The sequence below is a fragment of the Marinomonas sp. S3726 genome, from assembly GCF_000967665.1.
In the GTDB taxonomy this organism is placed as follows: domain Bacteria; phylum Pseudomonadota; class Gammaproteobacteria; order Pseudomonadales; family Marinomonadaceae; genus Marinomonas.
Genome location: NZ_JXYC01000014.1, coordinates 1 through 115,343, shown reverse-complemented (window position 1 = coordinate 115,343; position 115,343 = coordinate 1). Strand labels below are relative to the sequence as shown.

At 40.6% G+C, this 115,343-nt stretch carries 106 protein-coding genes, 1 other RNA gene and 1 pseudogene; 52 read left to right on the top strand and 56 right to left on the bottom strand.

Annotation, left to right across the window (positions count from 1 at the left end):
* Window positions 1–137: 137 nt before the first annotated feature.
* Complete coding sequence (gene glpD / locus TW85_RS13675; protein ID WP_046017688.1) at window positions 138–1,637, bottom strand: glycerol-3-phosphate dehydrogenase; 1,500 nt, start codon at window positions 1,635–1,637, stop codon at window positions 138–140.
* A gap of 150 nt (window positions 1,638–1,787) precedes the next feature.
* Window positions 1,788–2,567 (bottom strand): DeoR/GlpR family transcriptional regulator, encoded by a 780-nt coding sequence (locus TW85_RS13670; protein ID WP_046017687.1) that lies wholly within the window; start codon window positions 2,565–2,567, stop codon window positions 1,788–1,790.
* Between the two features lie 152 nt (window positions 2,568–2,719).
* On the opposite strand from TW85_RS13670, the gene glpK reads away from it, so the two are divergent.
* Both glpK and TW85_RS13660 read left to right on the top strand, forming a co-directional pair.
* A complete protein-coding gene (gene glpK, locus TW85_RS13665) occupies window positions 2,720–4,204 on the top strand; it encodes a glycerol kinase GlpK (RefSeq protein WP_046017686.1) in 1,485 nt (494 codons plus the stop codon).
* A gap of 120 nt (window positions 4,205–4,324) precedes the next feature.
* Window positions 4,325–4,612 (top strand): hypothetical protein, encoded by a 288-nt coding sequence (locus TW85_RS13660; RefSeq protein ID WP_046017685.1) that lies wholly within the window; start codon window positions 4,325–4,327, stop codon window positions 4,610–4,612.
* A 68-nt stretch (window positions 4,613–4,680) separates the two neighbouring features.
* Here TW85_RS13660 and TW85_RS13655 read toward each other — a convergent pair whose 3' ends face one another.
* The 3 genes from TW85_RS13655 to TW85_RS13645 form a co-directional block, all read right to left on the bottom strand.
* The gene (locus tag TW85_RS13655; RefSeq protein WP_046017684.1) at window positions 4,681–5,196 is read right to left on the bottom strand and encodes a DUF501 domain-containing protein; all 516 of its coding nucleotides are present in this window, start codon (window positions 5,194–5,196) and stop codon (window positions 4,681–4,683) included.
* A 10-nt stretch (window positions 5,197–5,206) separates the two neighbouring features.
* Complete coding sequence (locus tag TW85_RS13650) at window positions 5,207–5,617, bottom strand: PilZ domain-containing protein (protein WP_046017683.1); 411 nt, start codon at window positions 5,615–5,617, stop codon at window positions 5,207–5,209.
* 300 nt (window positions 5,618–5,917) lie between these two features.
* Window positions 5,918–7,330 (bottom strand): PLP-dependent aminotransferase family protein, encoded by a 1,413-nt coding sequence (locus TW85_RS13645; RefSeq protein WP_046017682.1) that lies wholly within the window; start codon window positions 7,328–7,330, stop codon window positions 5,918–5,920.
* A gap of 332 nt (window positions 7,331–7,662) precedes the next feature.
* On the opposite strand from TW85_RS13645, the gene TW85_RS13640 reads away from it, so the two are divergent.
* Window positions 7,663–9,639 (top strand): methyl-accepting chemotaxis protein, encoded by a 1,977-nt coding sequence (locus tag TW85_RS13640; RefSeq protein WP_046017681.1) that lies wholly within the window; start codon window positions 7,663–7,665, stop codon window positions 9,637–9,639.
* A gap of 67 nt (window positions 9,640–9,706) precedes the next feature.
* On the top strand, window positions 9,707–10,186 hold the full coding sequence (locus TW85_RS13635; RefSeq protein ID WP_046017680.1) for a peroxiredoxin: 480 nt from the start codon (window positions 9,707–9,709) through the stop codon (window positions 10,184–10,186).
* A 91-nt stretch (window positions 10,187–10,277) separates the two neighbouring features.
* On the opposite strand, the gene glnK is transcribed toward TW85_RS13635, so the two are convergent.
* The 5 genes from glnK to TW85_RS13610 form a co-directional block, all read right to left on the bottom strand.
* Window positions 10,278–10,616, bottom strand: a complete 339-nt coding sequence (gene glnK, locus TW85_RS13630) for a P-II family nitrogen regulator (RefSeq protein ID WP_009832852.1) — start codon at window positions 10,614–10,616, stop codon at window positions 10,278–10,280.
* 190 nt (window positions 10,617–10,806) lie between these two features.
* Entirely contained in the window at window positions 10,807–11,913 is a 1,107-nt protein-coding gene (gene hemE, locus TW85_RS13625; protein ID WP_046017679.1) for a uroporphyrinogen decarboxylase, read from the bottom strand.
* A 211-nt stretch (window positions 11,914–12,124) separates the two neighbouring features.
* Window positions 12,125–13,426, bottom strand: coding sequence for a PAS domain-containing methyl-accepting chemotaxis protein (locus tag TW85_RS26590; RefSeq protein ID WP_046017678.1), 1,302 nt, complete (start codon window positions 13,424–13,426; stop codon window positions 12,125–12,127).
* Between the two features lie 133 nt (window positions 13,427–13,559).
* Window positions 13,560–14,369: a DUF2927 domain-containing protein gene (locus tag TW85_RS13615; protein ID WP_238326215.1), complete on the bottom strand. Its 810-nt coding sequence runs from the start codon at window positions 14,367–14,369 to the stop codon at window positions 13,560–13,562.
* Window positions 14,311–14,841, bottom strand: a complete 531-nt coding sequence (locus TW85_RS13610) for an NUDIX hydrolase (RefSeq protein WP_063336885.1) — start codon at window positions 14,839–14,841, stop codon at window positions 14,311–14,313. The genes TW85_RS13615 and TW85_RS13610 overlap by 59 nt, the downstream gene beginning before the upstream one ends.
* A 261-nt stretch (window positions 14,842–15,102) precedes the next feature.
* Here TW85_RS13610 and astE point away from each other — a divergent pair, with 261 nt between their 5' ends.
* From astE to gspM, 19 genes are all read left to right on the top strand, one after another.
* Window positions 15,103–16,110 carry a succinylglutamate desuccinylase gene (astE, locus tag TW85_RS13605; RefSeq protein WP_046017675.1) on the top strand — a complete coding sequence of 336 codons (1,008 nt, stop codon included), beginning with the start codon at window positions 15,103–15,105 and terminating at the stop codon, window positions 16,108–16,110.
* 169 nt (window positions 16,111–16,279) lie between these two features.
* Window positions 16,280–17,206 carry a zinc ABC transporter substrate-binding protein gene (locus TW85_RS13600; protein ID WP_046017674.1) on the top strand — a complete coding sequence of 309 codons (927 nt, stop codon included), beginning with the start codon at window positions 16,280–16,282 and terminating at the stop codon, window positions 17,204–17,206.
* Window positions 17,207–17,570: 364 nt separating this feature from the next.
* Window positions 17,571–18,569, top strand: a complete 999-nt coding sequence (locus tag TW85_RS13595) for a KpsF/GutQ family sugar-phosphate isomerase (RefSeq protein WP_084616312.1) — start codon at window positions 17,571–17,573, stop codon at window positions 18,567–18,569.
* A gap of 26 nt (window positions 18,570–18,595) precedes the next feature.
* Window positions 18,596–19,456, top strand: a complete 861-nt coding sequence (gene kdsA, locus TW85_RS13590; protein WP_046017673.1) for a 3-deoxy-8-phosphooctulonate synthase — start codon at window positions 18,596–18,598, stop codon at window positions 19,454–19,456.
* Window positions 19,453–20,052, top strand: a complete 600-nt coding sequence (locus tag TW85_RS13585) for an HAD-IIIA family hydrolase (RefSeq protein ID WP_046017672.1) — start codon at window positions 19,453–19,455, stop codon at window positions 20,050–20,052. Before kdsA ends, TW85_RS13585 begins: the two co-directional genes overlap by 4 nt.
* 61 nt (window positions 20,053–20,113) lie before the next feature.
* Window positions 20,114–20,890 (top strand): 3-deoxy-manno-octulosonate cytidylyltransferase, encoded by a 777-nt coding sequence (kdsB, locus tag TW85_RS13580; protein WP_046017671.1) that lies wholly within the window; start codon window positions 20,114–20,116, stop codon window positions 20,888–20,890.
* Between the two features lie 22 nt (window positions 20,891–20,912).
* Complete coding sequence (locus TW85_RS13575) at window positions 20,913–21,644, top strand: hypothetical protein (protein WP_046017670.1); 732 nt, start codon at window positions 20,913–20,915, stop codon at window positions 21,642–21,644.
* A gap of 194 nt (window positions 21,645–21,838) precedes the next feature.
* A complete protein-coding gene (locus TW85_RS13570) occupies window positions 21,839–22,690 on the top strand; it encodes a type II secretion system protein N (RefSeq protein ID WP_046017669.1) in 852 nt (283 codons plus the stop codon).
* An 18-nt stretch (window positions 22,691–22,708) separates the two neighbouring features.
* Complete coding sequence (gene gspD / locus TW85_RS13565; protein ID WP_046017668.1) at window positions 22,709–24,559, top strand: type II secretion system secretin GspD; 1,851 nt, start codon at window positions 22,709–22,711, stop codon at window positions 24,557–24,559.
* A gap of 339 nt (window positions 24,560–24,898) precedes the next feature.
* Window positions 24,899–26,200, top strand: coding sequence for a conjugal transfer protein TraF (gene traF, locus TW85_RS13560; RefSeq protein WP_046017667.1), 1,302 nt, complete (start codon window positions 24,899–24,901; stop codon window positions 26,198–26,200).
* Window positions 26,201–26,367: 167 nt separating this feature from the next.
* On the top strand, window positions 26,368–27,813 hold the full coding sequence (gene gspE / locus TW85_RS13555) for a type II secretion system ATPase GspE (RefSeq protein ID WP_082827785.1): 1,446 nt from the start codon (window positions 26,368–26,370) through the stop codon (window positions 27,811–27,813).
* Window positions 27,814–27,857: 44 nt separating this feature from the next.
* Window positions 27,858–29,060 (top strand): type II secretion system inner membrane protein GspF, encoded by a 1,203-nt coding sequence (gspF, locus tag TW85_RS13550; RefSeq protein ID WP_046017665.1) that lies wholly within the window; start codon window positions 27,858–27,860, stop codon window positions 29,058–29,060.
* Between the two features lie 78 nt (window positions 29,061–29,138).
* On the top strand, window positions 29,139–29,606 hold the full coding sequence (gene gspG / locus TW85_RS13545; protein WP_269447898.1) for a type II secretion system major pseudopilin GspG: 468 nt from the start codon (window positions 29,139–29,141) through the stop codon (window positions 29,604–29,606).
* Window positions 29,607–29,648: 42 nt separating this feature from the next.
* Window positions 29,649–30,182 (top strand): type II secretion system protein, encoded by a 534-nt coding sequence (locus tag TW85_RS25515; RefSeq protein WP_052702188.1) that lies wholly within the window; start codon window positions 29,649–29,651, stop codon window positions 30,180–30,182.
* Window positions 30,157–30,552, top strand: coding sequence for a type II secretion system minor pseudopilin GspI (gspI, locus tag TW85_RS13535; RefSeq protein WP_046017664.1), 396 nt, complete (start codon window positions 30,157–30,159; stop codon window positions 30,550–30,552). Before TW85_RS25515 ends, gspI begins: the two co-directional genes overlap by 26 nt.
* Window positions 30,552–31,250, top strand: a complete 699-nt coding sequence (gspJ, locus tag TW85_RS13530; RefSeq protein ID WP_046017663.1) for a type II secretion system minor pseudopilin GspJ — start codon at window positions 30,552–30,554, stop codon at window positions 31,248–31,250. Before gspI ends, gspJ begins: the two co-directional genes overlap by 1 nt.
* A gap of 4 nt (window positions 31,251–31,254) precedes the next feature.
* Window positions 31,255–32,244, top strand: a complete 990-nt coding sequence (gene gspK / locus TW85_RS13525; protein WP_162197500.1) for a type II secretion system minor pseudopilin GspK — start codon at window positions 31,255–31,257, stop codon at window positions 32,242–32,244.
* Window positions 32,245–32,301: 57 nt separating this feature from the next.
* Entirely contained in the window at window positions 32,302–33,606 is a 1,305-nt protein-coding gene (gene gspL / locus TW85_RS13520) for a type II secretion system protein GspL (protein WP_046017661.1), read from the top strand.
* On the top strand, window positions 33,606–34,121 hold the full coding sequence (gene gspM, locus TW85_RS13515; protein WP_046017660.1) for a type II secretion system protein GspM: 516 nt from the start codon (window positions 33,606–33,608) through the stop codon (window positions 34,119–34,121). The genes gspL and gspM overlap by 1 nt, the downstream gene beginning before the upstream one ends.
* A gap of 21 nt (window positions 34,122–34,142) precedes the next feature.
* On the opposite strand, the gene TW85_RS13510 is transcribed toward gspM, so the two are convergent.
* The 3 genes from TW85_RS13510 to TW85_RS13505 all read right to left on the bottom strand — a co-directional run bounded on the left by TW85_RS13510 (window position 34,143) and on the right by TW85_RS13505 (window position 35,330).
* Entirely contained in the window at window positions 34,143–34,718 is a 576-nt protein-coding gene (locus TW85_RS13510) for a 5-formyltetrahydrofolate cyclo-ligase (protein ID WP_046017659.1), read from the bottom strand.
* Window positions 34,719–34,722: 4 nt separating this feature from the next.
* Window positions 34,723–34,900, bottom strand: a non-coding RNA gene (ssrS, locus tag TW85_RS25850) — 6S RNA.
* Window positions 34,901–35,036: 136 nt separating this feature from the next.
* Window positions 35,037–35,330: a cell division protein ZapA gene (locus tag TW85_RS13505; protein WP_009832827.1), complete on the bottom strand. Its 294-nt coding sequence runs from the start codon at window positions 35,328–35,330 to the stop codon at window positions 35,037–35,039.
* A gap of 145 nt (window positions 35,331–35,475) precedes the next feature.
* Between TW85_RS13505 and prfB the strand changes: the two genes are divergently transcribed.
* From prfB to hisC, 3 genes are all read left to right on the top strand, one after another.
* A protein-coding gene (gene prfB / locus TW85_RS13500; protein WP_157196950.1) for a peptide chain release factor 2 occupies window positions 35,476–36,571 on the top strand; the annotation gives its coding sequence in 2 pieces (ribosomal slippage) (window positions 35,476–35,547 and window positions 35,549–36,571; 1,095 coding nt in all).
* Between the two features lie 54 nt (window positions 36,572–36,625).
* Window positions 36,626–38,125 (top strand): lysine--tRNA ligase, encoded by a 1,500-nt coding sequence (gene lysS, locus TW85_RS13495; RefSeq protein WP_046017657.1) that lies wholly within the window; start codon window positions 36,626–36,628, stop codon window positions 38,123–38,125.
* A gap of 123 nt (window positions 38,126–38,248) precedes the next feature.
* Window positions 38,249–39,325: a histidinol-phosphate transaminase gene (gene hisC, locus TW85_RS13490; RefSeq protein WP_046017656.1), complete on the top strand. Its 1,077-nt coding sequence runs from the start codon at window positions 38,249–38,251 to the stop codon at window positions 39,323–39,325.
* A gap of 83 nt (window positions 39,326–39,408) precedes the next feature.
* On the opposite strand, the gene dxs is transcribed toward hisC, so the two are convergent.
* Genes dxs through TW85_RS13475 form a run of 3 tightly spaced genes read right to left on the bottom strand, consistent with a single transcriptional unit; the run spans window position 39,409 to window position 42,502 of the window.
* Window positions 39,409–41,334: a 1-deoxy-D-xylulose-5-phosphate synthase gene (dxs, locus tag TW85_RS13485; RefSeq protein ID WP_046017655.1), complete on the bottom strand. Its 1,926-nt coding sequence runs from the start codon at window positions 41,332–41,334 to the stop codon at window positions 39,409–39,411.
* Window positions 41,335–41,381: 47 nt separating this feature from the next.
* On the bottom strand, window positions 41,382–42,263 hold the full coding sequence (gene ispA, locus TW85_RS13480; protein ID WP_046017654.1) for a (2E,6E)-farnesyl diphosphate synthase: 882 nt from the start codon (window positions 42,261–42,263) through the stop codon (window positions 41,382–41,384).
* Entirely contained in the window at window positions 42,260–42,502 is a 243-nt protein-coding gene (locus TW85_RS13475) for an exodeoxyribonuclease VII small subunit (RefSeq protein WP_046017653.1), read from the bottom strand. The genes ispA and TW85_RS13475 overlap by 4 nt, the downstream gene beginning before the upstream one ends.
* Window positions 42,503–42,671: 169 nt before the next feature.
* Between TW85_RS13475 and pomA the strand changes: the two genes are divergently transcribed.
* The gene (gene pomA, locus TW85_RS13470; protein WP_046017652.1) at window positions 42,672–43,427 is read left to right on the top strand and encodes a flagellar motor protein PomA; all 756 of its coding nucleotides are present in this window, start codon (window positions 42,672–42,674) and stop codon (window positions 43,425–43,427) included.
* 30 nt (window positions 43,428–43,457) lie between these two features.
* Window positions 43,458–44,462 (top strand): flagellar motor protein MotB, encoded by a 1,005-nt coding sequence (locus TW85_RS13465; RefSeq protein WP_046017651.1) that lies wholly within the window; start codon window positions 43,458–43,460, stop codon window positions 44,460–44,462.
* Window positions 44,463–44,485: 23 nt separating this feature from the next.
* On the opposite strand, the gene TW85_RS13460 is transcribed toward TW85_RS13465, so the two are convergent.
* On the bottom strand, window positions 44,486–45,271 hold the full coding sequence (locus tag TW85_RS13460; protein ID WP_046017650.1) for a DUF6279 family lipoprotein: 786 nt from the start codon (window positions 45,269–45,271) through the stop codon (window positions 44,486–44,488).
* A 122-nt stretch (window positions 45,272–45,393) separates the two neighbouring features.
* Here TW85_RS13460 and dapB point away from each other — a divergent pair, with 122 nt between their 5' ends.
* Window positions 45,394–46,194, top strand: a complete 801-nt coding sequence (dapB, locus tag TW85_RS13455; RefSeq protein ID WP_046017744.1) for a 4-hydroxy-tetrahydrodipicolinate reductase — start codon at window positions 45,394–45,396, stop codon at window positions 46,192–46,194.
* A gap of 94 nt (window positions 46,195–46,288) precedes the next feature.
* Here dapB and TW85_RS13450 read toward each other — a convergent pair whose 3' ends face one another.
* The 18 genes from TW85_RS13450 to TW85_RS13365 all read right to left on the bottom strand — a co-directional run bounded on the left by TW85_RS13450 (window position 46,289) and on the right by TW85_RS13365 (window position 64,872).
* Window positions 46,289–47,827 (bottom strand): SulP family inorganic anion transporter, encoded by a 1,539-nt coding sequence (locus TW85_RS13450; RefSeq protein ID WP_046017649.1) that lies wholly within the window; start codon window positions 47,825–47,827, stop codon window positions 46,289–46,291.
* A 172-nt stretch (window positions 47,828–47,999) separates the two neighbouring features.
* Window positions 48,000–49,256: a GGDEF domain-containing protein gene (locus TW85_RS13445; RefSeq protein WP_046017648.1), complete on the bottom strand. Its 1,257-nt coding sequence runs from the start codon at window positions 49,254–49,256 to the stop codon at window positions 48,000–48,002.
* Between the two features lie 75 nt (window positions 49,257–49,331).
* On the bottom strand, window positions 49,332–49,859 hold the full coding sequence (locus TW85_RS13440; RefSeq protein WP_046017647.1) for a response regulator transcription factor: 528 nt from the start codon (window positions 49,857–49,859) through the stop codon (window positions 49,332–49,334).
* A 26-nt stretch (window positions 49,860–49,885) separates the two neighbouring features.
* Entirely contained in the window at window positions 49,886–51,130 is a 1,245-nt protein-coding gene (locus TW85_RS13435; protein ID WP_046017646.1) for an ATP-binding protein, read from the bottom strand.
* Between the two features lie 200 nt (window positions 51,131–51,330).
* Window positions 51,331–52,542, bottom strand: coding sequence for a glycine betaine/L-proline ABC transporter ATP-binding protein (locus tag TW85_RS13430; protein ID WP_046017645.1), 1,212 nt, complete (start codon window positions 52,540–52,542; stop codon window positions 51,331–51,333).
* Window positions 52,535–53,434, bottom strand: a complete 900-nt coding sequence (locus TW85_RS13425) for a proline/glycine betaine ABC transporter permease (RefSeq protein ID WP_046017644.1) — start codon at window positions 53,432–53,434, stop codon at window positions 52,535–52,537. The genes TW85_RS13430 and TW85_RS13425 overlap by 8 nt, the downstream gene beginning before the upstream one ends.
* 91 nt (window positions 53,435–53,525) lie before the next feature.
* Window positions 53,526–54,521, bottom strand: a complete 996-nt coding sequence (locus TW85_RS13420) for an ABC transporter substrate-binding protein (protein ID WP_046017643.1) — start codon at window positions 54,519–54,521, stop codon at window positions 53,526–53,528.
* Window positions 54,522–54,744: 223 nt separating this feature from the next.
* Entirely contained in the window at window positions 54,745–55,224 is a 480-nt protein-coding gene (locus tag TW85_RS13415) for a MarR family transcriptional regulator (RefSeq protein WP_046017642.1), read from the bottom strand.
* Between the two features lie 607 nt (window positions 55,225–55,831).
* Window positions 55,832–57,181, bottom strand: a complete 1,350-nt coding sequence (locus TW85_RS13410) for a sodium-dependent transporter (RefSeq protein ID WP_046017641.1) — start codon at window positions 57,179–57,181, stop codon at window positions 55,832–55,834.
* Between the two features lie 264 nt (window positions 57,182–57,445).
* Window positions 57,446–58,492, bottom strand: a complete 1,047-nt coding sequence (locus TW85_RS13405; protein ID WP_046017640.1) for a response regulator — start codon at window positions 58,490–58,492, stop codon at window positions 57,446–57,448.
* Between the two features lie 5 nt (window positions 58,493–58,497).
* Window positions 58,498–58,875: a response regulator gene (locus tag TW85_RS13400; RefSeq protein WP_046017639.1), complete on the bottom strand. Its 378-nt coding sequence runs from the start codon at window positions 58,873–58,875 to the stop codon at window positions 58,498–58,500.
* Between the two features lie 245 nt (window positions 58,876–59,120).
* Window positions 59,121–59,702, bottom strand: coding sequence for a HupE/UreJ family protein (locus TW85_RS13395; RefSeq protein ID WP_046017638.1), 582 nt, complete (start codon window positions 59,700–59,702; stop codon window positions 59,121–59,123).
* 29 nt (window positions 59,703–59,731) lie between these two features.
* Window positions 59,732–60,382, bottom strand: a complete 651-nt coding sequence (gene ureG / locus TW85_RS13390; RefSeq protein ID WP_046017637.1) for an urease accessory protein UreG — start codon at window positions 60,380–60,382, stop codon at window positions 59,732–59,734.
* Window positions 60,383–60,415: 33 nt separating this feature from the next.
* The gene (locus TW85_RS13385; protein ID WP_343251978.1) at window positions 60,416–61,087 is read right to left on the bottom strand and encodes an urease accessory UreF family protein; all 672 of its coding nucleotides are present in this window, start codon (window positions 61,085–61,087) and stop codon (window positions 60,416–60,418) included.
* Complete coding sequence (gene ureE / locus TW85_RS13380; protein WP_046017635.1) at window positions 61,068–61,511, bottom strand: urease accessory protein UreE; 444 nt, start codon at window positions 61,509–61,511, stop codon at window positions 61,068–61,070. The genes TW85_RS13385 and ureE overlap by 20 nt, the downstream gene beginning before the upstream one ends.
* A gap of 10 nt (window positions 61,512–61,521) precedes the next feature.
* Window positions 61,522–63,579, bottom strand: coding sequence for an urease subunit alpha (gene ureC / locus TW85_RS13375; protein WP_071210285.1), 2,058 nt, complete (start codon window positions 63,577–63,579; stop codon window positions 61,522–61,524).
* A 32-nt stretch (window positions 63,580–63,611) separates the two neighbouring features.
* Window positions 63,612–63,914: an urease subunit gamma gene (locus tag TW85_RS13370; RefSeq protein WP_046017634.1), complete on the bottom strand. Its 303-nt coding sequence runs from the start codon at window positions 63,912–63,914 to the stop codon at window positions 63,612–63,614.
* 13 nt (window positions 63,915–63,927) lie between these two features.
* Window positions 63,928–64,872, bottom strand: a complete 945-nt coding sequence (locus tag TW85_RS13365; protein WP_046017633.1) for an urease accessory protein UreD — start codon at window positions 64,870–64,872, stop codon at window positions 63,928–63,930.
* Window positions 64,873–65,343: 471 nt separating this feature from the next.
* On the opposite strand from TW85_RS13365, the gene TW85_RS25510 reads away from it, so the two are divergent.
* From TW85_RS25510 to TW85_RS13350, 3 genes are all read left to right on the top strand, one after another.
* Complete coding sequence (locus TW85_RS25510; RefSeq protein ID WP_052702184.1) at window positions 65,344–66,699, top strand: hypothetical protein; 1,356 nt, start codon at window positions 65,344–65,346, stop codon at window positions 66,697–66,699.
* Window positions 66,700–66,966: 267 nt separating this feature from the next.
* Window positions 66,967–68,313 (top strand): hypothetical protein, encoded by a 1,347-nt coding sequence (locus tag TW85_RS25505; protein WP_052702182.1) that lies wholly within the window; start codon window positions 66,967–66,969, stop codon window positions 68,311–68,313.
* A gap of 102 nt (window positions 68,314–68,415) precedes the next feature.
* Complete coding sequence (locus tag TW85_RS13350) at window positions 68,416–69,027, top strand: 3'-5' exonuclease (protein ID WP_046017632.1); 612 nt, start codon at window positions 68,416–68,418, stop codon at window positions 69,025–69,027.
* A gap of 162 nt (window positions 69,028–69,189) precedes the next feature.
* Here TW85_RS13350 and TW85_RS13345 read toward each other — a convergent pair whose 3' ends face one another.
* On the bottom strand, window positions 69,190–70,575 hold the full coding sequence (locus tag TW85_RS13345) for a ferredoxin reductase family protein (protein ID WP_052702179.1): 1,386 nt from the start codon (window positions 70,573–70,575) through the stop codon (window positions 69,190–69,192).
* Window positions 70,576–70,700: 125 nt separating this feature from the next.
* Here TW85_RS13345 and TW85_RS13340 point away from each other — a divergent pair, with 125 nt between their 5' ends.
* On the top strand, window positions 70,701–71,183 hold the full coding sequence (locus tag TW85_RS13340; RefSeq protein ID WP_046017631.1) for an AAA family ATPase: 483 nt from the start codon (window positions 70,701–70,703) through the stop codon (window positions 71,181–71,183).
* Window positions 71,184–71,201: 18 nt separating this feature from the next.
* On the opposite strand, the gene TW85_RS13335 is transcribed toward TW85_RS13340, so the two are convergent.
* Entirely contained in the window at window positions 71,202–72,449 is a 1,248-nt protein-coding gene (locus TW85_RS13335) for a leucine-rich repeat-containing protein kinase family protein (protein WP_046017739.1), read from the bottom strand.
* A gap of 91 nt (window positions 72,450–72,540) precedes the next feature.
* Window positions 72,541–73,428, bottom strand: coding sequence for a LysR family transcriptional regulator (locus TW85_RS13330; protein ID WP_046017630.1), 888 nt, complete (start codon window positions 73,426–73,428; stop codon window positions 72,541–72,543).
* Window positions 73,429–73,547: 119 nt separating this feature from the next.
* On the opposite strand from TW85_RS13330, the gene TW85_RS13325 reads away from it, so the two are divergent.
* A complete protein-coding gene (locus tag TW85_RS13325) occupies window positions 73,548–73,760 on the top strand; it encodes a DUF2798 domain-containing protein (protein WP_046017629.1) in 213 nt (70 codons plus the stop codon).
* A 70-nt stretch (window positions 73,761–73,830) separates the two neighbouring features.
* Here the strand turns inward: TW85_RS13325 and modF are convergent, their stop codons facing one another.
* Both modF and TW85_RS13315 read right to left on the bottom strand, forming a co-directional pair.
* Window positions 73,831–75,267: a molybdate ABC transporter ATP-binding protein ModF gene (gene modF / locus TW85_RS13320; RefSeq protein ID WP_046017628.1), complete on the bottom strand. Its 1,437-nt coding sequence runs from the start codon at window positions 75,265–75,267 to the stop codon at window positions 73,831–73,833.
* Window positions 75,268–75,535: 268 nt separating this feature from the next.
* Window positions 75,536–76,000 (bottom strand): DUF4442 domain-containing protein, encoded by a 465-nt coding sequence (locus TW85_RS13315; RefSeq protein ID WP_046017627.1) that lies wholly within the window; start codon window positions 75,998–76,000, stop codon window positions 75,536–75,538.
* A 662-nt stretch (window positions 76,001–76,662) separates the two neighbouring features.
* Between TW85_RS13315 and TW85_RS13310 the strand changes: the two genes are divergently transcribed.
* Complete coding sequence (locus TW85_RS13310) at window positions 76,663–77,145, top strand: carboxymuconolactone decarboxylase family protein (RefSeq protein WP_046017626.1); 483 nt, start codon at window positions 76,663–76,665, stop codon at window positions 77,143–77,145.
* Window positions 77,146–77,422: 277 nt separating this feature from the next.
* On the opposite strand, the gene TW85_RS13305 is transcribed toward TW85_RS13310, so the two are convergent.
* Window positions 77,423–77,869 (bottom strand): YtoQ family protein, encoded by a 447-nt coding sequence (locus TW85_RS13305; RefSeq protein WP_046017625.1) that lies wholly within the window; start codon window positions 77,867–77,869, stop codon window positions 77,423–77,425.
* A 279-nt stretch (window positions 77,870–78,148) separates the two neighbouring features.
* On the opposite strand from TW85_RS13305, the gene TW85_RS13300 reads away from it, so the two are divergent.
* On the top strand, window positions 78,149–78,442 hold the full coding sequence (locus TW85_RS13300) for a hypothetical protein (RefSeq protein WP_046017624.1): 294 nt from the start codon (window positions 78,149–78,151) through the stop codon (window positions 78,440–78,442).
* A gap of 108 nt (window positions 78,443–78,550) precedes the next feature.
* On the opposite strand, the gene ilvC is transcribed toward TW85_RS13300, so the two are convergent.
* Entirely contained in the window at window positions 78,551–80,026 is a 1,476-nt protein-coding gene (gene ilvC, locus TW85_RS13295) for a ketol-acid reductoisomerase (RefSeq protein ID WP_046017623.1), read from the bottom strand.
* Window positions 80,027–80,299: 273 nt separating this feature from the next.
* On the opposite strand from ilvC, the gene TW85_RS13290 reads away from it, so the two are divergent.
* Window positions 80,300–81,127 (top strand): ketol-acid reductoisomerase, encoded by an 828-nt coding sequence (locus tag TW85_RS13290; protein ID WP_046017622.1) that lies wholly within the window; start codon window positions 80,300–80,302, stop codon window positions 81,125–81,127.
* Window positions 81,128–81,231: 104 nt separating this feature from the next.
* Here the strand turns inward: TW85_RS13290 and TW85_RS13285 are convergent, their stop codons facing one another.
* Together TW85_RS13285 and TW85_RS13280 are read right to left on the bottom strand one after the other, a co-directional pair.
* Window positions 81,232–82,854, bottom strand: a complete 1,623-nt coding sequence (locus tag TW85_RS13285; RefSeq protein ID WP_052702177.1) for a methyl-accepting chemotaxis protein — start codon at window positions 82,852–82,854, stop codon at window positions 81,232–81,234.
* Window positions 82,855–83,269: 415 nt separating this feature from the next.
* Window positions 83,270–84,148 carry a LysR family transcriptional regulator gene (locus TW85_RS13280; protein WP_046017621.1) on the bottom strand — a complete coding sequence of 293 codons (879 nt, stop codon included), beginning with the start codon at window positions 84,146–84,148 and terminating at the stop codon, window positions 83,270–83,272.
* 123 nt (window positions 84,149–84,271) lie between these two features.
* Here TW85_RS13280 and TW85_RS13275 point away from each other — a divergent pair, with 123 nt between their 5' ends.
* Window positions 84,272–84,940 carry a glutathione S-transferase gene (locus TW85_RS13275; protein WP_046017620.1) on the top strand — a complete coding sequence of 223 codons (669 nt, stop codon included), beginning with the start codon at window positions 84,272–84,274 and terminating at the stop codon, window positions 84,938–84,940.
* Between the two features lie 361 nt (window positions 84,941–85,301).
* On the opposite strand, the gene TW85_RS13270 is transcribed toward TW85_RS13275, so the two are convergent.
* The 4 genes from TW85_RS13270 to purE all read right to left on the bottom strand — a co-directional run bounded on the left by TW85_RS13270 (window position 85,302) and on the right by purE (window position 89,220).
* Window positions 85,302–86,555 (bottom strand): aromatic ring-hydroxylating dioxygenase subunit alpha, encoded by a 1,254-nt coding sequence (locus TW85_RS13270; RefSeq protein WP_046017619.1) that lies wholly within the window; start codon window positions 86,553–86,555, stop codon window positions 85,302–85,304.
* Window positions 86,556–86,926: 371 nt separating this feature from the next.
* The gene (locus TW85_RS13265) at window positions 86,927–87,400 is read right to left on the bottom strand and encodes an Lrp/AsnC family transcriptional regulator (RefSeq protein WP_046017618.1); all 474 of its coding nucleotides are present in this window, start codon (window positions 87,398–87,400) and stop codon (window positions 86,927–86,929) included.
* A gap of 264 nt (window positions 87,401–87,664) precedes the next feature.
* Window positions 87,665–88,729, bottom strand: coding sequence for a 5-(carboxyamino)imidazole ribonucleotide synthase (gene purK / locus TW85_RS13260; RefSeq protein WP_046017617.1), 1,065 nt, complete (start codon window positions 88,727–88,729; stop codon window positions 87,665–87,667).
* Window positions 88,729–89,220 carry a 5-(carboxyamino)imidazole ribonucleotide mutase gene (gene purE / locus TW85_RS13255; protein ID WP_009832776.1) on the bottom strand — a complete coding sequence of 164 codons (492 nt, stop codon included), beginning with the start codon at window positions 89,218–89,220 and terminating at the stop codon, window positions 88,729–88,731. The genes purK and purE overlap by 1 nt, the downstream gene beginning before the upstream one ends.
* A 315-nt stretch (window positions 89,221–89,535) precedes the next feature.
* Between purE and TW85_RS13250 the strand changes: the two genes are divergently transcribed.
* Entirely contained in the window at window positions 89,536–90,462 is a 927-nt protein-coding gene (locus TW85_RS13250) for a hypothetical protein (RefSeq protein WP_046017616.1), read from the top strand.
* A 73-nt stretch (window positions 90,463–90,535) separates the two neighbouring features.
* Here the strand turns inward: TW85_RS13250 and TW85_RS13245 are convergent, their stop codons facing one another.
* From TW85_RS13245 to gap, 3 genes are all read right to left on the bottom strand, one after another.
* A complete protein-coding gene (locus tag TW85_RS13245) occupies window positions 90,536–90,997 on the bottom strand; it encodes a methylglyoxal synthase (protein ID WP_046017615.1) in 462 nt (153 codons plus the stop codon).
* Window positions 90,998–91,099: 102 nt separating this feature from the next.
* A complete protein-coding gene (pyk, locus tag TW85_RS13240) occupies window positions 91,100–92,545 on the bottom strand; it encodes a pyruvate kinase (protein ID WP_046017614.1) in 1,446 nt (481 codons plus the stop codon).
* A gap of 79 nt (window positions 92,546–92,624) precedes the next feature.
* Window positions 92,625–93,638 carry a type I glyceraldehyde-3-phosphate dehydrogenase gene (gene gap / locus TW85_RS13235; protein WP_046017613.1) on the bottom strand — a complete coding sequence of 338 codons (1,014 nt, stop codon included), beginning with the start codon at window positions 93,636–93,638 and terminating at the stop codon, window positions 92,625–92,627.
* A gap of 372 nt (window positions 93,639–94,010) precedes the next feature.
* Between gap and edd the strand changes: the two genes are divergently transcribed.
* From edd to TW85_RS13200, 7 genes are all read left to right on the top strand, one after another.
* Window positions 94,011–95,837, top strand: a complete 1,827-nt coding sequence (edd, locus tag TW85_RS13230) for a phosphogluconate dehydratase (protein ID WP_046017612.1) — start codon at window positions 94,011–94,013, stop codon at window positions 95,835–95,837.
* Between the two features lie 148 nt (window positions 95,838–95,985).
* Window positions 95,986–97,008: a LacI family DNA-binding transcriptional regulator gene (locus TW85_RS13225; protein ID WP_046017611.1), complete on the top strand. Its 1,023-nt coding sequence runs from the start codon at window positions 95,986–95,988 to the stop codon at window positions 97,006–97,008.
* Between the two features lie 178 nt (window positions 97,009–97,186).
* Window positions 97,187–98,218 (top strand): ABC transporter substrate-binding protein, encoded by a 1,032-nt coding sequence (locus TW85_RS13220; RefSeq protein ID WP_046017610.1) that lies wholly within the window; start codon window positions 97,187–97,189, stop codon window positions 98,216–98,218.
* A gap of 70 nt (window positions 98,219–98,288) precedes the next feature.
* On the top strand, window positions 98,289–100,520 hold the full coding sequence (locus TW85_RS13215; RefSeq protein WP_157196949.1) for an iron ABC transporter permease: 2,232 nt from the start codon (window positions 98,289–98,291) through the stop codon (window positions 100,518–100,520).
* Window positions 100,520–101,593 (top strand): ABC transporter ATP-binding protein, encoded by a 1,074-nt coding sequence (locus TW85_RS13210; protein WP_046017608.1) that lies wholly within the window; start codon window positions 100,520–100,522, stop codon window positions 101,591–101,593. Before TW85_RS13215 ends, TW85_RS13210 begins: the two co-directional genes overlap by 1 nt.
* Before the next feature lie 14 nt (window positions 101,594–101,607).
* Window positions 101,608–102,414, top strand: a complete 807-nt coding sequence (locus TW85_RS13205; RefSeq protein WP_046017607.1) for an inositol monophosphatase — start codon at window positions 101,608–101,610, stop codon at window positions 102,412–102,414.
* Between the two features lie 144 nt (window positions 102,415–102,558).
* Window positions 102,559–103,407, top strand: coding sequence for an SDR family oxidoreductase (locus tag TW85_RS13200; protein ID WP_046017606.1), 849 nt, complete (start codon window positions 102,559–102,561; stop codon window positions 103,405–103,407).
* Window positions 103,408–103,521: 114 nt separating this feature from the next.
* Here the strand turns inward: TW85_RS13200 and putP are convergent, their stop codons facing one another.
* Window positions 103,522–105,015, bottom strand: a complete 1,494-nt coding sequence (gene putP / locus TW85_RS13195; RefSeq protein WP_046017605.1) for a sodium/proline symporter PutP — start codon at window positions 105,013–105,015, stop codon at window positions 103,522–103,524.
* 340 nt (window positions 105,016–105,355) lie between these two features.
* On the bottom strand, window positions 105,356–106,213 hold the full coding sequence (gene hexR / locus TW85_RS13190) for a transcriptional regulator HexR (protein ID WP_046017604.1): 858 nt from the start codon (window positions 106,211–106,213) through the stop codon (window positions 105,356–105,358).
* An 88-nt stretch (window positions 106,214–106,301) separates the two neighbouring features.
* On the opposite strand from hexR, the gene TW85_RS13185 reads away from it, so the two are divergent.
* Both TW85_RS13185 and ung read left to right on the top strand, forming a co-directional pair.
* Window positions 106,302–107,201: a choline/ethanolamine kinase family protein gene (locus TW85_RS13185; RefSeq protein WP_046017603.1), complete on the top strand. Its 900-nt coding sequence runs from the start codon at window positions 106,302–106,304 to the stop codon at window positions 107,199–107,201.
* Between the two features lie 35 nt (window positions 107,202–107,236).
* The gene (ung, locus tag TW85_RS13180) at window positions 107,237–107,941 is read left to right on the top strand and encodes a uracil-DNA glycosylase (RefSeq protein ID WP_046017602.1); all 705 of its coding nucleotides are present in this window, start codon (window positions 107,237–107,239) and stop codon (window positions 107,939–107,941) included.
* A gap of 25 nt (window positions 107,942–107,966) precedes the next feature.
* Here the strand turns inward: ung and TW85_RS13175 are convergent, their stop codons facing one another.
* The 3 genes from TW85_RS13175 to TW85_RS13165 all read right to left on the bottom strand — a co-directional run bounded on the left by TW85_RS13175 (window position 107,967) and on the right by TW85_RS13165 (window position 112,640).
* Window positions 107,967–108,875, bottom strand: a complete 909-nt coding sequence (locus TW85_RS13175) for a folate-binding protein YgfZ (protein WP_052702175.1) — start codon at window positions 108,873–108,875, stop codon at window positions 107,967–107,969.
* Between the two features lie 141 nt (window positions 108,876–109,016).
* Window positions 109,017–111,521, bottom strand: coding sequence for an EAL domain-containing protein (locus tag TW85_RS13170; RefSeq protein WP_046017601.1), 2,505 nt, complete (start codon window positions 111,519–111,521; stop codon window positions 109,017–109,019).
* 12 nt (window positions 111,522–111,533) lie between these two features.
* Window positions 111,534–112,640, bottom strand: a complete 1,107-nt coding sequence (locus tag TW85_RS13165) for a substrate-binding domain-containing protein (protein ID WP_052702173.1) — start codon at window positions 112,638–112,640, stop codon at window positions 111,534–111,536.
* A 600-nt stretch (window positions 112,641–113,240) separates the two neighbouring features.
* On the opposite strand from TW85_RS13165, the gene TW85_RS13160 reads away from it, so the two are divergent.
* The 4 genes and pseudogenes from TW85_RS13160 to TW85_RS13145 form a co-directional block, all read left to right on the top strand.
* The gene (locus tag TW85_RS13160) at window positions 113,241–114,143 is read left to right on the top strand and encodes a MotA/TolQ/ExbB proton channel family protein (RefSeq protein WP_238326214.1); all 903 of its coding nucleotides are present in this window, start codon (window positions 113,241–113,243) and stop codon (window positions 114,141–114,143) included.
* Entirely contained in the window at window positions 114,133–114,534 is a 402-nt protein-coding gene (locus tag TW85_RS13155) for a biopolymer transporter ExbD (RefSeq protein ID WP_046017600.1), read from the top strand. Before TW85_RS13160 ends, TW85_RS13155 begins: the two co-directional genes overlap by 11 nt.
* 1 nt (window position 114,535) lies before the next feature.
* The gene (locus TW85_RS13150) at window positions 114,536–114,958 is read left to right on the top strand and encodes a biopolymer transporter ExbD (protein WP_052702168.1); all 423 of its coding nucleotides are present in this window, start codon (window positions 114,536–114,538) and stop codon (window positions 114,956–114,958) included.
* 8 nt (window positions 114,959–114,966) lie between these two features.
* Window positions 114,967–115,343, top strand: a pseudogene (locus tag TW85_RS13145) (hypothetical protein); the annotation flags it as partial.

The following is a 115,343-nucleotide window of genomic DNA, read 5'->3' as shown; positions in this document are numbered from 1 at the left end:
ATAAGTCTATAAGGTAACATGAAACTTCTTATATTCTTGATCTAAAATCAAAAAAAAGCCGCTACTTTCTAAGTGAAAGAGCGGCTATAAAATGAACACTAGGTTCATAGAGAATGATCGAGTGTAGATCCTTCAAGTCATGCGGCAACAAGGCCTTGCTTAGCAAGGTATTGATCAAGTTGGTTAGTCATTTCACTGCTAAACTCTAAACCTAATTTGGTACGGCGCCAGAGGATGTCTTGGCTAGAGTAAGCCCATTCATGTTTCACTAAATAATCGACTTCTACTTGGTATAAATCGTTAGAAAAGTTTTGTCCCAATGCTTCTATTGAATTTGCATCTTTTAAGAAAGTTTCGCATAAGGTGCCATATGTGCTGGCATAGCGATAAGCAAGTTTCTTATTTAAAAAGCGATACTTACTTTGTAGTGATTCAGCATAACCTTGAAGGCTAGTGTTTAAGTCTCCACCAGGTAGGCTACTTGTATCTGTCCACTCTTTACCCATATTTGGGTAATAGCTTTTTAGGTCATCCATGCAAGAAAGAGCAAGTTGGCGATAAGTTGTTATCTTGCCACCAAATACACTTAACAAAGGCGCCTTTCCTACATCGTCTTCCACATGCAAAGTATAATCACGTGTGACTGCTGATGGGTCGCTAGATTCATCTTCTAGGAGAGGTCGAACTCCTGAGTAGGACCAAACGATATCTTTGTTAGTAAGTTGCTTTTTAAAGTGTTGGTTGGCAACTGACAAAATATAATCCGCTTCATCTTGAGAGATACTTACTTCTGATGGGTTGCCAGTATATTCTTCGTCAGTTGTTCCTATTAAGGTGTAATCGTTACGGTATGGGATAGCGAAAACGATACGCTTATCTTCATTTTGCATGATAAATGCATTGTCTTGCTCGTATAGTTTAGGTACCACTATGTGGCTGCCTTTTATCATACGGATACTATACGGTGCTTTTCTTTCTACCTTAGTTTCAATAAATGACGATACCCAAGGTCCTGTTGCATTCACTAAACCTTTTGCGGTTACCGTTTCTGTTTCGTTAGATCCTGCCTTTTGAAGAGTGATTTCCCAGATGCCATTTTTGCGTTTAGCACTAATGCATTTGCGTCTGTCATAAATCTTAGCGCCATTTTTTTGAGCGCTTAAAGCATTAATAACAACTAATCTAGCATCATCAACCCAGCAGTCTGCATATTCAAAGCCTTTAGTGATTTTACTTTTAAGTGGGCTAGTACTGTCGTACTTAACACCATGGGAACCGCTTAATGCTTCTCTCTTTCCTAAGTGGTCATAAAGAAATAAACCGATGCGAATTAACCATGCTGGTCTAAGGTGCGGTCTATGCGGCATTTGAAAGCGAAGTGGTGTCACTATATGCGGTGCTACTTTTAATAGTACCTCGCGTTCGTTTAATGCTTTTTTAACTAAGCCAAACTCATAGTGCTCTAAATATCTTAGGCCACCATGAATGAGTTTACTGCTATTTGATGATGTGGCGCTTGCTAGGTCATTCATTTCGCAAAGTGCAACAGATAGGCCACGGCCAGCAGCGTCAGCAGCTATGCCTGTGCCATTAATACCGCCACCTACAATAAAAAGATCAAAGTTTGTTTCTGGCATTGCTCAATCCCACATATCAATATTAGTAAACTTGGTCATTTTTGAATAATAATGTTCAAAAACGAACATTTGATATCGAAAGAGTAAAGCAAGCTTGTTCATTTCGCAAGTTTGCTTTACTAAAAAGGTGAAATTGTTAGGTGATTATCGCTATTTAGCGTTTTCAGGCTGGCATAATGTTAGGACAACATCATGCTCGTTGAGGATTTTTTGAATGGCTTCGGGGGGCTTAACATCAGTAAATAAGGTGTTTACTTGGCTGATGCTGCCAAGCCTCACCATGGCATTACGGCCAAATTTAGCGTTATCTGCCGCCAGAAATACAGTGCGAGAATTGTTAATAATGCTTTGTGCCACTCTAACTTCTTGGTAATCATAATCAAGTAAAGAGCCATCTTGAGGGTCCACGCCACTAATCCCTATGATGCCATAATCAACACGGAATTGATTAATAAAGTCGAGTGTCGCTTCACCAATGACGCCACCATCTCTCGAGCGGACTGTGCCGCCTGCAATGATAACAGTAAAATCATCTTTGCTGCTTAGTATGCTAGCAACATTTAGGTTGTTAGTGATTACTTGCAAACCCGTGTGGTTAAGTAGTGCCTTTGCAACTGTTTCTGTTGTTGTGCCTATGTTAATGAATAATGAGGCATGATCAGGGATCTCTGATGCAATTTTTTGTGCTATGGCTTGCTTGGCATCGAGTTGTAAAATTTGGCGAGTAGCATAGGCAACATTGGTTGTGCTTGAGTCTATGCTGGCACCGCCATGATGGCGTCGAATTTTATCCGCATCGGCAAGGGTATTAATGTCTCTGCGTATGGTTTGAGGGGTGACGTTAAAGTGTGCTGAAAGCTCATCAATAGTTACATAACCACGTTCTTTGACAAAGAGTGTGATTTTTTCATGTCGAGTTTGTTGACCCATTCTGTCAAAGGCTCCTAATTTTATGACTTGCCAATGAAGGCAGTTGTGGTTTTAATATAAAGGATTCAAAGACGAACATTAAATGTTCGAAATATTGTAAACTCTTTCATACTTACTTAATTAAATATGAAACTTGCCCATAGAGACTCACCATGACTAATTATATTCTAGCAATTGATCAGGGAACCACTAGCAGTAGAGCCATAGTGTTCGATGCAAAAGGTAAGCGCATTGGGCAAGCTCAACAGGAGTTTAACCAAATATTTCCGCATGACGGATGGGTTGAACATGATCCTGAAGAGATTTGGCAATCAAGCTTAAATGTTTGCCGAACTGTACTCAAGGATACAGGGTTAACTGCTCAAGATATAGCCGCGATAGGAATTACTAACCAGAGAGAAACGACTGTTCTTTGGGATAAAAATACAGGTAAGCCAGTTTATAATGCGATTGTGTGGCAAGACAGAAGAACGAGCCAATATTGCCAGACTTTAACGGATCAAGGTTGGCAGGATAAAGTTCAAGTTAAGACGGGGCTGTTAATTGACCCTTATTTCTCTGCCACAAAAATCAAGTGGATTTTGGATAATGTTGAAGGCGTTAAAGCGAGAGCTGAAGCTGGTGACATTGTGTTTGGTACGATTGATTCTTTCTTGTTATGGCACCTTACATCAGGCGAATCTCATAAAACTGATGCCACTAATGCTGCAAGGACAATGGCATTCAATATTCATAGCCAAGAGTGGGATGATGAACTCATTGAGGTCATGGGGATTGGTGATGTTAACTTTCCTGAGGTTATGGATTGTAGTGCGGATTTTGGTATCACATCGAGTGACTTGTTTGGTGCGCCTATTCCTATTACTGGTATGGCAGGGGACCAGCAAGCCGCTCTAATTGGTCAGGCTTGTTTTGAAAAAGGTATGGTGAAAAGTACCTATGGGACGGGCTGTTTCATGATTCTAAATACGGGCGATGAAGCGCTTAAATCTGAGCATAAAATGCTAACCACTGTCGGTTATCGCCTTGATGGTAAAGTTACTTATGCCCTTGAAGGTAGTATCTTTATTGCGGGCGCCGCTATCCAATGGTTACGAGATGGCTTGAAACTTTTCAACGATGCTAAAGAAACAAAAACCTTAGCTGAGCAAGCTAGAAACCAAGATTCTGTTTATCTTGTACCTGCTTTTACGGGTTTAGGTGCCCCTTACTGGGATCCTGATGCGCGTGGAGCTATGCTTGGTTTAACCCGTGATACAAGTGTTGCAGACATAGTAAGTGCTGGCTTACGTTCTGTTTGTTATCAAACTAAGGACTTAGTGAATGCCATGGAAAAAGATGGCGCTGTATTCAACTCATTAAGAGTTGATGGTGGCATGGTGGTGAATGATTTGGTTGTACAATTCTTGGCTGACATTCTAGGAGTGAAAGTTGAGCGACCAAAAGTAACAGAAACAACCGCATTGGGTGCTGCATTTTTGGCAGGTTTAAAAGTTGGGGTCTATTCTTCTTTAGAGGAAATTACATCCTTATGGTGGTCAGATAAGGCGTTTGAGAGTGAAATGCCTGAGACTCAACAAAAAGCTCTCTATCACGGATGGCTAGACGCTGTTAATAGGGTGAAAACGAAAGATTAAAAAAATTACGTTTCTATACAGCTTTTCGCTTGTTTCAAAACTGACTTATGGCTAACGTTAGTTCATGGCGGCTCTTTTTCTTAAAGAGCCAAAGTTGCTTTTAATTGGTGAGAGATAAATATGGCGAACAAATTTGAGCCAGTTCAGGCAGATGATTTTATGAAATTCGGCGGCGAGCGCCCAAGTTATTTGTTGATAGAAGATGAACTCATGGCATTGGGTGGACTTGGGGTAACAGGGAATCAGTTTAAGAAAGAAGTACTTAAAGCGGCTGGATGGACTGGTGGCGCTTTAACAACATATGCGCAAAGACCTGCAGTTGCTGCAGCTTCTTTTAATAAGATTAGAGAAATACTCGAAAAAGGTGTTGCTGACGGTGGCGCGTTAAAAGCGTCTTTAGAAGGCTAATCTATAATTACTAGCCTTGAGTAATATCTATTTAAAACCATCATTTTTCAATGATGGTTTTTTTGTGTCTACTTCTCTGCATCGGCAATGGCTTTGATGCCATATTCAGCGTCAAGAATTCTACCAATCGCATTATCGCCAACCAGATGGTGTGCGTATTGCATGTGTAGGCAACGAACTTGGTCCCAGCTTTTGATTCCACCAATTCCCAAATTTTCGAATAAAGGGGTAAAGCCTTTTTCTTCTATGATGGCTTTATGCTCTGCTGTCATTCCTTCCCAGCGTCTTGCAATATAGTCACGGTGTGACTTGTGATGCGCCTCTTTCAGCTCTGGGTCATCCTGTATTCTTTGCTCTAACTCTTTTACGACACCTTGGCTTTCAATTTTAGCCAATGCTTTATCTATGGCTTTACTTGATAGCCAGAATAAAGTTGGGAAAGGTTGATCAAACACCCAGCTTTGCATTTGCAAAGATTGGGGAATACCAGCAGGTGAGTAGTGGGCTATCTTGGCTATACCATTAGGAGTACGGCCAATTTGATCCGTAATTATGGCAATGTCTTTTTCGCTTAGATGGGTCATAGATTATTTATTAGGCTGTAAATGCGGGGAAGGATGCGGCAAATTTTTGAATCCATTCTGCTGCAGCATCATTAAAGTTTAATCTTCGTCCTTGTTGTTTTGCTTGTCGTCGATAGTGCTCAATATGGGAGAGTTGCTCAACCATTCGAACGCAGTAACAATCATCTTTACAAGGGAACTCGATAGCAATACGGAACTCATCTGCTTCTTTATCACACCATACTATGCGCCCAGTGACACAAAAGTTGGGGTCAATTTCAGCGAGTTTTAATTGCACACACTGGCCAGGATTATAAGCTTGAGATGTCAAACAAATAATGCCGGCAAACCCTTTATTCTCCAAATCATTTGCTTGGAAAAATTGGGTCTCCACTTCTTCTATGTGAAGTGGTATGTCTTTAGGATGCGCTACAAATTCCATAAGGACGTGCCAAAAAGTTACTCAGATGTATAGGTTATCGACCAAAATACAAAAGTATTAAAAAAGAATGGGAATTGTACGCTTTTCACGCTATCTGTACAGAGTAAAATCAGCATAATATTCGTTAATGAAGCTATTCTTTTAAAGATTCGATTCTCTTTTTTCGTTTAGCTTAAATAGAAAGAGGCGAATCCAATTTTAATTATTTGTACTTGCTCTTAAATTCTCCTTATTAAATATAATGAAGCAGTAAATATGCCATTTATGGATATAAATTCATAAAAAGTGAAAACACCTAGTTTAATGGCTTAAACGTTTTGCCATCTTCCCTAGCAAGCGCAATGCTCCTTCAATACGGTTATCCCAGTTTATAGCGTAGTTGATTCTGAGATGATGATTGAAGCTGTGGCTTAAGCTAAAGGCTAGCCCTGGAATGGTGCCTATCCCTTGTTCAATAGCGGCTTTGTGTAATGTTAGAGCGTCTATTTCAGGAGGCAAGCTTATCCAAAGCAAAAAGCCCCCTTTAGGGTCTGAGGTGTAGGTGCCTTCGGGAAAGTATTTATTAATACTATGCTGACAACGGCGTAAATTTTCCTCATAGGTGTGCCTTGTTTTCCGTAAATGTCTATCATATGCCCCATTTTCCAGAAAATTGGCAATTGCTCTCTGAGTTAGGGTTGGAATAGCTAAAGACTCTACGTAAGCATGTTGTTCTATTTGCTGTTGATATTTAGCGCCAATAATCCAACCAATGCGAAAGCCTGGAGCAATACTCTTAGAGAATGAGCTGCAATAAATAACCTCAGCTTGAGAGTCTTCTGCTTTTAAGGCCTTGGCTCTAGTTTCACAGTAGCTAAGTTCGCCATAGACATCATCCTCAATTAAGGTGACTTCTTGTTGTTGGCAGAGCTTTATTAAGCGGGTTTTGGCTGATTGAGAAAGCGTTGCGCCGGTCGGATTTTGATTGCTTGGGGTTACAACACAGGCTTTTACTTTCCATTGGGCTAAAACTTGTTCAAGAGCATCTAAATCTATGCCTGACTGTGAATCACAAGGGATTTCAATCGCTTTCAACTTTAACTCATCAACCGCTTGCAGTAGGCCATGATAAGTTGGCGTCTCAATAATAATAGTATCGCCAGGAACTGTAATGGCTCTTAATGCCAATATCATGGCATTTTGGCAACCTAAAGTGATGGTAATGTCATCAGGTTGAACATTACAGCCTGCATCTAACATGCGAATTGCAATTTGTCGTCTTAGATTCAACGAACCTGGAGTGAACTCATAAGCGGCGCAAATTTCTGGCTCTAGTCTCATTAAACGCCCAACAGACTTTTGCAGTTGTCTGATAGGTAAAAACTGAGTGTGTGGGATGGCTGCGCCAAATTGAATGATATCCGGTCTTTGAGAGGCATGGAGTAGTGAACGAATCAGTTCAGGGACGGATTCTTGCGCTTGGCTTGGTTCAAACTGTGGTGTGGACTCTGGAAGAGGAAGATTGTCTTGTACAAAGTAGCCTTTTTGCGGCCTTGCTTTAACCACACCTCTGTCTTCTAACAAACTATAGGCTTGTAAAACAGTTGCTACACTCACGCTCATTTGTTTACTAGACTTACGTACAGAAGGAATTTTAGTGCCAGGTAAAAACACCCCTTCTTGTATTTGTAGTTCTACTTGATCTGCGATTTTCTCGTAGAGAGGTTGTTCCATAATAAGTCTAAAAAGAGCTGCAAGGATAAGGATGTCAAATTTAACAGAATGGGGCCAGTAAGCAAAATAATTCGAATTAATACTGACCAAGAGGTTAGTTTGTAATATTAAAAGTGTTAACCTAGTTTTGTAATTGTTTTAAATAAAAATCAGTGTTTAAAAGCGACCTTACTTTACATTTTGTAACCATGTAAGGACTTTGTAAGGTAATTGGTTGATTAATTTCACATTATTTGTGATAAGTCATGTATAGAAAATATAGTGTTAGCCTTTATTAAAACCATAAAAGCGTGATGCACATCAAATGTTTTGTAATAAATTGGGGTGAGATAATGTCTTTATCTGTGATACAGAGAATTCTTTTAGGTTTTGCTATCTTGTTGGTGCTATTAGTTGTGGTTGCTGCAACAGGGTTCACCGGCATAAAGAAAGTTGAGCAAGGGCTAAATACTGTTACTGGCGAAGTGGCGAGTGTTGTCGCTTCAAGTAACAAGATTAATGAGACTTTGTTAACTTCGAATGCGACTTTATTGCAGCATCTTATTACTTATCCAGATGATGAGTTAACAAGTTTAGAAGCGGCCTTGCAGCAACAGGAAGCCGACTTTTTAAACTTAGCGAGCTCTTTAGAAGGCTTGATTCAAAATTACCCTGTCATGACTGAATCCCTAGTTGAAATTAAGCGTGAGACAGAAGTTTTTTATCAAATATCAAAACAAGCAACGACAAATCATCGACTAGAAATTGCAAATCGTGATCAAGTATTTGAGCAAAAATTTGATTTAAAAGACTCTATTTTATTCGCGGTTGAAGATTTAGCGATTTTAGAAGAGTCTGGTTATAAAACCGATGTTAAATTTGCTGCTTCTTATATTTTAGGGCAAATAGAAAGTATTCAGTACACTGTAAACGATTACTTTGATCAAACTGAATTAGGAACATTAGACGATCTAATCAAATCAATGAATTCAAACCTTCAAGGAGCGAAAGATAAACTTGCTAATCTAGAAGATGAAAACATTGAAATTCTGATCCAAGAAATTGAAGACCATGTTTTGGCAGAGCAAGGTGTTATTAAGGCTTATTATAATTACCTTGTGTTTCAGGAAAAAGGCATCCAGCTAGCAAATCAGTTGTCTAGCACAATGAACTCGATTAATACCTCAACCACAGCTTTGTTAAATGAAGCTTCTCAAGTACGCCAAGGTGCGTTAAATCAAGCAAAGTCCGCTGTTAATTTATCTGTCAGCAGTGCCGTGTTAGTGATTATTGTGTCTGCAATTATCGCTATCTTAGTCGCTACTTGGGTCAGTCGTAGTATTAGAAAACCACTATCTATTGTAATGGATGTTTTGGGTAAAATTGCTGAAGGTGATTTCACTTTACGTGCTGAAATTAAATCTAAAGATGAATTTGGAGAGTTATCCCGTTGGGTTAACGACCTTGCGAGTAAGCTGGAATCTGTGATTCGCGAAATACGTCAAGCGTCAGTACAGGTTGCTGGGTCTGCGCAATCTGGTGTGGTAACGGCTGAGGAATCAAAAGAGTTGATGAGTTCTCAAAATGATATGACAACCTCAGTCGCATCGGCTATGACAGAAATGGCAGCAACAGTGCATCAAGTTGCGAATAGTGCTGAGACGACTTTAGAGCAAGTGCAGACGGTTGATGTAAAAGCTTCAGAAAACCGCTCACAAATGGATGTGAATATCGAAACGATTCAAACCTTGGCTGATGAAATTGAAAGCTCTTCTAAGGTGGTTAACGAGTTAAATGTTTACTCACAAGATATAGGTAAAATTTTAGAAGTTATTCAAGATATTGCAGAGCAAACTAATTTATTGGCGCTAAATGCGGCCATTGAGGCTGCAAGGGCAGGCGAGCAAGGTCGTGGTTTTGCTGTGGTTGCAGATGAAGTAAGAACCTTGGCAACTAGAACGCACAGCTCAACTGAAGAAATTCAGAAGGTGATTAGTCGTCTACAACAAGGGGTAAAAGAAACTGTTTCTAGCATGACTCAAAGCCAAAACAGTGCTCAACAAAGTGTCGATAAAGCGAAGGAAGTAGGCCAATCCTTACAAGAGATGCAAGAGTTTGTTACTGGCATTCGAGATCTAAGTACGCAAATAGCGACAGCGGCTGAGCAGCAGTCTGCAGTAGCGCAAGAAATTAGTGTGAGTGTGCATGACATCGCAAAAATGTCTGATGAAGCTTCTAGCGCCGCGGACTCGACGGCTCAGAACAGTGAAGGTTTATCAAAACTTGCTGAGCAGCAAAATACTTTATTAAGCCAATTCAAAGTATCTTAACAAGAGATAACTTGGTATGTTTGTTGATAAATATCATATTTTATCTAAGTAAAGGAGTTTGAATTAAGTGTCTATTCAAGTAGGAGATACCCTGCCAGCAGCCCAGTTTCAAGTAATGGGTGAAGATGGTCCAAAAACTATCCAAGTGGCTGAGTTTTTTAGTAATAAAAAAGTTGTGATGTTTGCGCTTCCTGGTGCTTTTACGCCAACTTGCAGTGCTAGCCATGTACCTGGTTTTGTTGTGAACTTTGATGCATTAAAAGAAAAGGGTGTTGATGACGTCGTTTGTCTTTCTGTTAATGACGTCTTTGTTATGCATGCATGGGGAGAAGCCCAAAATGCAGAGAATCTAGTTATGGCTGCAGATGGTATGGCTGAGTTTACCTTGGCTATGGGTCTTGAGCTGGATTTATCATCCGCTAAGTTTGGTATGCGTAGTAGCCGTTATGCCATGTTAGTGGATAATGGTGTTGTAACTCAGTTATGGAAAGAAGAAGCGGGTGAGTTTAAAGTGAGCTCAGCTGAATATGTGCTGAGTCAGCTATAAGTGAGTGATCGCTGCTAATAAATCTGCTTTTAATAAAAAACCTCAAACTTGAATAAGTTTGAGGTTTTTTTATGTTCACTACAGACTGAAATTAAATTGCGTCTTCGCCTGTTTCACCTGTACGGATACGAATAATTTGCTCAAGTGAGGTAACAAAGATTTTACCATCACCAATTTTTCCTGTGTTGGCGCTTTGTTGTATTACTTCGATGGCACGATCAGTTTGATCATCTTCTACTGCAAGTTCAAGTTTCACTTTAGGTAAAAAATCAACTACGTATTCGGCACCACGATAAAGTTCTGTATGTCCACGCTGGCGACCAAACCCTTTTACCTCTGTCACTGTAATGCCATTGATACCAATTTCAGACAGTGCTTCACGCACCTCATCTAGCTTAAATGGTTTAACAATCGCGGTAACGAGTTTCATAAATGTTCTCCATAGGCCAAAAATAAATCAATTAGATAAAAATACCATTCTCTACTCTTTGCGGCTAGTTAGGTCGATCAAGTAACGAGAAATAAAGAGGGATAATCTATAGAAGTGAGCAGAAAGAGGGTTTTTGAGAGGAATGCACTAGACTGAGGCAGTCCAGTGCATATCAAGGTATTTATAAAGGTTATGATTTTAGATCGTTTAGTTGGTCTAATTGATCTGATTGTGTTTGATGGTATTTAGCGCCTAATTCGTGCACCGCATCGATTAAATATTTTGGCTGTTCAGGGTCAACAAACTGATGGATACCATGCCCTAGGTTAAACACATGGCCTGTACCATGACCGAAGCCTGCTAATACTTCGCCAACTTGATCGCGAATAACCTCTTTGTCGGCATATAGAACACAAGGATCAATGTTTCCTTGTAGCGCAACTTTGTCGCCAACGCGTGCTCTTGCTTCAGCCATATCGGTTGTCCAGTCAAGACCTAGCGCATCAGTACCACTTGCCGCCATGTTTTCTAACCATTGGCCACCATTTTTGGTAAACATGATAACAGGGATTTTTTTACCTTCATGTTCGCGAATCAGACCATCAATAATCTGTTTCATATACATTAAAGAGAACTCTTGGTATTTAGGGCCACTTAAAACACCACCCCAAGTATCGAAAATTTGGACTGCTTGAGCACCTGCTTTAATTTGACCATTTAGGTAGTCAGTAACTGAGATAGCCAGTTTACGCAGTAACTCATGAAGAATTTCTGGAGACTTGTACATCATGCCCTTTATGTGGCGGAAATCTTTACTTGAACCACCTTCCACCATGTAGGTAGCAAGCGTCCATGGACTACCAGAAAAGCCAATTAATGGAACACGCCCACCTAATGCATTACGAATAGTGGTTACCGCTTTCATGACATAATCTAGGTCGTTGACGCTAGCAATAGGTAGTGCTTCAACATCAGCTTCGGTGCGAATGACTTTTTTGAATTTAGGACCTTCGCCTGTTTCAAAATAAAGCCCTTGGCCCATTGCATCAGGAATCGTCAAGATGTCAGAAAATAGAATAGCGGCATCAAGCTCGTATCTATCAAGAGGTTGTAAGGTTACTTCGCAGGCAAATTCGTCATTCTTACAGAGACTCAAAAAATCACCCGCATGAGCTCGACTAGCACGATATTCAGGAAGATAACGTCCAGCTTGGCGCATCATCCATACCGGTGTGGTATCGACAGGCTGCTTTAAAAGGGCGCGAATAAAACGATCATTTTTGAGTTCAGGGAACATTCAGTGACTCCGATGTAAAAATTTTAAGCATTTTACCTAACTTGACGATAAAAGCGGAATCTATAAATGATTTTTATGGCTTTAAATTGAAAAAGGCCTGTGTTGAGTCAGTATTTTGACGTTAAATTCGATCACAATAGGTTTTCAAGTGACAGAAATCACTTAATGAGGCTATTTGAACTCGTCTTTACACTTGTTAGAAAATGAAATTTTACTTCTCTGTTAGCTCGGCTACAGTGTTGGATATATTTTCAGCACCTTGTTTGATTTGATCTATGATCACAAATGCGTTGTTAATTAGCTCGTTACTTTCAATCGCTTGTTCGCGTACTTTTTCCATGCTGGTTTTAGTATCACGGGTTAATAAAGTGTTTTGTTTGACCATTTCTTCTATTTCTATGGTTGAGCTACTGGTTCGTGAGGCTAATTGCCTGACTTCATCTGCCACCACTGCAAACCCTCTGCCGTGTTCGCCTGCTCGCGCTGCCTCTATTGCAGCATTAAGTGCTAATAAGTTAGTTTGCCCAGCGATGCTTCCTATTGTGTTCACAATTTTCGATATTTCATCTGATTGTATGTTTAGCTTTTCTATTAGGTTGGAAGCTTTATCCATTTCATTTGAAATATCTGAAGAAATATCAACGGATTTCTGTAATACCTGAGCGCCTTTTTCTGACACATTGCTTGTTTCAATCGAGGTTTCATATGCCATTTTAGAGACCTTTTGGCTGGAATCTCGTTTGTTTATTTGCTCTGTAATATCAGAAGCAAATTTAATGACTTTATAAACTTTTCCATACTCATCATAGACAGGGTTGTAGGTAGCTTCTAACCATATACTTTCACCTTGACTGTTTTTTCGTTCGAATTGTCCAGATTTAAATTGGCCTTGTTGAAGCTCTTGCCAAAACGACGGATTGTCTTGGTAAAAATTATCAAAGCAAAACATCTTATGATGCTGGCCTAGTATTTCATTTGCTTGATAACCTATGCAGGTTAAAAAATTTTCGTTGGCGTTTAATATGTCTCCATTGGGCGAAAACTCAATGACTGCCATGGAAAGGTTTAGGGCATTTAAAATGGCCGATTGGCAGTCTAGGCGTTCTTTTGCCTGAGTAATGTCGCTAGCTAGTTTCACTACCTTGATGACTTTTCCATCTTCAATAACGGGTAAATAGGTAGCTTCAAGCCAGAGTGTTTCTTGATCTTTATTGATTCGCTTGAAAACACCTTTATGGCTGATTCCTTGGCTGAGCTCACGCCAAAAATTAGCGTATTCTGTGGTGCTGGCATACTTATCTTCGCAAAACATCTTATGGTGTTGGCCAATAATGTCTTCTTTCATGTATTTGGATGCATTTAGGAAATGTTCGTTAGCTTCTAGAATGATGCCTTGAGGGGAGAACTCAATAACCGCTATGTTTTGCTTTATTGCGGTTAGGTAATTTTGGCTTTCTTGGGCTAGTTCTGCTGTTTTTTGCTGAGTGTCTTGATGTTTGTTGCGGTTAAACATATTAGGCCTCGGGAAACTATACAATCATTCTGTTATAAGCCTAAATCTAATTTTGTGTTTAACCGTTAGCTTCTTGTGTTGATAACGTATTTTTTTGTAGAAAAACTGAGCCGTTTTTAATATGCCCAGTTTTTTAATCCCCTAAATAGCGTTTCAAGCTGTGTTGATTTACTCTGTAAGTGGCTTCAGCAATTTCGTTATTTTGATTTAGTTCCGCTAAAGCGCTGTCTAATGCTTGAGCGACTTGTTGCTGTGACATGCCCGCTTTCAACCTAGGAGAATAAAGTATCTTGAGTAAAATATAATCTAGAGGGCTGAGGTAAGAGTCGATGCTATTGTCATTGAATATAGAAGGGTAGACCTTATCTGAATCATTCGGCAGACCAAGTAATTGGGTGATTTCTTCAATAATACAATCTAAAAAACGTGAGTTTTCTCTGGCGTAATCGACAGGAATTATAATGACCCCTTTAAAAATCTCACCTCTCTTATTGTTTTTAAAGGTGCCAATGCAAATCGCTTCTTTTAGTGCGACTTCATAATGCTTAGGGTTGCCTATGTATTGAGCAACCTTATCCCTTATTTGCTTGTGTTGGGTGAAAATGATGGTGATATTTGCTTGGCTTTGGGGCACATTTAGCTGAAATGGATGATTCGTGATACTGGCAAGATGCTTGATGTGAGTAGATAGCAGAATGTTCTGTAAATTCGCATCGCCTGAATCACTGGCTATGTGTACCTTGATAGGTTTCTTCCAGCGAACAAGGCGGCTCTCTTTATTTTTTTCGTATTCTCTGCCTAAAGCAATGTCTATGAAGCTTGCTTTTATGTAATCGGCATCTTGCCATCTGCTTTGTCCATATGAGATCTGGCTGAAGCCTAGGCTAATCAGGATCAGAAGGCTGTAAGATAAGGCGATTTTCAACATAATGGTGTAATGCATCTAAGGTGTCTGGAGTAAAGTTTAAGCATTTTTTATTCATTAATATATCTTCAATGCTTATCTCTTTTATAGCAGCAACTTCATCTGCTTGCATTGTGATTTTACCATCCTGCTCTGGGTCATAAATGCAGCTAAACACTTTTCCCCAGATGCGATAGCTTTCTCCTTCGGTAAAAAATAAACCGTGATTAGTTAGTGTTAAATCTAAGCCTAACTCTTCTTTTAGCTCTCGTTGAGCTGATAGGTGATAACTTTCGCCATGGGCAACAACCCCACCTGTCGCAATACCATAATAGCCGGGACAAAATTGTTTGTTTAAAGTGCGTTTTTGTATGATGAGCTCTTTCTTTTTATTGAATACTAAAATGTAAGTCGCTCTGTGGTAATCAATACCAAAGCGCATTTCTTTCCTTGCTACGCTGCCAATTAAATTATTGTCTTTATCAATTAAACTGATTATTTCTTCGCTCATAACAGGCTCTTTTGTGTTTGGCATCATGGTATCTTATGGCGAAATTATAAGGATAAAATGCCTGTAAAAGTAGTCTTTTAGCAAGTTAGGCTTTTGTGTGAATGATTAATACAAAGTTTCCAAATTGCGACAACAAATTTCGTGTAAGCTTGGCAAATGATGGCTTTTAACTTTTCGGCTTGAAGTCTAGATTTACTACCATATCTTGTTATCAATAACTCACTAATTAAATAGTAAACACCCGTTCCAGAGGATGAATTCTTGATTAAGCAACATGACCTATTAGCCTTTAGTTTAGCCAACCCTACACATGCAGAAAAAAAAGTTGGAGAGTATGGATTTGCCAAAGTTTCCTTACTGGAAACTGGTATCGTCACTATCGAACCAAAGCAAGAGGCACAGATTAGCTTAGTATTGAGTGCAGGCATTCATGGCAATGAAACCGCACCGATGGAAATGGTTAATGATATTTTAAAAGATATTTTAGATGAAAAGCTTGCTTGCTCAGTGCGTTTACTGGTTATTTTCGGAAACTTACCTGCTGCAAATATTGGAAAAAGGTTTACTCAAGTAAATATGAATCGCCTCTTTTCTGGTGCTTGGCAAAAAGAAGAGGGCTTTGAAGCTCAAAGAGCTGGCTTGATTGAGAAAACAATTGCAGACTTTTTTAATGAAGGGCCAGATAGTGTTCAAAGAATTCATTATGACCTTCATACCGCGATAAGGGGATCAAAGTACCCTAAATTTGTGGTTTACCCTTATTTGCATGGGCGTTCTTACAGTGCTGAGCAGATTGGCTTTTTGGAAGCTTCTGGTATTGAAGCTGTTTTATTGTCTCACCAAAGTACGACAACCTTGTCTTACTTCTCATCTGAGCAGCATAATGCTAGTGCTTTTACTGTTGAATTAGGCCAAGTAGCTCCTTTTGGAGAGAATGACCACTCGAAGTTAACAGCTATTAGACATACTTTGAGGCACTTGATTAAAGATGAAGAGTTAACCTCTAGTGACCAAGGTTCAATGAAGATTTTTCAGGTGATTGATGGCTTGAATAAGGATGCAGAAGACTATCAGCTGAATATTGCGACAGATTTTGAAAATTTCACGTCATTTGATGCTGGTTTTAAATTAACTCAGTCTCAACTCTCTGAATATTTAGTGAAGCAAGATGGAGATGCCTTAGTTTTTCCGAACACTAAAATCCCTGTCGGTCAAAGAGCTGGACTTATGGTTAGAGAGGTGGCGCTGTCATCTCTTGAACTTAATTAAAGTTACATTGTTTGCTTGATCGCCTTCCCCCTAGAAGTCATATAACTAGGGGGAATCCTACCTACACCCCTTCCTTAAACAGTGCTTTTAGCTTTCTTTCTTCAATTGTGTTCACTTATATATCAATGTTAATATGTCTGTTATGTTATAACGTTTTTTGAGAGTTTAAATGAAGTCTATTTTAGGTTTTTTGTTGGTGGGTTTGTTCGCGATAAATGGTCAGTTGCAAGCGGAGACGATACCGAGTGTCGCAACCAGCATAAAGCCAGTTTCTATGATAGTAAAAGCCATTGCTGGTGATAAAGTTGCTATAGAACAAATTGTCTCTAACAGTGCTTCTCCTCATGATTTTGCCTTGCGTCCATCAGATTTAAGAAAAGTAATTAATGCAGATTTGGTTGTTTGGGTCGGAGAGTCTCTTGAGCCATTTTTGGAAAAACCATTACACAATAGCCAACATGCTGATACGGCTATCGAGTGGATGTCTTTAGTAGAAGCGGCTGGTGATCATCACGAATCTGATAAGCCTAAAGCCGTGAAAAGCTTTGAAAGTCATGGGCATGGACATGGGCACCATCATGATGGTCTAGATCCACATGTGTGGTTGGATATAGAAAATGCTCACATTCTTGCTGAGGCTGTCGCAGAAAAGCTGTCTCTTATGCTTCCTAAACAAGCTTCCTTCTTTACGCAAAATTTAGAATCTTTTGAAAGTGCATTAGCGAAAGCCGATGCCGAAAATAAGCAGTCACTGTTGCCGCTAAAAGATCTAAACTATGTCGTTTTTCATGATGCTTATGGTTATTTTGAAGCGCATTATGATATTGCTCACATTGCAAATATTAGTTTAAGCCCAGAGCGTAAACCTGGTGCCAAAAAGGTAGTTTCGATCAGAAGCTTGATGAAAGATGAAAGTGTTGCCTGTATTTTTAGTGAGGTTCAATTTAATCCTGCTATCGTAAATGCACTAGTGGAAGGGACAAGTGTCAAAGCGATTGAACTGGACCCATTAGGAGCGAGTCTAGCCCTAAATGAAACGGCCTATATTGCTTTTATTAAGCAACTTGGCAGTCAGTTTTCAAAGTGCCAAGCTTAAGCTTATCTTTTCAATAAAGCCGTCGCTTAATACTCCTTGTGACTGCTTTGATTATAAAAAAGTGAGTACCTAACTCACTTTTTTATTGTCTAACTTAACCTTCCCTAAAAAAGACCAGCACCTTCAACTATTACCTCAACCAGTCATACCTTTTGCTACATAGATAAGATAGCTTTGTTCAAAGCTGACTTTCTTATTTAAGTCAGTCTTAGCAAATAGTCTTGAAGATAAAAAAGCAGAAAGAATGCTTGTTTCTAGTGGCTTTTTTAGATGGCCTTTAGTTCACCGCATGCTCAATAAGATTTCTATCTTGAACTCGCTTTTTGGGTATAATGCTAGTCATTCTAATTTGTAGAGATCAGACATGGCTGACGTAACAGAAATTATGCCTTCTTCAACACAAGTCCTTAATAAAACAGATGATGAGTTACTCAAAAGTGCTCAACATACCTTGAATACTCAGGCAAACGCCTTGTCTAAGCTAGCTGATTCTGTAACAAATGAATTTGTTAACGCAATTAAATTGATTATGAAAACCCAAGGCCGAACCATTATTTGTGGTATGGGAAAATCAGGCTTAATTGGCGCTAAAATTGCGGCTACCTTAGCTTCTACGGGAACACCAAGCTTTTTTCTTCACCCTGGGGAAGCCTTTCATGGCGACTTAGGTATGATTGAGCCTCAAGATACCTTGATTCTCATTAGTTATTCAGGGGAAACAGAAGAACTTATTCGATTACTGCCTTCTCTAAAAAGCTTTGGTAATCCTTGTATTGCCATGGTCGGGAATTTGCAGTCTACCTTAGCTAAGCATTGTGACTGTGTTTTAGATATTTCTGTTGATAGAGAAACATGCCCAAATAATTTAGCACCTACAACGTCGACAACAATGACAACAGCGATGGGCGATGCTTTAGCGGTGGCTTTGATGGAGTGTCGAAACTTTCAGCCACAAGATTTTGCTCGCTTTCACCCAGGTGGCAGCTTAGGTCGTAAGCTCTTAACTCGTGTTAAAGATCTCATGCATAAGGATAATTTACCTGAATGCACTCCAAGCGCCTTGTTGAAAGATGCAATTGGCATTATGACCACTGGACGAATGGGAATGGTATTAGTGAAAGAGGGCAAGGACTTGCTTGGGATTTTCACTGATGGCGATTTACGTCGTGCCATGTTAACAGATGCTGTTGGTATGCTGGATAAAACCATTTCTCAAGTGATGACAGCAAGCCCTAAAACGATACACCAAGATACTTTAATTGCGACGGCAGAAGAGCAAATGTTGCAAGGTAAAATTACCCTGCTGATTGCCGTTGATGATGATAATAATGTAGTTGGCTTACTAGAAATTTACGACCGCTAACTAACTGACTTTTAATGGAAAATAAGATGACAGTAAAAAGTAAAATAATTGAAATTAATAAAGACGTACAAGTTGCTAATCACTTACCTTTTGTACTTTTTAGCGGCGTAAACGTACTTGAATCCCGTGATCTTGCAATGAAGGTTGCAGAAGAACATGTGAAAGTTTGCCAAACTTTGGATATCCCTTATGTATTTAAAGGGTCATTCGATAAAGCTAATCGCTCTTCAATTAATTCGTTTCGTGGGCCTGGCATGGAAGAGGGTTTGCGTATTCTTGAAGACGTAAAGACAAGTTTTAATGTTCCTGTAATCACGGATGTTCATGAAGTTGAGCAATGTGCGCCTGTTGCTGAGGTGGCTGACGTTATTCAATTACCTGCGTTTTTATCAAGACAAACAGATCTTGTGGTCGCTATGGCTAAAACGGATGCTGTTATTAATATTAAAAAGGCGCAGTTTTTAGCACCTCATGAAATGCAGCACATTCTAACTAAATGTGAAGAAGCCGGTAATGACAAGCTGATGTTATGTGAGCGCGGCACCATGATGGGATATAACAACCTTGTGGTCGATATGCTTGGTTTTGGTTTGATGAAAAAGTTTGATTACCCTGTCATGTTCGATGTTACCCATGCTTTACAGCGTCCTGGTGGTCGTTCTGATTCTGCCGATGGTCGTCGTGCTCAAGTTGCTGAGCTGGCAAGGTCGGGCATGGCACTAGGTTTATCTAGTCTATTCTTGGAAACTCACCCAGATCCAAATCAGGCTAAATGTGATGGCCCATGTGCATTACCGCTAGATAAATTAGAGCCATTCTTAAAACAGTTGAAGCAAATTGATGAATTAGTAAAAGGTTTTGATGAGCTGGATACGAGTGCGTCATGATAGATAATGATTTCTTGTCCTCTTACCAAGAAAATGGTGTGCAGTTTCCTGAAAATGTTTTGAAGAAGCTGCAAGACTTAGAGTTAGTTGTCTTTGATGTGGATGGCGTGCTCACTGATGGTGGCCTTTTGTATGGTGAGCAGGGCGAGACGTTAAAGCGCTTTAACGTGAAAGATGGTGTTGCTTTGAAGCTCTTACCTAAATGGGGGGTTGAGGTGGCTATTATCACGGCAAAAGACTCAGCGCCTTTACGTAAGCGTATGACTGACTTATCTGTTAAGCACTTTTACCCAGGATGTCATAATAAGAAAGAAGCATTCTTAGACTTGTTAAAGCGACTTAATATCACTGCTGGTAAAGCCGCCTATATTGGTGATGATGTGATCGATCTACAAGTCATGCCACTTGTTTCTTTAGCTTTGTGCCCAAATGATGCTCATGTCTTAGTGAAACGCCATTGTGATATGACTTTGCATTGTAAGGCTGGTGAAGGCGTCGCTCGTGAAGTATGTGATTTACTTTTGTCATCACGAATGCCATTAGAAAATGCTTATGAAATCGCCCAAAAACCAGCGTTTGAGAGTAAATCAAACTAGCCTTTAGACGTTAATCCTTGTTTAACTACTGAATCATTTTATATCTGAGCCTACTTCAATTATGTCTAACATACTGCCAGAATTTCATATTGTTATCCCTGCCCGTTATGCTTCTCAGCGTTTCCCTAAAAAGTTACTTGCACCCTTGGCAGGTAAACCTGTTTTGCAGTGGGTTTATGAGCTAGCACTTAAAGCCGGTGCGAGTACTGTCGTTATTGCAACAGACCATGAAGATATTTATCGCGCAGTATCTGACTTTGGTGCCAATGTCGTGATGACAAGGGATGATCATGAAAATGGTACAGAGCGTCTTGCTGAAGTTGCTCAAATAATGGGATGGCATGATGATGAAATCATCGTCAATGTACAAGGCGATGAACCTTTATTGCCTGTTGCCATTATACATGATGCGGTGATTGCACTGGCGAATGATGCCTTAGCTGATATGGCTACCATGGCCTGTCGTATTCAGCATAAAGATGACTTTTTTAATGCCAATGTGGTGAAGCTCGTGGTTGATGAAAAAGATCATGCTTTGTATTTTAGCCGAGCGCCTATCCCGTGGGATAGAGATGGCTTTAATCAGGTTCAAGAATTAAATGAGGCTATGCCTGCTTATCGGCATATAGGGATGTATGTATATAGAGCAAGATTATTGTCTGCATATTGTAAAATGCCTATGTCTCCTCTGGAAAAATGGGAGAAACTAGAGCAATTAAGATTATTGCATCAGGGCGTTAAAATTAAAGTTGCTTATGCCGAGGGGATGCCGCCCCATGGTGTAGATACAAAAGAGGATTTAGCTAAGTTAAATCGCTTAATAGAAAACCAAGCTTAATCTAGGCATAGGGATATCGTAGATGAAGGTTAAAATTTTTCTCTTTATCTGGTTTGTTTTAGTCTTTTTGGTTGCGGGTGTTGTGCTTGCTCCTTTGCACTTTTGGCGATCAAGTCTAAATCAAGTTTTAACAGAAGAGGGTGTCCGTCTTGAGCAGTTTGAAGGTCGGTTCTGGCAAGGAAAGGCTAAGTTAAGGATAAATCAGCTTAGAGGGGATATGCTAATTCAATGGAAATTGAATGGCGTTTTTGAACCAATTGACTTTCAGGTACTACATAAGGAAATAAAGGCTTGGGGGAGCTTTCAACCTGAAATGGATGAAGCGTCTCTTTGGTTAGATGGTTTAAGCTTATCTAGTGAACTTTTGAACTCATTTTTAGAGCCTTATAAAGCAAAAGTGTCTGGCGGTAACATAGTGCTGGAAAAATTGTACGGAAAATGGCCCTATGTAGAGTCTACACCGAGTAAGTTAAGAGGTAATGGTTACTGGGAAGGTGGGGACCTAGAGTTTGTCGTCTCTAGGCAAAGAGATTCAGTTTCTCTAGATAAAGTACTGTTTGAATTGATTAATATTAATTCAATAAACCAACTGAAAGTAACCTCTTTAAAAGGTGTTCCTCTTATAAATGCTGGTGTGAGTCCGCAAGGTGATGCGGAATTATCTGTCATGCCTGCTGTATTTGAGCTAATCAACCAGCCATGGACTGGTGATATGGATGCGCCTGTTTTTGTTATGACAGATAAGGTTTTTTGATATATTAGTAATAACAGTTAGTGTGTAACATATTGATTAAGGTAAGTTTCTAGATAAATTCTTACTTATAAAAATTTAATTTAGTAGATAAATTAAGTTTTACCAAATTGATTTAACAATAATAAGTAGATGAGATAAGTCATGCTAAAAAGAAGTCATCAACAAGAATCTACTTCACCTAAGAGGTGTTGGTGATGGCTGTGGGCGTCTTACGTATTGAGGCTTGGCTTCGCTATTTAGCTTTATTTAGCTTTGTTAGTCTTTCTGCTTATTCTGCTGCGCAAATTTTTTGGTCTTTTACACCTATGCCTGAACCAGAGCTGGCAGCTATAGATTTTCGTGCTGCGCAAAATAATAAAGCTCAAGTGAACATGGCTTCATCCTCTTTGTTTGGCTACCTTGCCGAAGTTGAAGAAAAAGCAGTCGAACCGACTAAAAAAACTAAATTAAAACTGACTCTAAAAGGGGTTATGCCAGCGTTAGAGATGAAAGACTCTATGGCTATTATCAGCTCCAGAAGTAAAAAAGATGAAGTTTATCGCATTGATACGCAAATCATTCGAGGTGTTCTTCTTAAAGAAGTATACAGCGATCACGTTATTCTGGAGCGTGCTGGTAAGTCTGAATCATTATATTTCGATGAAGATAAATTGCTTACTCTAATAGAGAGTGCAGATAACCAAGCCTTAGCTCAACAAAAAACAGTACCTGCGAATACAAGAAAGTCAGTCGAAAGTGATGTGGGTACGCTTTCACCCGCAGAAATTCTAGATACCTATGAAGCTTTGTTTGAAGAAGACCCTAATGCGCTTTTAGCATCGACAGGGTTACGCTCGAATGGTACATCTTATGAGGTACTTGCATCTAGTTCTCTCATTGCTATGGGTCTAAAAGCGGGAGATAAAATCGTCGCTGTAAATGGGCAAAGTGTGGGTAATATCGAGAGTGATGCTGGATTAGGTGAATTAGTTCGAAAACAAAGCGTCGCTAATTTTCAAATCCAACGGGGAAGTCGGACCTTTTCTGTGTCATATCCGATTAAATAACAATATAAAGGATGGTAGATGTATTCTGTTGTAACGCAAAAACTGCTTAAGTTAGTTGTATCTCTTTGTTTATTTATTCCTTTGATGGCAATCGGGAAAACTTGGCAAGTTAATTTGCAGCAGGCGGATATTGGGATTTTTATTCGACAAGTCGCTGAAATGACAGATAGAAGCTTTATTGTTGATCCTAGAGTAAAGGGTAAAGTGACAGTTATTTCGAATGCGAGTTTGGATGAAGATGCTGTATTTCGTTTATTCCTATCCGTACTGACCGTCCATGGTTATGCTGTTTTAGAATCACCTGAAGGTTTTAAAATATTGCCGCAAAATATTGCTAAGCAAGGTGGATTGAACTTTGATCCATCAGGCGGTGCGCCAGGTGAGTTAATGGTTACCCGTGTATTAGCGATCAAAAATGCGGTTGCTTCAGAACTTGTTCCTATTTTACGTCCACTGATTCCTCAATATGGCCATCTTGCGGCTGTTCCAACAATGAATGCTCTGATTATTAGTGATCATGCAGATAATATCCGCAGTCTAGAAGACTTAGTTGAGCGTCTTGATAGCACCAACGAAGGTGAAATGACAGTGGTAGCGTTAAAACATGCATGGGCAGGAGATGTTATTACTCTGTTGCAGCAATTGACGACAACCACAACGGGCAAAGGGGCAAGATCCAGTGATGTTACCACCATAGTTGCTGATGAAAGAACAAATCGTCTTATCTTAAAAGGTAAACCAGGTGAGCTTAATCAAATAAAAGATTTGATTATAAAATTGGATATTCCTGCTGAAAAATCAAGTCGACTTCAATATATCCCGCTGCAATACGCTGATGCGACGAAAGTTGCTGATTTGTTAAAAGGTGTTGTCGGTGATATCGAGAAAAAAGAAGGCTCGGCGCCAGTTTTAACAACAAATATCCAAGCTGATACTGACCTAAATGCGCTATTAATTAATGCCGAGCCAGGTGTGATGACAGAAATCTATTCTGTATTACAGCGTATTGATGTACCAAGAGCACAGGTTCTAATTGAGGCTGTTATTGTTGAAATTACTGTGACAGATACAGAAGAGCTGGGTGTGCAGTGGTTAATAGGTGGTAATGACGGTTTGAACTCTGGTACAAACTTTACCACTGCAGGTACTTCCGTTAGCTCGATTGTGACATCGGTAGGTTCGAACGGTACTAACTCTTTAGCGACGGGTGGTACTGCTATTTTAGGTGATACTAATCTAGGCGCTATTATTCAAGCGCTTCAAAGTAAAAGTAACTCCAACCTTTTATCAACGCCAAAAATACTCACCTTAGATAACCAAGAAGCACGTATTCTAGTGGGTGAGACTAGACCCTTCCAAACAGGGGAGTACTCTGAGAGCAGTAGTAGTACCTTTGTGACGACTTCCCGAGAAGATGTGGGCCTGACCCTTAAAGTGACACCGCATATTAACTCGGGTAACGAAGTGAAAATGGAAGTGTTTCAAACAGTTGAATCTGCCTCAGATGAAGCAAGTTCTCTAGGGACTATTACAACAGTACGTGAAGTAGAAACTGTGGTGATTGCTGGAGATAGGCAAACTATAGTGCTTGGTGGTCTGATTCAAGACAATATTACTGAGTCAAAACAGAAGGTGCCTTTCCTTGGTGATATTCCTTTTGTAGGGGCCTTGTTTAGAAGTAGTTCATTCACCATTGATAAGAAAAATCTTCTTGTTTTTATTCGTCCTACCATTATTCGTGGTAAAGCTAATGCTGACAGTGTAACTAATACTCAATACCAAGGCTTTAGGGCGGTTGAGCTTCAAATGAGTGCACCAAGAGAGGGTGGCCTTGAAGGTTTGTTTGAACCTGAACTATCTGATGAATAGCGTATCTGGATAAAGGGTATCTGATTGCTAGGGAGGAAGCTGCGATTAAGTTACCTCTTCTTAGTCTGCTCTTTTAAAGTATACGAGAAAAAGTGTTACTTTTTCTGAAATGCCGCTTAGGTATTCTTCAAAGACCCGAAGGGCGCGGCCTAAAAGCACTGTCTTTACGTCTAGAGCCTTATTAATGGGATGACTATTAATAAGGCTCTGCCATAAATCTAGGCGCTTTTATCCACACGCTGAGGTGGGAGGACTTATTCGCAGGTTCCCTAGTACTTAAATCCACTTTGATGATAATGTTGGGACTTTCAAAGTCGGTTTACTTATAAAGAGGAATGAATGGCAAGAAAGCTGTACCTAGTACTAGCGTTTTTTTATAGTGCTTTGTGTTTATCTGGACAACCGGTTTATCACCCCATAGGCTCTGCATCGACTTTAGGCTCCGTTACAAATAGCCGTTTTATATCAAGCAGCTTATCAAATCCAGCTAGCCCATTTTTAATGTTTGATGAGAATGAAAGTCGTGATAATCCGAGAGGCTTATTTCGTTTTGGTATATTAGGGCCTGGCGGATTTGGTGCTGAGGTTGGTCAACTTGATTCTTTATCGGACGAGCTTGATGGGCTTGAATCCGTTCTAAATGATACTAGTCTGACGAGTGCTGAAGCGGCTGCTGCACAGACAAAATATAATGTCTTTTTGAAAAATGCTGGTGAACAGGGCTATATAAAGGTTTCTACTGCTGGCTATGTTCCTGCTTTTCCTATTTTTTATAAACATCCTAAATTTGGTACCTTGGCCTTTGATTTGATACTTCAGGGTGAAGGGAAAATGAAAGTGCTTGATGACGATATTGATGTCGTTGTGAGCGGTGGTAGTACAACTTTGGAAACTGATTCATCTGTCTACTCTAAGACAGCATTGGCTGCCGTATTTGGTGTAGGTTATAGCAAACAAGTATTACGAACTCGGCAGGGACGCTTAATCTTAGGCTCCAAGTTTAATCTGACTCGAATGAAGCTGGAACGAAGCTTAAGTACGATTGAGAATATAGATAATGATGGTCAGTTTGAGGAGAGTGAGGCATTTTCGACTAACTATAGTGTTGATCTAGGGGCTATTTGGTTAACTCAGAATGTTTTATATGGCGCTAAAGTCACTAACCTGAATGAGCCTACCTATTACTACGATACTTTAGGCGGTGGTTGTGCCGTAAAAACAGGTGCGGCTTTAACCAATTGTAATACTGTAGCGACTTTCGTTAGTTCAAATGATCTGACCCACGATGAAACTTATGTAGCAAAGCGTCAGTTTAGTATAGAAGCTTCAAGTTCGTTTGCTAATGGGCTTTGGAGTGTGCAATCTAGTTTAGACCTGAATGCTGTTGTTGATGCTGTCGATGATGAATACCAATGGTTAGTTGTGTCTTCAAGTTATTATGGGGATTTATTATTACCCGGCTTTCGAGCTGGTTATAGCCGCAACCTTGCGGGAACCCAATTAGATTATATTAATCTTGGTTTTACTTTTTTCGATCGGGCTAACTTAGATTTTGGTTGGTCTTTGGATACGGTTAAAGTTGATGGAAAGTCTTTGCCGAGATCCTTGTTTGTTAATCTAGGGATAGAGTCAGCATTTTAAAGTGGTTTTATAGGTTAGTATTTTGAGACTTTTTGTTTTCTTAGGCTGTCTAACCAAGCTTTGTGTTGTTTGAAGCTTGAGTGGTATTTAAATTGATGTAATTGTACTAGGTCTTTGTACTAAAAATGACTCTAGTCTCTGATTTATAAGGAAGTGTTTTGTCGTCATTGCCCTATTCATTCGTTAAACAATCCGGTGTACTGTTAAGGCAGGATGCAGACTTGTGGGTGCTTGTGCATAAACAGGGAACTGACCTTAAAGCCATTTCAGAGGCGTTAAGAATTTCACCAAAAGAACCGAGAATTGAATGTTTAAGTGACGCTGACTTTGATGAAGCTGTTGTGCGTTTCTATCAGCAAGAAGGCGGACAATCTTTAGCTATGGCGCAAGGGATTGGTGATGATATGGATTTGGCAAGTGTTGCCGAAGCCTTGCCAGAAAGTGAAGATCTATTAGAGCGTGAAGGCGATGCGCCTATAATTCGTCTAATCAATGCCATTATGAGTGAAGCGGTAAAAGAAGAAGCTTCAGATGTGCATATTGAAACCTTTGAAAGACGATTGGTCGTCCGTTTTCGTGTAGACGGTATTCTACGTGAAGTGATAGAACCAAGGCGAGCATTAGCACCAATGCTAGTGTCTCGTATTAAAGTCATGGCGAAGCTTGATATTGCAGAGAAACGTGTGCCCCAGGATGGTCGCATAGTGCTTAGAATTTCAGGACAAGAAGTGGACGTGAGGGTATCAACACTGCCTTCATCCCATGGTGAGCGTATCGTAATGCGATTGCTTAATAAGCAGGCGGGACGCTTAGATTTAACCCATTTAGGCATGAATGAATCTGATCGTGAGAGGTTGCGAGATGTAATCTCTCATCCCCATGGCATTCTATTGGTAACAGGTCCAACAGGATCTGGTAAAACCACTTCTCTTTATGCTTCTTTAGGCTATTTAAACAACGGGCGTCGCAACATTATGACGGTTGAAGATCCTGTTGAATACCATTTAGAAGGTATAGGTCAGACACAGGTTAATAGTAAAGCTGATATGACTTTTGCCCGCGGGTTAAGGGCGATATTACGTCAAGACCCTGATGTGGTCATGATAGGTGAAATCAGAGATAAAGAAACCGCTGAAATTGCGGTACAAGCATCTTTAACCGGCCACCTAGTTCTTTCTACTCTTCATACTAATAGTGCGGTCGGAGCCATTACTCGTTTAGAAGATATGGGTGTTGAGCCTTTCTTATTATCCTCTTCAATTGTGGGTGTTCTATCGCAAAGGTTGGTGCGTAAACTCTGTGATGACTGCAAACAGCCAGTTCAAGCGGATGAAGCAACCCAGGCCTTATTAGAGGTTGATTCCCCCGTCACTATTTATCATGCAAAAGGTTGCGATAGTTGTTTTGATCAAGGGTATCGCGGCCGTATTGGCCTTTATGAGTTAATTCTGATTGATGAAGGTGTGAAAACCCTGATTCATAGTCAGGTAGGTGAGCAAGCCATGGAGCAGCATGTGCGACAAACGACTCCTAGCTTACGACAAGATGGTATGAAGAAGGTAATAGCAGGTAATACCACTGTTGAGGAAGTGCTGCGAGTGTCTCATGGTTGATACGAGACATGATTTAGGTTTGATGAAGAGAGAGGTTATGACAAATGGCAGCATTTGAATACCTAGCTCTAGATGCTAAAGGTAAGAAGAAAAAAGGCGTTTTAGAAGCCGATAATGAACGCCATGTTCGTCAAATGTTGCGGGAACAGGGTAAAGTATTACTTGAAATTCACCAAGCAAAAGAGAAGCAAACAAACAGTTTTTTTAGCCCTGGTATCAATATTAAAGAAAGGTCTCTGCTTACACGACAGCTAGCCACTTTGATTGATGCAGGCCTTCCTATTGAGGAGGCTTTAACAGGAGTAGCCCAGCAGGCAACCAAAAATAAAATACGCAGTATGTTGCTTTCCATTCGATCTAAGGTCATGGAAGGTCATAGTTTGGCAGAAGCATTAGCGAGTTACCCTAAAGCCTTTCCAATTCTGTTTCGAGCCAGTGTTGAGGCAGGCGAACAGTCTGGGCATTTACATGGCGTACTAATGCAACTGGCTGATTTTACTGAAAGGCAAAAACAAAATGCGCAAAAAATACAAATGGCCATGATGTATCCGGCCATTTTAACTTTTGTAGCGATTGGTATTGTGAGTTTCTTATTGGGCAGTGTGATGCCAGATATCGTTCAGGTGTTTGATACACAGGGTGCTGAGCTGCCTGGTATTACGCAATTTATGTTGAGCCTAAGTAATCTAATTACAGGTTATGGTGCGCGATTTGTCATAGTTGTTGCTCTAGTCATTATTTTTTATCTCTGGTTAGTCTCTAAACCTGCCCCTAAGAAAATAAAAGATAAATTAGTACTTAAAATACCCGGTATAAGTAGCTTGGTAAGAGTGTCTCAAGTGACGCGTTATATTAGTACCTTAGCCATGCTGTCTAGTAGTGGTGTGCCATTGGTAGAAGGTATGAATATCGCGTCTCAAGTCGTGGATAATCTTGCTATGCAGGATGCTTTGAGAGATTGCCAGCAAAAGGTCAAAGAAGGTGGCAGTTTAGGTAAAGCGTTTGAAGCAACGAAGCTGCTACCACCTATGATGCTGCAACTCATACAAAGTGGTGAGCGAAGTGGAGAGCTAGACCAGATGTTAGCAAGAGCCGCAAGGCAGCAAGAAGATGATACGAATGCATGGATAGGTACTTTGGTTGCGCTATTTGAGCCACTAATGCTGCTTGTGATGGGCGGAGCTGTGATGATGATAGTCATGGCTATTTTACTGCCAATTATGAATATGAACCAATTATTGAATTAATAACAAAGCTTATTTGGTGGTTTCCTGCTGTTAAATAAGACGATAAATAACACTCAATACTCGTGATAGGAATGATACATGAATAGAGTTAACCGCAATTTGGCAATGAAAAAACCGCGTTCTAATACGCAAAAGAAAGGCTTTACCTTGCTTGAGCTAATGGTGGTCTTAGTTATCCTTGGTGCTCTTATTGGTATGGTTGCACCTAATATTCTAGGTCGTTCTGATGATGCCAAAGTGTCGGTTGCTAAGACTCAAATTCGAAACCTTATGTCAGCTTTAGATTTATATAAATTAGACAATGGAAACTATCCAGCGACGGCGCAAGGCTTAGAAGCTTTGGTAAATAAACCAACAGGTTTTCCAGAAGCGAAGAACTGGAAGTCGGGTGGCTATGTGAAAAAACTACCTCTAGATCCTTGGGGTAATGATTTTGTTTACATCAGTCCTGGTGCAACCGGTGACTATGATTTGATTGCATTAGGCTCTGATGGCCGTGAAGGCGGTGATGAAAACGCAGCTGACTTAAGTCAGGATGACCTTTAAGGTCTGGATGTTATTGATATGACTATATTGAGGAGGGCATAAATGAGATGTATTGCTAAACCCTCCTCAAGCTTCTCTCAACAAAAAGGTTTCACCTTACTTGAGTTGATGGTGGTGCTGGTCATTATTGGCAGTTTGCTCGGAATGGTAACCGTTGCTTATCAAGTGGATGATGACGAAGAAGCCGTAAGGTTAGATGCTCAGTCAGTCAGACTATTTATTCAACATCAAATTGATCAATCTTGGTTAGATGGAAAAACCTTAGGCGCTAAAGTTAGTGCGAGAGAGATTAACCTCTTTGAATTCGATTTAGACAATGAAGTTTGGCTTGAGACAGAATTTAATTGGGAACCTGATTCTGAACAGGTGGAAGTAAGTCTCTTGCTATCAGATACCGAAAAAGCGGGTGACATTGCTAAAAGTAGTTTAGCCAGAGAAGTTGATTTGGCTTTTGTGGCAAGCGGTGAATACTCTCCTTTTAAACTGAATATTCGCATTATCGATGATACTTCTGATGGTCATAGCTTTTTGTTAGAGGGGGATGGCGTAAATGCCCTTGAACTTAGCGAAAACTAAAGCTGGCTTTACATTGATGGAAGTCTTAGTGGCATTGGTGATATTGGCTTTTGTCAGTCTGGTCTTAGTGCAAGTAACAAGCCAGTCAACCAGTCAGGCAGACTATCTCAAACGAAAAATGTTGGCAGTGTGGATAGCGCAAGACAGATTAACTTACCTAAAACTACTTTCAATTAGTGGACAAGAGTTAGAACTTGGAGACCAAGAGGTTGAGCAAGCTAATTTATCTTGGTCAAGTGAGGCTCTGGTAACTAAGACTGCAAATGGCGTGATTACCATTGAAGTTGCTGTTTTTCAGCCGCCTGGTGCTGACAATTCAATTTATCGCATGACAGGCTTTGTTGCCGCACGGACTGAGGATGATGGCTGATGGCTTCTTATAAGCAAGGTCGCATCTTGACGGGTAGAAAAGGGTTTGAAGCTATACAAGCTGTCTCTGCTTTTACCTTGGTCGAAATGTTAGTTGTTGTTGGTATTTTAGGTTTTATTGGCTTGGCTAGTTTCGATATGGCGAGCATGGGTGTCAGGGTCAAACGGGCTTTAATTGATCAAGAAAAAGTCATGTTCGATAGCATTCGCTTATGGCAGTGGATAGAGCGAGATATGGAGCAGCTGGTTGATCGTACTGTAAGAGATGAACTTGGTGAGTATGAATTTTCACTAAAACTAGACAATGGAAAATTAGATTTTACTAAGGCTGGCTGGATTAACCCTTTAGGTATCAAGCGTTCTGAACTGCAAAGGGTGAGCTATGAGTATGACGAGTCTGAAGGTATATTAAAGCGAACTTTTTGGCGGGTCTTGGATAAAGAGCTGGATGTTGAAACCTTAGTTCAAGAGTTTGATGGCGTTTCGAGTTTTAGCATTAATCTACTTAATACTGATGTTGAATGGACAGATACTTGGCCGCCAGTGAATGATGGAACTTTACCTGGGGAAGTGGAAAAGCCGGCTGATATGCCATGGGTTGTACAAATTAATATGGCCACTGAAGGGCTTGGTTTAGTGAGCCGTATGTTCGCTGTGCCCAGTTACCCTTTTAACTATGATGCTGATGATAATGGCTAAAAGAGTGAAACATCCTAATCGCTTGATGGCTGCTAAACAAAGCCACGGTGTGGCTTTAATTATGGCTTTAATGGTCTTTGCCTTAGTTGCCGCAATTGCTGCTAGTATTATGTCTCAGTTAGCAAGAGAGCGGAGCTTGCTTGATCAAATGCAATCCACCGCGGCGTTAAAGCAGCAGCTACTGGGTGGGGAATCTTGGGCTAGGTATGCCTTTGCAAAGTTAGATGAGTCCGAGTTACCTAGTCTTGAAGAGTCTCGTTGGGTTTTGCTAGACCAAAACTTTACTTTGGATAACCCTGAAGACTCAATGCGAGTTGTCGTGGTTGATAGGCAGAGCTGCTATAACGTGAATCGTTTTGCTGATGAAGCGCTTAGCAATGCCGCTTTATCAGAAACTAAACGCCTGTTCGCCAGTTTAAGTGTTGACTCTGCCTTGGCCGAGCCACTAAAAGATTGGCTTGATAAAGACCAGAATATTACGGGTAGTGATGGTCATGAAGATGAGTATTATTTGGGATTAACACCTGCTTATCGAACCTCAGATAGTCGCTTAATTAGCGAAACTGAATTTGATTTATTGCAGTGGGATGAGGAAACCAAAACCAGTTTGATACCTTGGCTTTGCATTTGGCCTGAAAATCTAGGTATCAATGTGAATCGCATGAGCGAAGAGCTGTTAGTAACTATGATAGAAAATATTAGTACTCAGCATAAAGAGGCTGTATTAGCTCAAATGGATAGTAGTGGCTTTGAAACGCTCGATGACTTTTTGAATAATGTTAACCTGACTAGTTATAGCTTAGAAAAAGTAGATTGGCGTACAGATATTCTTTTGGTTGATGTTTTCGTGGACGTTACTTTGGGGGAGCGCTCTATGTCTTTGCATAGCAAGCTTTACCAATCAGAGGATGGCCCTGTGATTAGTTATTACCGCGCTTATGGACCGAATAAAAAACTGCAAGCTATGTTTGGAATAGAAGCATTAGAGGAATAATGCTACGTCGTGAAATAGGATGAATTTTTAAATGAATCAGCAATTAGGTAGTGGCAAATGAATCGCCTTTATATCAGGACTATTGAAGCCCAATCTGACACAAAAAATGATGAAGAGGAGCGAACCTATGCCCTTGCTGATCAATTCGAATGGCTGTTATTAGCACCAAGTTCAGATGTGCTTAATGCAGGCAAAGATAAAACAGCCGCTCAATTACAAGAAGCACTACATGAGCTCAACCTGACCTATGGCGAATTAATTTTTATACCGCCAGAGCACAGAGTTCAAGTGAGACGAGTTGAGTTAGCAAAAGGGCAGCACCGTCACGCAGGACAGGTGGTTCCTTTTTTATTAGAAGAAAGCTTAGGCCAATCTCCTGATGAACTACATTACACCTTGTTAAATAAATCAGATAAAGACCATCAGTGGGTGAGTGTCGTTGCAAAAGATGTGATGGCCTCTTGGATTTATGATTTACAAAATATGGGATGGCCACAGGCGTGCATATTAGCTGTCAATAATATGTTGCCCTTTTGGCCTGAACAAGATGATGATCTAGACTTTATTTTTACCTCATCGGATAGTTTGCTCTATAAGGATCAAGACTCTGTTTCTTGCTTACCTTTGTCTGGGCAGGCATTTCTACCTAAAAGAGAAAGGTATCGGCTTTGCTGTGATTCAGATACTCAGGAAGGCTTCCAATCATTAGCAACTACATTTGATATTGTTTCCCCTTGGTCAAATTATCGTACTAATGATAAAGGTAAATTAGAAACCTGGTTGTTTATCGTTGCCTCCAAGGTGCAAAAAAATAGTAAGCTTTTACTATCAAATCTGTGCCATGGAGAATTTGGGCGTCAGACTCAAGTCTTTGCGCGATTAAAACCCTGGTTTTGGGTACTCGTATTTGCGGTGTTTAGTTTAGGGACTGAGCTGTATTTAACCGTGAAGAAAACCAATGAATTGAATGCTCAAGCAGATGTAATATATCAAAAATCCAGCCAAGCCTTTTTAAAACTGGCGCCTGACGAAGGACGTGTTTCTTATTTAGATAGGCAGATTAAAGGCCGTATTCAAAGGGCGAAACAAGGCCAAGGACAAACTCAGAAAACCTTCACTGTCTATGAGGTGATGACAATAGTTGATCAAGTTAGAGCTAAAGTAGTGGGTGAGCATCGTATTACTAAGCTTGATTATGCTAATCAAGAATATCGTTTAGATTGGCAGGCAGAGCAAAGGGATGTACTGGATGCGATTCAGTCTGCGCTTGAAAAAGAGCCATTAGATGTTGTGTTTGAACAGGTCGCAAAACGAGGTGAAAAATATGTAGCCTCAATTAAACTGAAAGCGGAGGCGAAATAATGGCTTGGTTAGAAGCGCAAATCCGAAACAGCAGCTTGCTTTATCCTATGGTTCAAAAATATCAGGCGCTTTCGAAAAGAGAGCAAACACTCGTGGGTGTCATGTCTCTCGTGATATTTCTGTATTTGATTTACTCCAGTCTTTGGCTACCAATTCATGAGCGCCAAGAGGCCGCTCAAAAGAAGTTAGATGCAAATTTAAAAACCTATTACTTATTGGTTGAGAACGCCGCTTTATTAAATGCTAATCAAGCTGATCAGGGGGTCGTGCTCGAAGATAGGAGTGGACAAGCTTTGCAAGCCTTAGTCAGTCGCACTATGCGAAAACAAAAGTTAGTGGCTCAACGTATGAACCTTGATGGAGACAGTCGGTTACAAGTTTGGGTTGAAAATACGTCTTATTCTGAGATAAGTAAGTGGTTAGAAGTACTGGCGAAAAACAAAGTTGCGATTTTTAGTGTGCAGTTTGCTAGTCGTGATCTTGGCATAGTAGATATGCGTTTAACTTTGGATTAAACGCATATTTAAGTCTTTATCCTAATTCTTTTTTGTTGAGATATAGAGGCTGTCAGTGGCAATAGCATCAAGCGGGACATCCCAGCTTTCAATTGGCAAAGAATCAACTTTCTGGCAATCATGCGCTAGCCCAACTAAAAGAGACTCTCTGTCTGCAAAGGTTTTATCGTAATAGCCGCCTCCCATGCCTAACCTGCCTCCTAAAATATCAAAGCCAACTAGTGGCATAAAGACAAGTTTCATATCGGCACCCATTAGAGGGTTTTTATCGATAGGCTCTGCAATATTAAATTGGTTTTTTTGCCACTCGCATTCGTTGTGGTAATGAGCAAATACTAGGGTTTCACCATTAATGCATGGAAGGTAAGTTTTTAAATTCTGCTGCCATAGCCAATTACAAATATGGTGGGGTGATATCTCGCCATCATTTGCTAGATAAAGCGCTACTTTGTCATTAGACTTAAGCTGAGCTAGAGGTGAGTCAAGGTTTTGTATTAGCTGTTCGAATAGATTAAGAGCGGCGGTTTCTTGTTGTGCTGGAGTAAGGGACTGACGATTTTGTCTTAATTGAGAGCGTAGGTTACTGCGAAGAGTCATGATAGGGTTTCCCAAGTTGCCGCACCGACTATAGGCCTTGAACCCAGTGGTTCAAGGAGGAAAGAATCGAGATTTTTAAGGCTTTCCGACGCACGGACATGCACACCAAACCCACAGACTCTTTCCAGGAGTATACTCATAGGCTCAAGGGCGTTAAGCCGATTCGTACAACCCAGGAAACGGGCAGAGTATAATGTAAAAAAAATAAAAAAACACCAGTGATACGCTTTTTTCAAAGCATTCTAAAACATAAAATGCCTTGGTTGAACGCTTTGTAATCAAGCCTGTTTAAAGCCTGATCAATGAGTTAGTTAAAAGCTAACCCGCTTTAGATTTATTTGTTAACGCTGTATCTAATTGAGATGTTAATTCACGTAACTGTTGCTCATTTTTACGTGTGTATTTACGACTAGAAAGCATGTCGTGAGTAATATTTAGGGCAGCGATAATAGCGATCTTTTCCATACCAATTATTTTACCGCTCGCTTTAATTTCTCGCATTTGATTATTAAGATATTCTGCCGCATCTTGCAGTTCTGACTCATGCCCTTTAGGGCAGCTTATCTTAAATTCTTGACCCAGAATGTCGACTGAGACAGTTGGTTTTTCCATGATGATACCTTTTTATTAATCCGGCCTTAAAAAATGGTTTATTTTTAAGCATTGTAAGGCTAATAGGATTTTATGATGCTGGTAAATTCGTTACAATCGCAAGTTACGAATATTTACCCTGATTTATAGCAAATTGAAGCCGAGTATGGAAATCAATCCGATCATATCTAAGATAAAAGAACTGTCTGAGCGCTCCCTGACTCTTAGGGGGTATCTTTGACTATGAAACAAAGCAAGAACGACTTGAAGAAGTAACCCGAGAGCTTGAAGATCCTGATGTCTGGAATGATCCAGATTATGCTCAAAAGCTAGGGAAGGAACGTGCTGCACTTGAAGCAGTAGTCAGTGTATTAGATACCATGTCTAGTGGCTTAGTAGATGCTAAAGAATTACTAGATATGGCTGTTGAAGAAGACGATGTAGATTCGGTAGAAGCAGTCACTCTGGAGCTAGAAGAGCTTGAAGCTCAATTAGCTAAGTTAGAGTTTAGACGCATGTTCTCTCAAGAAATGGACCCAACTAATGCCTTCCTTGATATCCAGGCTGGATCTGGTGGAACAGAGGCTCAAGATTGGGCCAATATGTTGTTGCGTATGTATTTACGTTGGGGTGAAGATAAAGGTTTTAAAGTTGAGTTGATGGAAGTTTCAGCGGGTGATGTTGCAGGCATAAAATCTGCCACAATTCGCTTTGAAGGCGAGTATGCCTTTGGTTGGTTAAGAACAGAAACAGGTGTTCATCGCCTTGTTCGAAAATCACCTTTCGACTCAGGTAGTCGCCGCCATACTTCTTTTGCATCAGTATTTTTATCACCTGAAATTGATGACAATGTAGAAATTGAGATCAATCCAGCTGATATCCGAACCGATACTTATCGTTCGTCTGGTGCTGGTGGTCAGCATGTAAATACAACAGACTCTGCTGTGCGTATTACACATATGCCAACAGGGATAGTAGTGCAATGTCAGAACCAACGTTCGCAACATGCGAACCGTGATTTTGCCATGAAGCAGTTGCGTGCCAAGCTTTATGAGTTTGAAATGAAAAAACGTACAGAAGCAGCACAAGCTGTGGAAGATACAAAATCTGATATCGGGTGGGGCAGTCAGATACGCTCTTACGTACTAGACTCATCTCGTATTAAAGATTTACGAACCGGTGTTGAAAGCTCAAACACGGGTTCAGTGTTAGACGGAAACCTAGATCAATTTATTGTCGCGAGTTTGAAACAAGGCTTATAGCTTAATCTGAACTATCACGACTAAAACATTTTTAAGATGAGAATTTAAAACACCATGGCCAATGAAAACAGCCCAGAACAAAGCGCTACTGAAGATAATAAATTGATTGCAGAGCGCCGTGCTAAATTAAATAGCATTCGTGAGCAAAGAAATGCTTACCCTAACGATTTCCGTCGTGATGCTTATGCAGAAGATTTACAAAAAGAATTCGCAGATAAAGAAAAACTAGAACTTGAAGCCTTAGATCATAAGGTAAGTATTGCGGGCCGTATTGTGCGTAACCGTGGTGCTTTCATGTTACTTCAAGACATGTCTGGTCAGATCCAAGCTTATGTAAACCGTAAAGCTTTAAGCCCTGAATTACTTGCGGATCAAAAGACTTGGGATCTAGGTGACATTGTTGGTATTAAAGGCCCTGTGCATAAATCGGGTAAAGGTGACCTTTATGTGGATATGCAAGAAGCCGTTTTATTAACTAAGGCGTTGCGTCCATTACCTGATAAGCATAAAGGCTTGGCAGATATGGAAACTCGCTACCGTCAGCGTTACGTTGACCTTATTGTGAACGAAGAGTCTCGTAAGACTTTCCAAATGCGTTCACAAATTGTGTCTACAATTCGTCGTTTCCTTGAAGATCGTCGTTTTACTGAAGTTGAAACACCTATGATGCAAACGATTCCAGGTGGTGCTTCTGCACGTCCTTTCGTGACTCATCATAATGCGATGGACATGCAAATGTTCTTACGTATAGCGCCTGAACTTTATTTAAAGCGTTTGGTTGTAGGTGGTTTTGAGCGAGTTTTCGAAATTAACCGTAACTTCAGAAACGAAGGTGTTTCAACTCGTCATAACCCAGAATTTACTATGATAGAGTTTTACCAAGCTTATGCAGATTACAAGGATCTAATGGATCTGACAGAAGATATGCTGCGTGATGTTGCTGAAAAAGTGCTAGGTACAACTAAGGTAACTTATCAAGGTTCTGAGTATGATTTTGGTGCGCCATTTGTTCGTATGACAATGGTTGAGTCTATTTTGCACTATAACCCTGAATTAACTGAAACAGATATCAGTACGCTGGAAGCAGCGACAGAAGTTGCTAAAAAGCTTGGTATTCAGGTTAAGCCTATTTGGGGGCTTGGTAAGCTACAGACTGAGATTTTTGAAGAGACAGCTGAATCTAAGTTAGACCAGCCAACTTTCATCACAGCTTATCCTGCAGAAGTATCTCCTTTGGCTCGCCGTAATGATGATAACCCTTTCATTACTGATCGTTTTGAGTTCTTCGTGGGTGGTCGTGAGATTGCAAACGGTTTCTCTGAGCTTAACGACCCAGAAGATCAAGCGGATCGCTTTAATAAGCAGGTTGCCGAGAAGGATGCTGGTGATGATGAGGCTATGCATTTTGATGCCGATTACATTAATGCCCTTGAGCATGGTCTTCCGCCAACCGCTGGTGAAGGTATTGGTATCGACCGTTTGGTTATGTTGTTTACCGATGCGCCTTCTATCCGTGACGTTATCTTGTTCCCGCATATGCGTCGTCAAGACTAGTCTAGAGTGCTTTAACGTTAAACAATAAGGCCTCTTTTGAGGCCTTATTTATTTCTAATACCGTTTTAAATATAGGATTAGCCCAAGTGCAGAATAGGCGCCTGGGTTCATTTGGAGAGGATAATGAGCCGTTTTTGGACCAATAAAATCGCAAACCTAGACCCTTATGTGCCAGGTGAGCAGCCACAAGATAAGCAATATATAAAGCTTAATACCAATGAAAGCCCTTATGGGCCTTCACCTAAAGCTATTGCTGCTATGCAAGAGCAAGTAAGTGATGATTTACGTTTATATCCAGACCCTAACTGCATGCAGCTTAAAATAGCACTTGCAAATGCGTATGAGCTAGATACGAATCAAGTATTTGTAGGTAATGGTTCTGACGAGGTGCTGGCATTGGCATTTATGGGGTACTTCACTTCAAATGAAGGGCAGGCTAAACCGCTCGCTTTTGCAGATATTACTTATAGTTTTTATAAGGTTTATGCCAACTTGTATGGTATTGAACCTAAGTTGATTCCTTTAACCGATAATTTTGATATTGATATCAAACATTATCAAGATTTAGATGTGTCAGGTGTGGTTATTACTAACCCGAACGCTCCAACAGGTAAGGCATTGCCTTTGGCTGATATCGAGCAAGTTCTGATTGCTAACCCAGATAAGGTGGTATTAGTCGATGAGGCCTATGTTGATTTTGGTGCGCAAAGTGCGGTGACTCTAGTTAATCAATATGCAAACTTGTTAGTGGTACAAACCTTGTCTAAATCACGTGCTTTGGCGGGTATTCGTGTTGGTTACGCGCTAGGTCACCCTGATTTGATAGAAGGCTTAGAAAGGCTAAAAAATTCTTTTAACAGTTATCCTATTGATAGAGTTGCGCTTGCAGGTGCAGCGGCATCTGTTGAAGACAGCGATTACCTTGCTGACTTATGTAATAAAACGATCAAAACACGAGGCGTGACGACTGAAGCGCTTGAAGCACTTGGTTTTTCAATCATTCCATCTTCAACTAACTTTGTATTTGTTACTCACCCAGATTACGAAGCAGAAAATATCTATCTGGCATTAAAAGAGGCCGGTGTTCTTGTTAGATACTTTGGTAAGAAAGCTAGGATTGATCAATACCTTCGAATTACCATAGGTACTGATGATGAAATGGCTGTATTGGTTACCGCTTTGAAAACAATTTGTTCTTAGAAAAAAAAGGCTCTAGTTGCTCTGATTTTTAATTAGAGCTTAGAGCCATTCTTTTATAAAACAGTATATCTGCTTGCCTGAGTTTATAGTTCAACAGCAGGCATAACTTGAGCCTTTTTTAGGCTTTCGACCTTATCCTCAATTTGTTTTTGAATCCCATCTTTATCAAGACCGACACGTTTAAGCATAGCACTGTGACTTGCATGTTCTTCATATTGATCAGGCAGTCCAATGTGTAAAGTTGGGCATTGGATATTTTTAGATAGTAAGAACTCACTTACAGCAGAGCCCGCACCACCCATAACTGCATTCTCTTCTATGGTAACTATAAGCTTATCGCCAGCTAATTTTAGCAGTGACGCTTCATCAAGAGGCTTAACAAAACGCATATCCAGTAAAGTTGCATCGAGTGCCTCAGCAGCTTGCATTGCTGTATGAGTCGGGCTACCAAAACCACAGATCAGAATATTTGCTTGTCCTGTGTGTAAAGTGCGAGATTTACCGATTGTTAAGGTGTTTAGACCTGAATCAATATTAGCACCAATACCTGTTCCTCTAGGATAGCGAACCGCTGCTGGGCCTTTGTATTCATAACCTGTATGCAGCATCTTACGACATTCATCTTCATCTGATGGTGCCATAACAAGCATGTTGGGAATGCATCGTAAATAACTGAGGTCATAAACCCCGGCATGGGTAGGACCGTCTTCACCAACCAAACCTGCTCTATCTATTGCAAATAGCACATCAAGATTTTGTAGCGCCACATCGTGAATCAGCTGATCGTAGGCTCTTTGCAGAAAGGTGGAATAAATGGCAACAACAGGTTTTACGCCATCACAAGCCATACCTGCAGCCAGTGTGACAGCATGTTGCTCAGCAATAGCGACATCGAAATAGCGATCAGGGAAACGTTCAGAAAACTCGATTAAGTCTGAACCTTCTTTCATGGCAGGTGTAATTGCCATTAAGCTTTCATCTTGTTCTGCAGCATCGCATAACCAGCGCCCAAAAATATTACTGTATTTAGGCTTGCTCTTAGTGTTTTCTGATTTTACTTGCGTTGCAGGCTCGGCTTCAGGTTCTATTTTATTAATCGCATGATAGCCAATAGGGTCGCCTTCAGCAGGTTCAAAGCCTTTTCCCTTTTGGGTAATAACATGCAAAAGCTGAGGGCCAGATCTGTCTTTCATGTTAGAGATAGTGGTCAGTAGAAGGTCAATGTCATGGCCATCAATAGGACCAATATAATTAAAACCTAACTCCTCAAACAAAGTGCCAGGAGCAACCATGCCTTTCATATGTTCTTCTGCTTTACGAGCAAGTTCTAACGCTGAAGGCAGGCCTTTTAAAACTTTTCGGCCACTTTCACGCACCGTATCATAGGTTTTACTGGCCCAAATACGGGCAAAGTATTTAGATAAAGCTCCAACAGGCTTAGATATGGACATTTTATTGTCATTCAATATGACCATCATGTCGGCATTCACATCACCAGCATGATTCAATGCTTCAAATGCCATGCCTGCTGACATTGCGCCATCACCGATAATTGCAACTGCCTTACGGTCAATCCCCATACGGTTAGCGGCTATCGACATGCCTAACGCAGCGCCAATTGAGGTACTTGAATGGCCAACTCCAAAAGTGTCGAATTCACTTTCATCTCTTTTAGGAAAGCCTGAAATCCCATGTTCGTGACGAATATTGAGTAGCTCTTCACGTCTACCAGTCAAAATTTTATGCGGATAAGTCTGATGGCCCACATCCCAGACTAGTCTGTCGTCGGGTGTGTTATAGATATAGTGAAGCGCAACAGTAAGCTCTATGACCCCTAGACCTGCGCCAAAGTGCCCACCAGTTTGCCCAACACTGTACAGCATAAATTCACGTAACTGTCTGACAAGCACAGTCAGCTGATCTTTAGATAGCTCTCTTAAATCAGCAGGTGAGTTGATTTGGTCTAATAACGGCGTACTAGGACGCTGCGTTGGAATTTCTTCGAACATGGACAAGTTATTTTTTCACTTTAATGTCAAATTGGCGCGCTAGTATATCAGTGGTTACGGTCAATAATATAGTTAGCTAGCTCTGTTAATGGTCGGCTTTTGTCACCAAACTCAGTTATTTGTTCAAGCGCTTCTTGATGAAGTCTTAAAACTAAAGCCTTTGCGCCATCTAACCCTAATAATTTAGGGTAAGTTGCTTTATTGGCTTCAGCATCTGAAAACTGTGTTTTGCCTAAGGTTTCAGTATCGCTTGTTAGATCAATAATATCGTCTTGTACTTGAAAGGCTAATCCTATTGCGTGAGCATAAGCATCTAATTTAGCTAAGACCTCTGGATTCGGGTTAGCTGTGGATAATGCTCCCATTCTAACGCTGGCTTTAATAAGGGCGCCAGTTTTATGAAGATGCATTAGTTCTAACTCTGCAAGGCTAATGTTCTTGTTCTCAGAACTAAGATCAATCATTTGACCCGTGATCATGCCATGACGCCCAGATGCCTTGGTTAGCTCTTGAATAAGGGTTAATTGCTTATCTGTATTTTTTAGCTCTGCTTGGGATAATAGTTCAAAAGCAAAGGTTTGCAGTGCATCGCCTGCTAAAATTGCCGTCGCCTCGTCAAATTGTATATGACAGGTTGGCTTTCCACGCCTAAGATTATCATCATCCATAGCAGGTAAATCGTCATGAATAAGAGAGTATGCATGGATAGATTCTATACTTGCAGCAGCCGCGTCAGTGAGAGATGAAATCTCACCAACAAGCTGAGCGCTAGCATAAGTTAGCATAGGGCGAATTCGCTTACCGCCATTAAAAAGGCTGTAACGCATAGCATTATGTAGTTGATTTGCAGCTTCATAATCGCTAAGTTGTTGTTCTAAATATTGATCGACACGGTCTTGAGTATAAGTAGAAAATTGCTTTAGGTTCACTGATTAGATTCCGGATCAAAAGGCTCTAAGCTTTCATTGCCTTGTTGTTCAAGCAAAATTTGTACTTTTTGCTCTGCTTGAGTGAGCACTGTTTGACAGTCTTTACTAAGTTTGACACCTTTTTCAAATGCTTTTAAAGCATCTTCTAAGGATAATTGATTTGACTCTAATTGACTGACAATGCTGTCTAATTCGACCAAATTATCTTCGAAGTGTCGAACGCTGGTTTTACGTGACATGGCTAGCTCTCTTTAAAAGACTACATTTTGTAACAGAAAATTGAAAATTCTTCGAGCTTTCTGTCGTAAGTAATACAAAAATCTAGAGTAAGGGTCTAACCCTATCTCGTTACTTTAGTTTAGAATTGTACCAAGTTTGACATAGCAATCTACTCGTTAGGAGACTAGTTTGGATTTAGCAACGTTAGTCGGTTTGATTGGATCATTTGCGATCATCATTTCGGCAATCATATTAGGTGGATCTGCTGGGATGTTTTTGGATCCTGCATCTATCCTGATTGTTTTAATAGGTTCTACCTTTGTTGTATTAATGCAATATCCTCTGAGTCAGTTCCTTGGCGCAGGTAAAGTCGCAGCGAAAGCCTTTATGTTCAAGAGTGTTCCTCTTGACGCACTTATTGATGAAATTTTTAACCTTGCCGATGCTGCCCGTAAAGGGGGCCTATTGTCATTGGAAGGCATGGATGTTAGTCACCCTTTTATGTCTAAGGGGATTCAGATGCTAGTGGATGGCCACGATGGTTCTGTGGTCAAAAGCCAGATGAATAAAGATATGAAAATGGCATTTGAACGCCATGATGCTGGTGCAAAAGTATTTAAAGCTTTTGGTGATACTGGTCCTGCGATGGGGATGATAGGAACACTGATTGGTTTGGTACAAATGCTTGCAAACATGGATGATCCTAAGTCCATCGGTCCTGCGATGGCGGTTGCGCTTCTAACAACCCTCTATGGCGCCATGTTGGCGAATATGTTTGCCCTACCTATACAAGCTAAGCTTGAGAAGCGTGCTAATGAAGAATTAATGGCACAACAACTAATTATTGATGCTCTGCTTGCTATTCAAGCTGGTCAAAACCCTCGTGTAATTGACGGTTTATTGAAAACCTATATTGCCGAAGGCAAACGTATTGAACGTGAATAAAAGCAATTTAGCTGCTGGATAACCTAACTCATGAGTGATGAAGAAGAACCGGATTGCCCCGAATGTATAGAGGGGCTTCCTGCCTACATGGGAACATTTGCCGACTTGATGTCGCTATTGATGTGTTTCTTTGTATTGCTGCTGTCTTTTGCCGAAATGGATGTATTAAAGTTCAAACAGCTTGCAGGTTCAATGCGAGAAGCTTTTGGTGTGCAAAAGCAAATTGAAGCTAAGTCTATTCCGACTGGTACCTCCATTATTGCTCAAGAGTTCAGTCCTGGTAAGCCAGAACCTACACCCATTAATGAAGTGCGTCAGAAGGTAGATGAAAGGCCTGAAAATACACTTGAGGTTCTTTGTAAGCCTGGTGAATCTGAGTTAAATGAGAAAGAAGGTGCTGGTGCGCAAGGTCAACAACTTGTTGATAAATCTTCTGCTGATCTTGAGAGAGAAGAGCAAGTAAAACAAACAGAAGAAGATGCACAGCAAATATCCTCTGTTCTAAGGGAAGAAATCTCTAAAGGAACAGTAGAAGTTGAAACACAAGAGCGAACGATTACGATACGTCTGAAAGAAAAGGGCTCGTTTGAATCTGGTTCTGCCGAATTGAATTTTGACTTTATACCTATTATTGACATGATTCGTGATGTGTTAATTGGTATTGAAGGTACCATTGCGGTAGAAGGGCATACGGATAATATCCCAATCGTAAGTGGTCGATTTGGTTCTAACTGGCAGTTATCATCTGCCCGAGCTATCTCAGTAGCAGAAGAGTTATTTGCTACAGGTCAACTAGAGCAAAGCCGTTTTTCTGTAACAGGTTATGCTGATACTAGACCACTTGCACCTAATGATACTTTTTTTAACAGGGCAAGTAATCGTCGCGTTGAATTGATTATCAAGCAAAATGATCTATCGGCTGCTCGATTTAATAATGCTTTTGATAGCTTTAATAATGCTTTCCAAAACTCTGAAATCGAAGATAGCAATGATGATGCTGCTACTTTTGAGTTAACACCAGACGAAATATTCTAACTTAGAAGCTTGATGACGGATCATTAATTGGATACGTCATCAAGCAATTCTTGATACTCAGAGAGTTTATCTAGGATAGATTGCCTTTGAGCCTCATCAGCTAATCGCCAAACTTGCATCCATTCTTCTCTTTCTGAATAGTCACCTGAATCGGAAGGGGTCAATGTTTCCAACAAGAGTGCTTTTATTGCTTGTGACCTTGGCGTCTGCGCTTGCTTACTTGCTTCTTTAAAAGTGTCTAACCATGCTTGATTAGCGGCACGCCAGATAGGAGCTTGTACTTCTCTTTTTGCGTTGATGTTAGCCAGTATGTCTAATTGAGCTGGTTTTAATGTGCCATACCATTCCTCGAGCTCATCTTGCATCTTTTTGATTTTCTCATCAGAAGTGAGTGGCTTTTTATCCGAATTAACTTCTTTGTCGAGTGCTTCGACGATTTGGGTATATTGACTATCTGATAGGCTATTTAACAATGGTATTAAATGTGGACTAAGGTAAAACCTTACCTTACTCAAGAAAAGTCTGATTTGTTGACGATAATAGTTTGCCCTTTCATCTGTCATCGTCTGTTGAGCAATATCCTGTTTAAACTCTGCCAGTACCACCTTATATTTTTCTATCTCATTACTTCTATGCCAAGCAACAAAATGTTTTGTTACTTCTGAGAGATGCAATTTCTGAGACTTATCAAGGCTGACATAATCAGACGCGTACCAGAGCACCACATAATCTAGGTGTTTATAGGCGGTACTGCCCAGACTGCATGCCGTTAGGCTAATACTGAGAAAAATGATTAATAAAGTCTTCATGTTTGCTTTCCGTGGCTTTAACACATACTCCTTATCTTATCCTAAATGCTGTCGGAAATAGCTGAGATTTTATTCTGTTTTTGTTATTGTTGGCGGCATAATTATTGTGGGATAAGAAGATGATGCGAGTAGCAATTATTGGCGCTTCTGGGCGTATGGGTAAAAACTTAATTACGGCTGTAAATGATGCAACAGACTGTGTTTTAGGTGCTGCAATTGTTAAAGCTGGTAGCAGCTTAGTGGGAGCTGATGCTGGTGAAATCGCAGGTGTAGGTAAGCTTAATGTTGCTATGGTGGATTCTTTAGCGGCTTGTGTAAATGATTTTGATGTGCTGATTGACTTCACAACACCAGCATTAACGATAGAGAATGCACAATTTTGCGCTGCTAACCAAAAAGCTATCGTAGTAGGCACAACTGGATTAACTGAAGATGAGCAGGCTGCTCTTGATGAATGTGCTAAGCAAACTCAAGTCGTTTTTGCGCCTAATATGAGTGTTGGTGTTAACTTAACACTAAAACTGTTAGCGACTGCTGCTAAGATCCTAGGTGATGAGTATGATGTTGAAATAGTCGAAGCTCACCATAGACATAAAGTCGATTCACCCTCAGGTACCGCTATTAAAATGGGTGAAGTTGTCGCTGATGCACTGGGTCGTGATTTAAAAGAATGCGCAGTGTATGGCCGTGAAGGACAGATTGGCCCTAGAACCCAAAAAGAGATCGGCTTTGAAACGATTCGTGCAGGTGATGTAGTCGGTGATCATAGTGTTTGGTTTGCAACAGAAGGCGAACGTATCGAGATCGTACATAAAGCAAGTAGTCGCATGACTTTTGCCAAAGGTGCTGTGAGAGCCGCTGAGTGGCTTAAAGGTAAGTCTGCTGGTATGTATGACATGCAGGATGTTCTAGATCTCAAATAGCAGAGTAGCGCTATTCTTTAAGCAAAAAATGTCACAAAAAAGGCCGTATTCAATGAATACGGCCTTTTTTATTTTTATGACAGGTTTGGAGTGATTAACCTAACTTGTCTGAGGCAACACTATAACTTGGGTCTTCGATATAGTTAACTTCTACTAGGTTACCTGCTTTTTTAAGTAGTAGTTGGCATTCGCGACTTAAGTGTCTGATATGCAGGCGTTTACCCGCCTTCTCATACCTATCTGCTAAAGCATCAATTGCCTCAAGGCCAGAGTGGTCAGCAACACGTGAATGCATGAATTCAACCACGACATCATCTGGGTCGTTTTTAGGATCAAATAACTCCATGAAGTTACTTACTGAGCCGAAGAAAAGAGGACCGTCTAATTCATAAACTTTCCAGCCATTTTCATCAAGATAAGACTTGGTTTGAATGTGCTTTGCATGTTCCCAAGCAAATACCAGTGCCGCAACGATAACACCAACGAATACAGCAATGGCAAGGTCAGTGAATACTGTGACGGCTGAAACAAGTACGATAATAAATGCATCTTGTTTTGGTATTTTTTTGATGATTCTAAAGCTAGACCATTCAAATGTACCGATAACAACCATGAACATAACACCCACAAGGGCTGCTAGAGGAATTTGTTCAATTAAGAAGGCACCAAACAAAATAAATAGCATTAGGCCCACTGCTGCACTAATACCAGATAGTCGACCACGACCACCAGAATTAATGTTGATCATACTCTGGCCTATCATGGCACAACCACCCATACCGCCAAAGAAACCTGTCACTATGTTTGCAGAGCCTTGGGCAATACATTCTTTGTTGCCACGACCACGAGTTTCTGTCATTTCATCGATAAGACGTAATGTTAGCAGAGATTCAATCAGACCAATTGCTGCAAGAATGAAAGCGTAAGGCGCTATGATAGCCAGTGTTTCAAAGTTGAAAGGCACCATAGGAATAGAGAAACTTGGCAAACCACCCGCAATAGAGGCATTAATATCGCCTGTCATTGTGGCAACAAAATCAACTACTGTTCTTGCTTCGAGGTTCAAGAAGGTTGATAAGAAGGTAACAAAAACAATGGCTGCTAATGACGAAGGAATAGCTGTAGTGAACTTAGGTAAAAAGTGAATAATCGCCATAGTTAATGCGACTAGTCCTAGCATGATGTAAAGCTCAGAACCCTGCATCCATACTAGTGCACCTTCAGCATCAGGCACTTTAAACTGGCCTAATTGGGCTAAGAAAATGACAATAGCAAGGCCATTAACAAAACCAAGCATCACTGGGTAAGGTACGATACGAATGAACTTACCTAGATGTAATACCCCAGCAAGTACCTGAATGATCCCCATTAGGACAACAGTAGCGAATAGGTATTCAACCCCATGATTTGCTACTAAGGCGACCATGACGACAGCCAGCGCACCGGTTGCACCAGAAATCATACCTGGACGGCCACCAAATGCCGCCGTGATAAAACCAACAATAGCTGCAGCGTATAGGCCAACAAGTGGGGCAACACCAGCAACAAAAGCAAATGCAACAGCCTCTGGGACTAGAGCAAGTGCGACCGTAAGACCCGATAATAAATCGTTCTTAATATTCGATTTAGACATTTAGTCAGAATCCTGATTGAGTTAGGAAGGAAGGCCGATGATTTTAGTTCAGTTTTTAGTCTGCTTCATCTAAAAATTCAATATTTTCGGAGAAAAATAGGCCGAAAACCATCATCGTCGTAAATTTGGCGCAAGTTTATCAGATTGACATGAGTCATCCAAATGTCATTGTTCATTGGCGTAACTGATGGCCACCAACTTCTTTACTTGAGTACATGGCTATGTCGGCTTTATGGAGAATCGCTTCGGCGCTGTGGCCACTTTCTGGCCAGTTGGCCATGCCGACACTGACTTTAATATAGATTTGAATACCATTGATATCGACTGGTAAAGATAAGCTTTCAAGTAGGTTATCGGTTTGTTTAATTAAGTCTGCTTTATTAGTCGCTATCACGCAGAACTCATCACCGCCTACACGGGCCAGAAAACTGGACTCTAACGGTGAAAATACCAGAGTAAGTTGTTGTGAAAACTTAATTAAAACTTGATCGCCTATATGATGACCATGTTTATCGTTCACATTTTTAAAACCATCTAAATCAAAAAAGAGTAACGAGAAGGGGCGAAGGGCTTTTTGTTTGCAGAGTGCTTTAAGGTGTTTATTAAAGGAGGACCGGTTATTTAACTGAGTAATTGCATCAATATGAGCTTGCTGCCACATTTTTGTCTCATAATTTTTACGTTCTGTGATATCAAGTGCAACGCCATCCCAGTGCACTTCTCCCTTTTTAATAGAAGGTTGCCCAGATATCGATAGCCAATAAGTTTCGCCAACAAGGTTAATCGCTTCAATATCAAAGTGATAAGGCTGCATAGAGTGTGCTGATTTTCGCATGATTTTCAGTAGTTCTGGGAAAGCATCTACATTAAACGAGTTGATAAGCTCATGAACTCTTTGTTCCTGAGGCTTTTCTGCATTGGCATAAATATGCTCTAAGCCATAGCTTAAAAAGTAGGTGAGAATCGAACCTGAGGAGATGAGCTTGGATTGAAAAATCATGCCGGGTAAGTTGTCTGCAACTCTTTGTAGCAATAAGGTTTTATCATGCTCTTGTTGTTTTTTAAGCTGACGTTTCTGTTGTTCTACTTGATCTGATAAAGAGTTAAATGCGGTTGCAAGTTGATAAAATTCTGTCGTGCGTAACTTCTCTAAAGGGATTTTATTCTTTGAATGATGTATGTGTTTAGCTGCTGCAACAAAGGGTTGAATGGTATGGTCTAAATAACGCGCAAGCTTTTTAGCAATCAGAATATTCATCAATATTAAAGCTGCGACAAAAGCAAAATCTATGGAGAGAAACTCACCTGTAAAGTCTAAGATTTCAACTCTAATAAAAAGCCAAAGAAATAGGGCAGTAATAGGCAGGCAAGATAAAAGAGAGACGCTGACTAATACAAGCTTTTGTAATGGAATATGTGCTTTCGCCATTGCTTCTCTCTTTTACTTTTTAACTAGACCTTCTCCATAGCTTACTAAATACTTAATGTTTATGTGGAATTAAATTTAATGTGTTGCGGGATGCTTTTGTAGCTTTCGTTGCAATGTACGTCTATGCATGCCCAGTGCTCTTGCTGTTGCAGAAATATTGCCATTATTTTCTGCCATCACTCTATGGATATGTTCCCACTCTAATCTATCAACAGATAAAGGTTTGCTTGCTATGCTAACTTCTTCGGTGTTGTTGCCAAGTAGTGCAGCATAGATATCATCCCCAGAAGCAGGTTTGCATAAATAATCTTGTGCGCCTCGTTTAATCGCTTCAACGGTTGTAGGAATACTGGCATAGCCTGTTAACACAACAACTTTTAAGTCAGCCTGTATTTCAAGTAATTTGGTTAAAATGGCAAGGCCAGATTCTTGCTCCAGCTTTAAATCTAAAGTGGCATAGGTAAAGCTCTTTTCTTTTAAAGCTAGGCAAGCTTCGTCACCATTCATTGCTGTTGAAACCTCTAAACCTCGACGCTCCATAGCGCGTTTTAAGGTAGAGGTAAGTACTTCGTCATCGTCAATGATTAGCAGGTTCGTATTCATCTTATTAATTTGTTTTCCAAACAGGCTTATTGCTTCTCAGCAAAAGGAATTGTTATACGGGTTAAGGTGCCGCCTTCTTCGACGGGATAAAGGGCGACTGTGCCACCTCGTCTTGCAACAGAGGCATTAGAGAGGAAAAAGCCAATACCCATACCATCTTTAGTAGTAGTGAGCTGTTGCCCTAGACGTTCTAAAACTTGGTTAGAAATACCAGCGCCATGATCTTTTATAGTGAGAATAAACTCTTCAAGATTCCACTTAGCTTTAATTTCGATCGAATTAGGGTTCGCATCGGCAGCATTATTAAGAAGGTTTAAAAAAGCTTGGTCCAATGTTGGATCGACACGAATATAAGGCGACTCACCTGATTTAGCCTGATAATCAAGGCTGACATCAGGTCTTAATATGCGCCACTTATCTAGAATTTTTTCCATATATTGAGTCGCAAGTGTAATGTCATTGTGCCAGTGTTCATTAATTCTAGCCTCTTCAGATAGATTGCGAAGAATTTTAGTACAGTTATCTAGCTGGTTTTTTAATTGTAGAACATCTTGATGAGCTGTTTCATTGTCCTTTATCTCAACGATGAGCTCTTCAATAATTAATTTCATGCTATTTAAAGGTGTTCCCAGTTCGTGGGCTGTCCCTGCTGCATGGGTTGCAATAGCGAGTATTTGTTCGTCTTGTAGTAGGTGTTCACGGCTGTCAGATAACCAATTTTGTTGGCGCTTCATATAGCCCACTATGTGTGTGATAAAGCCGGCAATAAAGATGCTGCACATGACAAAGTTAAACCAGAGGGCAAATTGTGACAGGTTTAAGTTTTGATTTTCTTCAGTGAACTCTGGCAACGGGAGGTTATAAAGACTTAAAAAGCTAAAGGCAATAATCGCGCTGATAGCGACACAGGCAACATAATTTAAAGGCAAAACTACGGCAGCAATACTTAAGGGGACTAGAAAGTAAAAGATAAAGGGGTTATCACTACCGCCACTTAAATAAAAGATAGCACTGAGCTCAATGATATCTAATAGGATTTGAAACAAGTATGACTTATTACCGGGTAATTCAGGGTTACGTAGTTGTACCCATAGAATGCCATTGATTAAAGCATAAACGGCAATCACAGCCGCCATGACGGCAGTATGTTCGACACTATCGAAATATAGAAAGATGACAAGGACACAAACCGCTTGCCCCATTATGGCAATGGCTCTTAATTGAAGTAGAACTCGCCAATTATGTCTTGGTTCTAATGCTGGATTATCCATAACTTCCCCTCGAGTAGACTTGCCTAGTTGGATAGGTGTGAGAGCTAACTTCGTGTTTCAATTAAGTTATTATAAGCGAATTATGAAGGAGATGAAGAATTAGTATTCAGTTCTTAAGAAAAGGATGATGTTTGCAGGAATAGTTTGGATAAACCAAGCTTGGGTTAGTGTCTTACTAACCCAAGCTTGGTTTGGCTAGATTAGGACTCTAGCACTTGAGCAATTTCTGATCTTGGAATTGTGCCGACCAACTTACCATCCTTACAGGTAACAGGTAGAGCAAAGTTATGACCCAAGGCTTCAGGGATAGCTGATTGCAATGATTGGGTTGGAGATACGCTAGGAACCTTGATTAAAAGCTCATCACAGCATATGTCCGCGTTACTATCATTCGCTGCGGCTTGCTCTAATTGAGAGCGAGTAACGACACCTTGATAACCTTCATTATTACAAACGAAACCATATTCTTGTTGGCTAGCGTTTAATGAATTGATGGCTGACTCAACACTCTGTGATTCCAATGTATTGTTGACGTTTTGCATTAGGGTTTGTGTGCTTAGTGCTCGTGCACGGTTAACGTCTTTAACAAAAGCCTCAACATAGTCATCAGCAGGGCTGAGTAAGATATCAACTGGTTTACCAACTTGAGATAGAATGCCATCTTTTAAGATAGCGATACGATCGCCGATACGTAATGCTTCATCTAAATCATGGGTGATAAAGATAATTGTCTTTTTCAGTTTTGCTTGTAGCTCGATCAATTGATCTTGCATCTCACTACGGATCAAGGGATCAAGTGCTGAGAATGCTTCATCCATCAAGAGAATTTCAGCATTAGTACATAAGGCTCTGGCAAGTCCAACCCTTTGTTGCTGACCACCTGATAGCTGTGCTGGATATTGATCACCATAGCCGGCTAAACCTACGGTTTCTAGCCACTGGCTTGCACTTGCTAAACGCTCTGTTTTATCAACGTTCTGAATGGCCAAACCATACGCAACATTATCAAGTACAGTGCGGTGTGGCATTAGGCCAAAGTGTTGGAATACCATAGACATTTTGTGACGACGAAATTGAATCAATTCATCATCCGAAAGCTTCATGATGTCTTCACCTTCAACTTTAATTTGCCCTTCTGTCGGGTCAATTAAGCGGTTGAAGTGTCGTATCATGGTCGATTTACCTGAGCCAGATAGACCCATAATAACAAAAATTTCACCACGTTTTACATCAAGATTAATGTCTCTTAGGCCGACCGTATGGCCTGTTTCAGCAAGCACTTCATCTTTACTTTTGCCTGCTTTAACCATAGGCAATACAGACTTAGCTTTGTTGCCAAATACTTGATACAAACCACTAATTTCGATCAGAGTTTCGTTGTCTTCTGTTGAGGCCTTATTTAAATCAGTCATTATTCATGCCTCCTAGGTGTTTTTGAGTGCGTTTTGCATAGGTTTGAGATACTCGGTCGAAGATGATTGCCAATGCAACTATGGCTAAACCATTGAATAAACCTAGGGTGAAATATTGGTTAGTAATAGATTTTAGAACCGGCTGCCCTAAACCTTTAACCCCTATCATGGAAGCCACAACAACCATGGCAAGTGCCATCATAATGGTTTGGTTGATACCGGCCATGATAGTCGGCATAGCAAGAGGAAGCTGGATGCCAAATAATCTTTGTTTAGCTGTGGCTCCAAATGCAGTTGCCGCTTCAAGGGTTTCTTTGTTAACTAGGCGAATCCCTAAGTTAGTTAATCGAATAACAGGTGGAACAGCATAGATAATTACCGCGATAACCCCTGGGATTTTACCTATACCCAATAGCATAACAACAGGGATGAGATAAACGAATGCTGGCATGGTTTGCATGACATCGAGTATGGGAGTGACTATAGCTTGTACTCGATTAGAGCGAGACATGAGTATGCCAGTAGGTATGCCTATACCAATAGAAAGTAAGGTACAGACAGTAATAATACTGAGTGTTCGCATTGTGTCATCCCACATGCCTAATACGCCAATGGCGATTAGAGAGGCAAAGACACCTGTGCAAAGTTTCCAAGAACGGCTTGCTCCATATACGATCGCAAGGATTACGCCTATGGTTAGCCACCAAGGAGAGGCAATAAGGAGCTTTTCAAACCAAATTAAAAATGTAAGGAGAGGGTCAAAAAGGCTTTCAATAGTATCGCCGTAATTGCGAGAGAATTCCCTATAAGCACCATCGAGAGTTTTACGGATGGCAATCAGATCGCCACGTTCTAGTTGTGGAAATTTACTTAACCAAGAAGTATCTGACATAGTGAATGTCGCCTCGTTTATCTTGTTGCAAAAAAACTATTTATAGCCTCTACCTAACTCAGTTAGGTAGAGGAGACTAGCGTATTTAAGATTAGTTTAATGAAGCTTTAATCTTGCTAGCTACATCAGCAGAAACCCATGTAGTCCACATTTCTTCATTATTTTTTAGGAAGTATTCAGCAGCAATTTCACCGTCTGCTTGGTTGTGCTCCATCCAAGCCAACAATACATTCATTTTATTGTTGGTAAATGAACGCTTGGTGAAATAATCATAGGCAGCAGGTTCGCGTTTAGCGAAGTCTTCGGTTGTCATAGTTTTAACTGGTGCTGGTGGCCACATGCTTGGGCGAGGCTCAAGGCAGTCTTCTTGTGTCAGACAAGTCGTGAAGTGTTCTTCATCAATGCCTGAACCAAAATCAACTTTCACCATTTCATACTTACCTAGAACGGCAGTAGGTGCCCAGTAGTAACCTAACCAACCTTGTCCACGCTCATAAGCACGTGCAATAGCACCAGATAAACCTGCAGAAGAACCTGGATCGATAATATCAAAGCCTGCTTCTTCCATGCCTAATGCAACATAAAGGTTGTTAGTAGAGATTTGGCAGTTCCAGCCAGCAGGGCAGCTATATAGAGCGCCTAGGCTGTCGTCTTCAGGGTGCTTAAATAGTTGAGGGTTTTTTAATACGCCTTCAATAGTCGCTAAAGAGCTGTCCATTTCGACTAGATACTTAGGTACCCAGAAACCTTCTTCACCACCGTCTGATAAAGAGTTACCTGCAAAACGTAAACGTTTATCATCGACACCTTTTTGTAGGGCATCACGCATGGCGTTACTCCACATTTCTGGTGCCACATCCGGCTCGCCTTTTTCAATCATGGAAGCACCTGTTGGCATAGTATCGCCAGGGATCAGTTCGATCTCGCAACCATAACCTTCTTCGAGGATGTATTTATCAATATTCGCCATCAAAGAGGCTGAGTTCCAGTTCATATCAGCGATTGTAATCTCACCACATGAATCGGCAGCAAAACTTGCAGAACTTAATAAGACCATAGCTCCAGCGACAAAAGTTTGTTTATGCATAGAGGGGTACCTTTTTTGTTTAATTGTTCTATTTAAGGAGATGATTAGTGTTCAAAACATTGAATAGTTTACATCTCTAATTATTAGTGCGCAAATTAATTCAGTAAACGGGCAAGACGTTGTTTGTTAAAGGTTAGTCGTGATTGGGTAAGTTTTGATCAAATAAAAAAAAGCCCTTAAAAATAAGGGCTTTTTTGTTGAGTCTTAAAATGAGAAATGCTATTTAAAAAGTATCGCTTGAAACTTCACTTAATGGGGCTGTGTCGATGTTTTCTGCATCCATCATGCTGGCGATTCTTTGTAGGGTGGAAAGAATTTGATTTTTTTCCCAACTTTCTAAATCTTCAAAGCGGTCTATAAACTTCTCATTTAATAAAGGTGGTGCATTATCTAACATGCAACGACCTTCTTCTGTTAGGCGTGCATTGACAATTCGTTTGTCTTTCTGGGCTCTAACTCGCTCTACTAACACCCTGTCCTCTAAGCGATTAAGGATAGTTGTGACTGTTGCTTGGCTTAATGAGACATTATCTGAGATGCGTTTTACTGTCACATCCCCTAATTCATGGATAGCACTCAATACCATAATTTGGGGTATGGTAAGGCCGCACTTCTTAACAACCCGCTTGGATTGCAAATCAGTCGCTCTTATTACTCGGCGTAAGTTAATAAGCACATCATGTAATTGTTGTGAATCAGGCATAATTACTTTCTATACAGCTTAAGATGAGTGTTAAAAATAGTTCGCGGATTATAGGGCTTTGTGCGAACGGTGCAATAGATTTTAGAGCTAATAAAAACATTCAATTCTAATGATTAGATATCAAAATATTATAGTCGTAACTAAATTTATTCAAATGCGGATAAAATGTAAATAACATTTAATCATTCTTGCTAATTTAACTTAAGCTTTCTCTTAATTAGGTAGGTTTGTTATAGGCTCTGAGGCGGGAAGGCTTAATTGCAATTCCCTTAAAAGAGCAGACTAAGAAGAGATGACTTAATCGCTGCTTCCCTTAGCTATTAGGCTGATTAAGAAAATCCATTATCTATATAGGGTTTTGTCTACTAGTATTAATTATCACAGGCAGGGGCAGGAGTAAGTGATAATGGAATTAAAACAATCTGAACAAGAAACCAAGCAAGAAGGCTTTAGATTTTTAAACGGCTTAGTGGATGTGTTAATACAAAGTTACGAAAGCTATGCCATGAAATAACCTCTTATTTACACTATAAATATGGGTTAACTTTAAAAACAAAAAAGCCCCAAGCTTATACAAGCTTGGGGCTTTAAAATGCGTAGTAGGTATTTATTTAAGGTTTAAAACAAATACGATACTTACTGCAATAGGCGCTACGAAACGTACTGTAAACATCCATACTGTATGAAGGCTTTCAGAGATAGCTGTTTCTTCAAGGCTGACTTTCTTAGATACAACCCAACCTGCAAATAGTGCAGTCAAAATACCACCTAACGGTAGCATGATGTTAGCTGTTGCATAATCAAGAAGATCGAACATGTTCTTACCGAACAGTTTGAACTCAGACCATTCGTTAAAGGCTAGTAGGCAAGAAATACCAATTGCCCAAACGATTACACCAAGAATAATTGATGCTTTAACACGAGACCATTTTAGTTTTTCTACTAGGTAAGCAACTGTTGGCTCAAGTAGAGAGATAGCTGATGTCCAAGCTGCTACACCGACTAGTAAGAAGAACATGAAGCCAAATATTTGACCACCAGGCATCTGACCGAAGGCAACGGGTAAACTAACAAACATCAAGCCTGGGCCTGCACCTGGGTCCATGTTGTTGGCAAAGATGATTGGGAAAATAGCTAGGCCAGCAATCAAAGCAACAACAGTATCAAGTACAGCAATGGTGATTACTGTATTACCGATAGAGGCTTTTTTCGGCATATAAGCACCGTATGCCATTATGGTACCCATACCTAGTGATAGGGTGAAGAAAGAGTGGCCAAGAGCAATTAGTACCGCATCCCAAGATAGTTCACTTGCATCGAAATGGAACATGAAGTCAAAGCCTTCAGCGAAACCATCAGTCGTTGCAGAGTAACCAAGCAAGATAATAAGTAATACAAACAGAGCTGGCATCAAGATACGTGTAGCACGCTCTAGACCCTTATTTACACCACCGATAACAACCACAACTGTCATAATGGCAAACACTGTGTGCCAAAGTAGCATGGTTTTAGGATCGCCTAGTAAACCGTTAAAGATCTCTCCGGCTTTGTCAGAGCTTGCACCTACAAATTCACCGCTTCCCATTAGGGCGATATAATGAAGTACCCAACCCGCTACAACAGAGTAGAATGAGAAAATCATCACACCCGCTAGCATGCCCATTAGGCCAAGAATAGACCAGTTAGTAGACTTGTTTGCTTCTTTAGCGAGTTCAGTGATCGCATTGATTGGGCTTTTACGTGCACGGCGGCCGATAAAAACTTCCGCCATCATGATAGGCACGCCCACGAGAAGAATACATACTAGGTACATAAGTACGAATGCGCCACCGCCATTCTCACCAGTGATGTAAGGGAATTTCCAGATATTACCTAGGCCAACAGCAGAACCTGTTGCCGCCAAAATAAAGATCCAACGGCTCGCCCATGTGCCGTGTATAGATTGTTTTTCTTGCATAGTTATCTCAACTTATTATCAGTTATCTCATTTTTATATATGAGTTTTTAAGGTTGCAGCAAATCAGCTAAAGCTAAAATCAAGGTGTGACATTCCCACATGACACGCTGTTTTTAGCACCCTTTATGGGGGGCTTTATGTGCAGGACGGCGATTATTTCAAAAACACGCTCTAATAAGCAACATCTATCTAGAGGATAGCGCTCAGTTTTTGTGCATTTGTAGAGAAAATGACGTTATATTCGGTATTTTAAGAAACTTTTGATCAAATTTTGTACTTTTTAAGGAGTTTGGTTAACGCCTCTGTCAGCTCTGTTGGAATTACGTCAGGTGTTGCATAGCAAGCTTGCTCTAATAGCCCTGCCGTTTGGGTGATATCGTGGAAACCAAAGTTACCACCGCTACCTTTTAGTGCATGGGCTAGGCGTGCTAATTGTGAGGTGTCTTGAGTCTTTATTGTTGCATCTATATCGTCGATATATTGCTGTAGGCTTTGTTGGTAGGTGTGAGTTAAAGCATCTAATTCAGCTGAATCAATTTCAATGTTTTCAGTATGGCTTTGAACATCAAGATATTGCGCTAATATCTCGTCTAGTTTACTTCTATCTATTGGTTTAGCTAACCAAGCATTAAAGCCTAGTTCTAATAAATGGCTTACTTCGTGATCAAAAACCTGAGCCGTAAAAGCTATGATAGGTGTTTCACAAGCTGTGGAGCGTATTAACTCTAATGCCTCTATCCCATCCATAACAGGCATTTGAATATCAAGGAAAATTAAATCGAATTCTTGCTCTAGCGTTGCTTGTAATGCTAATTCGCCGTTTTCAGCGGTACAGACCTTGTGTCCCATTTTTTCTAATAATAACTGCATAATTTGGCGGTTATCTGGGTTGTCGTCAGCACACAATATAAGTTTGTGGTTTTTAATTTCGGATAGGTTGCCTAATTGAAAGGAGAGTTCAAGGCTTGTTTCGCTCTTTGTGATTGTTATTGCATCAATGGCAACGCTGCTTTGTGTTAACTTCTCCATGCTTTCGCCTTGCCAGATAACGTCGGATAAGTTTTCTATGCTAAGGCTCGCATTAAGTGAGTCGATTGCTTGAAACTGGAGTGTGCTTGTTGAGGTTGAATAGCTCTCTAGATGAATTTGAATAATAGCGATAAAGAGTCTTTGCCAGTCATCACCTTGAGAGGTTTCACACAAGTCAAAAACTTCTTGTCCACTTATTTTAAGCGCTATCTCAGCGCGCTTTGCCTTCTTACTTAAACGTCTTTCACACTTGTCTAAAATCTCAAGAATCTTGCTCGCCATAAGAATTACTTCCTGCCATATTTTTTTAAAATAAAGTCAATTTTATTCAAGGTAAAAGGCTTCACTAAGAAGGCTTTAGCGCCTAGTTTCTTCGCTTTAACAATGTTCTCAACCGTATTGTTAGCAGAAAACATGACTATCGTTGTGCTGGGTGAAAGCTGTAAGAATTTAGGGATAAGTGTCGTGCCTTGTTGGTCAGGCAAGTCGATATCCAGAAAAATAATATCTGGCCTTAAGTAGGTCATGGTGCGAAGTGCTTGTTTAGCATTGGCTGCATCGTGAATTTCATAAGTGCCTAGATGATGCAGTGACTGTTTTAAAAACTGTCTTACAGAAGAAACATCATCAACAATTAATATGGAGCTTTCGACTTTACGATGCATATAGCGCCCTAACAGGATCAAATTTCAATATAAGTATCTGGGGAAGGCATGATTGACTATCTTATTAGTCGTTTATCTATTCACTTGTTTGAACAGATTATTAGAGTTTAGCCTTCCCTAGATCTTTCCGTTTATCCATGAGGATAATGAAGACATTAGTTTAGCTAAAAAAAATCCATAATAATGCCTATTAACTTAGCATTATTATGGATTTATGGAGGATTTTCTGGTTTTTCGCTTAGGTCTTATGCACCAACAGCAAGAAAAACACCAGATAGCGCAATCAGGCTACCTGTCATACGAGAGACAAGCTTTTGGTTAAGAGGCTCAATTGCTTTATTAAATGCCACACCAATTAGGTGGAAGAAGATTGAAGCAGCAGCGAACCCCATGGCAAAGCCTGTTGCGTGTGCATCAGCAGGTAGTTCCATTCCGTGAGCGGCGCCATGGAAAAAAGCAAATACAGCCACTAAACCACTACTAAATACCAAAGGTAGGCGAGCAGAAAAGGCCAGTACTAATCCTAAAAAGATAACAGAGGCAATGATACCTTGTTCAATATAAGGAATACTCATGCCAGCGATGGCTAAGCCAAAGCCAATAATCATAGTCCCAACAAAGGCGAACGGCGCGGCAAAAATAGCTTTACCACCTAAACGCGCACCCCAAAGGCCAACTGCAAACATGGCAATTAGATGATCAAATCCCATCATAGGGTGAAGGAAACCTGACATAAAAGGCATGCTAGCCTCATGGCCTGAGTGTGCAAAAGCACCAGATGTTATGCTGGCTAATGCAGCAACCACAAGAAAGTGACTCTTTCTCATTGGGGAATTCTCCATAATAAAGTGTTTAATTAGACCACAGCCTTAGCAGCGGGAATGGTTTTGGATTCTAACATGCCTAGCTGAATGATGAGTTGAATTATATCGTCTAAACCTTCGGCTTTTTTCAAGTTGGCAAAGATGAAGGGTTTATCTCCACGCATTCTTCTCGCATCAGTATCCATTACATCCAGCGACGCACCTACTAGAGGGGCGAGATCCGTTTTATTAATGATTAATAGATCGGACTTGGTGATACCTGGGCCGCCTTTACGAGGGATTTTATCGCCCGCCGATACATCGATCACATAAATAGTGAGATCAGACAGTTCTGGGCTAAATGTGGCGCTAAGATTGTCTCCGCCACTTTCGACAAAAACAAGATCAAGTTCGCCATGACGTTCCATCAAGGTATCAATTGCAGCAAGATTCATAGAGGCATCTTCACGTATGGCTGTATGAGGACAGCCACCTGTTTCAACGCCTATGATCCTGTCGGCAGATAATGCTTCATGATGAGTTAGGAATTTAGCATCTTCTTGGGTGTAAATATCATTGGTTACCACGGCGAGATCATAATGCTCTCTTAAAGCACTACATAAAGATCTAAGTAGAGCAGTCTTACCTGACCCTACAGGACCACCTACGCCAATTCTTAAACATTGTTTTTTTGTTGCAGACATAGCCTTTCCTTTTAAATGTGTTAGTTGGCCGATTTAGGATCTAAATAGCCTCGAATATTGTTGCTCATGGCGAGCGCTTAAAATGGCAAGCATAGGTAAGCCCGCTCCTATATCTTGCGTTGCAAGTGTTTGCGCATGATTAATTGCTGCGGGAATATAGGCTTGCAATTGACCTAATAAAATCTGTGCTTGGGTTTGTCCTAAAGGCACCAGTTTGGTGGCAGCAGCGACTTGGTTTTCTAACCATGACCAGCTAAAACCAAGTGCGGCGAGTTGATAATCTATTTGCCAATTAACACAGGCTAGAGCAAATAAACTAACAAAGCTTACCTCGTCTCCTTTTTTAAATGGGGAGCTTATTTCTAAATTGGTCAGTAAGCGCCCTAATGCCTCTCCCATTGCTGTATCAGTCAGTCTTAATTCCTTACTTTCACGACAGGCCAGAGCAAGTTGGTTTAAATCTAGGAGAGCGTTCCAGTCTTCTGCTTTGCAGGCCTTGATTGCGTGACACAAGATAGCCAGGTCTAGCTGGCTAACACTTTGTTCTAACTGTGTCTTGATCCAGTCATGTACTTGTTCTTGGTTTTGAACCAGACCAAGGTCAATTGCGAATTCCATTCCTTGAGAGAAGGAATAGCCACCAACAGGCAAGCTAGCACTGCTTAATTGCAGCAATCTTAGTAAACTAGTGTCCGTGGTGAGCATCTTTATACGCTCCGGACTCAGGCACAAAAATGACATTTTTGCGGCTTATCTCAAGACCAAGATTTTGTAGCATTTCTTCTAGTACATGATCTGGGCTAATACATAACCAAAGCTCACCAATTTCTATTTTGACGTGACGGTTACCTAAGTGATAACAGGCTTTACTAAAGGTATGCCAATCATCACACCTAGCCTGACAAACCTCTTCTATCATGCCTTGTACTTGGACGTATTTACCGCATTCAGATTTTAAGTATTCGCCAACTTCTAAGGTTTTGCCTCTTTCTAAAAAGATGCGAACTTCTTCGCCATTTTTACCGAATAGTTTGAGGCGGCCCTTTGTTCTTTGTTCATGGCTTAGCTCAACTTGGGTATGAAGTGGTTGGTGGCAATGAGTGCCTAGTCTTTGATAAATTTCTAGCATGTTTAGCTCCTTAAAATAGGCAATAAAGTTGAGCCAATGGCAGCTCTCTGGCAGGATCACAGGTAAGTAGCTCAGTATCTGCTTTTACTTCATAGGTCTGTGAATCCACGCTAATGTTTGGCAACCAATCGTTTAATATCATGTCTTTCTTAGAAAGGTCGCGAGTGTTTTTACAAGCAACCAAGGTGCGCTCTAATTGCAGCTCTTCTTGAATGCCATTATCGAGTGCAGCTTGTGAGACAAAGGTAAGTGATGTCTTGGCACTGGCTTTACCAAAAGAGCCGAACATAGGGCGATAATGCACAGGTTGAGGTGTTGGAATAGAGGCATTAGGATCGCCCATTGGGGCATTTGCAATCATGCCGCCTTTGATTATAAGTGAGGGCTTTATACCAAAAAATGCGGGTTTCCAAAGTACTAGATCTGCTAACTTTCCGGCTTCGATTGAGCCTACTTCATGGGCGATACCATGGGTAATGGCAGGGTTTATTGTGTATTTTGCAATATAGCGTCTAGCTCTGTAATTATCAGCGCCAAGCTCAGTGTCTTCTTTTAAGAAACCAAACTGCTGTTTCATTTTATGAGCGGTTTGCCAGGTTCGTGTGACGACTTCACCTACTCGTCCCATTGCTTGGGAGTCTGAGGAGATCATACTGAATGCGCCTCTATCGTGCAGTATGTCTTCTGCTGCTATGGTTTCTTTACGAATGCGAGAGTCAGCAAAAGCCACGTCTTCAGCAATACTTGAGTCGAGATGGTGGCAAACCATCAGCATGTCTAAATGCTCATCAACCGTGTTATGCGTATAGGGGCGTGTTGGATTGGTAGAGGAGGGCAATACATTGGCATGGGCGCAGGCTTGAATAATATCAGGTGCGTGGCCGCCTCCAGCTCCTTCTGTGTGGTAAGTGTGAATGACTCTGTTTTTAAAAGCACCCAAAGTTGAGTCAACAAAACCTGACTCGTTTAAAGTGTCTGTATGAATGGCGACTTGTACATCATATTTGTCAGCAATGGTTAAACAGTTGTCGATAGAAGCGGGAGTCGTGCCCCAATCTTCATGAAGTTTCAGGCCGCAAGCCCCTGCTTTTAATTGTTCTTCCAATGCATCGGGGAGGCTGGCGTTTCCTTTTCCCAAAAAGCCTAAATTCATTGGCATGTTATCAGTTGCTTGTAACATCTTATGCATGTTCCAAGCACCTGGTGTTACCGTTGTTGCATTAGTCCCTGTCGCTGGCCCTGTGCCGCCACCTATCATGGTCGTAACGCCAGAGGTGAGAGCTTCTTCGATCTGCTGTGGACAGATAAAGTGGATATGCGCATCTATACCGCCAGCCGTTAAAATAGAGCCTTCACCAGCGATGACTTCTGTTCCTGGGCCTATATTGATAGTGACATTGTCTTGGATGTCTGGGTTACCTGCTTTTCCGACTTTATACACACGGCCATCTTTGATGCCAACATCAGCTTTGACGATTCCCCAATAATCCAGAATGAGCGCATTGGTAATGACAAGGTCGACACTCTGCTCACGAATAACCTGACTTTGTCCCATACCATCTCGAATGACTTTACCACCGCCAAATTTAACCTCATCCCCATAGGTGGTCAGGTCGTTCTCCACTTGAATCCAAATATCGGTATTGGCTAAACGAACTTGATCGCCTGTGGTTGGGCCAAACATCTGAGCATAACTTTCCCTGTCCATACTGGCTTCATAATCACTGCTATAGTCGTCTGTTTGCTCAGTAACTGCTGTGGCTTCCAGAGGGCCCATTATTTCGCCACGAAAGCCATAGATGGTTTTACTGCCTGCATACTCAACCAACTCAACACTTCGTGCTTGGCTAGGCTCAAACCTTACCGCCGTGCCTGATGCAATATTTAAGCGATAGCCTTTTGTTGCTTCGCGGTTAAAAGATAGGGCAGGGTTAACTTCATAGAAATGATAGTGTGAGCCAATTTGAACTGGCCTATCGCCTGTGTTTTGTACTGTGATTTTTATTTTCTTACGGCCTTCATTTAGGATGATCTTGTCTTGACCGACTTTAATTTCACCTGGAATCATGTGTCCTCCTTTAAGTGCAGTTAAGAACGCCGTTAATTAATCGGGTTATGTACTGTGACTAACTTGGTGCCATCAGGAAATGTGGCTTCTACCTGAACTTCAGGGATAAGCTCTATTACTCCATCCATCACCTGTTCTGCTGTTAACAGGGTTTTGCCAAAGCTCATGAGTTGAGCCACGGTTTGTCCATCCCTTGCACCTTCTATGATCTCCATCGTGATATAGGCCATAGCTTCTGGGTAATTGAGTTTTAAACCACGGTTAAGCCTGCGCTCTGCCAGTAAGGCAGCGGTAAAGACTAATAATTTATCTTTTTCTCTAGGGAGTAATTCCATCTTGTTATCCTTATTAAGTAGCCCAAATGCGAGGAATGCAGGCATCTCTGTTTAGCAAAAAAGGGCGTATTTTTTGCCAGCAGCTTAAGAAAAGCTGTTTAGCTTGTTCTGAGGAGTCGCCAAGGTAGCGAATCAGTAAAAATTCACCGGTTAAACTGACACTTGCCATCGTATGGGTCTGTGCTTGATTTAAGTGTTCGCAGTCCTGCTGTAATGCATTAATCACCCTATCTAAAGTGTTTGTTTCTTGTGGTTTGTTTGGCTCGTTAATGAAAGGGCCTGCCACCATAAGTGCATTGACGCTTTGTTGATTAAAGCCTGCTTGTTGGCTTAATAAATGAAATGAATTTTTGTTGATTAGGTTTTTTTCTCGAAACTTGATTTGACCCTGTTGGCGAATTTCGAATGTTTGGCTGACTTGCCCACTAGTAAAGGTTTGGTCGCTTGCGGGGAGACCAAAGCAAGTGACTTCCCAGCCGATAAAGTGAGCATTTTTAGCAAGGTCCACCTGCGTCATTAGTTTGGTATTGGCATCAGGGTAGAGAATCGTTTCTTGTGGAAGCCATTCTAGACTGGCACTTTCACCAACATGAAAGAGGTTATTTTGAGACTGTAAGCTTTTATCTTGTCTGGCTCGATAAACTCGCCCTGCGCCAGGTGTTGTTAAAAGCAAGTGAGCATCTGCTTCTTGATGGCAGCTAAAATTTAGCGTATCACCAGACACTAACCCACCAGGCGGGTGCAGTATATAAAGGTGAGCAAGATCTTTTCCTTCGGGGTAAAAAGGTTTTTGTACATAAAGAGGGCCTTGATGAGCGCAAGATTTTAAAACCACACCTCGTAGGGTAGAGGCTAATGTAAGATCAAGAAAAGCATGCCACTGGCTAGTCTTGCTATCCGTTTTAACCATACTGTTTTGACGCTTATTAGTGTTTGTATTTATCAGAGTTAGGCTCATTAAATTACAACAGTCCTTGCAGAAGAAAGTCATTAGATAGACTGTTAGTAGCAATTAATATTCCAATGTCTATAAACCTTGAAATTTTTGTATCTTTCTTAGCAATCACCTGTGTTCTGTGCACTAGATTGGTCGCATCAAGAGTGCTTTGATTGAATATGTTAGGTTTGTGGCGCTTTTTTGGTGCGTTTTAAGTGAGGTGTCTGGATGGAGCGGATTTTGTGCTTTTTTTTAGTGCAGCTTTGCTCTCTAGCTATTTTTACTGGTTCTTATTTTTTGTGTAGGCAAATTTAATCGTTATCTAATAAATGAATAATTATTCTCTTTTTATATTCGATAGATTGCACATAAAGTGCACAAATTGATTTTATAGTGGGCAAATAGCCTTATCTATCAACGAATTTTTATGGGGTAGTTAACTCAAATGAAAGGCCTTATTGAGTACCCGCTGCCTTTTAGAAGGAGATTAATATGCCAACAATATCAGAGTTAGCATCTGCAAAAGCAGGTTTAAAAGCACCAAGTACCCAGCGTATTGCACCGACGATTGTTCCTGAAATGTCGATTCCACAAATTATTGACTCTTTAAATAGTGATGTGGCATCTAAAAAGAGAAAAGTCATTGAGCGACTTAGTCAGGATAAATACCTCACTCAGGGGTACCCATTATTAAATAGAAAAGCTTATACAAATGCGGTAAATCTTCTGCAAGAAAAAATCGCTAGTCATGATGACAGTATTTGTAAGAAGTTTTTAACCATGTTTGGTCCCTATGTTGATATCGAAGCCGATAGAAAAATTTTACAGCTATTAACTGACCCAAATGCGTATCAAAAATATGTTTCTGAGGGGACTCTTCAACGGGAGAAAAGAGGGTGGTCTGGTGAGAGTGTCATTAAAGATAAAAAGGGAGCAGAAAAGACAGTTAAAGATTCAAGTTTGAAATTCAAAGACAAGAGTGATGTTGCTAATACAAAATATAAACTGAAAATTTTATTCATGCAGTTTGAAAGGATGAAAGTGGCTCAAGCTGAGTTACTGATTTTATGCAAAGAAGTTTCCTCTTTGTTCAATGGCAAGCTATCTACGCCACCAGGGGCCTTTCATGGTTTAAAAAGCTTTAGTGGTGCGTTGGATAAAATAACCAATAGGGAGAGGTCATCAGATTTTGGAGATTTAAAAGATGTTGCTCGAATGACGGTTGAGTTTGAAGATGAGCATGCGATGAACTTGGCCAGAGCATATTTAGAAGATGGAAAAGAGTTTGAGCAAATAAAAGGTTATACCAAAGCCCTAAAAAACAGGTATGGCACTTCGGAGAAAGGTTCGGTTCATAATAGCAAAGCGTTGAAATCAGGTTATCAAGATATCAAATTTTTCCTTAAATTGAGTAACGGTATTATTGGCGAGCTTCAGCTGAACACTAAAGGTATGTTGATAGCGAAAGAAAAAGAGCATCTTATTTATGACCTAACACGTGCAGCCCCCAAGGGGACAGAAAAGGGCGCAGGTTTTACGCTGAATAATAAAGAAGATTTACTCGATCACCTAGTGCATAAGTTGAATGATGAGTGGTTTGTATTCGTTGGTCAAAGAGCGCCCAAGACACTCACTAAACTTTATACCATGAAGGCGATGATGGCTCGCATGGCCAAAAGGCCAGTAAAAGGAAGTTTTACTGTATTAAAACAAGAAGTAGAGGCTATGAATGTTATTAGTCGTCTTATGTATACACAGATAGGTAAAGGAGAAGGCGTTAAACTTGGAACGAGTATTCCTCAATCAGGATCAACCTTTAGTAAGGTATCTCGTTATTTCTTCTCATAAGCTAGGTTGTTGCTCACCCTAAATGTGGTGAGCTTCTCTGCTTTTTCGTGTCAGCATGCATCTCTTGTTACAAAATCCCCTAGTTAAACTTCTGCTTCTTTGGTTAACTGCACATTTAATCCATAAACTTCTAATACAATGAAAATGGGCAAGTTTATCAAGCATTTCTAATGGTTAGCTTAGTGCTGAATAAATGAAACTTAGCCAAATTGAGTCAGATTTAATTCAAGGATAGCAGGTAACTGCGAGTAATAAGGGCAGCCAATTATGACGATTACTAGTAGTGTCTTGGCCTCGCAAAAAGAGGACGCGCTACAGCAAAAACTGAATGCCTCCATGCGAAAGAAGTACTCAGGGCAAAGGGCTTATTTGAAGAAAAAGTCTCCTGAGGAATTGATTAAGCAGTCTCTGAGATTAGATGAGATAGAGGTGGCTGCGCGTAAAAGTCATGGCAAAGTAATGAAGCGTTTAGATTTAAGTACTCATCTTAGCCAAGGCTACCCTTTGCTGAACCAAGATGCTTATGCTGCTGCGGTGAAAATGCTGCAAGAAAAAATTCGTGGCCATGACAATAGCGTCTGTGCCAGATGGTTGTCGCTTTTTGGTCCCCACGTCGATATTGAAGCAGATCGAAAAATTCTCATTATGTTGACGGATCCAAGTGCCATTGAGAACTATGTGCCAGAGGAAACTCGTAAACGCTTAAAAGAAGGTTATGCGCTTACTAGCCGTGATAGGCGCCATGTTGCCAATACTAAGTTTAAAATGAAATCTCTTTTCATGCAGTTTGAGCGAATGAAACTGGCTCAAGCCCAACTAGTCTCCCTTTCAAAGGATTTGGCTGCTGAGTTTCATGGTCGCATCTCTTGCCCTCCTGGTGCATTCCAGGGCCTTAAAAGTTTTAATGGCGCGCTTGATAAAATTACCAATCGAGAAAGAGAGTCTGACTTTGGCGACCTAAAAGATATCGCTAGAATGACGGTCGAATTTGATAATGAATTTGATATGAATATGGCCCGTCAAAAGGTAGAAGGCAGTGATGAATTTAAAAAAATTCGTCAATATGCCAAATCTCTAAAGAACCGTTATGGAACTTCTTCTAGTGGGGATGAAAGTGATCCACATAATTCTGGCGCACTTAAGTCTGGTTACCAAGATATTAAGTTCTTCTTGCCAATGGATAACGGCATAATTGGGGAGCTTCAGCTTAATACCAAAGGTATGTTAGTTGCTAAGGCCAAGGAACATTTGATTTACGATTTAATGCGAGCTGCGCCAAAAGGCACGGTGAATGGCTCAGGCTTTACCGTTAATAATCCTGATGTACTAAAGCCAGTCATGAATAAAATGAATGATGACTGGTTTAAGTTCGTTGGTACTAAGGCGCCTATGACACGACAGTACCTAATCACAATGCGTATTATGATTGCGAGGCTCGTTAAAAACCAAGGACGCTCTTTAACGATAACCAAAGCGGAAGTAGCAGCAATGAGTGCCGTGAGTAAGCTCATGTATGCTCAAATTGGTAAAGGCCATAATATCCCAAAATCAGGTTCTAATCCGCCCGAATCAATTTCTATGTATCGACGCATTTGTAACTACTTCTTTTCTTAAGCAGGTTTGAAACACCAAGATAGTTTGACCTTTGTTTAGTTGAGTCTGTTAGGCTAGTGGTTTTAAAGTAGCGAGTCTGAACGGCTAGCTTATGAGGGTTAAATGCGCGCAGATACACTTGTTATTCTTGATTTTGAAACCACAGGATTATCACCAGATCAAGGTGATAGGGCCATTGAAATTGGTGCAGTAAAGCTAGAAGCTGGTCAGCCCGTTGCTGAATTTCAAGCACTGATGAACCCAGGTTTCAGGGTGAGTCGTTTTATTGAAGACTATACTGGAATCAGTAATGGGCTTTTGTCTGAAGCCGCACCTTGTGCCGAGGTTATGCGTGATTTCGCAGACTTTATTGGCAAGGATAACCTCATTGCTCATAACGCCTCATTTGATCGTCGTTTTCTAGACGCAGAACTTGCGCGATTGTCGCTAAATTATCAGGGGGAATTTGCCTGCTCCTTATTGTTAGCCAGACGAATTTTTCAAGATGCACCTAACCATAAGCTGGGAAGCTTGGTGGATTTTGCCAATATCCCCGTTGAAGGTAATTTCCACCGAGCTTTATATGATGCCCAAATGACTGCCAAAGTTTGGCTAGCTATGCTTGAAAGTATCGGTGAGCGCTATGGTATATTCGATTTGAGCTTTGAACAGATACAGCTGCTCTGTAAAACCTCTAAAAAAGATATTCATAAGAAACTAAATAGTTGGCGTTAAGTTGTTAACCTAGTTCAATGAGACTGTGTGGACTGCTTTACTCTGTTAGGTGTTATGGTATCGCTGTAATAAAAAATCAGCCAAAGCAGGCTTTGCTTTGGCTGATGCTCTGTTAATAACTGAAGGGAGTATTAACAGAAGAGGTTGTTATTGATCTGAAAACTATTGTTGAGTAAAAGGTAGCCTAGCCCAAACTTGTTTAATTTTTGGAAAACGAGCAAGCAAAACTTTTAAGATCCAGCTGACGATAGGATTTAACCCTATACCAGAGCGAATTTCGAATACTTCATAATGGAAGTTGCGACTAGGTACAGACTCGCTTTTAAACCAATCTTGTAAGGTTTTTCTTAGCTTGCTTGGACCACAGAAAGAAATGGACGCTTTCTTAAGCTCGAAACCAATACTTTCTTTAATTAAGTTAAGGCTAATACGTTTGCCTAGTGATGACTCACAAAGGTGCACATGAAAACGTGAACATCTAGCTGCAATTTTCTCTAATTCTTCTAGATGAATCGCTTGCTGTTTACTTTGAACACAGTAGAAAAGATGAGTCTCTTTATCACTGCTTTCTTTTTGTTCTGATAAAGCTTGAGCCATAGCGACAAACGGTGTGATACCTATGCCTGCTGCAATCCATACCTCATTACGTTTACCTAGCTTCTTACCAAAATGGCCGTAAGCTTTACTGACATTAGCTGTTATACCGATTTCTAAATGCTTAGGAAGCGATTTTGTGTAATCACCCAAAGCCTTAATACTGAATCTTAAGTTGCCCTCTTGGTTAGGTGCTTTGCTAATCGTAAATGGGTGGATTTCCTTTAGTTTCGCGTGATCAAATGAAATAAAAGAGAATTGACCCGCTTGATGACGAATGCCTTTTTGTATTGGCGCTAACTCAAAGCTAACAATATCTCCTGTAAGGTCTTTACTGATGACTTTGTATTGGCGAGTGCCCTTTAATGGGTTGTGGCTCTTTGATGCTCTAGCAAAACCTGAAGAGAGAGTATAAAGGTAAGATAAGATCCCTAAACCACATATACTAAGGACGTAAAGCCCCAAAGGTGAAGTGAGATCAAAAGGTTTTGGCATCCAAGCAAAATGTAAAACAGATAAGACAAAGAGAACGCCAATAAACTTATGGGTAAACTTCCAAAGTGCATAAGGAATGAGTGTAATGACTGTGATTAAAAGTAAAACCTGTAAACCATCAAATCCCAGTCCGCCTAAGTCTTCAGCCAACTCACCCATGCTAGGAGAGCCTAGACTTTTAATTTCAGCGTCTATCTGATCATGTAAAAAAATGACAGCGAGTGAGCCAAGACCTAACCACTTATGAAAGACATAAGACTTGTCTAAGCCACCAAAAAGGCTTTCTACGAGTTTAAAGCGAGTGGCTAAAATATAGCAGTAGGACATACCTAATAAGGCAACGATTCCTAAGTATTGACTGAAAGCCGCATCCATGGGCACGCCAGAATAGCTTTGCATCACACCTAAACCAGGTATGATTAAGCAAGTTGTGATAAGGATGCATATAGCAATAAACATAGTTAATTTACCAAGACAGTTATGAAATTCTCAACATTTTAAAGGCGCAAGCTTAAGGTTATATTAAGGGATAGCATTTGAGCTTGCTTTTATGTTTACAGAAGTTTTACTTGAAGGCGTGACTAATGAAAAAAATTATAGTGTTTGGCAATTCTTCATCGGGTAAGTCAACTTTGGCAAAAAAGTTAAGTGTGATTGATAAGTTAGCCCATTTAGATTTGGATACATTAGCTTGGCAAGAGGAAGGAGAAACACCTCAAAGACGCCCTCTCGATGAATCCAAAGGCATGATAGATACTTTTATAAAACAACATGATGAGTGGGTAATTGAAGGTTGCTACAGTGACTTATTAGCTTTAATTAGTCATGAAGCTAATCAAGCTTTCTTTTTGAATTTGCCTTTAAACGAGTGTATTGAAAACGCTAAAAATAGGCCCTGGGAGCCCCATAAATATGAGTCAAAACAAGCCCAAGATGACAATCTAAACTTTTTGATTGAATGGATGAAAGCTTACGATACCCGTACAGATTGTTTTTCCAGGGTGGCTCATATGGCCCTATATGAATCATTTAAAGGCCAAAAGAGCATCTTGGTGAGTAACGATTAAGGTTAAAGCTAGGAAGGCTTACTCTGTGATAAGGGTCAGTTTGCTTTTTAACTGATGATAAGCTTGGCTTTGGCGATCCTCTGGTTGGCATAGGCTTAACATGTCGTCAATAAAGTAGTTTAACGCACGCCTTTCTATCGCTTGGATACCAGATTGCTGATAGCCCTCAAGCATCTGATATTTTGATGCAGCGCCGAAGTCACCAAATAAAATATCGCCTTGATGGTTGATAAGTACATTGTGAGCATACAGGTCACCATGACTGACTTTGTGTTCAATTAGATGATCCACTAAACTTTCTAGCTGCTGCACTATGTGTTCAATCTGTTTGATACTAAAGCTTTGACCCTGAGTAAATGTGTCACGAGTACAGGTTTCAAGGCTAGGTGGCTGACCTAAATTTATATAGTCCGTTGGAATGAGCTCCATCACAAGGGCGGAGCAGTCAGCTTCTTTAATTTGAGCTAAGGGTTTTACAAGGTTAGGATGCAATCCTGTTGATAGGCAGGCATCCAATTCGTCTTCTGGGTAACCATCACTGGTCACTTCACCTTTAAATACCTTAATGGCTACTTCATTTGGAAGATGGTTATCACTAGAGCTGGTGGCTCTATAGATAACACCAGAGGCTCCTTTGCCTAAAACTTCATAGAAACTAAATGTGTCTCTTTTAAGTATTTTAATTCTGTCTTCAATGGTAGAGGTCTCACAAAAAGGATTACCTGCAAAAGCTAGCCAAGCAAGTTTTGGTAAATCAAGTAGGGCATCTGGAAAGGATGTTAATGCATTAGCTGATAAACGAATTAGTCCTAATTTATGACAATTAGAAATAGATTGAGGTATATAAGTTAGTTGGTTTCCGGATAAAGCAAGCTTTTCTAGATTTTTAAGTTGACCTAACTTCTCTGGCAATTCTGCGATTTTATTATCAGTCAAAATTAACCAGCGAGTTTGTAATGGTAATGAGCTTGCTGGTACTTGAGTAATCTTATTCGATTTAAAGCCTATCATCTCAAGATTTTGACAAAGAGATAGCATGGGAGGAAGACAAGTAAATTCATTATTTGAACAAAATAGAATCCTTAGTTTCTTCAATCTATTGAGATCTTGGGGTAATTCACTTAGTTGATTGTTGGATAGATCCAGTACTTCGAGGCTATCCGCAAGGTCAAAAATTTCAGCTGGAAACTGGCTAAGGTTCTCACTCAGGTTTAAGCGAACTGTACCCTGAAGTTCACCATTTTTTAATTGCTTTAGCGTCTGCACTTTAACTTCCCATGATAATTGTTGGCGCATCATAACAAGCTAAGAGGGCTGAGAATAGCTTCTCTTCCCTCCTTAGGTAAAAGTATTTGCTCTATTGTTCTAAGGAAAGTTTAATATAATCTTGCATGTAATCTTTTAAACGCTTGGCTCTTGGATTAAGCAAGCGACCCGTAGACCAGACGGCAAAGAGTTCTCTTTCTGGGCCTTTCCAGTCTTTTAAAATGTGTACCAGACGCCCTGAGGCAAGATGATTTCTCGCTTCATTAATAGGTAAGAGTGAAACCCCTAGTCCGTCGCATACAAATTGGGTAATTAGGCTGATGTCATTTGTCAGTGTGGATATTTTTGGGTGATATACACAGCTTTTTCCTGTGCTTATTTGGTTGAGTTGCCAGTTAGGTAAGGTATGGGTCGCTAGTAAAGTATGCCGCTCAAGCTCCTCTAGCGTTTTTGGCTCACCTTTTTGCTCTATGTAGCTTGGTGCTGCCACGAATAAAGTGGACAGACTTCCTAGCTTTTTTTGATAAAGCTGAGAGTCACTTTGTGGGCCGATGCGAAGAGCAATATCTGCTTTAGCTGCTAGAAGGTCTTCTCTTTGATTATTGAGTTGAAGCTCTAATCGAATGTCTGGATATTGTTTGATAAAGCCTGACCACATAGGTTGTAAAAAGCCCAATGAAATATTGGTGGGAGTGAAGACTTTTAAGCTGCCGCATGTTTCTTGGCTTTCCATGTCGAGCGCATTTTTAGAGGCTTCTAATTGCTCGAATAAAGGCGCATAGGTTTGATAATAGTTTTGTCCTTCAGGCGTTAAGATAAACTGTCTTGCTGAACGATGAACTAATTGGGTACTGAGGGTCTGCTCAAGTTTTTGTAGGCGTCTCGTGATAGTGGCGGCAGACATGTTTAGTTTTATCGCGGCTTTTGCTAAACCTTGGTGTTGAACAATTTGGATAAAGAGGTTGAGGTCGTCGTACATAAATCACTCAGGTTTGTTTATGATTTCATATGTGTAATTTGTTGTTCTAATTTTGTCTATATAAAACAATAATGCAAATAAATATACTTTAAGCCTGTTTGAATTGTTAGGAAACAACAATGAAAGAGCGCTTGATTTTTACCCTTATTATGTCTTTTCAATTGTCACTATTAATGAGCTTCTGGGTGACCTGGTTCAATATTGGCTGGACTGAGGTATTTATATTTAGCTGGCTTAAAGCGTTTGCTTTTGCTTGGCCATTAGCCATGGTGATTTCTTTTATAGTTACCCCTTTGTCGCAAAAGTTGACATTAAAGTTATCGGCAAGATAAGAGTTATCGTGTCTTATGGCTACTGGAGTGAAAGAAGGAAGGTACAAGATAATCGTACCTTCCTAGGAGACTAGCTTTGCTTTTTATCTAATTTAAGGTGTCTGTTGATGCCTTTGATCTTATCTTCAGCATGGTGGTTAACGTAAATAACAGTGGTTTCGCTACCAGCACAAATCTTCTCAATGAGAGCTAATACAAGTTGTCTATTGATATCATCTAAGCCAAGGCAAGGCTCATCAAGAATCAATAGTGGTGGGTGTTTTACCATGGCACGAGCAATTAAGATAAGCCTTTGGTCACCGTAGGACAGTTGGTTGAAAGGCTGATCTGCTTTGTGGCTCATTCCTAATAGGGCTAACCATTGGTTGGCAATGTCCTTTTCTACATCACTGCTTTTATTGTACAAACCAATGCTGTCGTAAAAGCCTGAAATAATCACATTTCTTAGACTTGTTCCTACTCTATATTCCCACTGTAACGCAGTCGAGACATAGCCTATATATTGTTTGATCTGCCAAATACTTTCGCCGTTGCCTCGCTTAAAGCCAAATACAAAAATATCATTTACATAACATTGTGGATGGTCACCTGTAATGAGGGATAAAAGAGCTGTTTTACCACTGCCGTTAGGGCCGCTTAATTGCCAGTGTTCCTGTTGTTTTATACGCCAATCAATACCATCAAGAATGGTGGTGTCAGCGTATTTCACTTGAATTTTATTAAGGTCAACAAGGGGCTCTGTGGGGTCTAAGTTTTCTAATAGTGACGCGCTGCTTGCTGGTGGGATACTAAGATCTGTCGTTTTTAAATGCATTAGCTGATAAAGGTCGGCATAGGTTTCTTTATTTTGGGTACTTACTTGATGAGTAAGTTGCCCATTTTCGACGTAAGCCACATGGCTGGTAAAGGCTGGAAACTCGTCAAAACGATTGAGTACCATGACAATTTGAATCTGATCTTTAATCTGCTCTAGGTAGCTTTGCAGCATATCTAATGTATCTGCGTCTAAGCCATCAAAAGGTTCATCTAAAACAAGTAACTCGGGTTCGCTTGCTAATGCTCTGATTAGCATTACCTTACGGCTTTCACCTGTAGAGAGTTTGCGAAAAGCGCGATCAAGTAGGTACTCAAGTTTGAATTCACTTACAAGGCGTTCAACTAACTCTGGATTAGTCGGCTTAGCTTGTTCACCTTCTAGTATCTCTCTTACTGGAGTACCTAAGGCGACAACATCCATAATGTCTGCGTCATCCTTTTTTAGTTCTGCTGTAATCAGTTCTGCTTGTGCTTCAAATGAGACTATTGCGACTTTTTCAGGTAAGCCAGAGAGTTCACCTGAACTAATATCCCCATAGCCGCATAAGCTGGCTGCCAGTGCGGATTTTCCTGCTCCGTTGCTTCCCGTGATAACCCAATGTTGTTCTGGCTCAATCGTCCAGTTTACAGTGTTTAATGTGAAATCATTATCGAATTGAACAGATAGGTCACGAGCTTTAATGGTGTACATTGATCTCTCTTTATCAAAAATTCAAATACCCTATTGTAGCCTGAAACCTACTAGTAACAGTTGTTGAATTTGTCTTAAATAACAGTCATTTATTTTAATATAGTCGGTTCGAATAGGGTTTCATGCTATAGGCTTTAATAAGATAGTTTCTATTATAAATGGCTAAAAAACGACATTTTCAATATTAATTTATCTAAAAACGACATCCCTGAGTTAGGCGTAGTGTACCTTTTAAAGAGAGCGACTAGGCAGAAACAACTTTTCCTGTTTATTTTTTTTGTTTTTTACGAATGTAGATTTCCTTTTTGACTTTAGCGATTAGCTCTCCTGATTCATCTCGAATATGCACTTCATATTCAGGTAAATACTTAGCACCTGTCTCCGTATTTTGTTTTATTTGATCTAACATGGTTTGGCTAATATGAAAGCGACAAGAGACCTTACCTTTGCCCGGCTTGATAAAATCTATTTCGGCTTTGCTGTCCCAAACGAGATAATCCCTCCCCAATATTTGCATTAACATCAGCATAAACCAAGGATCAGTCATGGCGAATAGGCTACCGCCAAAATGCGTACCGACATAGTTTCTATTGTACCAACGAAGTGGCATATCCACTTGTAAATGCTGGAAGTCACGGCTGATCGAAGAAACTTTAATCCCAGTAAAAAGATAAGGAGGGTAGAGGTTAATTAAATGACGAAATAAGGTGCTTGGGTGTATGAATTGTTTCATTTAGAACTGCCTTCATTACAAATTTCCCTGCTTAGATCTCAGGGATTGTCTTAGATCAAAGAATGGGAATATAGTGATTTTTTCGAGACTTAGGCAATAACAAGGGGAATCAACTTTCCTAGCAAATTGAACCAAAGCATAGGTTTAATCAAGTAAAAGGGAGGTAGTTATCCGTGTTTAATTCACAATATTAGCGCTATAAAGTGGTGTAAACGAATCTCATTCTACTGTTTTAACAAGATATGAATAATAAGATGTAATAGAATAATTTAAAATTTCATGGGATATTTTTATGCATTTTTTCTTAGCTTTTTGGCTCAGTGAATAAATTGCAACACTAAAACTGAATATTTATCAGTTTTGTCAAATGGTCGTAAAAGTAGGCATTAAGAGGCCTGTTTAATTACTCAGAGTAATAGTGATAAATAGTTTGCTAAATACTTTCGTTATTTTGACTATAATTTTACATCTAGTGGGTACGTTCTCCTCGCAGCGGGCTCAATTTCTGCTAGTTAGTTGATACCCAAATGGGCTGGTGGTAACGTATTTTTCTGCTAACTGAATTTTTTTAAATATTTGATTATGTAAATTAACGTAAAAAGTACTAACTTTATATGGTTTCGTATTCATTTATTTAACTGAAGAATATGTTGAGGTAGAAAATGGAAGATCGAGTCAATTTAGGTAAAGCAAGTCCTGTTATGTATAAGTCTGTGGTGCAGCTCGATTGTATCGCAACTCAGTTCATTGAAGATGCTGGAATAGATGAAGGCTTTAGCCATCTATTAAAGCTGCGCGCTTCACAAATCAATCAATGTGCTTTCTGTATTCGATTGCACAGTAAAGATGCCTCAGATAGTGGCGAACCTATTGAACGAATTAGTTTAGTCTCCGCCTGGCGGGAGTCCCTCTATTTTGATAATAAAGAAAAGGCAGCCTTAGAGTTACTAGAGTCCATTACATTAATTTCTCAGGGCCAAGTGCCTGATACTGTGTATAAAGCCGCCACCAAGGTATTAACAAAAGCACAAATTGCCGCAATAGAATGGCTTAGTATTGTTATTAACACTTGGAATCGTGTTGCGATATCCAGCCGTTATCCTGTTTTACCAGCTAACCCTGATTTGAATTTACAATTTACCTAACATTATTATTTAGCCAAATGGCTTAAAGAATTGCTTTATCACATAAAGCGCTAAAAATAGCGAGAGAACATAAAGGACATACAAAGTGTTAGCTTTAAAAAAGAGCTGACATTAAATTATTACCTGGAGGTAAGGAAGCTTGTTAACCAAGCCTAATACAGTCTAAGTAATTAAAGCCTTACGACTCCACCATTAGTCAGAATCTAGTTAGTAGATAACTAGCATAAAAAAAGGAAGCCAAGCTTCCTTTTTTTATGGATGAGTATTGCCTATCAGTCTATGAAGGCTGGCAAATGTACTCTAAGATGCTGACAACTTGCTCTGGTGTTTCTGTTACCGCTAGCGCTTGTGCATCCACTTCTTTTAGTGGGTGTGTTAGCTCTGGAGAGTGCATGGTAATGAGAGACTTACCCAATGCAACGGCTGTGCCTGCATCAAATGCCGCATTCCATTGTTTGTACTTATCACCAAAACGTACCACAACAATGTCTGACTGTTTGATCATATTATTAATGCGGATAGCATTAATTTTGACGGCTTTATGGTCTTTCCAGAAGGCTTTATCTTCTTCGCCTAAAATCACAGAGCCCACTTCGTCGCTTGATTTATGATGGCAGTTAGGGGCAAAAATGGTAACAGGAAGGTTTTTTTCAGCGATGCCTTTTTTAATCTGATCACGCCAATCCGAGTGAATCTCACCGGATAAATAAACATTATATTGCATTTTTATCTCCTAGCTTAGAGCCTTCACGGCTCATCAATAATGGCTTCATTTTAGTGAAACTAGGCCTTAATTGGTATGCAATCATAATCCTTATCCCAAATCTCGATTTCATATAGTGGTTTAAAATCAAGATATGAAAGTATTCAACACCTTTTATGAATATTTTGAATTTGATTATTCGCTTGTAATTTTCTGTCTATGAGATGATTTTTGTGAAAATTGTTGTCTCTTAATTCACAGGTTCTCTAGAATAGCGTTAAATTTAAAGGCGAGTTTATTATGAATACTGAAGTTATCATCTTTGCTTATTGGCTCTTATTTGCCGCAGCAATAGGACGTGTGATTTATATACGTAAAAAAATTAGTGTGCCGACATTAAAAGAGTATAGCGCTGATTATCAGGAGTACTTTAGTCCTGTTAAGCAGAAAGAGCAGTTGCAAGAATACAAAAATATATGCGTCACGCATCAATTAACGAATAAGTATTGGCGTTATATGGAGTTAAGTAAAAAGCTACATTTTGTATTGTTTCTTGGCTGGATAGCCGTTGTGGCTATCTTCAGTGAACCTTAGTGTCTGAATAGGGTAGAGAAAGACGTAGCGTGATTGATGTGAATTAATTTTCGTAAAAAAAAGCCAAGACCTAGGTCTTGGCTTTTTTAATCTACTTAAAGAAACCGATTAAACGATTTTCTTCATGTCAGCCATGTGGCCACGTAGAACATCACCGATAGCTTCAACTGGGTGTGAACGAAGTGCTTTGTTTACTTCGATCAAACGAGCGTTATCAACACCCGTTTCGCTTGATTCTAGGCCACGACCAATTACGTCAGTCTTGATGTCTTTCATGAAGTCAGCAAGAAGAGGTAGGCAAGCGTGGTTGTATAGGTAACAACCGTACTCTGCAGTATCAGAGATAGTTGCGTTCATTTCGTAAAGCTTCTTACGCGCAATAGTGTTAGCGATAAGTGGTGTTTCGTGTAGAGACTCGTAGTAAGCAGAGTCAGCAACGATACCAGCCGCTGTCATAGTTTCGAAAGCAAGCTCAACACCCGCTTTAACCATAGCAACCATCAAGATGCCATTGTCGAAGAACTCTTGCTCAGTGATTTCAACATCGCCTGCTGGTGTTTTTTCGAAGTTAGTCTCAGCAGTCTCTGCACGCCAGCCTAGTAGGTTAACGTCATCATTAGCCCAATCTTCCATCATAACGCGAGAGAAAGTACCGTTGATGATGTCATCTTGGTGCTTGTTGTATAGAGGGCGCATGATGACTTTCAACTCTTCAGAAAGATCAAATGCTTTGATCTTAGCTGGGTTAGAAAGACGATCTAGCATGTTAGTTACGCCGCCGTATTTAAGCGCTTCAGTAACAACTTCCCAGCCGTATTGTACAAGTTTAGATGCGTAGCCTGCGTCAACACCTTCTTCAACCATTTTGTCGAAGCAAAGGATAGAACCAGTTTGCAACATACCACAAAGGATAGTCTGCTCACCCATAAGGTCAGATTTAACTTCGGCAATGAAAGAAGACATAAGAACACCAGCCTTATGACCACCAGTACCTACAGCGTAAGCTTTCGCTAGTGCAAGACCTTCACCTTTAGGATCATTGTCTTCGTGTACAGCAATTAGTGTTGGAACACCAAAACCACGAACATATTCGTTACGAACTTCAGAACCTGGGCACTTAGGTGCAACCATGATTACTGTTAGGTCGTCACGGATTTGCATGCCTTCTTCAACAATGTTGAAACCGTGAGAGTAAGAAAGACAAGCGCCTTCTTTCATAAGAGGCATTACAGCATTTACAACAGGAGTGTGTTGCTTATCTGGTGTTAGGTTAAGAACTACGTCTGCAGTTGGGATAAGGTCTTCATAAGTACCAACAACAAAACCGTTCTCAGTTGCATTTTTCCAAGACTGACGTTTTTCAGCAATTGCAGCAGGACGTAGAGCATAAGCAACATCACAGCCACTATCACGTAGGTTAAGACCCTGTGCTAGACCTTGTGCGCCACAGCCGATAACGACCATTTTTTTGCCTTTAAGGGCTTCAACGCCATCACTGAACTCGTCCATAGACATGAAACGACATTTTGCTAATTGCTCTAATTGCTCGCGTAGCGGCAAAGTATTGAAATAGTTGTTAGACATGAAACTATCCTAAAAATTTAAAAAAATGGTAAATGTTTTGTCTTGGGGAAAATCACTTTTCCTCAATATGGAGCTCACTCTACAGAAAGCTTTGTCTTGTGTATATTGATATATTCTCATTATAGTGTTGCATTTATTGCAATATAAAGACGAGTCAATTTTATTAGTTGAAACAGGTTAATTGCTGAATGAAATTTGAAGCACTTTCTCACTTAATGATGAATGTGATAACGTGCAAGTTAGATAACTTAGACAGGAATACAGGAAGTGACCATGTCAAACCCATCTCTTAAATATAAACTGCTATTAATGATTGCCAGCGTATCCTTAACGGCTTGTAGTCATCCTCAAACACAAAGTAATGAGACTCCTCAGGCGAACCAAATTCCTTATTTTGAAAGCTATTCAGCTGCCATTATTGAGCCTAAGTTAGTGCGCTCTTCTATCGCTATTGAAAAGCAATTGAATGACAGGCAAGGCGTACCTATGCCGCCTGGGGAAGAAAGCGTCAAACTTGTTCCTGGTACCCAGCCAATCATTATTACTGCACCACACTCAGTGAGGCCATTTCGTAATGGTAAATATCGTTTTTCAGATGGCGGCGCAACAGCCGCTTATGCGATTGCATTAGCTGAACTTGTTGGTGCCCATGTTATTTATGCTAATTATGAAAATGGCACCGATCCAAATTACCTTGATGATAATGAGTTTAAGCGTGAACTGGCTGGCCTAATAGAGCAGGTTAACCCTGTGTTAGTACTAGATATTCATGGTAGTAATCCAATGCGCTCCTATGATCTTGATATAGGTACCATGAATGGTGAGTCTTTGTTAGGACAGGAAGCATTAGTTACGGATCTGATTGACACCTTAGCCAAAGAAGGCATTTTTAGTATTTCGTATAACCGCTTTAGTGCTAGCAAGCAGCAGACAATTGCTAAATTTGCCAGTAAAAGAGGTGTGCCGACTTTGCAGCTAGAAGTGAATGCTACCTATTTGATGCCAAGTGAAGGTCATATTGAAGCACAAAGGTATGCCATTTTATTACAGGCATTTAGCCGTTATATCTCCAACAGTGTTCTGAGTAAGCCAGTTGAGTGAGGGCTTTATTGAAATTAATGCGATGAATGTTATTTAGCACAGTGCAAGAGATGTAAAAAAGGCAGATGCGATGCATCTGCCTTTTTTATGATTGATCTTATTAATTAAGAGACTTTGAACTGTTTGATAAGGTCTTTCAGTTCGTGCGCTAACTGGTTTAGGTTTAAGCTGGCTTCTTTGGTTTGCTCAGCCCCTATGTTTGTTTGCTTTGTCATCTCACTGATCTGATTAACATTCTGATAAATGTCATCGGTCACAGCACTTTGCTCTTCGGTAGAGCTGGCAATTAAAGAGTTTTGCTCGTTAATGTCGTGAATTGCGCTGTTAATTCCCATCAAGATATCACTGGTTGTTTTTGCTTTGTCAGTTGCTAAGCCTGCCGTTGATTGGCTTTGTTCCATGACAGATACCGCTTCTCTAGAATCTGTTTGCAGCTTTAAAATCATCTGATTAATTTCTTCAGTAGACGATTGGGTTTTGCTAGCAAGGTTACGTACTTCGTCTGCTACAACGGCAAAACCACGACCTTGTTCACCAGCACGTGCAGCTTCTATCGCTGCGTTTAAAGCTAGTAGGTTGGTTTGTTCGGCAATCCCTTGAATCACATCTAGAATAGAGCCAATTTCCTCACTGTTCTTTTCTACTTGAGCAATCACCACACCCGCTTCACCCACATTTTTCGATAAAACGCCGATCTCTTCAATTGTGTCTTGCATGGCTTCAAGGCCCTGCTGAGTGCGGCTATTGATATCTACCGTTGATGCAGATGCTGAGTTAGCATTATGTGCGACATCTTTAATCGACTGACTCATCTGATGAGAGGCTGTTGCTAGTAACTGTGTTTTATCAGACTGATCTCTTACTGCTGCTGTGGTTTGCTCTGTAATAGCAGAGGTTTGCTGTGAGGTTGCAGAAAGCTGTAGTACCACATCAGATACTTGATGTAGGCTATTCTGAAATTTACCTAACATGCCGTTAATCGCATCAGCAGTTTGAGCAATTTCAGTTTTATTATTGATGCTGACCCTTGCTGTTAAGTCTGATTCTGTTTCGATACGCGTAATGCTGTTAGTTAGTGTATTCAGTGGACGTAGAATGTTATTTAGTAAAACAATCGCAATTAAAATCCCAAATGAAACAGCGATAGTAATAATAATGATGCCTGTTGTGATGGCGTTTTCGCGTGTTTCACCTGCCTTTTTACGATAAGCTTCAGCATTACTAACAGAGAAGGCGATGATTCTCTCTAGCTCTTCATCGAGTTCATGTAGTTTTCTTTCGGCTAAATCTATTTGTCTTTGAGCAGTATCAGTTGATAAGTCCTTTATTGCTAGAATCCCTTCTTCTAATTCAATCCAGTCTTCGAAATGCTCAATACTGCTTTTGATTTGTCTTTGCACCTCATCACCCTTGGCTCTTTCTTGAACCAGTTTAAGGTCTTTCATGATGAGGTCTTCTAAGTGATGAATCTTATCTTTTGACTCTTGCGTTTGAACCAGAGCGTGTCGATTTTTCTCAACCAGTAATTCTAGTTGTGTTAATTCAACTTCAGCTGTTAATGAAGAGCGCGTCACTGTGAAAGGGTGATCAAATACTTCTTCAGTCAAATTGCTTAAATTAGACATTTGGTAAAAGGAAAATGAACCCAGAGCAATAACAATAGAAATAAGTAAAGCTAATCCAAAAACAAGCTGTTGTTTGATCGTGAGTCGCTTCAAAATTGACATTATGATTCCTGTGATTGTAAGGGAGCCTAAGAGGCGGTTATAGGCCGCAAAAATAGGAAGTTAATTTGTGGCGCTATTTTAGGGTATTTAATTTTTGTTTGTACTAAAAATTGTAACTGCTTGATGCAAAAAAAGAATAAGTCTTCCTATCTTGCTCATCATAAAAGATGGAAAGTTCGCTTCTTTTATCGATTTTTACTTCATTAGCCTGCTTTTAGTGTGGTTTTTGAACAAAAACAAAGTGAGTCTGGTTCATTTAAAAAGCGAGAATGTTATTTTTATTTAATGTGATGGCTAAAAAACGCACATTAAACCTTTTGCCAGAGAAATGATCAAGGCTTTAAAACATGTGGTATGTAAAAAGTAAATGTTAGTTATTACTAATTTAAAGCAAGCACTTAGCTATTTGTTTTAACTATATTAGGCTAATCAGTTTTTCTAAGCGCTTATTTGAAAGAGGTGTTTTTAAGGAAATGATATGAGACTGAAATAGGTAAGGTGTACCCGTAACTGGAACCTGTATTAAACGACCTAGGCTGATTTCTTCAGAGACAACGCATTTGGGTAATAAGCCAACGCCCATTTTGCCAATTAAGCAGCGTTTTATCACCTCAACATTTGAAAAGCTTTGCCTTGGCGATAGTGTTAAACCTGTTTCATTAAAATGCTTATCTGCAGACTTTCGATAACTACAGGCTTCTTCTGTTGTAATAAGAGGGTATTGGTTGAGTTCTACTAAGGTGAACGACTTGTGAGTTGTTAGGTATTCAGGATGCGCCACATAAATGACTTCTTCTTCAAAGTGTAAGTTTGAAGACCAATCTTTTTGTACTTTGCTAAGGTTAGAAGCCTCTGTCATGATAAATGCTGCGTCAATGTCTGCTTGCCTCAGAGCCGTCTCATAATCATAGGGTTCATGAATCAATATAACTTCAAGCTCTGGTTCACTTGCCTGTAACTTTTCGATAATTGCAGGTAATCGGTAAATACATAAAGAACTTGGGGCGAAAACTCTGATACTGCCTTTTAGGCCTGTTTTATAGGTTTGTGCTAGTTGCTTTATTTGCAACTCTTGAGCACAAAATGCCTGAAAGCTAGGTAATAAAGACTGGCCTGCCTGGGTTAGCTGGATGTTTCTCCCTTTAGTTTCAAATAGATCGATCCCCAATTCAATTGCCAACTCTTTTAACTGAGCTGAAATGCTTGATGGTGCTAAGTGTAGAACCTTAGAAGCCTGATTAATGCTGCCATGTTGAATTACAGTTAAAAGGCTGCGTACTTGTTTGGGTGTCATTATGAATGCCTATTTTTCGCTTTTTACGAATGATGTGTTCGGTATTATTCGCTTTTATATCATAGTTTTTCAGCCTAGCATGAGACTTTACTTAACCACAAATTTTATAAAGGGGTTTGTTAAATGGAATTGTTTATTGCTTATAAGAATTACTCTTCTTGGTCTTTAAGGCCTTGGCTGGCTATGAAGGTGACAGGATTGGCTTTTGAGGAAACCATTTTCCCTTTTTATCACGATACATCATTAACAGATTTTGCTAAGCAAGAGGCGATACCAGCGAGTGTGCCTATTCTAAAGATTGATAATCAAATTGTCTGGGATTCAATGGCAATTATGGAGGTGTTAGCTGATACCTACCCTGAAGCAAATTTATGGCCAGAAGCTAAAGCTTGGCGAGCATTGGCGCGTTCTGCCTCTGCGGAGATGCACTCTGGCTTTATGGGATTAAGAAGCCAGTTTCCGATGAATTGTCGTCGTCAAACTAAGGTGAATGCTAATACGGAGAGTTTGAAGGACATCTCTCGATTAGCGGCACTATGGAAAAAGTTTTATCAAGCGGATGAGGTGTTGTCGGCAAGTCGAAGTGAAGGGCCATTTTTGTGTGGTGCCTTTTCTATTGTTGATGCCATGTATGCGCCTGTTATGTGGCGTATTAGAAACTACGGTCTATTTGTTAGTGATGAGTTTGATGCTTGGTCTGAGGCCATGTTTGCATTACCTGCTATGCAAGAATGGTTGCGAGCAGCTCAAGCGGAGGAGTGGGACATAGCCGCTTATGATTCGGTTGAATAAAAAAAAACCGGAGCCATTCATAATGGTTCCGGTTTTTTCAATCTACTTAGTTGTTCTAGGGAAACTGCGATTAAGTAACCTCTTCTCAGTCTTTTCAGAAAAAGTATTAATCAAGGCGTCACTTTGATGTAATGTAGGTACCTTTCGAGAAGGGACAACGCAGAGTTTTGCTTTTTCTGAAAGACCCGAAGGGCGTGGTCTAAAAGCACTATCTTTACGTTAAGTGCCTTATTAATAGAATGACTATTAAGTTGCGGCTCTTGCCATAAATCTAGGCGCTTTTATCCACACGCTGAGGCGGGAGGACTTATTCGCAGGTTCCCTAGTCTTTTACTAAAGAACTATGTCTACTAGGCGATTGTTATAGGTCTTTAGCAAGCTGATCTGCGTACCAATCAATAAAGTTGATAACACCAAACTCATAAGTTGGATGATATGGACCAGGCTGATAGGCAATAGAGTTGATGCCTTCTTGTGAGCGTTCAGCAAGATCTCTGTCTTGTTGGTTGGTTTGATCCCAAACATGGCGCATACGCTCCACATCATAATCAACTCCTTCCACAGCATCTTTGTGAACAATCCACTTAGTTGTCACTAAGGTTTTTTGTGGTCCTAAAGGCAATACTCTAAAGGTGATCAGGTGGTCACCTTGGAAGTGGTTCCAAGAGTTAGGTAGGTGCAAGAAACGCATTGCGCCCATATCTTCATCTGGAATGTTACCAAGTAGTTTGCTACAAGCACGTTTGCCATCCATTGTCATAGACACCACGCCGTTTAGTAATGGCATACGGACGATACGGTTTCTTAGGCCTTCTTCAATGTGCTTATAAGGAACACCAAGCTTTTCCCATTTTGCTTCTTTTTCAGCACATAGGGCTTTAAATTCATCTGTCGCTCTTGGGTCTGTGGTGTCATCAAACTCAATCAAAGAGTTTAATAGTTCAGGGTGAGAACCATTACAGTGGTAACACTCACGGTTATTCTCAACAACTAGCTTCCAGTTAGCGTCTTCCATGATGTGGCTTTCAACTGCAACTTTTGCATTTTCTAAGTCATGAATACCAATGTGTGCTTGCGCTTTTTCAGCAAATGCACCAAACGGTTCTGGATCTTCTGCCAAGTTAACAAAAATATAGCCTTGCAGAACTTCGACTGAAATTGGGTGTAGGCTGAACTCTTTTTTCTCAAACCCTTCTGTTTGCTCCATAGAGTTAGCAAAAAGAAGTTGTCCATCTAGTTCATATGTCCACTGGTGGTATGGGCAAACAAGCTTAGCGACTTTACCTGAATCACCAAGAACCACCTTATGGCCACGGTGACGGCAAGTGTTGTGATAACCTTGAATCTTGCCTTCTTTGTCGCGCACTAAAAAGATAGGGTTTTGACCTATTTCCAAGGTCATATAATTACCGGTTTTAGGGATCTCACATGTCAGGCCAGCAAAAATCCAGCTTTTGCAGAATATCTCAGACATGTCTAAGTCGAAAATCTCCTGAGAGTTATAGAAGGGAGCTTCTAAACTGTAATTCGGCTTGCGAGTTTCGATTAACGCCTTTACGTCTTCTCGAGAGAGGGAAGGGTTAGTGATGTCAGTTAGTTTTATTGTATTACCCATTGCGACTTCCTCATTAAATATTGGGGCTTGAATGACTTAGAGTTCAAGCAAAATTAAAGGTGTAAAGCGTCGTCGCTTTCTCTCGATTATAGTAATTATTTGTATATTGACCCGTTTGTTTTTGAGTCAATTTGTTGCTTTAAAAGCGTGTGTGCGACTGCGTGAATTCTCGCTTTGAGTGGTTTTTATGGGAATGTTCAAAAACGACGTAAATTTATCTGATTTCACCCATGGAGGTCGTTTTTAGTCGCAAGTGACGCTATGTAGAAATAAACAAATATGAGGTGCTAAAAATAGACTTTTATTGGGCTGGGTAGTAGGAGAATAATCGCCATAAACCGAGATGGGATGATGGCGAATATGAATCTTTGTTATGCAGGGAGAGGTAATACGGTTTGATGTTTGATTTGATCAAGTATAACAGTTGATTTTACTTGGCTAACGCCAGAAAGAGAGACAAGTTTATCCATCATGAAATCAGAAAAACTTTTAAGATCAGCACTCACTACTCTTAATAGATAATCCGTGTCACCTGTAACAGAGTAACACTCCAAAATATTATCTATTTTATTGACTTCATTTTGGAAAGCTATGGCCGTTTTATCACCTTTTTTGTCTAAGGTAACATTTACAAAAGCCATAACATTAAAGCCAAGACTACTAGGGTTTAAGTGAGTAATATAATTTTCGATCAACCCGCTTTGTTCAAGACGCTGTAAACGTCTAGAGCATTGAGATGGGGATAAGCTGACAGTTTCTGATAAGGCGACATTTGATAGACGTGCGTTCTTTTGCAGCGCCTTTAAAAGCCTCCAATCATAATGGTCAAGTTCTATAGCTTGCATGTACTCTCCTAAACTAACATCTTATAGATATTGAGCAAAGTGACTGTCTTCGCTTTGTAATCAATAAGTTATTCCATTATTTTTGATTCTACTGGTTTAGTGTAAAAGATAAAGACCAATAGCGTCCTATAGTGAAAAAGTTATTCTCTTTACGGCGAACTTACAATTGCCTACCAAACTTCTTTAAGCTTGGTAGGGCTAAAGAAGGGAGCACGTTATCAGCATATATTATACATTACTAATTAAAGTGCCCCAACCTCAATACTATGACAAATGCGTGCTTAACCAAGCTAAAGCTTTATCATAAGGTGCTGGTAAATCTTCAAGCTCTGTTAGTGCGTTTTTAAGTGCAGCGTTATCACCACTACAGAAGTTTAAATGGCCCACTTTACGGCCCACTCGTACTTCCTTCTTATACCAATATAGCTCTAAACCTGAGATTGCCAACCAATTATAATTAACGGGTACACCAATTAGATTAACCATCATGCTTTGGTTTTTTATCTGGGCTTGTGCCAGAGGTAAACCCGCAACCGCGCGCATATGGTTTTCAAATTGGTCGACACTTGCACCAGCTTGAGTCCAGTGGCCACTGTTATGCACTCTAGGTGCTAACTCATTAATCATAAGTTGATCGCCAACACGGAAACATTCCATTGCCATCACACCAACATAATCCAAGTCATTCATAAGCTTGGCTAGCATCTCTTCAGCTTTTGCTTGTAATGGTGCTAAGCGTTTTAATGGTGCGATAGACGCATACAAGATACCGTTAATATGTAGGTTCAGAGTCAAAGGATAGAAAAAAGTTTCACCAGACTTGCCTCTTACGCCAACAATAGAAACTTCTTCATCAAATGCAATGCCTTGTTCTGCGATCGCACAGCCTTTCCAGTCATTAGGCACTGGACTAGGTTCTGATGATTTTAGCCAGTGTTGACCTTTACCGTCATAACCACCACGGCGTTGTTTTAACAAAACGCGCTCACCTAAATCCTGGTGTAGTTGTTCTGCACTGGTCTCTTCGGTTACCGGGAACCAAGGTGCCGTGGATAGCTCAAGTTTGTCTAGTAATTGCTTTTGCGTTAAACGATCAGCTAGCTGAGGAAAAGTCTGTAAATTAACAAAGTTAGCGTGTGTTGCTAATTGGTTAGTCGCTGTGGTGCTAGGCCACTCTTCTCTCTCTGCTGTGACAATGTCATCAGCGGCTAAGCTAAGCTGCGCTTGGCTTTCAATATCAACCGCTTCAACGTCAAGTCCAAGCGGGTTTGCAGCCTGTTTAAGCATGGCGCCAAGTTGCCCTGCACCTAATACCCATATCTTAGACATTAGGCCTCCCTTGGGTCTGGATTAGCAAGAACTGTGTCTGTTTGCTCAGCGCGAAAAGCTTGGATACGAGCGGTAAGCTCTGGATCTGTAATAGCTAGGATTTGGCAAGCTAGAAGGCCTGCGTTAAATGCACCTGCTGTCCCAATAGCCAAAGTACCAACGGCAACGCCTTTAGGCATTTGAGCGATAGACAATAAACTATCCATGCCACTAAGTGCTTTACTTTGTACCGGTACGCCCAAAACAGGTAGGTGAGTATGTGCTGCTACCATGCCTGGTAAATGTGCTGCGCCACCTGCACCACCGATAATAACTTGAATACCTTTGTCTGCTGCTTGTTCAGAGAATTCTGCCAGTTTTACAGGTGTTCTATGGGCTGAGACAACTTCCACATGATATGGGACCTGAAGCTGGTCCATGATTTGAGCGGCGCCTTCCATAGTAGGCCAGTCACTTTTTGATCCCATGATGAGGGCAACTTTAGCTTGCAAAGTAATTCTCCTATAGCACGTTTCCAACCTGGTGGGGGTTCTATTCACTGAGTCGAAACGTTTATATGTGATAGATAGATTGTTCGGTCGAGCTGTTTTTACACCTAAGTTACAGTGAATGCCGGCTGTGGTTCAGGTGTAAGGATATTGCGGCGCTAATATAGCCGATTATGGACTTGTGAGCGAGAGAAACAGGGAGTTTAAGTATGATTCATAAAAAAATTAATTATCAATAAAGTGAATGTTGAATATTTATTTGAATGATGTTTATATTTTGCAAATAGAATTAATAACTTAGCAAAAGTGCAGAGCGAAATGACAACACAGAACTATTTTCGATCCTTAGATAAATATCGTGCATATGAGGATGTTATTCACGACCTATTGGCCTCCATTTTAACTAGCTTAGATAGTGAAGCTCTGTTGAATGAGCCCAAGTCTCAAGCAGAAACGATTTCACAGCTGAGCCGCGCTTACCCTTTTGTAGAACTGATTTATTGTTTGGATGCCAATGGTATTCAGCAGCAAGAGACAGTGTATAGCCCTATGGTGAGTGCAAGAGGGCGGCGTTCCTTTAGTAAGGGCAGCGACCGTAGCCGCAGACCCTACTTTTTGGCAGCACAAGAAAGCCAAAGTAAAGTGGTGGTAACTCAGCCTTATCTGTCTTCAGCGACGCATCAATTAGCCCTTTCTTCTGTACAGCATGTCATTTCCTCTGATGGCAAAGATATGGGTTATCTAGTGATTAATTTTAGCTTGATGCGCTTATTGTCTTATTTGTTAGGAGACGGACTAAGGAATCGAATGCACCCTCTGTTTCAGGCTATTTATAGCTTGATAGGTGGCTCTTTAATTCTCGTTTCCTTGTGGCTTCTAGCGGCTGCATTTATGTCGTTAGTAAAGGGGTTTTCACTATTAGAGGATACAACGAGTAACTCATTTAGTGTGGTGGTCATGATTACCTTAGGTTTAGCTATTTTCGACTTAGGTAAAACCATATTAGAAGAGGAAGTGCTGGTGAGTAAGGATATTAACCACTATAACTCCACCAGACGGACCATAATGCGCTTTATGTCGGCTATCATCATTGCGGTATCAATTGAAGCACTTTTGCTTATGTTCAAGTCTGTGCTGAATCCTGCTAATGGGCAGCTGATGAATGGGGTTTGGATGTTGTTTTCGGGGGTAGGTTTGCTCGCCGGCCTAGGTGTGTATTTAAAATTGAGCCGCGATAGTGAATAGTGAGTAAATAGAGACAATACAGCCATTGTCTCTATTTACTATGACCTAGGTACAGCTAAAAAATCATCAAAAGCTAGTCATCAATTCGAGCGGCGAGATAAGCGTCGTAATCAGGCACTGCTCTGTCATATTCACCGGCAAGCAAAGGTGAAGAGATTAAAAAGTTAGCTGAGCTCACACTACAGGCAATCGGGATATTCCACACCGCAGCGACTCTCAGTAAAGCTTTAATATCTGGGTCATGTGGCATCGGCTCAAAAGGGTCCCAGAAGAAGATAAGTATGTCGATTTTACCTTCTGCAATCATGCCGCCAAGTTGCTGATCACCGCCCAGTGGACCACTGATTAAAGGGGTTACCGCAACGCCAAGTTGTTTTTGTAATAGGTTTCCCGTCGTGCCAGTTGCTAACAGTTTATGGCCTACTAGCTTGTCTTTGTGAGTATCGGCCCAGTCAATTAATTCACCCTTCATGTTGTCATGGGCAACAAGGGCAATGTTTTTAATTGCGCCAGTAGTCGCTTGTTTCTTTTGCATCTTTGTTCTCCAAACTTGGCATGTATCTGCTCTTAAAAGCAAAATAGCCCAGCTTGTTACCAAGCTGGGCTATTTATCATAACAACTAACGTCGTCTTGTGCTTAGTGAACGTCACCAATGCGAACAATCTTCATCGCATTTGTTGTACCAAAGCTCACCAAGTGGTCGCCTTTGGTTAAGATCACTAGATCACCGTCTTTTACTAAACCTTGAGCCTTAAGTGCGTCAACCAAACCTTGGTTTAGGTTGTCACGATTGTATTCCTTAGAAGGGAAGGCAATCGGTGTCACACCACGATAAAGGGCAACACGGTTAAGGGCTTCTTGATTAGGAGAAAGCGCATAAATAGGTAGACCAGAACTGATACGAGACATCAATAATGGTGTTGTGCCAGATTCAGTCAAGCTTATGATGGCAGACACACCTTCAAGGTGGTTAGCGGCATACATAGCAGACATGGCAATGGTTTCGTCAATGCTTGTAAAAGTAACATCTAAACGGTGCTTAGAGCGGTTGATTGCAGGTTGTTTCTCAGCACCTTTACAAACGCGCACCATGGTTTGGATTACTTCTTCTGGATAATCACCTGCTGCTGTTTCAGCAGAAAGCATCACAGCATCTGTTCCATCCAGTACGGCGTTAGCAACGTCAAATACTTCCGCACGAGTTGGCATAGCACTTGTGATCATGGTTTCCATCATTTGAGTCGCTGTGATCACAGGGCGGTTCAATTGACGACAACGCTTGATCATGTGTTTTTGTACACCGATCAACTCAGCATCACCAATTTCAACACCAAGGTCACCACGAGCAACCATAACCGCGTCAGATGCTAGGATAATAGCGTCTAGTGTTTCGTTATCAGCAACGGCTTCAGCGCGCTCTACTTTTGATACTATGCCTGTTTCAAGACCTGCTGCTTTAGCTAGGCTGCGTGCCTCTTCGATATCTTCTGCACTACGTGGGAAAGAAACCGCTAGGTAATCTGCCTTAAGTGCTGCTGCTGTTTTGATATCTTCTTTGTCTTTATCTGTCAGTGCTGCAGCAGATAAGCCACCACCTTGACGGTTAATGCCTTTATTGTTTGATAATGGACCACCAACAATAACTTTAGTAATAACTTCTTGGCCTTTAACTTCCAGTACTTCAAGTACTACACGACCATCATCTAGCAATAAAATGTTGCCAGGCTCTGAGTCGGTTGCTAGTTGTGGGTAATCAATACCTACACGGGTTTCATCACCGTTATTCTTATCAAAACCTACATCTAGAACAAAAGTGTCACCATCGTTAAGGTTAACTTTCGTATTTTTAAAGCGGGCAATACGAATTTTAGGGCCTTGTAAGTCACCTAGAATTGCAACGTGTTTGCCATTCTTAGCCGCCATTTCACGGACGATTTTGGCGCGATTAATATGATCTTCTGGTTGACCGTGTGAGAAGTTAAGGCGGAAAACATTTGCGCCCGCATTAATCAGCTTCTCTATCATTTCTGGAGAGCTAGAAGCTGGACCTAATGTTGCGACAATTTTTGTTCTACGAGTCATATTAATATTACCAAGATAAAAAATTAGAAGAGGGGATTATAAGATAGGGAAAGGGCTGCGTCAGCAGCCCTTAAACCAATTACTTAGCATTCATCAAAGCGATGGTGTTATCCAACATTCTGTTAGAGAAGCCCCATTCGTTATCATACCAAGCCATCACTTTCACTAGCTTGCCTTGAACACGTGTCTGAGTCGCATCAAAGTTTGAAGTGAAAGTGCTGTGGTTAAAGTCGCTAGATACTAGAGGTTCATTGTTAACCGCTAATACTTGAGCCAAAGTGGCATCGTTTGCAATGGCATCAGCAATGATCTGGTTTACTTCTTCAGCTGTTGTTTCACGCGGCGCTAAGAAAGTTAAGTCAACCAAAGAGACATTGATAGTAGGTACACGTACCGCCATACCATCAAATTTACCTGCTAGTTCAGGAACAACTAAGCCAACCGCAGCTGCAGCGCCTGTTTTAGTTGGGATCATGTTCATTGCTGCAGCACGGGCACGGTAAAGGTCTTCATGATAAACATCAGATAGACGCTGATCATTCGTGTAAGCGTGAATTGTTGTCATCAAGCCACTTTCGATACCAAGTTGGTCGTTAAGTGGTTTAGCGATAGGTGCTAGGCAGTTTGTGGTGCAAGATGCGTTAGAAATAACAGTCATGTCAGAGGTTAAAACCTCTTGGTTAACACCGTATACAACCGTTGCGTCAACGTTTTTACCTGGTGCAGAGATGATTACTTTTTTCGCGCCAGCTTCAATGTGTGCACTTGCTTTGCCTTTTTCTGCAAAGAACCCAGTACATTCATAAACCACATCTACCCCAATTTCTTTCCAAGGTAGGTTTGCTGGGTCACGTTCTGAAAGCGTTAGGATTTTATCATCGTTGATGTAAAGCGCTTCTGCATCGAAATCAACTTTCGCGTTAAAACGGCCATGTACAGTATCGTATTTAGTTAGATGAGCATTGATTTTAGAGTCACCTAGATCATTGATAGCAACAACTTGGATCTGATCTCGTTTATCTGACTCATATAGAGCTCGTAAAATATTGCGTCCAATGCGTCCGTATCCATTGATGGCTACTTTAATCGTCATACACACCTCTAAAACTTGTTGTGAAATTTATAAATAAATTCGATTTCGAAAACTATATGTGCGAATTCTATTGATTTCTGATGTAAAAATACAACATTTTAATCAATTTTTATCAAATAGCTGACGAAAACCACTTATTTTGTCGTTTTATTTATTTAATTAAAGACGACTGTCATCAAATAAGCATACTCAATAGGGCATATTATACGCTAAATGTGACAATTATAAATTCTTTTCGTAAATTAATTACATAAACAAGGGTTTTATTCTGAAAAAATAAAGAAATTATGATTTTTTTGTAGTAAAGTTACGAAATTGAGAATTTAAGCAGGCAATCCCTCTTTATTAGGGTGAGCAAAGAAGAGTGACCTTATGAATCCCACAGTGTTAAAAGTTACCAATACCATTATAGAGCGCAGTAAGACATTACGAGCTCAGTACCTCAAGGATATGGAGCAGGCTCGCGCTCAAGGGCCACATAGAGGCAAATTATCTTGTGGTAACTTAGCGCATGGTTTTGCTGCCTGTAATTCAGGTGACAAACAAAAGCTAACCCTGATGAATGAAGCCAATATCGGTATTGTTACTTCTTATAATGACATGTTGTCTGCGCATCAACCTTATGAAGTTTATCCGGATAAAATCCGTCAAGCTGTGCATGACATGGGTTCTGTTGCTCAGGTCGCAGGCGGTGTACCAGCGATGTGTGATGGGGTGACTCAAGGTCAAGACGGCATGGAGCTGAGTTTGTTTAGCCGTGACAATATTGCACAAGGTGCAGCGATTGCACTTTCTCACAATATGTTTGATGCCGCTGTTTACCTAGGTATTTGTGACAAAATCGTTCCTGGTCTTTTGATGGCTGCACTACGCTTTGGTCACTTACCTAGCCTATTTATTCCTGCTGGTCCTATGCACTCTGGTATTACCAACGCACAAAAAGCGGCAGTAAGACAAAAATTTGCCATTGGTGAAGCGACCCGTGATGAGCTGTTAGAAGCAGAATCGGCTTCTTACCATAGTGCGGGTACCTGTACTTTTTATGGTACTGCTAACTCAAACCAACTTTTAGTCGAGCTAATGGGCCTACAGTTACCTGGTTCGTCTTTTGTGAACCCAACTGATCCATTGCGTGACGCTCTAACCACTTATGCAGCTCAACTTTCGACAAAAATTACAGCATTAGGCAGTGATTACCGCCCTATGTATGAAATCGTCGATGAACGCAGCATAGTCAATTCAATTGTTGGTTTGTTAGCAACAGGTGGTTCAACTAATCACACTATGCATATTGTCGCCTATGCTCGTGCTGCTGGCATTATCATCACTTGGGACGACTTTGCAGAGCTTAGTAAAGTGGTACCTTTGTTGACTCGTATTTATCCAAATGGTCCTGCTGATATTAACCACTTCCATGCAGCAGGCGGCATGGCTTTCCTTGTTAAACAACTGATTGCAGGTGGTTTGGTTCATGAAGATGTGAATACCATCATGGGTAAAGGTTTAACTCATTACACCAAAGAGCCTTTCCTAGATAACGACAAACTCGTATGGCGTGATGGTACGCCAGATAGTCTAGATGAAGAGGTTGTAAGGCCAATTACAGCGCCTTTTAGTAAGGAAGGTGGTTTATCTCTGTTAACCGGTAATCTAGGTCGCGCTGTGATTAAAGTGTCAGCCGTGAAAGAAGAAAACCGTGTAATCGAAGCGCCGGCGGCTGTTTTCCACAGTCAGCATGAACTGGCAGATGCCATTATCAATGGTGAGCTTAAAAGAGATTGTGTCGCAGTTGTTCGATTCCAAGGCCCTCAAGCGATTGGCATGCCTGAATTACATAAATTAACCCCTTATCTAGGCAATCTTCAGGATCAAGGCTACAAGGTTGCCTTAGTGACTGATGGTCGTATGTCCGGTGCATCAGGCAAGGTACCAGCGGCGATTCACCTTACACCAGAAGCGGCAGCTGGTGGTGCGATTGGTCGTATTCAGGATGGTGATATGGTTCGTCTTGATGCAAATACGGGTGAGCTAAGCTTATTAATTGATAGTCAAAACCTTGCTCATCGTGAGCAAGCTAAACATGACCTTGCTGCTTCACATCAAGGCATGGGACGTGAATTTTTTGTGGCACAAAGAGCCATGGTGACAGGTGCAGAAGAAGGGGCGACTAGCTTGTTTCCCTCCCTTAACCTGTCATAACTTTTCCTCTGACGGCTAACACTTGTGTTAGTGTCTGGTGTTTTAGGCCTACGTTTGTAGGCCTTTTTTTGCTTAAAATAAATGCTAACTGTCATTATGTTGTGTGTTTTGTATAGAATGGCAGGCTCACATCCTTGAAGAGAAGAAGATGAATAAACGACAGGCGACATCGGCAGATGTCGCAGCATTAGCGGGGGTTTCTCAATCAACCGTATCACGTAGTTTTGATGAAAATAGCCGGATTTCAGCCGCGACACGTGACCGTGTTTTTGCCGCGGCGAAAGAGCTTGGTTATCAAGTAAATAAGGCTGCACAGACCATGATAAAGCAGCGCAGTGATTTGGTTGGCTTAGTGACTGCGGGCTTAGAAGATCCTTTTCGATCTGAATTTTTAAATCAGCTCGTGATTGAAGTGCAAAGACAAGGCTTTCGTCCCATGGTGATAGATGTCACCCATAACCAAGGTATCGATTCCTCATTACAAGCTTTGATGCAATATCAACTAAGTGGTGTTGTTATCACCTCTGGATCACCCAGTGAGAGCATAGTTCAAGAGTTTGTTAGCCGTTCTGTACCTGTGATTTTAGTGAATCGTGCGGATCAAGAAAGCAATCTGTCAGGCGTTGATATTGTAAATATTGATAATGTCGGAGGCGGTGAACTTGCTGCAAAATCCTTGATAGAATCTGGTTGTGAAAATCTCATGGTCGTAAGGGCAAAAGCTAGTAGCTATTCAAGTCTCATGCGCACTAAAGGATTTATTCAGCAAGTTAGCTCTCATTCTGCTATCAAGACCTTAAATATCACTGAGGTGGAATCTGAAACAAGTGATTATGAGGGAGGTTATCAGCTAGCGGGTCAGTTACTGGCAAAGCAAGAGGTACCTGATGGGGTCTTTTTCTGTATGGATCATATTGCCTGTGGTTTCATGGATGCGGCCCGAAAAGAGTTCCAGCTTTCCATCCCTCAAGATATGAGCTTGATAGGTTTTGATGACATTCGCCTTGCAAGTTATCAATCCTATGCACTGACGACTATTAGGCAATGTCCAAAACTTGTTTCTAAAGCTGTGGTTGATAACCTAGTCAAAAGGCTAGATGAGCCATCTTCTAGCCCCATGTATCAAGTAGTGCCTGTCACCTTGATTCGAAGAGATACCTTGGCTTCTTAGGTTTCAAAGATCAATCTAAAGGGTAGCCGTTCATTCAGTCATTTTATATTTGAAATGAATATTCCATAAAGATTTAAAAATGAAATTTATATTTACAAAAGAAATTTTATCGGTAGTATGAAACGAGTTGTTCATACGTATGCACAACCTTGCAACTGACTTAGGAGTAAATATAAAAATGAAAAAATCTCCACTTATAACAAGTATGGCTATTGCACTACTCGCTACAACTGCGTCTACAGGCGCTCTAGCGAAAGGAAAATTGAACGTACTTTGTTCGGCTGATACCGATTGGTGTAGTTTGATGGAAACGCGTTTTGAGCAAGAAACCGGTGTTAAGGTTTCTTTAATCCGAAAAAGCTCTGGGGAAGGTTATGCCCAGTTAAGAGCTGAATCGAAAAATCCAAAAATAGATGTTTGGTGGGGGGGGACAGGTGACCCACACCTACAAGCAGCAAAGGAAAATCTCACCCAAGCTTATCGTGCAAAAGAGCTACCTAACTTATTAGCTTGGGCACAAAACCAGTCGCTAGTGTCTGACAATCGAACTGTTGGTATATATGCTGGCGCACTAGGTTTTGGTTATAACGAAAACCTGATTAAGAAAAAGGGATTACCTATCCCTCAGTGTTGGAAAGATTTAGCTGACCCTGTTTATAAAGGGGAAGTTCAAATTGCTAACCCCAACTCTTCTGGTACAGCCTATACCGCGCTCGCGACTTTTGTGCAGTTGTTCGGTGAAGAAGATAGTTTTGAATACCTTGCAGAGCTTCATAAAAACGTAAGCCAATATACCAAATCAGGTTCAGCACCTATTAAGGCCGCTGCACGTGGTGAAACTGCCATAGGCATTGTTTTTATGCATGACATTATGAAGCAGGTGAAAAAAGGCTTCCCTCTTAAAATTGTCGCGCCATGTGAAGGAACGGGCTACGAAGTTGGGTCTATGAGTATAGTCAAAGGCGCACGTCATCTTAAAGAGGCAAAAATGTGGGCTGAGTTTGCATTAAGGCCTGATATCCAATCTCTTGCTCAATCTGTTAATGCTTTCCAAGTGCCATCAAATCAAGCCTCAAGTATCCCAGCTGAAGCCCCTAATTTTGATGAGCTAAAACTGATTGATTATGACTTTGCCAAATACGGTTCAGTCGCCACTCGTCGTCACTTATTACAACGTTGGGACGATGAAATTAAGTCTTTAGCACGTTAGGTCTGGCTTTGTATGACCGATTAGGTGAGGGCCACCTTGTCTAATCGGTACTTAATTTGTGGGGAAGAGTGTGAAAAAATCATTAGTTTTATGGCTACTTGTGGGTTGGGTTGGCTATTTTATATTGCCCTGGTACTTGCTCGAAGATGGCTTGTTCGCCTTCGACTGGCTGTTCGATGGCTATCCTTTTGATGAAGACTATAGCCCAGCCTTTATTCAGGTTTTTAGTGCTGATAAGGTGTGGTTGTTGCCTTTGGTGATTAGTCTGTTATTACCCTTAAAAGCTTTAACCTTGAAGAAGTCAGATCGAGCGTATGCTAGTTATTTGATTTGCTCAGGCAGTTTAGGCTTGGCCTTTTTGGTTATACAAGGTTTTGCTATTGGTGTGAGTGGTTGGCAATTTAGCTTGTTCGCGAACTACTTTTTAGACTCGGAATTTAATCAATATGGAATGGGTTACGGGGCGCTTTTATATGGCCTTTCCATGTTGATGCTACTGACGACTGGGCTAGCGGCTCGGGGAGTAATGAAAGGGGATGTTTTTGTCACCAGTAGCATAGGTTTGATCATTGCTATTGTGACTGTGTTCGTATTTTATCCGGTGAGCCAAGTGCTTATCAGTGCCTTTCAGGACAATCAAGGTGCTTTCTCAAGTGCTTCTTTTATCGATAAATTTTTTGATGAAAAAATCTGGGGCTTAGGTTGTACCACCCGTTCTGTTTCTTGCGGTATTGCATGGAACTCCCTGACATTAGCCTTGCTGACTGCCACTATTACCACAGGTTTAGGTTTAGCCTTCGCACTGATTGTTACCCGTACCGGCTTTATTTGGAAAAAGCAGTTAAGGCTATTAACTGTATTGCCTATTATCACTCCGCCTTTCGTGATTGGTTTGGCCCTCATTCTATTATTTGGTCGTTCTGGGGTGGTGACAGAGTTTTTTGCTGATCTCTTTGGCCTGGAAGCAAGCCGCTGGTTATATGGCTTACCTGGGGTGCTTTTTGCCCAAGTACTTTCATTCACTCCTATTTCCTTCTTAGTTTTAATCGGTGTCGTAGAAGGGGTGAGCCCTTCAATGGAAGAAGCGTCTCAAACCTTAAGAGCTGACCGCTGGAATACCTTTAAAAATGTCTCTTTACCCTTGATGCGACCAGGGCTGGCTAATGCATTCTTGTTAAGCTTCATCGAAAGTATGGCGGACTTTGGAAACCCTATGGTTCTGGGGGGCAATTTTGAAGTGCTTTCCACAGAGATTTTCTTTGCCATTGTAGGGGCGCAAAATGATCAAGGTTATGCGGCTGTTCTCGCTATTTTATTACTAGCCTTTACCTTAAGTGCCTTCTTCGCCCAGCGAATCTGGTTAGGTAAAAAGTCCTATGTCACTGTATCTGGTAAAGCTGATTCAGGTGCACATATGGGCTTAAATCCTATGCTAAAAATGAGTTGTTACAGCATTGCCTTACCTTGGGCTCTGCTTACCTTAGTCATTTACGGCATGATAATGTTTGGCGGTTTTGTGAAGAGCTGGGGCTATGATCACAGCTTTACTATGCAGCATTATGAAGATGCTTTTGCCTTAAATTGGACTGAATTAGGGCTTGTTTGGCAAGGTGCTGCATGGGATTCATTCTGGACTACCTTGAGTATCTCTGCCATAGCAGCGCCTTTAACGGCTGCGGTTGGCTTATTAACCGCTTACCTTTTGGTTCGTCAATCCTTTAAGTGGAAGTCAGGGTTTGAGTTCGGCACCATGTTGAGCTTTGCTATCCCGGGAACTGTTATCGGGATAAGTTATATCCTCGCTTTTAATGTGCCACCTCTTGAACTGACGGGAACCGGCGTCATTCTGATTATCTGCTTTGTTTTTAGAAACATGCCTGTGGGTGTCCGTGGCGGGATAGCCGCCATGAGTCAGTTGGATAAAAGTTTGGATGAAGCTTCTCTAACATTAGGTGCAAACAGTTTTAGCACCTTTAGAAATGTCATCTTACCTCTACTTAGACCTGCCATTATTGCCGCACTGACGTATAGCTTTGTGCGGGCAATTACCTCTGTTAGTGCTGTGATTTTCCTTGTGAGCGCGGATCACAATATGGCTACTTCTTACATTATTGGATTGGTGGAAAATGGCGAGTTCGGTATCGCGATTGCCTATTGCAGTGTGCTTATTCTGGTTATGTTAAGTGTGATCTTGGCAATCAATTTATTGGTCGGTGAGCGTAAGTTAAGACGCAGTAATCGACTTTCAAATGCGATTAAGAAAAATTCTAATGCACCATTGAAATTAAAGGAGGCTGAGTAATGAAGTCTAATCATGATAAAGGCAGTGTTGTATTTGACCATGTCATTAAAAATTATGGTGATGTCACCGTGATTAACGATGTCTCTTTTCGAGTTGAGCCGGGTAATCTAGTTACCCTTTTAGGGCCAAGTGGCTGCGGTAAAACGACCACGCTACGCATGATTGCAGGCTTAGAGCATGCGAGTGCAGGGCGGATTTTAATTGGTGGTAAAGATGTGACTCAGCTGCCTGCCACCGATAGGGATGTCAGCATGGTGTTTCAATCCTATGCTTTATTTCCTCATATGTCTGTGGTGCAAAATGTGGCGTATGGCCTAGTGGCAAGTGGCGTCAATAAACAAGAAGCCCATGCAAAAAGCGAAGATGCCTTAGCGCTTGTTGGTTTACATGGGTATGGAGAGCGTTTACCTAGTGAACTTTCTGGTGGGCAACAGCAAAGGGTTGCTGTGGCAAGGGCGTTAGTCCTAGAACCAGAGGTCCTACTGTTAGATGAACCCTTATCTAATCTAGATGCAAAATTGCGTCGTCAAGTAAGGGAAGAAATACGTGAGTTGCAGCAAAAACTCGGTCTCACCGCTGTTTATGTTACCCATGATCAAGAAGAAGCTATGGCCGTTTCTGATCGCATCATAGTGATGAATAAATCAATCATAGCCCAAGAAGGTAGTCCAAAAACCTTATATGAGGAGCCTAACTCGAGCTTTATTGCGGACTTTATTGGTGATGCGAATTTAGTCGATGTGGAGATTCTTGATCGGGCTAATGACAGGGTTAATGTGGATATTGCAGGTCTGCAGAAATACCTTCCTGCGCGAGAGTTTAGTCTAGGGCCTGCCAAACTTGCTATTCGACCGGATGCTATCCAGTTAACGGCAAGTGCGGGAAATCAAGTTGGAATAACAGGGAATATTCGCCATGCAACCTATCTTGGAAATCAGATGCAATACGATGTTGAGTGTGAATTAGGTAGTTTGTTTGTAGTGGATTATCAGTTCAAGCAAGGCTTGATTGCGGGTTCTGATGTGCAAATAAATTTTGCTGATCGAGGATTGGTGCTGGTTAAAGCGAATTAAGTTGGAGCAGAGTTATGTTTTTAGAAAAAGGCTTGGTAGATGCCGAGGTTGTTGCTCGTTTTGATTTGGCAAAAAACGTCATCAAAGTGGCTGGAGAGTTGGCATTAGATTATTTTCAGCGACGTGAAGAATTGGTGATTGAAACCAAAACAGAGCCGCAAGATGTGGTGAGTATTGCTGATAAAAATGTGGAACAGGTGATTCTTCAGCAAATACAAGAAGCTTATCCAGTGGATAATTTTTTAGGTGAAGAGCAGGGCATATTAAAAGGAGACAATGATTACCTTTGGGTTGTCGATCCGATTGATGGTACGTCTTGTTTTGTGAACGGATTGCCCAGTTGGTGTATTTCTATTGCCCTGATGCAGCAAGATAAAATTGCTTTTGGTTTGGTTTATGACCCTAATGCGGATGAGCTCTTTACTGCCTTATCGGGTGCCGGTTGTCAGGTAAATGGCAAGGCAGTCAAAGCGCTAAATATTGACTCTGTCCAAGCTGGCGTAATGGGTGTGGGGACTTCTCATCGCGTACCTTCGAGCCATTGTCTGCACTTCCTACAAGGTTTATTGGACGAAGGCGGCATGTTTATTCGCAATGGCTCAGGTGCTCTTATGCTGGCTTATGTTGCAGCGGGTCGTCTTATCGGCTATTACGAACCTCATATTAATTCTTGGGACTGCTTAGCGGGTTTGATCCTAGTACAGGAAGCTGGCGGCAGTACTAACCAATTCCTAGAAAATGGAGGTTTGCTTGAGGGGAATAGTATTCTTGTCTCAGCTAAGGATATCCACCATCAGCTTGATCACTTTACCAGACTTTAATTGAGGGGGTTCACACAGTAAGTGTTTAAGCCGGTCTAGTCGGCTTTTTTTTGTCTAGAAACCAAAAAGTAAACTTAATAGTTTACTTTTTAATTTGAAGTTTTTAATATGCACTCACAAGTTTACTTTATGTGGGAGAGAGTTATGAAAAAAATTGCTTTAGTGACAGGAACGTCAACAGGGTTAGGGCTAAGTATGGTGCTGATGCTGGCAAAACAGGGTTTTCATGTTTATGCCACCATGCGTAACCTAGAGAAAAAATCTAATTTAGAGTCACAAATTACGTCAGATATGGCTGTCACCATTAAGCGGCTGGATGTGCAAGATAGCGCTAATGTGAATCAATGTGTGGCTGATATTATTGGGCAAGAAGGCCAAATTGATTTGTTGATAAATAATGCTGGTGCTGGGTTTGTAAGGAGCACAGAGCAGGCGAGTGAAGATGATATCCAATGGGTTATGGATGTAAATTATATGGGGGTCGTTCGCTGTACAAAAGCCGTTTTACCTTTTATGCGAGCAGCAAGGTCAGGCCATATTATTAATATTTCATCTGTGGGCGGTTTAGTTGGGCAACCTTTTAATGAGATTTACTGTGCTGCAAAATTTGCTGTAGAAGGTTATACCGAGTCCATGGCCAGTTATATTCAACCCAGTTTTAATATTAAATTTTCATTGATTGAGCCAGGCGGCATTCGCTCTGAGTTTGGTAATAATGTGCTGGCTCAAGTGGCGCAGTCTGGTGGCATGTTAGATGATGAATATTTACCTATCTTGCAAAAGTATATTGGGGGTGTTCAAGGGCGTAGCGAAACAGGTATTTATCAAACCTGTGATGAGGTTGCGAAAGTTGTTCTCGACTGTGTGAATCACCCTAACCCAGCAGTTAGAGTCCGGACCTCAGATTGGTCAAATGCTTTTTGTGAACTGAAAACACAAGCAGATCCAGAAGGCAGAAAACAACAAGCCGCTGTGATTGAGAGCTTCTTATAATTCTGATTCGGTATATGGAGTTTGGTTGTTTTATCAGTTGTGAAGTAAGAAAAATTGCGAAGGGAAAAAATGGCTCGCTTCGGGGGGAGAAGCGAGCCATTGATAAAAGTTGGCTTACGCCATGGTATCTAGTTTTTTCTCATACTCATCGAAAGTCGTTTCGATTTCGTCATTTGATGCTGTCATCAAGCTAACAAGGACGATAGAGATAGAGGCTAAGATAAAGCCAGGGACGATTTCGTAAAGGTCAAATATACCGCCGCTTAACTGTTTCCAGACAACGATAGTGATACTACCTACCAAGACACCCGCTAAGGCACCATTGCGGTTCATTCTGCGCCAGAATAGGCTGAACAAGATAGCTGGACCAAAACCTGCACCAAATCCTGCCCATGCATAAGAGACTAGGCCAAGTACCGAACTATCTGGGTTAAGCGCTAGCATTAATGCTAATAGGGACAAAGCAATAACGGCAACACGGCCAACCATTACGATTTCTTTGCTGCTAGCTTCTTTGCGGATTAGCTGCTTGTAGAAATCTTCTGCAAGTGCAGATGAAGAAACCAATAGTTGAGAGTCAGCAGTACTCATGATGGCAGCTAAGATAGCGGCGAGTAGAATACCTGCAACAACTGGATGGAAAACTGCATTCACCAAGATCATGAAGATAGTCTCGCCATCAGCCAAGCTACCACCTAGGTTTGCGTCAACATAGATGATGCCAACAAAGCCAATCAGCAGAGCGCCAGCCATAGAAAGGGCAGTCCAAGAAACGGCAATACGACGTGCTGTGGTGATATCTTGGTTAGAACGACAAGCTTTAAAACGCGCTAGGATATGAGGCTGACCAAAGTAACCCAAGCCCCAAGCAGCAAGAGAGGCAATACTGATCCAAGTTAAAGGCTCGCCTTTTGTATTGTTCCAAAGGGTTAGTAACTCAGGGTTTTTCGCTTCAAGGTTAGCGCTTAGTTCAGAGATAGAACCATCAAGTGCAATAACAGGCACGATAACAAGTGCTGCTGCCATGAGAAGGCCTTGTACCAAGTCAGTCCAAGAAACCGCTAAGAAGCCACCAAATAGCGTGTATGAAACAACACAAACAGTACCTATGATAACGGCTGTTGAGTAATCCAGACCAAATACAGTTTCAAACAGTTTACCACCTGCTACTAAGCCCGAGCTTGTGTAGAAAAGGAAGAAAAGTAAAATGAAAAAGGCAGAAATAGTCTGCAGCAATTTGGAATTATCTTTAAAACGGCGAGATAAGTATTCAGGGATAGTAAGCGCATTATCCACTTGAATACTGTAAGTACGTAATCTTTTTGCACAGATTAACCAGTTCAACCAAGTACCTAATAAAAGGCCACCTGCTAACCAGATAGACTCCATGCCAGCAGCAAAAGCATAGCCAGGCAGACCAAGTAGCAACCAGCCACTCATGTCAGAAGCACCAGCAGAGAGCGCTGTTGGCCAAGGGCCTAGAGATCGACCGCCTAAGAAGTAATCTTCAGAGCTTGAGGTTAGTTTGTAAGCGTATAAACCTATTCCTAGCATTACCGCAAGGTAAACTAGAAAGGTAAAGGTGATTATTAAATTGTTTTCTATCATTTTATTTCCTGGTTCTTTTAACTTTAATAAGTTTTTTTGATTATTTTTTATGTGAGTTGAAAACCACTGCACCGACGTGGGTTACAAAATGAAGTGCTAGAAGGAAAAAAGGATATATTTTCCCAGCTGAGCATATAGATAAAAGCCTTCATCTTTAGTCTAGGTGGTTGACGAGTGAACTGTCTTTCAGAAAACGAGGGCGAAATTTCGAAATGCTCTTATTCTTTGCAAAATACTAATCTAGTTTTTTGTAATTGAGGCGTTGGCAAAAAATGCATCGTAAAGACGACAAAAAGCCCGCTAACTTATTTGGTTAGCGGGCTTAATCTTTATATAAGCTTTACTCTTTCGGTAAGCGGGTATCCTTAACACTGGTCTTAAGTTTACGCAGATGTGCATTAAACTCAGGGCCACGTTTTAGTAATACACCCGTTGCTAAAGCGTCTATCAGGGTGAGATAGACAATACGTGAGCTCATAGGTGTATAAATGTCCGTATCTTCTGTCTCTTCAATTGGCAATACAATAGAGCAATGCTCAGTCAAAGGTGAGTTTGGATTCGTTAAACCTATGACAGTTGCACCTGCTTCACGGGCAACTCGTGCGGTTTCGATCAAGGGTAGGGTACGGCCTGTATAAGAGATCACTACAACAGCATCGCCTGGGTGAGTACCAGCAGCAGCCATGCGTTGCACTAGAATGTCTATGTAGGCCACGACAGGCATATTTAACCTGAAGAACTTGTGGTGAGCATCTTGAGCAACAGGACCTGATGCACCTAGTCCATAAAACTCAATGCGACGTGCTTGAGCAAGAATATCTACTGCACGGCTAATTAAGGAAGGCGGCAATAATTCTTGAGCACGGGTAAGGTTGTTCTTAGCTGCTTCAAAAATCTTATTAGTGACAGCCCCAGGAGCATCATCAGGCTCAACATTTAAGTTTACATAGGGTGTGCCTGTTGCAAGGCTTTGTGCCAAGGCAACTTTGAAATCTGGAAAACCACTACCAATCAAGCTTCTGCAGAAACGGTTAACGGTTGGCTCACTCACTTCAGCTCGGGCAGCTAATTTTGCGATACTGGAATGAATGGTTGATTTTGGGTCTGATAAAATTGCTTCTGCAACTTTGCGCTCAGATTTACTTAATGTGTCCAGTTTGTCCTGGATTTTACGAATTATGTCTTCGTGTTTATTCATTGCTCTGCTTATGCCTGTCTATTGACTCAGATACGACTATTAGTCATTCTGACAGCCGTATCTAAATCTGGCAATAAAATGATTGAAAATGACAACATTATTAGAACATTTAGATAAAATTAAACATCTGATTCCGCCTGCAATTGAACTCAGCATAGATGTTTTAGAAGGCGGCTATTCAAATAAGGCCTATTGTCTCTCTTGGCAAGGACAGCCTAGGTGGGTTTTACGTGTACCTGGGCTTGATGAGAAAGATTTCCAGATCTCACGAATTTCTGAAAAAATAGCCCTAACTAAGGCGCAAGAGGCGGTAATTTCTCCATCCTGTCTTTATTTTGATCAGGAAACTGGCCTGATGGTTAGCCAATTTGTTGCTCAAAAGCCCTTTGATTGGCAGGTTAATCATACGGACTCAGACATCCTAAGGCTGGCAAAAAGTACTCGATTAATCCATCAAATGCCCTCAAACCAAGCGCATTATGACGTAAAGAATGTGATAGAAGCCTATCTTGATACCTGTGAAAAAAGGTTATCAAAAGACAATTTATTACGACATGAAGTTAGTTTTTTGCAAGATTTGTCATTTTCTTACTTGAATAAAATACGACCTTATCTGCCCGTTATGTGCCATAACGATATTAACCCTAAAAACTGTTTGGCTGATGAATTGCATTTTTGGGTGATTGACTGGGAATATGCCGGAATGGGCGATGCTTTGTTTGATCTGGCTTTGATTTTTTCATCCCATAATTTTTCTACTCCTCAGAAAGAGTACTTTTTGGCAAATTATGATGAGTCGCTAACGCTAGAAGTTCTCACCGGTGATTTTGATAACTATCAATTACTTTACAAAATACGTGAAATGGCTTGGTTGTTACTTAAGCATGTCTCGACAGCCCAAGATGTAGAAGCAATACAGTGTTATCATGCTTTTAAACAGGAAGTGCTAGAAGATATTGCCCAAAGCAAGCTCTCAAAAACGTCCTAGTCATTAAATATGTTTAGATTTGAGTAAGAGTCATTATGCCCTTGGAAGCCTTATGGCAAGCGAAATTAGCCGCTGAGTTTGATGCAAATTATATGCAGTCTTTACAGTCTTTTATTACGTCACAAAGAGAGTCAGGAGTAGAGATATTTCCAACTGAAGAAGACTGCTTTAATGCCTTTAAGTTAACCCCTTTTGATCAGGTTAAGTTGGTCATTTTAGGCCAAGACCCTTATCACGGGCCAGGCCAAGCCCATGGCTTATCCTTCTCCGTTAAATCTGGAGTGAAAGTCCCCCCTTCTTTGGTCAATATTTATAAAGAGTTGAATCAAGATTTGGATATTCCAATTGCGTCACATGGCAATTTAGAAGCATGGGCGGCGCAAGGTGTATTGCTGCTTAATAGTGTTTTGAGTGTGGAAAAATCCAAAGCTAACTCTCATCAAGGAAAAGGCTGGGAAACCTTTACTGATAAAGTATTCGAATTATTAAACCATGAGCATCAAGGGTTAGTCTTCATGCTTTGGGGCTCTTATGCTCAGAAAAAAGGCAAGGCAATTGATAGGCAAAAGCATCTGGTTTTAGAGTCTGTTCATCCATCGCCTTTATCTGCGTATCGTGGTTTTTTAGGCTGTCAGCACTTTTCTTTAGCAAATAAGTATCTAAAGAAGCAGGGTAAAACAGAAATTGATTGGCGCTTAGCTGATGATGCTCAACAAGGCCAAACCTTATCGCTCTTTTAGAGTGATAAGGTGTTAGTTATTGCTGCTATTGATTGTAAGGTAAAGGTTCAAGGGTGAGAGGTGTGCCTTGATAAAATAAAGGTGCTTGAGCTGACTCATCACCAATAATGGCAAAAATTAAAGTGTTACTTCCTAAGGTTACTGAGCTCACGACTTCAGCAACCTCTTTTCCATCTTGGTTGGCAAGCTTCATAGCCGCTGAGAGTGTTAATTTCTCTTGAGCGCTTAAGAGGTAGAGGTGCTTTTTCAGGTTACCTCTGTATTGCATACGAGCAACAATTTCTTGCCCTGTATAACAGCCTTTTTTAAAGTTCACTCCATGGGTATACTGCATATTTAGCATTTGTGGAATGAACTTCTCTGTATTTTCTGCTTGTATCAAAGCTTGGCCACTTAATAAGCTTAAGCCAAATAAGTCATCATTTTTGTCTGGGATTTGAGGTGCGTTTTGTTCATCGCTTGGGCGAATGTATAGATAATGATTAACCTCAGCTTGGCATAGTTGGGCCAATATATGAGAAGGCGCAATGGCTTCACATGCAAAAGGCATCTCTTGTTTAGTTAGCAAGTTATCTTGGCTAAAAACATAGTCGACTTTAAAGTCTTCTTGGGCACTATCTAGTTGGGTTTTGAAGAAGACAGCAAACTTTTTTAGGTGGTTAAGGCTAGTTTCAATCAGGTCGGACGCCATGATAAGGAGTATGTCGTCACCTCGAAGAAAGGCATAAAAATTAACAATAACTCGGCCTTTAATATTGCATACCGCTCCCTGTAGACCCTGCTCGTGTGTGAGTTGGGTGAAGTCACAACTGGTTTGTCCTTGTAAAAATTTAACGCTGTCAGGGCCGGTGACCTTAATGCAGGCAAGCTGCTCGGCACTGGTTGAAGCTGGTAACAAGTGAGTAAAGTCAGAAATGATGGAAACTGAATTCATAAAGGCCGCCAAAAGTGTCCTAATAAAAACCATCTTAACGAAATATTTTGAATGTCGTATTAAGATGCTTGGTTAGATGTCATGACTTATATCAATATAATTCACGGCAAAAAGGATATATGTGGCATGTTAAGCGCTTTTTCAAGCGCTTTTAACATTAATTCTCATTAACTTACTTAACTCATCAGGCAGAATCGGATAACTCAGGTGATAACCTTGTCCTAAATGGCAGCCCTCTCGGATAAGGCTTTGTTTCTGCTCTTCTGTTTCTATGCCTTCTGCAATGAGGGTTAAAGACATATTAGTTCCCAAATTAATGATGGCGTTCACTATAGCAGAATCTGTGCCTTGCTTTTCTGCATCTAGATCAGCAACAAAAGTCTTATCTATTTTTAAGCATTGGGCAGGTAGACGTTTTAAATAGTTTAATGATGAATAGCCAATGCCAAAGTCGTCAATTGCGACTTTAAAGCCATTGTATTGGAGTTCTATGATGGCTTCAGAGCAGTCGTCTAGGTTAGCCACAAGGTCCTGCTCTGTAATCTCTATCGTGATGCAGTTAGTCGGGCAGTTATGCTTCTCAAGCAAGTGTAACAACTCATCAGGCAAGTCTGGGCTTAAGAACTTTCTTGCAGAGAAATTAATGGAGAAGAACTTATCTGTTAGATCGATACCTTCGTCTCGCCATTGGCTAATTTGCTTCACAACACGGGTAAATACCCAGGTATCTATTTCTGTGATTATGCCGGTTTTCTCTGCAATCGGTAGGAAGTTGTCTGGCGTGATAAGCCCCATTTCAGGGTGATTCCATCGAATGAGGGCTTCAGCGCCAATAATTTCATCTGTGAGCAAATTGTATTGAGGCTGGTAATGAATAAAGAACTCATCATTCTCTATCGCTTTACGAATACCTGAACTTAATTGTAGTAGCTTGTGTGCTTCGGTCGACATCTCCGCTTGGTAAACGCTATAGGTGTTTCGACCCTTACGTTTAGCATGGTACATGGCTACATCTGCGTTACTAACCAAGCTCTCTAAAGTATCGCCATGCTCTGGGTAGAGGCATACGCCTATACTGCTGCCAGCAAAGACACTATTGGCATTGAGTTCAAAAGGTAAGTTAAGGGTACAATTTAACTCTTCCGCTCTGTCTTGCAATGAGGCGAGGTTCTGTTCGTCAGGGTAAATAACCATAAACTCATCACCGCCTAAGCGTGCCACTATGCCATCAGAAGCAACTGTTTCACGTAAACGTTTAGAGATAAGTTTAAGTAACTGATCTCCCATACCATGGCCTAAGCTGTCGTTCACATGCTTGAACTGATCAATATCTAAAAAGAGTAAGCCGAATTTAGCCCCAGTTTGTTGAGACTTTTTAATGCAGTGTTCTATGTCTTGGTAAACTTGCAATCTATTAGCAAGACCTGTGAGCACATCGTGGTGAGCTAGGTGATTTAGCTTAATTCGCTCAGCCTGTAGTTCTTGGTAGGTTTCATCGAGTCTACGACTCATCTTATTAAAGGCTTTTTCTATCGTATTCCACTCATCCTGACGCTGCAGTTTAATGACCTGATTAAACTGGTCAGCCTCTATTTCATTAAAGCGTGTGATGATGGTCTTGATTGGAGATTTAATGTGCTTATGGATTTGGCGAATAAAGACAATGCCGCTGAAAATAAGGATAAAGCCAGCGAAATAAATCACCTCTAAACGCAGTGTTTGGATTTCAGTTTTTAATTGGTTTTTCAGCAAAATAGCGCTGAATTTTACACTGCCTTCTGTTTTTTCGACTTGAGTTAGAAGCTCATCTTCTGACTTGGCAAGTGATGAGAGGATACGCCAGCGTTGAGCTAGTTTGCTTTGCAGCTTTTGTAGTACTTGGCGGTATTGATCAAGGCTCTGTTTCGTTTTTAATTTGTTCTCAATAATGGGAGAGTACAAACCATTAAGGTTCGACAGGTGGAGTTCAAAAATATCCAGCTGGTTTTCTATCTCTATGATTAATACTTCTTCCGTATCGGGTGTGATCCGACTTCTTATGGTAGCTGTCAGTTTGCCTATTGTTAAATAGGTTACACGTAAACGAGTGATGGCCCCTTCTAATACATTGTTACTAGTATGAAAGTTATCCCCTGGTGTGCTGATGTGAGTGTTTTCATGGCGTAGTACATTATTTAAGTGGTTCTCACTTACGGAAAGATCCAGCGCTTCTAGTATATCGAGGAGCTCTTTATCTGCGCTATTTAACTCTCTTAAAATTTGGTTTAAAGACAGAGAGTTATCGATAAATCTATGAAAGTTTCGAATAAAAACATCGGTAAGTTGAGAGAAGTTAGTGGAATCGGATAAGGCTCTAATTTCATTTAGCTTTTGCTCTATAAACTGGCCTTCCTTGTTCAGTATTTCCTTATCATAAAGCAGTGATTGCTCTAATAGCTGGATACGATTAGACAGGATGAACATTTCACGGCTTACAGATGAATTGATCGCTAACTTATTAATGTGCTGGTTAGATTGATAATCAATAATGCTGCGAATATTAGAGAGGGAGTTAATAACGTAAAAGCCCAACGAACATAACAAAGTTAGGACAAGTAGCGCAGAGAATATAAATCTAAAGCCCAGGGTGATTTTAGGTGTATTCATATGTGTTAAACCTTAATGCCAAAGCTGAAGATAAGCTTTGCGATATTGTTGGTCTGGGTCGTAGTTGTTGCTCTTGTCGACATACTTTTTCATGTTTTGACGGTTAATTATTTGTGCTCTTTCGGTATAACCGCTTGGCTTTTGATTATTAAAAGCACGGTTTAGCTCATCAACAATCTGCCAGCCTTGAAGCACTAAAGGTTCAGGCACAGTCGCCACTTGCAAAGTATTGGTTTCGATTCGTTTGTAGGCAGCTTTACTGCCGTCTCCAGCAGAAATACTGCGGGGTAAATATTGAGCTGAAAGCTTAGAAGATAAAAGTGAAGGTAGAGCAAAGTCGATATAGAGGTCATTAATGACGACGAAGTGCGTGATTTTGTTATCAAACTCTTCAATTAATCGCGCTATGGTCGCTGGCATTTGTTGCGGGATTTTAGCGATTGGCATGTCTTCAATGGCCAAAATATTACACATAGAGCAGTAATCTTCTATGGTCTTGATGATGGCATCAGATTTTGTCTTGGCAATGCTAAAGCTGGTATCAGTGAAGATAACAATGTTTGATTGGCCATTGCCGTCAATAATGGTGTAGTGGGCGGCCAACTCTGCTACTTCAATTGGATCGCTTGAAACATTATAAAAAATTGACTCATCTGCTGGAATGCCGGCGATTTCTCCAGCATGCCAACCAACCACAGGAATAGATAAGGTTTTCGCTGCTTTAAGCAATTCTTTTCTTTGTTTTATGTCGACGCCACCAAGGATGATGCCATCTGGTTTACTGGAAATGGCTCTTGTTAATATGCTGGCTTGGCCATTATCAGAGCCATAGCCATCCAGAAAACTGATATTCCAGCCTATGCTGTCTATGGCATCTATCACACTGTGAGAGAGGCTTTTTATACTGTCATTTCTAAGGTCTGCGGCAACAAAAATAATATTTTTATCTTGAGCCGCTTTAGGGCCAGAAGTTGGTCCTTGCCAATATTGGCTTGCCAACTGGCTTGCTTGGTTGACCTTGTCTCTAGAGACCTCAATAGAGACTGATGTTTCTTCGGCAAAACTTACTTTGCTGAATATAATCAGTAGTGAAAAAAGAGCTAATTTTGCAAAAATCATAAGATCTCATTTAACGTATGTTGAAGCATACCAACCCATGATAAATGTCCTTATCTTCAACCCTTATTCATCCTTCAAAATTGAGAGTAGAGGTTTTTGTTGTTATTGCTTTGAAAGTTGTTGTTCTTTTTCTTGCTTAAAGTGCTTTTAAATATAATAAAAATTGGCCGTTTTACCCTGAAGGTTTTGTATCTTTCTGCGTTCTATTGGCGTTTGGCTATTGTTAGAAAGCTGAGTAATGTTACTAATTGTAGTCAAGGATCAGGCTAAGTTAAGACGCTAACCTCATGAGCTAGTGGCTAAAACCTAAGATGAAACTGTTTAAATAAAAGCATTTGCACAATATCTCCATATTGTAATGGAATAAATTAGACGAATTACAGGGGATTCTGCTAAAAGCCAATAATCTCCACATTTCATTCGAAAAACTATTCAGTATTTATGTAAAGAAACGAAAGTTAATGGCTTTTTATAAATGGTTTCCAATTTGGTTATAGATTGAATAATCAAGTGTTATTGAACTAACTGAATAACATGTTGCAAACGCTATTGATAATAGTTATTGTTTGCATGTTATGATGTGTAATAGGCTAGATTAAAGTGGCGAACTCAGCAGCAAATCCCAATGTAAATGACCTTACAACCAATACTGACTCAAGTATTACTAGCGAGATGGTTGAGGGTATCCAGATGACAGAGACAGCTGAAATCGTTACTGATGTTTCTTCAAGCCAGACTGTTACAAATCAAGTCTCTACAAATCAAGAGATTAGCTCAGATTTTGATGCTCAGTTAAATACCCTGTTACAACATGAAAGCATTTCTCCTCTTGTTGAATTCCTGCAAACAGGTGGCCCTGTTGTTTGGATTCTATGCCTATTCTCTGCGTTTGCTTTAACTATCATTATCTTAAAAAGCTGGCAGTTTATTGGCCTCAAAGCGGAATCGGATAAAGACTTAAAATTAGCCTTGTCCCATTGGCGTAAAGCTCATCCAGAGCAAGCAATAGAGAGCCTTAAAACTAAGCGTCCTGTTTCAGCTGTAGTCGCGTTTGCTATGACAGAGTTATCTAAACAAGACTATGATCTAGCCTTGGTTAAAGAAGAAATAGAGCGTTTAGCAGATGAAAAAATTCAATCATTGAAAGCCTATTTGAGACCTCTTGAAGTCGTTGCCACTCTGAGCCCTCTGTTAGGTTTGTTAGGTACGGTTCTAGGTATGATAGTTGCCTTTCAGAATATGGAGTCGGCAGGAAGTCAGGTTGACCCTTCTGTTTTATCTGGTGGTATTTGGCAAGCACTTTTGACCACGGCCGTTGGTCTTGCTGTTGCGATACCTGTAGTTGCTATGCATGCACTATTTGAGCGTAAGGTAGAGCGTGTTGTCTTTCTTATGAGTGATTCTGTGACTCAAGTCTTCACTCATAAAGGTGAAATCGAAGAGGCTAAACTCAACTTACTTGACCAGTCCGAAGCTATGCCAGAGCAAGATTGTGCGGCTTAATCAGTCTAATACGAAGAGACGCCAAGCCATTAGCCTTACACCACTGATTGATGTGGTGTTTATCCTCCTACTTTTCTTTATGTTGTCGTCGAGTTTTATTCCTTGGCGACAAATTAATGTGTCTATGCCAACGGCGACGAGCCAATCGAAAACAGATGTTATGCGTTTAGAAATTCTTGATAACAAAGGTCGCTTTATTTCAGATAATCAAGACTTTCTCATGTCTGATAAAGCTAGCTTGATTAGTTTAGTGGCGGAGAATCCTGACGCGGTATTTTTGATAAAAGCAAAGCCTGAAATAGAGACAGGTGTGCTTGTTGGTTTACTGGATCAATTAACCTTAGCAGGCGCTAAGAATGTCTCCATTGCAGCAGCGCTAAAAGGAAATTAGCGTGAAATTTAATGCAAGTGATTCCAACAAAAAAAACTCTGATGATAATTTAGTGCCACTCATTAATGTGGTATTTCTCATGCTGATTTTTTTTATGGTCGCAGGTCAAATACGTGCCACAGATGCCGTTCCTATTACTCCACCAGATTCATTAAGTGAAATTAAACAAGATGAGTCTCCTGCCATAATTCTCGTGAGTACAGAGCTTGGTATCTATTTAAATGGTGATAAGTTAAAGCAAGACGAACTATCAGATCGTCTAAAACAGCTTTATCTTAAATCTGAAGCGCAAGATGATTTCTTAGTTCAAATTAGTGCAGATCAAGACCTACCCGTAGCCCGTTTACAGCAAGTATTTAAACAAGTTGAGTTAGCTGGGCTAACCCGTGTTTATCTTGTGACCAAGTTAAAACAGGCAGGTTAGTGTAAAAAATGATGACTTGGAAACACATATTTGGTGCCTCTTTTATCGCGATAGTCTGCCATGCTTTAATTTTAGCGCTTATCTTAAGGCCGACGACTCAAGGTGCGCAAGCAGCAGGAGATGTGGGCGTTCTAATCGATATTGGTATGCAAGGTGATTTAGGTGAAAGTGAGATAACTAGCTTAGCTAAGGCTGAAACTAAACAGATTGAGCCTCTGCTTAAACCAGAGCCTCAGCCCGTGATAGAGCCTCAGCCTGTAGTAGAGTCACCTGTAAAAGCAAATATTACCCCACCAATCGAAAATGATATTCCAAGTGTGAGCGAGCAAATTCAAATCGCACAAGTGGAAGTTAAGCCAGAACCAGAACCAGAGCCAGAACCAGA

Coding starts and splice junctions, on each gene's coding strand:
- glpD (WP_046017688.1), bottom strand. CDS start 1,637: ATGCCAGAAACAAACTTTGATCTTTTTATTGTAGGTGGCGGTATTAAT.
- TW85_RS13670 (WP_046017687.1), bottom strand. CDS start 2,567: ATGGGTCAACAAACTCGACATGAAAAAATCACACTCTTTGTCAAAGAA.
- glpK (WP_046017686.1), top strand. CDS start 2,720: ATGACTAATTATATTCTAGCAATTGATCAGGGAACCACTAGCAGTAGA.
- TW85_RS13660 (WP_046017685.1), top strand. CDS start 4,325: ATGGCGAACAAATTTGAGCCAGTTCAGGCAGATGATTTTATGAAATTC.
- TW85_RS13655 (WP_046017684.1), bottom strand. CDS start 5,196: ATGACCCATCTAAGCGAAAAAGACATTGCCATAATTACGGATCAAATT.
- TW85_RS13650 (WP_046017683.1), bottom strand. CDS start 5,617: ATGGAATTTGTAGCGCATCCTAAAGACATACCACTTCACATAGAAGAA.
- TW85_RS13645 (WP_046017682.1), bottom strand. CDS start 7,330: ATGGAACAACCTCTCTACGAGAAAATCGCAGATCAAGTAGAACTACAA.
- TW85_RS13640 (WP_046017681.1), top strand. CDS start 7,663: ATGTCTTTATCTGTGATACAGAGAATTCTTTTAGGTTTTGCTATCTTG.
- glnK (WP_009832852.1), bottom strand. CDS start 10,616: ATGAAACTCGTTACCGCGATTGTTAAACCATTTAAGCTAGATGAGGTG.
- hemE (WP_046017679.1), bottom strand. CDS start 11,913: ATGTTCCCTGAACTCAAAAATGATCGTTTTATTCGCGCCCTTTTAAAG.
- TW85_RS26590 (WP_046017678.1), bottom strand. CDS start 13,426: ATGTTTAACCGCAACAAACATCAAGACACTCAGCAAAAAACAGCAGAA.
- TW85_RS13615 (WP_238326215.1), bottom strand. CDS start 14,369: ATGCATTACACCATTATGTTGAAAATCGCCTTATCTTACAGCCTTCTG.
- TW85_RS13610 (WP_063336885.1), bottom strand. CDS start 14,841: ATGAGCGAAGAAATAATCAGTTTAATTGATAAAGACAATAATTTAATT.
- TW85_RS13600 (WP_046017674.1), top strand. CDS start 16,280: ATGAAGTCTATTTTAGGTTTTTTGTTGGTGGGTTTGTTCGCGATAAAT.
- TW85_RS13595 (WP_084616312.1), top strand. CDS start 17,571: ATGGCTGACGTAACAGAAATTATGCCTTCTTCAACACAAGTCCTTAAT.
- kdsA (WP_046017673.1), top strand. CDS start 18,596: ATGACAGTAAAAAGTAAAATAATTGAAATTAATAAAGACGTACAAGTT.
- TW85_RS13585 (WP_046017672.1), top strand. CDS start 19,453: ATGATAGATAATGATTTCTTGTCCTCTTACCAAGAAAATGGTGTGCAG.
- kdsB (WP_046017671.1), top strand. CDS start 20,114: ATGTCTAACATACTGCCAGAATTTCATATTGTTATCCCTGCCCGTTAT.
- TW85_RS13575 (WP_046017670.1), top strand. CDS start 20,913: ATGAAGGTTAAAATTTTTCTCTTTATCTGGTTTGTTTTAGTCTTTTTG.
- TW85_RS13570 (WP_046017669.1), top strand. CDS start 21,839: ATGGCTGTGGGCGTCTTACGTATTGAGGCTTGGCTTCGCTATTTAGCT.
- gspD (WP_046017668.1), top strand. CDS start 22,709: ATGTATTCTGTTGTAACGCAAAAACTGCTTAAGTTAGTTGTATCTCTT.
- traF (WP_046017667.1), top strand. CDS start 24,899: ATGGCAAGAAAGCTGTACCTAGTACTAGCGTTTTTTTATAGTGCTTTG.
- gspF (WP_046017665.1), top strand. CDS start 27,858: ATGGCAGCATTTGAATACCTAGCTCTAGATGCTAAAGGTAAGAAGAAA.
- gspG (WP_269447898.1), top strand. CDS start 29,139: ATGAATAGAGTTAACCGCAATTTGGCAATGAAAAAACCGCGTTCTAAT.
- TW85_RS25515 (WP_052702188.1), top strand. CDS start 29,649: ATGAGATGTATTGCTAAACCCTCCTCAAGCTTCTCTCAACAAAAAGGT.
- gspI (WP_046017664.1), top strand. CDS start 30,157: ATGCCCTTGAACTTAGCGAAAACTAAAGCTGGCTTTACATTGATGGAA.
- gspJ (WP_046017663.1), top strand. CDS start 30,552: ATGGCTTCTTATAAGCAAGGTCGCATCTTGACGGGTAGAAAAGGGTTT.
- gspL (WP_046017661.1), top strand. CDS start 32,302: ATGAATCGCCTTTATATCAGGACTATTGAAGCCCAATCTGACACAAAA.
- gspM (WP_046017660.1), top strand. CDS start 33,606: ATGGCTTGGTTAGAAGCGCAAATCCGAAACAGCAGCTTGCTTTATCCT.
- TW85_RS13510 (WP_046017659.1), bottom strand. CDS start 34,718: ATGACTCTTCGCAGTAACCTACGCTCTCAATTAAGACAAAATCGTCAG.
- TW85_RS13505 (WP_009832827.1), bottom strand. CDS start 35,330: ATGGAAAAACCAACTGTCTCAGTCGACATTCTGGGTCAAGAATTTAAG.
- lysS (WP_046017657.1), top strand. CDS start 36,626: ATGGCCAATGAAAACAGCCCAGAACAAAGCGCTACTGAAGATAATAAA.
- hisC (WP_046017656.1), top strand. CDS start 38,249: ATGAGCCGTTTTTGGACCAATAAAATCGCAAACCTAGACCCTTATGTG.
- dxs (WP_046017655.1), bottom strand. CDS start 41,334: ATGTTCGAAGAAATTCCAACGCAGCGTCCTAGTACGCCGTTATTAGAC.
- TW85_RS13475 (WP_046017653.1), bottom strand. CDS start 42,502: ATGTCACGTAAAACCAGCGTTCGACACTTCGAAGATAATTTGGTCGAA.
- TW85_RS13465 (WP_046017651.1), top strand. CDS start 43,458: ATGAGTGATGAAGAAGAACCGGATTGCCCCGAATGTATAGAGGGGCTT.
- TW85_RS13460 (WP_046017650.1), bottom strand. CDS start 45,271: ATGAAGACTTTATTAATCATTTTTCTCAGTATTAGCCTAACGGCATGC.
- dapB (WP_046017744.1), top strand. CDS start 45,394: ATGCGAGTAGCAATTATTGGCGCTTCTGGGCGTATGGGTAAAAACTTA.
- TW85_RS13450 (WP_046017649.1), bottom strand. CDS start 47,827: ATGTCTAAATCGAATATTAAGAACGATTTATTATCGGGTCTTACGGTC.
- TW85_RS13445 (WP_046017648.1), bottom strand. CDS start 49,256: ATGGCGAAAGCACATATTCCATTACAAAAGCTTGTATTAGTCAGCGTC.
- TW85_RS13440 (WP_046017647.1), bottom strand. CDS start 49,859: ATGAATACGAACCTGCTAATCATTGACGATGACGAAGTACTTACCTCT.
- TW85_RS13435 (WP_046017646.1), bottom strand. CDS start 51,130: ATGGATAATCCAGCATTAGAACCAAGACATAATTGGCGAGTTCTACTT.
- TW85_RS13430 (WP_046017645.1), bottom strand. CDS start 52,542: ATGACTGATTTAAATAAGGCCTCAACAGAAGACAACGAAACTCTGATC.
- TW85_RS13425 (WP_046017644.1), bottom strand. CDS start 53,434: ATGTCAGATACTTCTTGGTTAAGTAAATTTCCACAACTAGAACGTGGC.
- TW85_RS13420 (WP_046017643.1), bottom strand. CDS start 54,521: ATGCATAAACAAACTTTTGTCGCTGGAGCTATGGTCTTATTAAGTTCT.
- TW85_RS13415 (WP_046017642.1), bottom strand. CDS start 55,224: ATGCCTGATTCACAACAATTACATGATGTGCTTATTAACTTACGCCGA.
- TW85_RS13410 (WP_046017641.1), bottom strand. CDS start 57,181: ATGCAAGAAAAACAATCTATACACGGCACATGGGCGAGCCGTTGGATC.
- TW85_RS13405 (WP_046017640.1), bottom strand. CDS start 58,492: ATGGCGAGCAAGATTCTTGAGATTTTAGACAAGTGTGAAAGACGTTTA.
- TW85_RS13400 (WP_046017639.1), bottom strand. CDS start 58,875: ATGCATCGTAAAGTCGAAAGCTCCATATTAATTGTTGATGATGTTTCT.
- TW85_RS13395 (WP_046017638.1), bottom strand. CDS start 59,702: ATGAGAAAGAGTCACTTTCTTGTGGTTGCTGCATTAGCCAGCATAACA.
- ureG (WP_046017637.1), bottom strand. CDS start 60,382: ATGTCTGCAACAAAAAAACAATGTTTAAGAATTGGCGTAGGTGGTCCT.
- TW85_RS13385 (WP_343251978.1), bottom strand. CDS start 61,087: ATGCTCACCACGGACACTAGTTTACTAAGATTGCTGCAATTAAGCAGT.
- ureE (WP_046017635.1), bottom strand. CDS start 61,511: ATGCTAGAAATTTATCAAAGACTAGGCACTCATTGCCACCAACCACTT.
- ureC (WP_071210285.1), bottom strand. CDS start 63,579: ATGATTCCAGGTGAAATTAAAGTCGGTCAAGACAAGATCATCCTAAAT.
- TW85_RS13370 (WP_046017634.1), bottom strand. CDS start 63,914: ATGGAATTACTCCCTAGAGAAAAAGATAAATTATTAGTCTTTACCGCT.
- TW85_RS13365 (WP_046017633.1), bottom strand. CDS start 64,872: ATGAGCCTAACTCTGATAAATACAAACACTAATAAGCGTCAAAACAGT.
- TW85_RS25510 (WP_052702184.1), top strand. CDS start 65,344: ATGCCAACAATATCAGAGTTAGCATCTGCAAAAGCAGGTTTAAAAGCA.
- TW85_RS25505 (WP_052702182.1), top strand. CDS start 66,967: ATGACGATTACTAGTAGTGTCTTGGCCTCGCAAAAAGAGGACGCGCTA.
- TW85_RS13350 (WP_046017632.1), top strand. CDS start 68,416: ATGCGCGCAGATACACTTGTTATTCTTGATTTTGAAACCACAGGATTA.
- TW85_RS13345 (WP_052702179.1), bottom strand. CDS start 70,575: ATGTTTATTGCTATATGCATCCTTATCACAACTTGCTTAATCATACCT.
- TW85_RS13340 (WP_046017631.1), top strand. CDS start 70,701: ATGAAAAAAATTATAGTGTTTGGCAATTCTTCATCGGGTAAGTCAACT.
- TW85_RS13330 (WP_046017630.1), bottom strand. CDS start 73,428: ATGTACGACGACCTCAACCTCTTTATCCAAATTGTTCAACACCAAGGT.
- TW85_RS13325 (WP_046017629.1), top strand. CDS start 73,548: ATGAAAGAGCGCTTGATTTTTACCCTTATTATGTCTTTTCAATTGTCA.
- modF (WP_046017628.1), bottom strand. CDS start 75,267: ATGTACACCATTAAAGCTCGTGACCTATCTGTTCAATTCGATAATGAT.
- TW85_RS13315 (WP_046017627.1), bottom strand. CDS start 76,000: ATGAAACAATTCATACACCCAAGCACCTTATTTCGTCATTTAATTAAC.
- TW85_RS13310 (WP_046017626.1), top strand. CDS start 76,663: ATGGAAGATCGAGTCAATTTAGGTAAAGCAAGTCCTGTTATGTATAAG.
- TW85_RS13305 (WP_046017625.1), bottom strand. CDS start 77,869: ATGCAATATAATGTTTATTTATCCGGTGAGATTCACTCGGATTGGCGT.
- TW85_RS13300 (WP_046017624.1), top strand. CDS start 78,149: ATGAATACTGAAGTTATCATCTTTGCTTATTGGCTCTTATTTGCCGCA.
- ilvC (WP_046017623.1), bottom strand. CDS start 80,026: ATGTCTAACAACTATTTCAATACTTTGCCGCTACGCGAGCAATTAGAG.
- TW85_RS13290 (WP_046017622.1), top strand. CDS start 80,300: ATGTCAAACCCATCTCTTAAATATAAACTGCTATTAATGATTGCCAGC.
- TW85_RS13285 (WP_052702177.1), bottom strand. CDS start 82,854: ATGTCAATTTTGAAGCGACTCACGATCAAACAACAGCTTGTTTTTGGA.
- TW85_RS13280 (WP_046017621.1), bottom strand. CDS start 84,148: ATGACACCCAAACAAGTACGCAGCCTTTTAACTGTAATTCAACATGGC.
- TW85_RS13275 (WP_046017620.1), top strand. CDS start 84,272: ATGGAATTGTTTATTGCTTATAAGAATTACTCTTCTTGGTCTTTAAGG.
- TW85_RS13270 (WP_046017619.1), bottom strand. CDS start 86,555: ATGGGTAATACAATAAAACTAACTGACATCACTAACCCTTCCCTCTCT.
- TW85_RS13265 (WP_046017618.1), bottom strand. CDS start 87,400: ATGCAAGCTATAGAACTTGACCATTATGATTGGAGGCTTTTAAAGGCG.
- purK (WP_046017617.1), bottom strand. CDS start 88,729: ATGTCTAAGATATGGGTATTAGGTGCAGGGCAACTTGGCGCCATGCTT.
- TW85_RS13250 (WP_046017616.1), top strand. CDS start 89,536: ATGACAACACAGAACTATTTTCGATCCTTAGATAAATATCGTGCATAT.
- TW85_RS13245 (WP_046017615.1), bottom strand. CDS start 90,997: ATGCAAAAGAAACAAGCGACTACTGGCGCAATTAAAAACATTGCCCTT.
- pyk (WP_046017614.1), bottom strand. CDS start 92,545: ATGACTCGTAGAACAAAAATTGTCGCAACATTAGGTCCAGCTTCTAGC.
- gap (WP_046017613.1), bottom strand. CDS start 93,638: ATGACGATTAAAGTAGCCATCAATGGATACGGACGCATTGGACGCAAT.
- edd (WP_046017612.1), top strand. CDS start 94,011: ATGAATCCCACAGTGTTAAAAGTTACCAATACCATTATAGAGCGCAGT.
- TW85_RS13225 (WP_046017611.1), top strand. CDS start 95,986: ATGAATAAACGACAGGCGACATCGGCAGATGTCGCAGCATTAGCGGGG.
- TW85_RS13220 (WP_046017610.1), top strand. CDS start 97,187: ATGAAAAAATCTCCACTTATAACAAGTATGGCTATTGCACTACTCGCT.
- TW85_RS13210 (WP_046017608.1), top strand. CDS start 100,520: ATGAAGTCTAATCATGATAAAGGCAGTGTTGTATTTGACCATGTCATT.
- TW85_RS13205 (WP_046017607.1), top strand. CDS start 101,608: ATGTTTTTAGAAAAAGGCTTGGTAGATGCCGAGGTTGTTGCTCGTTTT.
- TW85_RS13200 (WP_046017606.1), top strand. CDS start 102,559: ATGAAAAAAATTGCTTTAGTGACAGGAACGTCAACAGGGTTAGGGCTA.
- putP (WP_046017605.1), bottom strand. CDS start 105,015: ATGATAGAAAACAATTTAATAATCACCTTTACCTTTCTAGTTTACCTT.
- hexR (WP_046017604.1), bottom strand. CDS start 106,213: ATGAATAAACACGAAGACATAATTCGTAAAATCCAGGACAAACTGGAC.
- TW85_RS13185 (WP_046017603.1), top strand. CDS start 106,302: ATGACAACATTATTAGAACATTTAGATAAAATTAAACATCTGATTCCG.
- ung (WP_046017602.1), top strand. CDS start 107,237: ATGCCCTTGGAAGCCTTATGGCAAGCGAAATTAGCCGCTGAGTTTGAT.
- TW85_RS13175 (WP_052702175.1), bottom strand. CDS start 108,875: ATGAATTCAGTTTCCATCATTTCTGACTTTACTCACTTGTTACCAGCT.
- TW85_RS13170 (WP_046017601.1), bottom strand. CDS start 111,521: ATGAATACACCTAAAATCACCCTGGGCTTTAGATTTATATTCTCTGCG.
- TW85_RS13165 (WP_052702173.1), bottom strand. CDS start 112,640: ATGATTTTTGCAAAATTAGCTCTTTTTTCACTACTGATTATATTCAGC.